Annotated in this window: 110 protein-coding genes, 5 tRNA genes, 2 rRNA genes, 1 pseudogene and 1 riboswitch (1 of these 119 only partly in view); of the genes and pseudogenes, 91 read left to right on the forward strand and 27 right to left on the reverse strand. The window is 75.1% G+C overall.

Annotated features, from left to right (window positions below):
* Both AB2L28_RS11300 and rrf read left to right on the forward strand, forming a co-directional pair.
* A 23S ribosomal RNA gene (locus AB2L28_RS11300) occupies positions 1-116 on the forward strand; the annotation flags it as partial.
* 216 nt (positions 117-332) lie between these two features.
* A 5S ribosomal RNA gene (gene rrf, locus AB2L28_RS11305) occupies positions 333-449 on the forward strand.
* Positions 450-557: 108 nt separating this feature from the next.
* On the opposite strand, the gene AB2L28_RS11310 is transcribed toward rrf, so the two are convergent.
* Positions 558-1,775 carry a DUF1015 family protein gene (locus tag AB2L28_RS11310; protein WP_370718867.1) on the reverse strand — a complete coding sequence of 406 codons (1,218 nt, stop codon included), beginning with the start codon at positions 1,773-1,775 and terminating at the stop codon, positions 558-560.
* A gap of 78 nt (positions 1,776-1,853) precedes the next feature.
* On the opposite strand from AB2L28_RS11310, the gene AB2L28_RS11315 reads away from it, so the two are divergent.
* The 13 genes from AB2L28_RS11315 to AB2L28_RS11375 all read left to right on the forward strand — a co-directional run bounded on the left by AB2L28_RS11315 (position 1,854) and on the right by AB2L28_RS11375 (position 15,614).
* The gene (locus AB2L28_RS11315) at positions 1,854-2,270 is read left to right on the forward strand and encodes a tetratricopeptide repeat protein (RefSeq protein WP_370718869.1); all 417 of its coding nucleotides are present in this window, start codon (positions 1,854-1,856) and stop codon (positions 2,268-2,270) included.
* Complete coding sequence (locus AB2L28_RS11320; RefSeq protein ID WP_370718870.1) at positions 2,267-3,337, forward strand: HAD-IIA family hydrolase; 1,071 nt, start codon at positions 2,267-2,269, stop codon at positions 3,335-3,337. The genes AB2L28_RS11315 and AB2L28_RS11320 overlap by 4 nt, the downstream gene beginning before the upstream one ends.
* Positions 3,338-3,473: 136 nt before the next feature.
* On the forward strand, positions 3,474-3,665 hold the full coding sequence (locus AB2L28_RS11325) for a hypothetical protein (RefSeq protein ID WP_370718872.1): 192 nt from the start codon (positions 3,474-3,476) through the stop codon (positions 3,663-3,665).
* 1 nt (position 3,666) lies between these two features.
* The gene (locus tag AB2L28_RS11330; RefSeq protein WP_370718873.1) at positions 3,667-4,479 is read left to right on the forward strand and encodes a TlyA family RNA methyltransferase; all 813 of its coding nucleotides are present in this window, start codon (positions 3,667-3,669) and stop codon (positions 4,477-4,479) included.
* The gene (locus AB2L28_RS11335; RefSeq protein WP_370718875.1) at positions 4,476-5,444 is read left to right on the forward strand and encodes an NAD kinase; all 969 of its coding nucleotides are present in this window, start codon (positions 4,476-4,478) and stop codon (positions 5,442-5,444) included. Before AB2L28_RS11330 ends, AB2L28_RS11335 begins: the two co-directional genes overlap by 4 nt.
* Positions 5,441-7,276 (forward strand): DNA repair protein RecN, encoded by a 1,836-nt coding sequence (gene recN, locus AB2L28_RS11340; RefSeq protein ID WP_370718877.1) that lies wholly within the window; start codon positions 5,441-5,443, stop codon positions 7,274-7,276. Before AB2L28_RS11335 ends, recN begins: the two co-directional genes overlap by 4 nt.
* Positions 7,277-7,319: 43 nt before the next feature.
* Positions 7,320-8,537, forward strand: coding sequence for a putative cytokinetic ring protein SteA (gene steA, locus AB2L28_RS11345; RefSeq protein WP_370718879.1), 1,218 nt, complete (start codon positions 7,320-7,322; stop codon positions 8,535-8,537).
* A 46-nt stretch (positions 8,538-8,583) separates the two neighbouring features.
* Entirely contained in the window at positions 8,584-9,564 is a 981-nt protein-coding gene (locus AB2L28_RS11350) for a copper transporter (RefSeq protein ID WP_370718880.1), read from the forward strand.
* Positions 9,561-10,415 (forward strand): hypothetical protein, encoded by an 855-nt coding sequence (locus AB2L28_RS11355; protein ID WP_370718881.1) that lies wholly within the window; start codon positions 9,561-9,563, stop codon positions 10,413-10,415. Before AB2L28_RS11350 ends, AB2L28_RS11355 begins: the two co-directional genes overlap by 4 nt.
* Positions 10,416-10,422: 7 nt before the next feature.
* Positions 10,423-12,048 (forward strand): murein biosynthesis integral membrane protein MurJ, encoded by a 1,626-nt coding sequence (gene murJ / locus AB2L28_RS11360; RefSeq protein WP_370718883.1) that lies wholly within the window; start codon positions 10,423-10,425, stop codon positions 12,046-12,048.
* A 14-nt stretch (positions 12,049-12,062) separates the two neighbouring features.
* Entirely contained in the window at positions 12,063-13,139 is a 1,077-nt protein-coding gene (locus tag AB2L28_RS11365; protein WP_370718884.1) for a glycosyltransferase family 4 protein, read from the forward strand.
* A 61-nt stretch (positions 13,140-13,200) separates the two neighbouring features.
* Positions 13,201-14,943 carry a CTP synthase gene (gene pyrG / locus AB2L28_RS11370; RefSeq protein WP_370718885.1) on the forward strand — a complete coding sequence of 581 codons (1,743 nt, stop codon included), beginning with the start codon at positions 13,201-13,203 and terminating at the stop codon, positions 14,941-14,943.
* Positions 14,940-15,614 (forward strand): NUDIX domain-containing protein, encoded by a 675-nt coding sequence (locus AB2L28_RS11375; RefSeq protein ID WP_370718887.1) that lies wholly within the window; start codon positions 14,940-14,942, stop codon positions 15,612-15,614. The genes pyrG and AB2L28_RS11375 overlap by 4 nt, the downstream gene beginning before the upstream one ends.
* Positions 15,615-15,621: 7 nt before the next feature.
* On the opposite strand, the gene AB2L28_RS11380 is transcribed toward AB2L28_RS11375, so the two are convergent.
* Together AB2L28_RS11380 and AB2L28_RS11385 are read right to left on the reverse strand one after the other, a co-directional pair.
* Complete coding sequence (locus tag AB2L28_RS11380) at positions 15,622-16,548, reverse strand: methyl-accepting chemotaxis protein (protein WP_370718889.1); 927 nt, start codon at positions 16,546-16,548, stop codon at positions 15,622-15,624.
* The gene (locus tag AB2L28_RS11385) at positions 16,545-17,090 is read right to left on the reverse strand and encodes a PAS domain-containing protein (protein ID WP_370718891.1); all 546 of its coding nucleotides are present in this window, start codon (positions 17,088-17,090) and stop codon (positions 16,545-16,547) included. The genes AB2L28_RS11380 and AB2L28_RS11385 overlap by 4 nt, the downstream gene beginning before the upstream one ends.
* A 115-nt stretch (positions 17,091-17,205) precedes the next feature.
* Between AB2L28_RS11385 and AB2L28_RS11390 the strand changes: the two genes are divergently transcribed.
* The 31 genes from AB2L28_RS11390 to AB2L28_RS11540 all read left to right on the forward strand — a co-directional run bounded on the left by AB2L28_RS11390 (position 17,206) and on the right by AB2L28_RS11540 (position 47,807).
* The gene (locus tag AB2L28_RS11390; RefSeq protein ID WP_370718893.1) at positions 17,206-18,276 is read left to right on the forward strand and encodes a site-specific tyrosine recombinase XerD; all 1,071 of its coding nucleotides are present in this window, start codon (positions 17,206-17,208) and stop codon (positions 18,274-18,276) included.
* Positions 18,277-18,542: 266 nt separating this feature from the next.
* Positions 18,543-19,382: a ParA family protein gene (locus AB2L28_RS11395; RefSeq protein ID WP_370718895.1), complete on the forward strand. Its 840-nt coding sequence runs from the start codon at positions 18,543-18,545 to the stop codon at positions 19,380-19,382.
* Positions 19,383-19,577: 195 nt separating this feature from the next.
* On the forward strand, positions 19,578-22,187 hold the full coding sequence (locus tag AB2L28_RS11400) for an AMP-binding protein (RefSeq protein ID WP_370718897.1): 2,610 nt from the start codon (positions 19,578-19,580) through the stop codon (positions 22,185-22,187).
* A gap of 138 nt (positions 22,188-22,325) precedes the next feature.
* On the forward strand, positions 22,326-23,087 hold the full coding sequence (locus AB2L28_RS11405; RefSeq protein WP_370718898.1) for an SAF domain-containing protein: 762 nt from the start codon (positions 22,326-22,328) through the stop codon (positions 23,085-23,087).
* 3 nt (positions 23,088-23,090) lie between these two features.
* On the forward strand, positions 23,091-23,900 hold the full coding sequence (locus AB2L28_RS11410) for a hypothetical protein (protein ID WP_370718899.1): 810 nt from the start codon (positions 23,091-23,093) through the stop codon (positions 23,898-23,900).
* On the forward strand, positions 23,897-25,219 hold the full coding sequence (locus AB2L28_RS11415) for a TadA family conjugal transfer-associated ATPase (protein WP_370718900.1): 1,323 nt from the start codon (positions 23,897-23,899) through the stop codon (positions 25,217-25,219). Before AB2L28_RS11410 ends, AB2L28_RS11415 begins: the two co-directional genes overlap by 4 nt.
* Positions 25,216-26,085, forward strand: coding sequence for a type II secretion system F family protein (locus AB2L28_RS11420; protein WP_370718901.1), 870 nt, complete (start codon positions 25,216-25,218; stop codon positions 26,083-26,085). The genes AB2L28_RS11415 and AB2L28_RS11420 overlap by 4 nt, the downstream gene beginning before the upstream one ends.
* Positions 26,082-27,044: a type II secretion system protein gene (locus AB2L28_RS11425; protein ID WP_370718903.1), complete on the forward strand. Its 963-nt coding sequence runs from the start codon at positions 26,082-26,084 to the stop codon at positions 27,042-27,044. Before AB2L28_RS11420 ends, AB2L28_RS11425 begins: the two co-directional genes overlap by 4 nt.
* A gap of 54 nt (positions 27,045-27,098) precedes the next feature.
* The gene (locus AB2L28_RS11430; protein ID WP_370718904.1) at positions 27,099-27,353 is read left to right on the forward strand and encodes a hypothetical protein; all 255 of its coding nucleotides are present in this window, start codon (positions 27,099-27,101) and stop codon (positions 27,351-27,353) included.
* A complete protein-coding gene (locus tag AB2L28_RS11435; protein WP_370718906.1) occupies positions 27,353-27,766 on the forward strand; it encodes a TadE/TadG family type IV pilus assembly protein in 414 nt (137 codons plus the stop codon). The genes AB2L28_RS11430 and AB2L28_RS11435 overlap by 1 nt, the downstream gene beginning before the upstream one ends.
* Positions 27,763-28,179 carry a TadE/TadG family type IV pilus assembly protein gene (locus tag AB2L28_RS11440; protein WP_370718908.1) on the forward strand — a complete coding sequence of 139 codons (417 nt, stop codon included), beginning with the start codon at positions 27,763-27,765 and terminating at the stop codon, positions 28,177-28,179. The genes AB2L28_RS11435 and AB2L28_RS11440 overlap by 4 nt, the downstream gene beginning before the upstream one ends.
* Entirely contained in the window at positions 28,176-28,652 is a 477-nt protein-coding gene (locus AB2L28_RS11445) for a pilus assembly protein TadG-related protein (RefSeq protein ID WP_370718910.1), read from the forward strand. The genes AB2L28_RS11440 and AB2L28_RS11445 overlap by 4 nt, the downstream gene beginning before the upstream one ends.
* Positions 28,649-29,290 (forward strand): hypothetical protein, encoded by a 642-nt coding sequence (locus tag AB2L28_RS11450; RefSeq protein ID WP_370718912.1) that lies wholly within the window; start codon positions 28,649-28,651, stop codon positions 29,288-29,290. Before AB2L28_RS11445 ends, AB2L28_RS11450 begins: the two co-directional genes overlap by 4 nt.
* Positions 29,290-30,438, forward strand: a complete 1,149-nt coding sequence (locus tag AB2L28_RS11455; protein ID WP_370718913.1) for a hypothetical protein — start codon at positions 29,290-29,292, stop codon at positions 30,436-30,438. The genes AB2L28_RS11450 and AB2L28_RS11455 overlap by 1 nt, the downstream gene beginning before the upstream one ends.
* Positions 30,435-31,337 (forward strand): LysM peptidoglycan-binding domain-containing protein, encoded by a 903-nt coding sequence (locus AB2L28_RS11460; RefSeq protein WP_370718915.1) that lies wholly within the window; start codon positions 30,435-30,437, stop codon positions 31,335-31,337. The genes AB2L28_RS11455 and AB2L28_RS11460 overlap by 4 nt, the downstream gene beginning before the upstream one ends.
* Positions 31,338-31,372: 35 nt before the next feature.
* Entirely contained in the window at positions 31,373-32,278 is a 906-nt protein-coding gene (locus AB2L28_RS11465) for a segregation and condensation protein A (protein ID WP_370718917.1), read from the forward strand.
* Positions 32,275-33,084: an SMC-Scp complex subunit ScpB gene (gene scpB / locus AB2L28_RS11470; protein WP_370718918.1), complete on the forward strand. Its 810-nt coding sequence runs from the start codon at positions 32,275-32,277 to the stop codon at positions 33,082-33,084. The genes AB2L28_RS11465 and scpB overlap by 4 nt, the downstream gene beginning before the upstream one ends.
* The gene (locus AB2L28_RS11475) at positions 33,081-34,088 is read left to right on the forward strand and encodes a pseudouridine synthase (protein WP_370718919.1); all 1,008 of its coding nucleotides are present in this window, start codon (positions 33,081-33,083) and stop codon (positions 34,086-34,088) included. Before scpB ends, AB2L28_RS11475 begins: the two co-directional genes overlap by 4 nt.
* 47 nt (positions 34,089-34,135) lie before the next feature.
* Positions 34,136-34,498, forward strand: a complete 363-nt coding sequence (gene aroH / locus AB2L28_RS11480; RefSeq protein WP_370718921.1) for a chorismate mutase — start codon at positions 34,136-34,138, stop codon at positions 34,496-34,498.
* Between the two features lie 21 nt (positions 34,499-34,519).
* On the forward strand, positions 34,520-35,632 hold the full coding sequence (locus tag AB2L28_RS11485; RefSeq protein ID WP_370718922.1) for a prephenate dehydrogenase: 1,113 nt from the start codon (positions 34,520-34,522) through the stop codon (positions 35,630-35,632).
* 44 nt (positions 35,633-35,676) lie between these two features.
* On the forward strand, positions 35,677-36,471 hold the full coding sequence (gene cmk / locus AB2L28_RS11490; protein ID WP_370718924.1) for a (d)CMP kinase: 795 nt from the start codon (positions 35,677-35,679) through the stop codon (positions 36,469-36,471).
* On the forward strand, positions 36,468-37,232 hold the full coding sequence (locus AB2L28_RS11495) for a lysophospholipid acyltransferase family protein (protein WP_370718925.1): 765 nt from the start codon (positions 36,468-36,470) through the stop codon (positions 37,230-37,232). The genes cmk and AB2L28_RS11495 overlap by 4 nt, the downstream gene beginning before the upstream one ends.
* A gap of 50 nt (positions 37,233-37,282) precedes the next feature.
* On the forward strand, positions 37,283-38,731 hold the full coding sequence (der, locus tag AB2L28_RS11500; protein WP_370719438.1) for a ribosome biogenesis GTPase Der: 1,449 nt from the start codon (positions 37,283-37,285) through the stop codon (positions 38,729-38,731).
* Between the two features lie 42 nt (positions 38,732-38,773).
* A tRNA-Pro gene (locus tag AB2L28_RS11505) sits at positions 38,774-38,847 on the forward strand.
* A 125-nt stretch (positions 38,848-38,972) separates the two neighbouring features.
* Positions 38,973-39,413, forward strand: coding sequence for a pyridoxamine 5'-phosphate oxidase family protein (locus AB2L28_RS11510; RefSeq protein ID WP_370718927.1), 441 nt, complete (start codon positions 38,973-38,975; stop codon positions 39,411-39,413).
* A 230-nt stretch (positions 39,414-39,643) separates the two neighbouring features.
* The gene (locus tag AB2L28_RS11515; RefSeq protein WP_370718929.1) at positions 39,644-40,093 is read left to right on the forward strand and encodes a pyridoxamine 5'-phosphate oxidase family protein; all 450 of its coding nucleotides are present in this window, start codon (positions 39,644-39,646) and stop codon (positions 40,091-40,093) included.
* 81 nt (positions 40,094-40,174) lie between these two features.
* Positions 40,175-40,813, forward strand: coding sequence for a response regulator (locus AB2L28_RS11520; RefSeq protein ID WP_370718930.1), 639 nt, complete (start codon positions 40,175-40,177; stop codon positions 40,811-40,813).
* Between the two features lie 201 nt (positions 40,814-41,014).
* On the forward strand, positions 41,015-43,393 hold the full coding sequence (locus AB2L28_RS11525) for a phosphoketolase family protein (RefSeq protein WP_370719439.1): 2,379 nt from the start codon (positions 41,015-41,017) through the stop codon (positions 43,391-43,393).
* A gap of 57 nt (positions 43,394-43,450) precedes the next feature.
* Complete coding sequence (locus AB2L28_RS11530) at positions 43,451-44,890, forward strand: cytochrome ubiquinol oxidase subunit I (RefSeq protein WP_370718932.1); 1,440 nt, start codon at positions 43,451-43,453, stop codon at positions 44,888-44,890.
* A 16-nt stretch (positions 44,891-44,906) separates the two neighbouring features.
* Entirely contained in the window at positions 44,907-45,941 is a 1,035-nt protein-coding gene (gene cydB / locus AB2L28_RS11535) for a cytochrome d ubiquinol oxidase subunit II (RefSeq protein ID WP_370718934.1), read from the forward strand.
* An 87-nt stretch (positions 45,942-46,028) separates the two neighbouring features.
* Positions 46,029-47,807 carry a GAF domain-containing sensor histidine kinase gene (locus AB2L28_RS11540; protein WP_370718936.1) on the forward strand — a complete coding sequence of 593 codons (1,779 nt, stop codon included), beginning with the start codon at positions 46,029-46,031 and terminating at the stop codon, positions 47,805-47,807.
* A gap of 43 nt (positions 47,808-47,850) precedes the next feature.
* Here AB2L28_RS11540 and AB2L28_RS11545 read toward each other — a convergent pair whose 3' ends face one another.
* Positions 47,851-48,438 (reverse strand): TetR/AcrR family transcriptional regulator, encoded by a 588-nt coding sequence (locus AB2L28_RS11545; protein WP_370718938.1) that lies wholly within the window; start codon positions 48,436-48,438, stop codon positions 47,851-47,853.
* Between the two features lie 98 nt (positions 48,439-48,536).
* Between AB2L28_RS11545 and AB2L28_RS11550 the strand changes: the two genes are divergently transcribed.
* From AB2L28_RS11550 to AB2L28_RS11615, 14 genes are all read left to right on the forward strand, one after another.
* The gene (locus tag AB2L28_RS11550; RefSeq protein WP_370718940.1) at positions 48,537-49,385 is read left to right on the forward strand and encodes an ABC transporter ATP-binding protein; all 849 of its coding nucleotides are present in this window, start codon (positions 48,537-48,539) and stop codon (positions 49,383-49,385) included.
* Positions 49,382-50,155: an ABC transporter permease gene (locus AB2L28_RS11555; RefSeq protein WP_370718941.1), complete on the forward strand. Its 774-nt coding sequence runs from the start codon at positions 49,382-49,384 to the stop codon at positions 50,153-50,155. The genes AB2L28_RS11550 and AB2L28_RS11555 overlap by 4 nt, the downstream gene beginning before the upstream one ends.
* 26 nt (positions 50,156-50,181) lie before the next feature.
* Entirely contained in the window at positions 50,182-51,276 is a 1,095-nt protein-coding gene (locus AB2L28_RS11560; RefSeq protein ID WP_370718943.1) for an ABC transporter substrate-binding protein, read from the forward strand.
* On the forward strand, positions 51,273-52,319 hold the full coding sequence (locus tag AB2L28_RS11565) for an LLM class flavin-dependent oxidoreductase (RefSeq protein ID WP_370718945.1): 1,047 nt from the start codon (positions 51,273-51,275) through the stop codon (positions 52,317-52,319). The genes AB2L28_RS11560 and AB2L28_RS11565 overlap by 4 nt, the downstream gene beginning before the upstream one ends.
* Positions 52,320-52,474: 155 nt before the next feature.
* Positions 52,475-56,665, forward strand: coding sequence for an ATP-dependent RNA helicase HrpA (hrpA, locus tag AB2L28_RS11570; protein WP_370718946.1), 4,191 nt, complete (start codon positions 52,475-52,477; stop codon positions 56,663-56,665).
* A 126-nt stretch (positions 56,666-56,791) separates the two neighbouring features.
* The gene (clsA, locus tag AB2L28_RS11575; RefSeq protein ID WP_370718948.1) at positions 56,792-57,376 is read left to right on the forward strand and encodes a cardiolipin synthase ClsA; all 585 of its coding nucleotides are present in this window, start codon (positions 56,792-56,794) and stop codon (positions 57,374-57,376) included.
* Positions 57,373-58,248 (forward strand): DUF881 domain-containing protein, encoded by an 876-nt coding sequence (locus AB2L28_RS11580; protein ID WP_370718949.1) that lies wholly within the window; start codon positions 57,373-57,375, stop codon positions 58,246-58,248. Before clsA ends, AB2L28_RS11580 begins: the two co-directional genes overlap by 4 nt.
* A gap of 11 nt (positions 58,249-58,259) precedes the next feature.
* Positions 58,260-58,592 carry a small basic family protein gene (locus AB2L28_RS11585; RefSeq protein WP_370718951.1) on the forward strand — a complete coding sequence of 111 codons (333 nt, stop codon included), beginning with the start codon at positions 58,260-58,262 and terminating at the stop codon, positions 58,590-58,592.
* Positions 58,592-59,353 carry a DUF881 domain-containing protein gene (locus AB2L28_RS11590; RefSeq protein WP_370718953.1) on the forward strand — a complete coding sequence of 254 codons (762 nt, stop codon included), beginning with the start codon at positions 58,592-58,594 and terminating at the stop codon, positions 59,351-59,353. The genes AB2L28_RS11585 and AB2L28_RS11590 overlap by 1 nt, the downstream gene beginning before the upstream one ends.
* Before the next feature lie 41 nt (positions 59,354-59,394).
* Positions 59,395-59,778, forward strand: coding sequence for a glycine cleavage system protein GcvH (gene gcvH, locus AB2L28_RS11595; protein ID WP_370718954.1), 384 nt, complete (start codon positions 59,395-59,397; stop codon positions 59,776-59,778).
* 167 nt (positions 59,779-59,945) lie between these two features.
* Positions 59,946-60,461, forward strand: coding sequence for an FHA domain-containing protein (locus tag AB2L28_RS11600; protein WP_370718956.1), 516 nt, complete (start codon positions 59,946-59,948; stop codon positions 60,459-60,461).
* The gene (gene ftsR, locus AB2L28_RS11605) at positions 60,458-61,186 is read left to right on the forward strand and encodes a transcriptional regulator FtsR (RefSeq protein ID WP_370718957.1); all 729 of its coding nucleotides are present in this window, start codon (positions 60,458-60,460) and stop codon (positions 61,184-61,186) included. The genes AB2L28_RS11600 and ftsR overlap by 4 nt, the downstream gene beginning before the upstream one ends.
* Before the next feature lie 48 nt (positions 61,187-61,234).
* Positions 61,235-61,714, forward strand: a complete 480-nt coding sequence (locus AB2L28_RS11610; RefSeq protein ID WP_370718959.1) for a bifunctional nuclease family protein — start codon at positions 61,235-61,237, stop codon at positions 61,712-61,714.
* 151 nt (positions 61,715-61,865) lie between these two features.
* Positions 61,866-62,480: a MerR family transcriptional regulator gene (locus AB2L28_RS11615; protein ID WP_370718960.1), complete on the forward strand. Its 615-nt coding sequence runs from the start codon at positions 61,866-61,868 to the stop codon at positions 62,478-62,480.
* 79 nt (positions 62,481-62,559) lie between these two features.
* Here the strand turns inward: AB2L28_RS11615 and AB2L28_RS11620 are convergent, their stop codons facing one another.
* Both AB2L28_RS11620 and AB2L28_RS11625 read right to left on the reverse strand, forming a co-directional pair.
* The gene (locus AB2L28_RS11620) at positions 62,560-63,243 is read right to left on the reverse strand and encodes an SMI1/KNR4 family protein (protein WP_370718962.1); all 684 of its coding nucleotides are present in this window, start codon (positions 63,241-63,243) and stop codon (positions 62,560-62,562) included.
* 159 nt (positions 63,244-63,402) lie between these two features.
* Positions 63,403-64,161 carry a ParA family protein gene (locus AB2L28_RS11625; protein WP_370718964.1) on the reverse strand — a complete coding sequence of 253 codons (759 nt, stop codon included), beginning with the start codon at positions 64,159-64,161 and terminating at the stop codon, positions 63,403-63,405.
* Between the two features lie 70 nt (positions 64,162-64,231).
* Positions 64,232-64,327, forward strand: a riboswitch (glycine riboswitch).
* A 79-nt stretch (positions 64,328-64,406) separates the two neighbouring features.
* On the opposite strand from AB2L28_RS11625, the gene gcvP reads away from it, so the two are divergent.
* From gcvP to AB2L28_RS11640, 3 genes are read left to right on the forward strand one after another with little or no spacing between them, the layout of a single operon-like run.
* Positions 64,407-67,292 (forward strand): aminomethyl-transferring glycine dehydrogenase, encoded by a 2,886-nt coding sequence (gene gcvP, locus AB2L28_RS11630; protein WP_370718965.1) that lies wholly within the window; start codon positions 64,407-64,409, stop codon positions 67,290-67,292.
* Positions 67,293-67,307: 15 nt separating this feature from the next.
* Complete coding sequence (locus AB2L28_RS11635; RefSeq protein ID WP_370718966.1) at positions 67,308-67,802, forward strand: NfeD family protein; 495 nt, start codon at positions 67,308-67,310, stop codon at positions 67,800-67,802.
* Positions 67,802-68,881, forward strand: a complete 1,080-nt coding sequence (locus tag AB2L28_RS11640) for an SPFH domain-containing protein (RefSeq protein ID WP_370718968.1) — start codon at positions 67,802-67,804, stop codon at positions 68,879-68,881. Before AB2L28_RS11635 ends, AB2L28_RS11640 begins: the two co-directional genes overlap by 1 nt.
* 44 nt (positions 68,882-68,925) lie before the next feature.
* On the opposite strand, the gene AB2L28_RS11645 is transcribed toward AB2L28_RS11640, so the two are convergent.
* A complete protein-coding gene (locus tag AB2L28_RS11645) occupies positions 68,926-69,432 on the reverse strand; it encodes a hypothetical protein (RefSeq protein WP_370718970.1) in 507 nt (168 codons plus the stop codon).
* Between the two features lie 105 nt (positions 69,433-69,537).
* On the opposite strand from AB2L28_RS11645, the gene AB2L28_RS11650 reads away from it, so the two are divergent.
* Both AB2L28_RS11650 and AB2L28_RS11655 read left to right on the forward strand, forming a co-directional pair.
* Positions 69,538-71,058 carry a cryptochrome/photolyase family protein gene (locus tag AB2L28_RS11650; protein ID WP_370718971.1) on the forward strand — a complete coding sequence of 507 codons (1,521 nt, stop codon included), beginning with the start codon at positions 69,538-69,540 and terminating at the stop codon, positions 71,056-71,058.
* A gap of 26 nt (positions 71,059-71,084) precedes the next feature.
* Positions 71,085-71,474: a PPOX class F420-dependent oxidoreductase gene (locus AB2L28_RS11655; RefSeq protein ID WP_370718973.1), complete on the forward strand. Its 390-nt coding sequence runs from the start codon at positions 71,085-71,087 to the stop codon at positions 71,472-71,474.
* Here the strand turns inward: AB2L28_RS11655 and AB2L28_RS11660 are convergent.
* The 4 genes and pseudogenes from AB2L28_RS11660 to AB2L28_RS11675 form a co-directional block, all read right to left on the reverse strand.
* Entirely contained in the window at positions 71,471-72,139 is a 669-nt protein-coding gene (locus tag AB2L28_RS11660; protein ID WP_432525848.1) for a RibD family protein, read from the reverse strand. The genes AB2L28_RS11655 and AB2L28_RS11660 overlap by 4 nt on opposite strands.
* Positions 72,140-72,229: 90 nt before the next feature.
* Positions 72,230-72,853: pseudogene (gene ribA, locus AB2L28_RS11665) on the reverse strand (GTP cyclohydrolase II); the annotation flags it as partial.
* Positions 72,854-72,894: 41 nt separating this feature from the next.
* Entirely contained in the window at positions 72,895-73,308 is a 414-nt protein-coding gene (locus tag AB2L28_RS11670) for a SufE family protein (RefSeq protein ID WP_370719440.1), read from the reverse strand.
* A 56-nt stretch (positions 73,309-73,364) separates the two neighbouring features.
* Positions 73,365-74,279: a sulfurtransferase gene (locus AB2L28_RS11675; protein ID WP_370718979.1), complete on the reverse strand. Its 915-nt coding sequence runs from the start codon at positions 74,277-74,279 to the stop codon at positions 73,365-73,367.
* 150 nt (positions 74,280-74,429) lie between these two features.
* Here AB2L28_RS11675 and zapE point away from each other — a divergent pair, with 150 nt between their 5' ends.
* A complete protein-coding gene (zapE, locus tag AB2L28_RS11680) occupies positions 74,430-75,491 on the forward strand; it encodes a cell division protein ZapE (protein WP_370718981.1) in 1,062 nt (353 codons plus the stop codon).
* Positions 75,492-75,501: 10 nt separating this feature from the next.
* On the opposite strand, the gene nicT is transcribed toward zapE, so the two are convergent.
* From nicT to glgX, 5 genes are read right to left on the reverse strand one after another with little or no spacing between them, the layout of a single operon-like run.
* Positions 75,502-76,563 (reverse strand): Nickel transporter NicT, encoded by a 1,062-nt coding sequence (gene nicT / locus AB2L28_RS11685; protein ID WP_370718982.1) that lies wholly within the window; start codon positions 76,561-76,563, stop codon positions 75,502-75,504.
* 44 nt (positions 76,564-76,607) lie between these two features.
* A complete protein-coding gene (locus tag AB2L28_RS11690; RefSeq protein ID WP_370718984.1) occupies positions 76,608-77,264 on the reverse strand; it encodes an NUDIX hydrolase N-terminal domain-containing protein in 657 nt (218 codons plus the stop codon).
* Positions 77,261-79,000 (reverse strand): malto-oligosyltrehalose trehalohydrolase, encoded by a 1,740-nt coding sequence (gene treZ / locus AB2L28_RS11695; RefSeq protein WP_370718986.1) that lies wholly within the window; start codon positions 78,998-79,000, stop codon positions 77,261-77,263. The genes AB2L28_RS11690 and treZ overlap by 4 nt, the downstream gene beginning before the upstream one ends.
* Positions 79,001-79,045: 45 nt before the next feature.
* A complete protein-coding gene (gene treY / locus AB2L28_RS11700) occupies positions 79,046-81,490 on the reverse strand; it encodes a malto-oligosyltrehalose synthase (protein ID WP_370718988.1) in 2,445 nt (814 codons plus the stop codon).
* 14 nt (positions 81,491-81,504) lie between these two features.
* Positions 81,505-83,646, reverse strand: coding sequence for a glycogen debranching protein GlgX (gene glgX, locus AB2L28_RS11705; protein WP_370718990.1), 2,142 nt, complete (start codon positions 83,644-83,646; stop codon positions 81,505-81,507).
* Between the two features lie 179 nt (positions 83,647-83,825).
* Here glgX and AB2L28_RS11710 point away from each other — a divergent pair, with 179 nt between their 5' ends.
* Both AB2L28_RS11710 and AB2L28_RS11715 read left to right on the forward strand, forming a co-directional pair.
* The gene (locus tag AB2L28_RS11710; protein ID WP_370718991.1) at positions 83,826-84,941 is read left to right on the forward strand and encodes a YihY/virulence factor BrkB family protein; all 1,116 of its coding nucleotides are present in this window, start codon (positions 83,826-83,828) and stop codon (positions 84,939-84,941) included.
* A gap of 60 nt (positions 84,942-85,001) precedes the next feature.
* Positions 85,002-86,111 carry an amidohydrolase family protein gene (locus tag AB2L28_RS11715; RefSeq protein ID WP_370718993.1) on the forward strand — a complete coding sequence of 370 codons (1,110 nt, stop codon included), beginning with the start codon at positions 85,002-85,004 and terminating at the stop codon, positions 86,109-86,111.
* A gap of 12 nt (positions 86,112-86,123) precedes the next feature.
* Here AB2L28_RS11715 and AB2L28_RS11720 read toward each other — a convergent pair whose 3' ends face one another.
* From AB2L28_RS11720 to AB2L28_RS11740, 5 genes are all read right to left on the reverse strand, one after another.
* Complete coding sequence (locus tag AB2L28_RS11720; RefSeq protein ID WP_370718995.1) at positions 86,124-87,362, reverse strand: glycosyltransferase; 1,239 nt, start codon at positions 87,360-87,362, stop codon at positions 86,124-86,126.
* A gap of 187 nt (positions 87,363-87,549) precedes the next feature.
* Positions 87,550-87,624: transfer RNA gene (locus AB2L28_RS11725), tRNA-Val, on the reverse strand.
* Positions 87,625-87,658: 34 nt separating this feature from the next.
* A tRNA-Cys gene (locus tag AB2L28_RS11730) sits at positions 87,659-87,732 on the reverse strand.
* A 32-nt stretch (positions 87,733-87,764) separates the two neighbouring features.
* A tRNA-Gly gene (locus AB2L28_RS11735) sits at positions 87,765-87,837 on the reverse strand.
* A 150-nt stretch (positions 87,838-87,987) separates the two neighbouring features.
* The gene (locus AB2L28_RS11740; protein ID WP_370718996.1) at positions 87,988-88,416 is read right to left on the reverse strand and encodes an SsgA family sporulation/cell division regulator; all 429 of its coding nucleotides are present in this window, start codon (positions 88,414-88,416) and stop codon (positions 87,988-87,990) included.
* Positions 88,417-88,738: 322 nt separating this feature from the next.
* Here AB2L28_RS11740 and AB2L28_RS11745 point away from each other — a divergent pair, with 322 nt between their 5' ends.
* From AB2L28_RS11745 to AB2L28_RS11795, 11 genes are all read left to right on the forward strand, one after another.
* Complete coding sequence (locus AB2L28_RS11745) at positions 88,739-89,338, forward strand: TIGR02611 family protein (protein ID WP_370718998.1); 600 nt, start codon at positions 88,739-88,741, stop codon at positions 89,336-89,338.
* Between the two features lie 85 nt (positions 89,339-89,423).
* A tRNA-Val gene (locus tag AB2L28_RS11750) sits at positions 89,424-89,495 on the forward strand.
* Between the two features lie 17 nt (positions 89,496-89,512).
* A complete protein-coding gene (locus AB2L28_RS11755; protein ID WP_370719000.1) occupies positions 89,513-90,097 on the forward strand; it encodes an MOSC N-terminal beta barrel domain-containing protein in 585 nt (194 codons plus the stop codon).
* Between the two features lie 38 nt (positions 90,098-90,135).
* A complete protein-coding gene (gene thrS / locus AB2L28_RS11760; protein ID WP_370719002.1) occupies positions 90,136-92,136 on the forward strand; it encodes a threonine--tRNA ligase in 2,001 nt (666 codons plus the stop codon).
* Positions 92,133-92,714 (forward strand): HIT family protein, encoded by a 582-nt coding sequence (locus AB2L28_RS11765; RefSeq protein ID WP_370719004.1) that lies wholly within the window; start codon positions 92,133-92,135, stop codon positions 92,712-92,714. Before thrS ends, AB2L28_RS11765 begins: the two co-directional genes overlap by 4 nt.
* A 21-nt stretch (positions 92,715-92,735) precedes the next feature.
* A complete protein-coding gene (pgsA, locus tag AB2L28_RS11770; protein ID WP_370719005.1) occupies positions 92,736-93,359 on the forward strand; it encodes a phosphatidylinositol phosphate synthase in 624 nt (207 codons plus the stop codon).
* On the forward strand, positions 93,356-94,288 hold the full coding sequence (locus AB2L28_RS11775) for a phosphatidylinositol mannoside acyltransferase (protein WP_370719007.1): 933 nt from the start codon (positions 93,356-93,358) through the stop codon (positions 94,286-94,288). The genes pgsA and AB2L28_RS11775 overlap by 4 nt, the downstream gene beginning before the upstream one ends.
* Before the next feature lie 3 nt (positions 94,289-94,291).
* Complete coding sequence (locus tag AB2L28_RS11780) at positions 94,292-95,437, forward strand: glycosyltransferase family 4 protein (protein ID WP_370719009.1); 1,146 nt, start codon at positions 94,292-94,294, stop codon at positions 95,435-95,437.
* Positions 95,434-96,009 (forward strand): hypothetical protein, encoded by a 576-nt coding sequence (locus AB2L28_RS11785; RefSeq protein WP_370719011.1) that lies wholly within the window; start codon positions 95,434-95,436, stop codon positions 96,007-96,009. The genes AB2L28_RS11780 and AB2L28_RS11785 overlap by 4 nt, the downstream gene beginning before the upstream one ends.
* Before the next feature lie 48 nt (positions 96,010-96,057).
* Positions 96,058-96,969, forward strand: coding sequence for a pyridoxal 5'-phosphate synthase lyase subunit PdxS (pdxS, locus tag AB2L28_RS11790; RefSeq protein WP_370719012.1), 912 nt, complete (start codon positions 96,058-96,060; stop codon positions 96,967-96,969).
* The gene (locus AB2L28_RS11795) at positions 96,966-97,502 is read left to right on the forward strand and encodes an NUDIX hydrolase (protein WP_370719014.1); all 537 of its coding nucleotides are present in this window, start codon (positions 96,966-96,968) and stop codon (positions 97,500-97,502) included. Before pdxS ends, AB2L28_RS11795 begins: the two co-directional genes overlap by 4 nt.
* Positions 97,503-97,506: 4 nt before the next feature.
* On the opposite strand, the gene AB2L28_RS11800 is transcribed toward AB2L28_RS11795, so the two are convergent.
* A complete protein-coding gene (locus tag AB2L28_RS11800) occupies positions 97,507-98,118 on the reverse strand; it encodes a nucleoside deaminase (RefSeq protein WP_370719016.1) in 612 nt (203 codons plus the stop codon).
* 94 nt (positions 98,119-98,212) lie between these two features.
* Here AB2L28_RS11800 and pdxT point away from each other — a divergent pair, with 94 nt between their 5' ends.
* Genes pdxT through ruvC form a run of 3 tightly spaced genes read left to right on the forward strand, consistent with a single transcriptional unit; the run spans position 98,213 to position 100,327 of the window.
* Positions 98,213-98,830 carry a pyridoxal 5'-phosphate synthase glutaminase subunit PdxT gene (pdxT, locus tag AB2L28_RS11805; protein ID WP_370719018.1) on the forward strand — a complete coding sequence of 206 codons (618 nt, stop codon included), beginning with the start codon at positions 98,213-98,215 and terminating at the stop codon, positions 98,828-98,830.
* Between the two features lie 56 nt (positions 98,831-98,886).
* On the forward strand, positions 98,887-99,648 hold the full coding sequence (locus AB2L28_RS11810; protein WP_370719020.1) for a YebC/PmpR family DNA-binding transcriptional regulator: 762 nt from the start codon (positions 98,887-98,889) through the stop codon (positions 99,646-99,648).
* A 58-nt stretch (positions 99,649-99,706) separates the two neighbouring features.
* Positions 99,707-100,327: a crossover junction endodeoxyribonuclease RuvC gene (ruvC, locus tag AB2L28_RS11815; RefSeq protein WP_370719022.1), complete on the forward strand. Its 621-nt coding sequence runs from the start codon at positions 99,707-99,709 to the stop codon at positions 100,325-100,327.
* Here ruvC and AB2L28_RS11820 read toward each other — a convergent pair.
* On the reverse strand, positions 100,240-100,962 hold the full coding sequence (locus AB2L28_RS11820; RefSeq protein WP_370719023.1) for a dienelactone hydrolase family protein: 723 nt from the start codon (positions 100,960-100,962) through the stop codon (positions 100,240-100,242). The two genes, ruvC and AB2L28_RS11820, sit on opposite strands and share 88 nt — an antisense overlap.
* Positions 100,963-101,067: 105 nt before the next feature.
* On the opposite strand from AB2L28_RS11820, the gene ruvA reads away from it, so the two are divergent.
* The 7 genes from ruvA to AB2L28_RS11855 all read left to right on the forward strand — a co-directional run bounded on the left by ruvA (position 101,068) and on the right by AB2L28_RS11855 (position 109,495).
* The gene (gene ruvA, locus AB2L28_RS11825; RefSeq protein WP_370719025.1) at positions 101,068-101,682 is read left to right on the forward strand and encodes a Holliday junction branch migration protein RuvA; all 615 of its coding nucleotides are present in this window, start codon (positions 101,068-101,070) and stop codon (positions 101,680-101,682) included.
* Entirely contained in the window at positions 101,679-102,779 is a 1,101-nt protein-coding gene (gene ruvB, locus AB2L28_RS11830) for a Holliday junction branch migration DNA helicase RuvB (RefSeq protein WP_370719027.1), read from the forward strand. The genes ruvA and ruvB overlap by 4 nt, the downstream gene beginning before the upstream one ends.
* Positions 102,780-102,937: 158 nt before the next feature.
* Complete coding sequence (gene yajC / locus AB2L28_RS11835; protein ID WP_370719029.1) at positions 102,938-103,318, forward strand: preprotein translocase subunit YajC; 381 nt, start codon at positions 102,938-102,940, stop codon at positions 103,316-103,318.
* Positions 103,319-103,418: 100 nt separating this feature from the next.
* Positions 103,419-105,380, forward strand: a complete 1,962-nt coding sequence (gene secD, locus AB2L28_RS11840) for a protein translocase subunit SecD (RefSeq protein WP_370719031.1) — start codon at positions 103,419-103,421, stop codon at positions 105,378-105,380.
* Positions 105,380-106,387 (forward strand): protein translocase subunit SecF, encoded by a 1,008-nt coding sequence (gene secF, locus AB2L28_RS11845; RefSeq protein ID WP_370719033.1) that lies wholly within the window; start codon positions 105,380-105,382, stop codon positions 106,385-106,387. The genes secD and secF overlap by 1 nt, the downstream gene beginning before the upstream one ends.
* A gap of 2 nt (positions 106,388-106,389) precedes the next feature.
* Positions 106,390-106,941 (forward strand): adenine phosphoribosyltransferase, encoded by a 552-nt coding sequence (locus tag AB2L28_RS11850; protein WP_370719441.1) that lies wholly within the window; start codon positions 106,390-106,392, stop codon positions 106,939-106,941.
* 88 nt (positions 106,942-107,029) lie between these two features.
* Positions 107,030-109,495 (forward strand): RelA/SpoT family protein, encoded by a 2,466-nt coding sequence (locus AB2L28_RS11855; RefSeq protein ID WP_370719034.1) that lies wholly within the window; start codon positions 107,030-107,032, stop codon positions 109,493-109,495.
* On the opposite strand, the gene AB2L28_RS11860 is transcribed toward AB2L28_RS11855, so the two are convergent.
* Positions 109,467-110,093: a hypothetical protein gene (locus AB2L28_RS11860; RefSeq protein WP_370719036.1), complete on the reverse strand. Its 627-nt coding sequence runs from the start codon at positions 110,091-110,093 to the stop codon at positions 109,467-109,469. The two genes, AB2L28_RS11855 and AB2L28_RS11860, sit on opposite strands and share 29 nt — an antisense overlap.
* Positions 110,094-110,177: 84 nt before the next feature.
* The gene (locus AB2L28_RS11865; RefSeq protein WP_370719038.1) at positions 110,178-111,734 is read right to left on the reverse strand and encodes a DUF349 domain-containing protein; all 1,557 of its coding nucleotides are present in this window, start codon (positions 111,732-111,734) and stop codon (positions 110,178-110,180) included.
* Positions 111,735-111,824: 90 nt separating this feature from the next.
* On the opposite strand from AB2L28_RS11865, the gene AB2L28_RS11870 reads away from it, so the two are divergent.
* Positions 111,825-112,499: an MBL fold metallo-hydrolase gene (locus tag AB2L28_RS11870; protein WP_370719040.1), complete on the forward strand. Its 675-nt coding sequence runs from the start codon at positions 111,825-111,827 to the stop codon at positions 112,497-112,499.
* A gap of 13 nt (positions 112,500-112,512) precedes the next feature.
* On the opposite strand, the gene AB2L28_RS11875 is transcribed toward AB2L28_RS11870, so the two are convergent.
* Positions 112,513-113,187, reverse strand: coding sequence for a pentapeptide repeat-containing protein (locus tag AB2L28_RS11875; protein ID WP_370719041.1), 675 nt, complete (start codon positions 113,185-113,187; stop codon positions 112,513-112,515).
* A 97-nt stretch (positions 113,188-113,284) separates the two neighbouring features.
* Positions 113,285-113,956: a hypothetical protein gene (locus AB2L28_RS11880; protein ID WP_370719043.1), complete on the reverse strand. Its 672-nt coding sequence runs from the start codon at positions 113,954-113,956 to the stop codon at positions 113,285-113,287.
* Positions 113,957-114,303: 347 nt separating this feature from the next.
* Here AB2L28_RS11880 and AB2L28_RS11885 point away from each other — a divergent pair, with 347 nt between their 5' ends.
* On the forward strand, positions 114,304-114,441 hold the start of the coding sequence (locus AB2L28_RS11885; RefSeq protein WP_370719044.1) for a TetR/AcrR family transcriptional regulator. It continues 516 nt past the right edge of the window; the window shows 138 of its 654 coding nt (coding positions 1-138); the start codon lies at positions 114,304-114,306; its stop codon lies beyond the right edge, outside the window.

The following is a 114,441-nucleotide window of genomic DNA, read 5'->3' on the forward strand; positions in this document are numbered from 1 at the left end:
TGCCCCTTTGGGGTGGGAGGCTCCCTGGAGATGACGGGGTTGATAGGCCGGGTGTGGAAGCAGCGACTAGCGAGTTGTGGAGCTGACCGGTACTAATAGGCCGATCGCTTGTCTACTACGCACCAGCCGGCATCACAGTTGTGGTGGCGATGGCGGGTGTGTGCGGCGAGTGCACGAGCATGAACGAACAGATCTACTGATCGGGTGACTGATCAGACGATGACACCTACTGCTGGTGTTTCGCGTCCATTGTGTGGTTCTCGGGAGAGAACCTGCGCAGTCTCGGTTGCTTCGGTGACGGGGGTTGTGTGTGTCGATCCTGGCCTTCGTGGTCCGGTGGTCATAGCGGTGGGGAAACGCCCGGTCTCATTCCGAACCCGGAAGCTAAGCCCGCCAGCGCTGATGGTACTGCTCGGGAGACTGGGTGGGAGAGTAGGACACCGCCGGCCACTCATCTTTGGTGAGTGAGTACGTGGTTGAGGGGAGTGGCACCGCCTGCGGGTGGTGCTGCTCCCCTCATCTGCGTTCCCCCACCGATCCACAGCAGGCGCCTGCACTCACCGCAGGCGCAACACGGTCCCGGCGAGCGGTTTGGGTCGGAAGGACGTCGTCTTGCGTCCCATGAGCCGGCTGCCCTGCACGAGTCGCGTGAGCCCGGGCACGGTCGGGTGCGGTAGCAGCACCGCGGCGGCGCCTCCCACGGCATCGAGCGCGGCATCGAGATCGGCCTGGTAGCGGACGGCCTCGGCGGGGGTTCCCCCGGCACGGACGAGTGCGTCCACCCAGGCGCCCGCCCCGGTGGTGCCGTCCCCGACCCCGGCGCTCTCGACCACGTGCGCACCCGTGGGCAGGACGACGATCGCCTGTTCTGCTCCGAGGGCCTTCTGAGCCCGGTGCAACGCCGAGGCGGAAGCGTCCGCCAGTGCCCGCCGTCGCTGTGCTCCCTCGAGCACCGCGACGGCGGCGGGCACGGGCAGGACCCGGTGCAGCGCGCGGAGGTCGACCGGCTCGGTGCTGTCGTCCGCGACGGCGACGAGCAGGTCCGCGGGCCGGCCCTGCGCCCTCGCCGCCGTCACCGCGGCCGCGTACCGGTGGTGACCGTCCGCGATGAGGAGCCGGTGCGTCCGTGACGCCTCCACCAGGCTGGCCACGACGTCCGGAGCGCGGATCCGCCAGACGTCGACGCCGGCTTCCTGGGACCGCGCCACGAGGTCCCCGAGACCCTCGGGCTGCGTCCAGGCGACGGGCCACGGGTCGCTGTCGACGACGAGCACGGGCTCGGAGTCGACCCGCGTCGCCTCCAGGCGCTGCAGACGAGCGGTGACCGCCAGGTCGAACACCCCCTCGTGGGGCTGGACGCGCGCATCGCCGGGGGTGACGGTCAGCCTCGCGAGGAGGAAGTGCCGGACGCTGAGGGCGTCCCGTTGTCGCACGACGTAGAGGGAGCTCGGGTCCTGCACGAGCACCCCGCGGTCCAACCAGTCGAGCACGAGGGGAGCGGTCGAGCCCGTCCCCTGCTCGGGTCGTTCGAGGTGGGTGACGACGTACGGTGAAGAAGCCAGGAACGCGGTGCGCCGGGCCTTGTCGAGCTCCGTGTGCGGTGGCGCCAGCAAACGCCCCAGCGGTCCGGCGACGTCCGGGTCGTAACGCAACCCGGGGAACGGGCTCAGGAGCGCTCCACCGGTCTGCCGGGCGACGTCCTCGAGGTGATCGCGTGCGGTGAGGTCCTGCAGCCCACCCGCTGGGGCGCGCGCCCCCGTGCGTGCTGGGTCCACCCGTCGCATCCTACGGTCGGGAGGACCGGCGGCCCGACCGCCTGTCGCCCCCCGACCCCGACCCCGCGAGGAGGCACCGTGCCCGGCCCGGAAGAGCCCGGCCGACCATCCGGAGGACCCTACGAGTGGCTCCAGCGCGGTCTGTCGCTGCTCGCCGCTGGGGAGGCGGCCGCGGCGGCCACGCTCCTGGCGCGAGCCCACGCCGAGGAACCGGCGTCCACCGTCGTGCTGGAGGCCCTCGCCCGGGCCCGGTACGACTCGGGCGACATCCCGGGAGCGGCGGAGTCCTTCCGGGAGCTCGCGGGCGCTCGTCCGGCCGACGACTACGCTCACTTCGGTCTGGGGCTCAGCCTCAGCCGCCTCGGACGGTTCGGGCTGGCGGCCGAGCACCTGGCCATGGCCCACGCCATGCGCCCGGACCGGCCGGAGTACGCCGACCGCCTGCGACAGGTCCGCGCCACCATCCGGGCGCGGCAGAGCCCGGAGACCTCGTGACCGCCCCCCAGACCGCCCACCTCCACGCGAGCACGGGAACGCTGCTGGAGGACCACGACGTCCTCCTGCTCGACCTCGACGGCGTCGTCTACGTGGGGCCCGACGCGGTGCCGCACGCCCCGGAGGCCCTGCGGGGGGCCGTCGACGCCGGGCACCGCCTCGGTTTCATCACGAACAACGCCTCCCGCCCGCCTGCGACGGTGGCGGCGCACCTGCGCGACCTCGGCGTCCCCGCGGCCGACGAGGACGTCGTGAACTCGGCCCAGGCCGCCGCGGACCACCTCGCGCGCGAGCTGCCGGCGGGGTCACCCGTCCTCCTCGTCGGCACCACCGGGCTGCGCGAGGCGCTGACCGGAGCGGGGCTGCGTCCGACGGAGGACCGCCACGAGGCGGTCGCCGTCGTCCAGGGGTTCTCCCCCGACCTCGGCTGGCAGCAGCTCGCCGAGGCCACGCACGCCGTGCGTTCCGGCGTGCCGTGGGTGGCCACGAACCTCGACGCCACCGTGCCCACACCGGGCGGCCCGGCGCCCGGGAACGGTCTGCTCGTCGATCTCGTCGCGCGTGCCGCGGGCCGCGGGCCCGACGTCGTGTGCGGCAAGCCGGAACGTGCTCTCTTCGACGCCGCCGTCGCGCGCCTGGGGGCCCGCCGGGCGCTCGTCGTGGGTGACCGCCTCGACACCGACCTGCAGGGGGCCCGCACCGCCGGGCTCGACGGCCTGCTCGTCCTGACCGGGGTGACCGGCGTGCGGGAGCTGCTGGCCGCTGCGGCGCACGAGCGGCCGACGCACGTCGGACGCGACCTGCGGTCGCTCGGTGACGTCCACCCGGCGGTGGAGGTGACCGTCCAGGGGGGCACCGCAGGTGAGGAGGTGGTGGCCACGTGCCGCGACGCCGTCGTGCGCGTCCAGGACGGCCGGCTCGGCACCGGGGCGTGCGGCGCGGGACCCGACGGCCTGGACGTGCTGCGGGCGGCGGCCTCGGCGGTCTGGGCCGCCGCCGACGCGGGTGCTGCGCTGACCGGGGACGCGCTGGCCGACGCGGTCACCTCGCTCACCGCCGCCGGCTGAGGACCCACCCGCTGGCGAGGCGGGCACCGGCCGGACCGGGGACCGGACGCGGGTGGTGTGGACGGCCTGCCGGGCGATGTCGGGGACGGCTTGTACCGTGACGCCCGTGACTGAACCCGTGGGCCAGAGGAGTCCCGTGCCCACCCCTCCCCGCGTCCCCGGCGCGGTCCGGTCCGAGGGTGGCACCGCCCCGGAGCACGACCGCGCGCTGCAGGACGTCCTCACCCGTCTCGACGGGTTGGACGGCCTGGCCGTCCACGACCACGTCGAGGTCTACGCCGCCGTCGACCGCGCCCTGCGGGAACGACTGGCCGGCGCGGAGGCCTGACGTGGCCGTCCGCAGGCTCCGGCTCGACGCCGAGCTGGTCCGACGAGGGCTGGCCCGGTCCCGCGAGCACGCCGGGGAACTGGTGGGCGCCGGCCGCGTGCGCGTCGGCGGGGCCAAGGCGGCGAAGCCGGCCACCCAGGTCGACCTCGCGGCCGCCATCGTCGTCGAGGACGTCGGCGAGGCGGACGAGTACGTCTCGCGCGGGGCGCACAAGCTCGTCGGAGCGCTCGACGCGTTCGGCGTCGACGTCGCGGGCCGTCGCTGCCTGGACGCCGGTGCCAGCACGGGAGGCTTCACCGACGTCCTCCTGCGCCGCGGCGCGGGGCACGTCGTCGCCGTCGACGTCGGCTACGGGCAGATCGCCTGGTCGCTGCGCACGGACGACCGGGTGACCGTCCTCGAGCGGACGAACGTCCGGACGCTGGCCCCGCAGGTCGTGGCCCCGGCGCCGTCGCTGGTGGTCGCCGACCTCTCCTTCATCTCCCTCACGCTCGTCCTGCCGGCGCTGACCGGGTGCGCGGCACCCGACGCGGAGCACGTCCTCATGGTCAAACCCCAGTTCGAGGTCGGGCGCGAGGCGCTGGGTGCGGGCGGTGTCGTCCGCGACGCCGCGCTGCGCGCCGACGCCGTCCGCCAGGTCGCCGCGGCCGCCCTCGACGGGGGGCTCGGCGTGCGAGGGGTCACGGCCAGCCCGCTGCCCGGCCCCAGCGGCAACGTCGAGTACTTCCTGCACCTCGCTGCGGGAGCACCCCCGCTGCAGGAGGAGCTGCTGACCGCGGCCATCGCCGAGGGTCCGCAGGCGGGGCTGGCGTGAGCGCCGACCAGGCGGCCGCGGACGTGCCCGCGGCCGCGCGCAGCGTCCTCGTCCTGGCGCACACCGGCCGGCCCGAAGCCGTGAGCGCCCTGACGGAGGTCGTCCACCGCTTCGAAGAGGCCGGCATCCGGACCGTCATGACCCCGGACGAGGCCTCGGCGCTCACGCGGGCCGACAGGGACCTCGTCGTGCAGTGCGAGCTCGAGGGTGCGGTCGACACGGCTGAGCTCGTCATCGTGCTCGGCGGCGACGGGACGATCCTGCGGGCGGCGGAGATCGTCCGGGGCAGCGACACCCCGCTGCTCGGTGTGAACCTGGGGCACGTCGGCTTCCTCGCCGAGGCCGAGCGCGAGGAGGTCGTCGGGACGGTCGCCCGCGTGGCGGCCGGCGACTACCGGGTCGAGGAGCGCATGACGCTGGACGTGCGGGTCGTGCACGACGGCACCGTCCTCGCGTCGTCCTGGGCCGTCAACGAGGTGTCGGTCGAGAAGGCGAACCGCGAGCGCATGCTCGAACTCGTCGTCGACGTCGACGGGCGGCCCCTGAGCAGTTTCGGCGGGGACGGCGTCATCGCCGCCACCCCGACCGGCTCGACCGCCTACGCCTTCTCCGCCGGCGGGCCGGTGGTCTGGCCCGAGGTCGAGGCGCTGCTCGTCGTGCCGATCAGCGCCCACGCGCTCTTCGCCCGCCCCCTGGTCATCGCCCCCACGTCGGTCGTCGGCGTCGAGGTGCTGCCCGGGGTGGGCGACGGGGGCGTGCTGTGGTGCGACGGCCGCCGCACGTTCACCGCTCCCGCGGGGGCTCGCGTCGAGGTCCGGCGCTCGGAGCAGACCATCCGGCTGGCGCGGTTGAGCACCGGCATCTTCACCGACCGGCTCGTGGCCAAGTTCGGCCTGCCGGTCACGGGGTGGCGGGGCCCGCGGGAACCGCAGGGTCCGCGCGGGTCCGGGGGAGGGCGGCCGTGATCGAGGAGATGCGCATCCGCTCGCTCGGGGTCATCCGGGACGCGCGGTTGCCGCTGGGGCCCGGGCTCACCGTCATCACCGGTGAGACCGGTGCCGGCAAGACGATGGTGGTGACCGGCCTCGGCCTCCTCATGGGGGAGCGCGCCGACGCCGGGGCGGTCCGTGCCGGCGAGGAGTCCGCCGTCGTCGAAGGCCGCCTGCAGGTGGCCGAGGGCGGGCCGGTCGCGGCGCGCACCCGGGAGGCCGGCGGCGAGGTCGACCAGGGCGAGCTGCTGCTCGCGCGCACCCTGTCCACGGCCGGGCGCAGCCGGGCGCACGTCGGTGGCCGCAGCGCGCCCGTGGGGGTGCTGGCCGAGATCTCCGAGCACCTCATCGCCGTGCACGGGCAGACCGACCAGCTCCGGCTGCGGTCCGGCGTGCAGCAGCTGCGGGTGCTCGACGCCTTCGCCGGTCCGGTCGTCGCCGCCGATCTCGCCACCTACCAGCGCGTGCACGACCGGTGGCGGGCCGTCAGTGCCGAGCACGACCACGTGGCCGGCCACTCCGCCGAACGTGCCCGCGAGGCCGAGCTCCTGCGGTTGGGCCTGGACGAGGTCGAACGGGTGGACCCGCAGCCGGAGGAGGACACCGCGCTGCGCGAGGAGTCCGAGCGCCTGGCCCACGTGGAGGTGCTGCGCGCGGCAGCGGCGGCGGCTCACGAGGCGATCACCGGCCAGGGGGCGGGCGAGGTCGGTGTGGGTGAGGGCGGCGCGGACACCCGCGTCGACGCGGCCCGCCGTGCTCTCGAGCAGGCGGGTGAGCACGACGCCACCCTGGCGGACCTGGCCGCGCGGGCCGCGGAGGTCTCCTACCTGCTCGCCGACCTCGGCACCGACGTCGCGGCGTACGGGGGGTCGTTGGAGGCCGACCCGGTGCGGCTGCAGGTGGTCCAGGAGCGGCGCGCGCAGCTCGTCGCGCTGGTGCGCCGGCACGCCGACGATCCCGGGGCCGGTGTGGCGGGCGTGCTCGCCTGGGCCCGGAGGGCCTCGGAGCGGTTGCTCGACCTCGACGACGACGGCCGGCTGCAGGCCCTGGCCGGGGAGCGCGACGGGCTGGAGGACGAGCTGCGCCGGCTCGCGGCGCGCCTGAGCGCCGCCCGTCGCGCCGCGGCCGCCGACCTGCAGGAGCGCGTCGCGACCGAGCTGGCCGCCCTGGCGATGCCCAGCGCCCGGCTCGAGGTGGCCGTCCACACCGGCCACGAGCTGGGCCCCCGGGGGTGCGACGGCGTCGAGCTCCTCCTCGCCGCCCACTCCGGTGCCGCGCCGCGCCCGTTGGCGCGCGGGGCCTCCGGCGGCGAGCTCTCCCGCGTCATGCTGGCCCTGGAGGTGGTGCTCGCCGGGGCGGACCCGGTGCCCACGATGGTCTTCGACGAGGTGGACGCCGGTGTCGGGGGCCGCGCGGCCGTGGAGATCGGCCGCCGCCTGGCCCGGCTGGCGCGCACCACCCAGGTCGTCGTCGTGACGCACCTCGCCCAGGTGGCCGCCTTCGCCGACACCCACCTGACGGTCGTCAAGACCGACGACGGCAGCGTGACCGAGTCCGGGGTCGTCCGCCTCGACGACGACGGCCGGGTGGGGGAGCTGGCCCGGATGCTGTCCGGCCGCGGGTCCGGGACGGAGCGCGCGCACGCCGAGGAGCTCCTGCGGTCGAGCCGTGAGGAGGTCGTGGCCGAGCCGTCGACGACTCGTGGTGGGCGTGCCCGTCCGGCGCGTGCGGCGCGGGGCAGTGCCGCTCGCGTGGGACGATCGACGTCCGCCCCGGGCTCCGGCGGGGCACGACGAGCGCGGAGCTGACGGGCAGGGAGCTGACCGGCAGGAAGCTGAGGGGAACGGGCGAGTGGTGAAGCGTCGACGCGACCGAGGCGTCAGCGCGCCCGGGTCCACCGGCGGCCCGCTCGGCACCGACGTCGTCCGCGGGACGGTGCGCGTCGACCGGCGCACCAAGCGCCTGACGAAGCGGCTCAAACCGGGTGACATCGCCGTCATCGACCACCTCGACCTCGACCGCGTGTCGGCGGAGGCGCTCGTGGCGTGCGCGCCCGCCGCCGTCGTCAACGCCTCCCGCAGCACCTCGGGCCGCTACCCGAACCTCGGTCCGGGCATCCTCGTCGACGCCGGCATCCCCGTCCTGGACGACGTCGGCACCGAGCTGATGACGGAGCTGACCGAGGGGACGGCGGCAGCGCTGGTCGGGGACCGCCTGCAGGTCGGCGGCGCCGACGTCGCCACCGGGCGGCGGCTCAGCGCGGACGCCGTGGCGGCGGACATGGAGGTCGCCCGCGCCGGGCTGTCCCTGCAGCTGGAGGCGTTCGCGGCCAACACCATGGAGTACCTGCGGCGCGAGCGGGAGCTGCTGCTCGACGGCGTCGGCGTCCCCGACATCCGCACCGACCTCGACGGCCGGCACGTCCTCATCGTGGTGCGCGGGTACCACTACAAGGAGGACCTCGTCACGCTGCGTCCGTACGTGCGCGAGTACAAGCCCGTGCTCATCGGTGTCGACGGCGGGGCGGACGCGATCCTCGAGGCGGGCTGGAAGCCGGACCTCATCGTCGGGGACATGGACTCGGTCTCGGACTCGGCCCTGCGCAGCGGGGCCGAGATCGTCGTGCACGCCTACCGCGACGGTCGCGCCCCCGGGCTCGAACGGGTCCGTTCCCTCGGCATCGACGCGGTCGTCTTCCCCGCGACCGGCACGAGCGAGGACGTCGCGATGCTCCTGGCCGACGACAAGGGCGCCACGCTCATCGCGGCCGTCGGCACCCACGTCACCCTCGTGGAGTTCCTCGACAAGGGCCGGGCCGGCATGGCCAGCACCTTCCTGACCCGCCTGCGGGTCGGGGGCAAGCTCGTCGACGCCAAGGGCGTCTCCCGGCTGTACCGCTCGCGCGTGTCCGACGTGCAGGTCCTCGTCCTGGTCCTCGCGGGGGTCCTCGCCCTCGTCGCCGCGCTGCTCGTCACCCCCACCGGCCAGGCGATCCTCGCCGTCACCGGGGCACGGATCGAGGACGCGTGGGCGGCCGTCGTGGGCCTCCTGCCCGGCGACGGGCCGTGACCGGCGCGACCGCCCCCGCCCGCACCAGCGAACGACAGGATGAGCAGTGATCGACTTCCGGTACCACGTGGTCTCGCTGGTGTCGGTGTTCCTCGCCCTCGCGGTCGGCATCGTCCTCGGTGCCGGGCCGCTCAACGAGGGCATCTCCACGGGCATCACCGACCAGGTCCGGCAGCTGACGACCGAGAAGAACGCGCTGCGTGCCGAACGGGACGAGGCGCTCGCGACGGTCGATGCCCAGGACGCCTGGGCCGAGGCCGTCGGCCCGGCCCTCGTGGCGCGCCAGCTCGGTGGACGCAGCGTGGCCGTCGTGCTGCTGCCGGGAGCCGACTCCAGCCAGGTCGACGCGACCGTCGGTCAGCTGCAGGCGGCCGGGGCGACCGTCGCCTCGGAGGTCACGTTGCAGGAGGAGTGGTTCGCCGGCAGCCAGACCGCCGCGGCCGACCGCCAGCGGGTCGCGGCCGCGCTGGCCGACCAGCTCCCCACCGCCCCGGACGCCGACGCCGGCACCGAGGACCTCCTCGCCGCCGCGCTCGCCGGCGCCCTCGTGACGACCGAACTGGCCCAGGCCGAGGAGGCCGACGACCAGGGGGGGACGGTGCTCACCACGCTGTCGGACGCGGGCCTGCTCGAGGTGCAGGGCGGGGCGGGCACCGCCCCCACCCGGGCGACCCTCGCGCTCGTCGTGGGCGGAGCGGGGGACACCGACGCCACCGACGCGGTGCGCAGCTCGACCGCGGACGCCTGGACGGCCCTGCTGCGCGAGCTGGACGCCGCGAGCGCCGGAGCGGTCCTCGCCGGGCCGGAGGAGTCCGCGGCGCAGGCAGGACCGGTCGCGGTCCTGCGCTCCGACGACGACCTGGCCGGCAGCGTCAGCGGCGTCGACGACCTGGACTCGCCCATCGGCCGCGTCAACGTCGTCCTGGCCCTGCGCCAGCAGCTCACCGGTGGTGCCGGCCAGTACGGCACGGCCGACTCGGCCACCGGGGTCAGTCCTCCGCTGCCCGCCACGCCGAGCGCGTCGTGACGGCGCCGCTGCGGTCCGCGGTCGCCGTCGGGGGAGCGGTCGCGGCCGGGGCCCGTGCCGGGGACCTGCTGCGCCGCAACCCCCCGGGTGGGGCCGACCGCTGGGAACGGACCAACCACGCCGGGCGTCCGCTGACCCTGCTGGAAGGCCCCACGGCGGCGCTGGCCGTGGCCGTGGGCTGTCTGGCCGCCCGTCCCGGCCGGCGCGCCGCGGGCGTGCTGGCCGCCGCCGGGGCCGCCGGTCTCGGTGCGCTCGACGACCTCGTCGAACGTCCCGAGGACCGCTCGGGCGGGGCCCGCGGCCTGCGGGGGCACCTCGCGGCGCTGCAGCGGGGCCGGCTCACGACGGGGGCCTGGAAGGTGCTCGGCATCGGGGCGACCGGGCTCGCGGCCGCCGCCGTCGCCGACGGGCCCCGCACGAGCGGGCGCGGCCCGGCCCGTGCGCTCGACGTCCTCGTCGGTGGTGCGCTCGTCGCCGGGGCCGCCAACCTCGTCAACCTCTTCGACCTGCGGCCCGGGCGGGCCGCGAAGGTCGCCGCGGTCGCCGCGCTGTCCCTGTCCGCCGGCCCGGGCGCCGCGGACGCCCGGCCGCTGGCCGGCGCCGTCGCGGGGGCCTGCGCCGTCGTCCTGCGGGACGACCTCGCCGGCCGCAGCATGCTCGGGGACACGGGCGCGAACGCCCTGGGCGCCGTCCTCGGGGTCGCCGCCCTGGCGCGGTGGGGACGCACCGGGCGCGCCGTGGCCCTCGGTGCCGTCGTGGCCCTGACGCTGGCCTCGGAGAAGGTGAGCTTCAGCCGGCTCATCGAGGCGCAGCCGCTGCTGCGCGAGCTGGACCGGCTCGGCCGTCCGTGAGGCGCGGGTGACCCCCCGCGGGGGCGGCGCCCGGTCCGTCGCGGCGGCGGCCGCCTCCGTCGCGCTCCTGACCGCCCTCGCCCGGATCGCCGGGTTCGGACGCATCCTCGCCTTCAGCCAGACCGTCGGGGACAACTGCCTCGGCACGGCGTACACGACGGCCAACCAGGTGCCGAACGTCCTGTTCGAGGTCGTCGCCGGTGGCGCTCTCGCGGGTGTCCTCGTGCCCCTGCTGTCCACGCGCCTGGCCTCCGAGGACCCCGCCGAACGCGCCGCGGCGTCCCGGACGGCATCGGCCGCCCTGACCCTCAGCGTCCTGGCGCTCGTCGTGGTCGGTGCCGTCACGGCGCTGGCCGCCCGCCCCGTCATGGCCCTGCTGCTGGCCGACGGCTCCGACGCGCAGTGCGGCGGGTCGCTGCTGCGGCTGGCCACGGTGATGCTCTGGGTGTTCCTGCCGCAGGTCCCGCTCTACGCGGTCGCCGTCGTCCTCGCCGGCGTCCTGCAGGCCCAGCAGCGGTTCACCGCCCCGGCGGCCGCCCCGCTCGTCTCCAGCCTGGTCGTCGGGGCGACCTACCTGCTGTTCGGCGCCCTGGTCCCACCCGCCGTCGTCGAGGGTGACCTGGCCGGCGTCCCGGCCTCGGGCACCGCCGTCCTGGCCGGCGGCACGACCCTCGGGGTGCTGGCTCTCGCGCTGACCCACCTGCCCGCGCTGCGCGGCCCGGTGCGCTGGCGCCCGGCCCTGCGCCCGGCCGCCGGCGACGGCGCCCGGTTGCGCTCCCTGGCCCTGTCCGGCCTGGCGGTGCTCCTGGCCCAGCAGGTCGTCACGGTGGCCGTCACCGCCACCTCCAACGACGCCTCGGCCGGTGCGGTGAACCGCTGGAGCTACGCGTGGGCGCTGTTCCTGCTGCCGTACGCCGTGCTCGCGGTCCCGGTGGCGACGGCCGTCTTCCCGCGCCTGGCCCGGGCGGCCGACGCCGGCCGCGGCGAGCTCGCCGGCGTCCTCGCCCCCGCCGTCCGGGCGGTCCTGCTCGTCAGCTCCCTCGGCGGGGCCGTCCTGGCGGCCGTCGCGGTACCGGTGGCCGTCGTCTTCGTCCACGGCCGGGTCGGGTCCGGTCGCTCGGGCGACCTGGGCCTGGCCCTGGTCCTGTTCGCGCCCGGGCTGCTCGGGTACGGCCTGGTGGCGCTGCTCACCCGCGCCCTCTACGCGATCGGCGCCGGCCGCAGCGCGGCGGTCTCGACGGTCACCGGCTGGGTCGTGGTCCTGGCCGGCGTGCTGCTCCTGCCGCACGCGGTGCCCGCCGACCACGTGGTCTCGGCGCTGGCGCTCGCCCACGCCGCGGGGCTCACGGTCGCCGGGGGGCTGCTGCTGCGGCAGGTGCGCGGGCACGCCCCCGGCGCCCTCGACGGGCTGCCCCGCGTCGCGGTCGCCGCCGTGCTCGCGGCCCTCGCCGGGGGAGCGGCCGGCGCCCTCGTCGGCCTGGTCTGGCGGACGACGCACGTGGCGCTCGCCGTCGGTCAGGGGGTCCTGCTGGCCGCGCTCGCCGGGGCCGTCTGGCTCGTCGTCGCGCGCCTGGCGGCCCCCACCGACCTGCGCGCGCTGACCGGTACCGCCCGGCGGGTGGTCCGCCGGTGACCCGAGGAGGAGACGTGACCCCTGCGGCGCCCGAGGGCCCCGTCCTGTTCGTCCTGGGCAGCAGCGCCGGGGGCGTCGTCCGCCACGTCGGCGCGCTGGCCGCCCGGCTGCACGCCGACGGGGTCGACGTCCGCGTCGCCGGACCCGCCGGGACCCTGGCCCGCCTGCAGGCCCCCGTGCCCACGACGACCGTCGAGATCGGGGCCTCCCTCGACCCCGTGCGCGACCTGCGGGCCGCCGCCGCCCTGCGGCGCGCGCTCTCCCGCGTCCCGGGGGTCCTCGTGCACGCCCACGGGGTCCGGGCCGGCTTCGTCGCCGCCCTCGCCCTGGGCGGCACCGGCCGGCGGGTGCCCCTGGTCGTCACCCTGCACAACGCCGTCCTCGGGTCGGGCCCCCGGGCACGGCTGGGCACCGCCGTGCTCGGTGTCGTGTGCCGGCGGGCGGACGTGGTCCTGGGCGTCTGCGGGGACCTCGTCGCCCAGGCCCACCGCCTCGGCGCCGCCGTCGCCGACCGGGCGCTCGTGCCCGCCCCCGCGCTGCCCCCGGGGGACCCCGTCCGGGGCCGGGAGGCCCTGGGACCCGGGCCGGTCGTCCTGGCGGTGGCCCGGCTGGCGCCGCAGAAGGGGCTGGGCACGCTGCTCGAGGCCGCCGCCGGCACGGGCGCGCGCGTGGTGGTCGCGGGGGACGGCCCGCTGCGCGCCGAGCTGGCGGACAGGATCCGGGGCGGGGGCCTGCCCGTGCGCCTGCTCGGCCGTCGCGACGACGTGGCCGACCTGCTCGCCGCCGCCGACGTCGCCCTCAGCACGAGCGTCTGGGAGGGCCAGCCCGTGTTCGTGCAGGAGGCGCTGCGGGCCGGGGTGCCGCTCGTCGCCACCGACGCCGGCGGGACCCGCGAGGTGACGGGGGAGGCCGCCGTGCTCCTGCCCGTCGGGGACGCGGCCGGGCTCGCGGCCGCCGTGCGCCGGCTCGTGCAGGACCGCACCGAGCGCGAGGTGCGGGCCGAGCGCTCGCGCCAGCGCGCGGCGGGCCTGCCGACGCAGGAGGACGCGGTCGCCCAGGTCCGCCGGGTCCACCGGGCCGCGCGGGGCTGAGGGGCTCGCCGGGCAGCACGCCCCCCCCGGACCCTCCCGACGTCCGGTACGATCGAACCCCGTGGCGAACCGCAGCACCCCCGAGTCCCAGACCCAGCACGTCTTCGTCACCGGGGGGGTGGCCAGCTCCCTCGGGAAGGGTCTGACGGCCTCCAGCCTCGGTCGTCTGCTCCGGGCGCGCGGTCTGCGCGTGGCGATGCAGAAGCTCGACCCGTACCTCAACGTCGACCCCGGGACGATGAACCCGTTCCAGCACGGTGAGGTGTTCGTCACCGACGACGGCGCCGAGACCGACCTCGACATCGGCCACTACGAGCGCTTCCTCGACGTCCGCTTCGACGCCTCGGCGAACGTCACCACCGGTCAGGTGTACTCCGCGGTCATCGCCAAGGAGCGGCGCGGGGAGTACCTCGGCGACACCGTCCAGGTCATCCCGCACATCACCAACGAGATCGTCGACCGGATGCGCGCGCAGGCCCGCGACGACATCGACGTCATCATCACCGAGGTCGGCGGCACCGTCGGCGACATCGAGTCGCTGCCGTTCCTGGAGGCCGCCCGCCAGGTCCGCCAGCGCCTGGGTCGCGACAACGTGTTCTTCGTCCACGTCTCGCTCGTGCCGTACATCGGCCCCAGCGGTGAGCTGAAGACCAAGCCGACGCAGCACTCCGTCGCCCAGCTGCGCAACATCGGCATCCAGCCCGACGCCATCGTCTGCCGCGCCGACCGGGAGATCCCCGAGGGCGTCAAGCGCAAGATCGCCTCGATGTGCGACGTGGACGACGAGGCCGTGGTCGCCGCGATCGACGCCCCCTCGATCTACGACATCCCGAAGGTGCTCCACCGCGAGGGCCTGGACGCCTACCTCGTGCGGAAGCTGAACCTCAGCTTCCGCGACGTGGACTGGTCCACGTGGGACGACCTGCTGCGCCGCGTGCACAACCCGCGTCGCCGCGTCGAGATCGCCCTCGTGGGCAAGTACATCGACCTCCCCGACGCCTACCTGTCGGTGACCGAGGCGTTGCGCGCCGGGGGGTTCGCCGAAGACGCCAAGGTCGACGTCCGCTGGGTCGCCTCCGACGAGTGCGCCACCCCCGAAGGGGCGCAGAAGCAGCTGCACGGGGTGGACGCGGTCTGCGTCCCGGGTGGTTTCGGCGTGCGCGGCATCGAGGGCAAGCTCGGCGCCCTGCGCTGGACGCGGGAGAACGGCGTGCCGACCCTGGGGCTGTGCCTGGGCCTGCAGTGCATGGTCATCGAGTACGCCCGCAACGTGGCCGGTCTGGCCGACGCGAGCTCCACGGAGTTCGAACCCGACGCGCAGCACCCCGTCATCGCCACGATGGCCGAGCAGCGCGAGATCGTCTCCGGCGAGGGCGACATGGGCGGCACGATGCGCCTGGGGTCCTACGAGGCCGTCCTGCAGAGCGGTTCGGTCGTGGCCGCCACGTACGGCAGCGAACGCATCTCCGAACGCCACCGGCACCGTTACGAGGTGAACAACACCTACCGCGAGCAGCTGACGGCGCAGGGCCTGGTGTTCTCCGGCACGTCCCCGGACCGCGAACTCGTCGAGTTCGTCGAGCTGCCCGCCGACGTGCACCCGTACTACGTGGGCACCCAGGCCCACCCGGAGTTCAAGTCCCGTCCCACGCGCTCGCACCCGTTGTTCTCCGGCCTCGTCGCCGCCGCCCTGCGCCGCCAGCGCGAGGAGCAGCTCATCGACGTCGACCCCGAACCGGCCGACGTGGCCGGTGACGTGGCCGACGACGTGACGGGTGAGGAACTCTCGGACGTGACCTCGTGAGCTTCCCCGAGGAGCTCGGTGTCCCCGTCCTCGACGGGGCGGACCTCGCCGACGCCCCCGTGCAGCGGACGGTGTCCGAGAGCGAGACCGTCTTCCACGGCCGGGTCTGGGACGTCGTGCGCGAGCGGGTGGAGCTGCCGGACGGCGGGACCGTCGTGCGCGACCTGCAGCGCCACCCCGGCGCGGTGACCGTCCTGGCCCTCGACGAGGACGAGAACGTCCTGTTCGTCCGCCAGTACCGGCACCCCGTGCGCCGGGAGCTGTGGGAACTGCCGGCCGGTCTGCTCGACGTGGCGGGGGAGGAGCCCCTGCTCGCGGCGCAGCGGGAACTGGCCGAGGAGGCCGACCTGGTCGCCGCCGACTGGGCCGTCGTGGCGGACTGGTTCAACTCCCCGGGCGGCTCGAGCGAGGCCAACCGCATCTACCTGGCGCGCGGGCTGTCCGCGGTCCCCGAGGTCGAGCGGCACGTGCGCGAGGACGAGGAGAAGGACCTGGTGCCGGTGCGGGTCCCGCTCGCGCAGGCGGTCCGGGCCGTGCTGGAGGGCCGGCTGGCCAACCCGGGCAGCGTCATCGGCGTGCTCGCCCTGCAGGCCGCGAAGGCGGGCGGCTGGGCGGACCTGCGCCCGGCCGGCGCACCCTGGCCGACCGGGCTGGGCAGGTCCCGGGACTGACCCGGGGTCAGGACCCGCGGACGGTGGCGACGAAGCCGGTCACCTGCTGCTGCAGGAGACCGGCGACCTCCGACAGGCCGACGGAGCCGTAGCCGCCGGACACGGCGTCGGAGATGGCACCGACCTCGGCGTCCATCCCCTCGATGCGCCGGGCGACGCCCTCGATGACGGCCACGGCCTCCTCGGTGGCCTGCATGCTCGCCGCCACCTGCGCCGCGATGACGGCGTTGGACTGGGCGGCCTGCTCGGCCAGGCTCTTGACCTCCTCGGCCACGACCGCGAACCCGCGGCCGGCCTGCCCGGCGCGCTCGGCCTCGATGGTGGCGTTGAGGGACAGCAGCCGCGTCTGGGCGGCGACCTTCTCGATGAGCTGGACGGCTTCCTCGATGCGGGCCGAGGCGGTGCGCAGCGACTCGACGCTGGCGACGGCGCGCTGGACCTCCGTGACGGCGTCGCGCGCGGTCCGCGCCAGTTCCGCGGCGCTCGAGCCCGCGCTCGTGGCGCCGGCGGACACCTGTTCCGAGGCCGACAGCACGGTGCTCTCGAGCTCGTCGGCCAGTGCCAGCCGTGCGGTGGTCGCCCGGTCCAGCTCGGTCCCGGCGGCGGCGCTGGCCCGGCGGGCGGCGTCGATGACCCCGGCCCCGTGGCGGAACGCGCCCCGCGTGCCCCCCAGCAGGAAGCGGCGGTGGAAGCGGCCCTCGCTGGCCGACTCCAGGGTCGCGGAGGCGTCGCGGACGAAGGCGTCGGTCATGTCGAGCTGGTGGTTGAAGGCGCGCCGCAGGTCGACGAGCAGGTCGTCGTCGCCCAGGTGCGGCACGCGCGCCTCCAGGTCGCCGGCCGCGGCGCGGCTGGCGACGTCGACGAGGGCCCGCAGGACCTCGTGGTGGTCGGGCCCCGTGGTCCTGGGGGCGCGGCGCAGGGCGCGGAGGTTCACGCGGCGGCTCCTTCGGGGGTCAGCGACCACACGAACTCCTCGTAGGTCTGGCCCGCGGCCGCGAGCCGGTCGGCCAGCGCGGCGCGGGAGGCCCGGACCGCGTCGGCGGGCCGGGAGTGCTGGGCCTCCACGGCCAGGAGGTCGTCGTACAGGCGCCGCACCGCGGCCACGGCGGCCGGGTCGGGGACGCGGCGGTTGGAGTGGTAGCCGAGCAGCTTGCCCTGCGCGTCGACGCTGGGCGTGACGTGCGCCAGGACCCAGTAGTGCGCACCGTCGGCGGCGAGGTTGACGACGTAGGCGAACATCTCGCTGCCGCTGCGCAGGGTCTCCCAGAGCAGGTCGAAGACACCGCGGGGCATCCCCGGGTGCCGGATGACGTTGTGCGGCTGCCCGACCACCTCGGCCTCGGTCAGTGCCGACACCCGCAGGAAGACCTCGTTGGCGTAAGTGATGACACCCCGCGAGTCCGTCTTGGTGACGATGAGCTCGTCGTCACCGAAACGGCGCTCGACACCCGTGGGTGTGGTTCTGGATGCGCGCATGGAGTTCTCATCGGCCGCACGAGGGACGTGCTTGAGCCGAGCGTGACGACGACGGCACCCGCTGCTCCGCGTGGGTGCCACCGTCCGGACCCCGCGGTCCCCTAGGGTCGAGCCCGTGTCCGCCGCTCCCCCCGACGCGCGGCCGGTCCCGCCCGCCGGGCAGGAGCCGGCCGCCCTGCAGCGCGCGGTGCGCGACTACCTCGGGCACCTGCACGTCGAGCGGGGTCTGTCGGAGAACACCGTGGGCGCCTACCGGCGCGACCTGGCCCGCTACGTCCGGTTCCTGGCCGCCCGCGGCCTCCTCGAGCCCGGGGAGGTCGACGAGGCCACCGTCAGCGCCTTCGTCGTCGCGCTGCGCTCGGGGGAGGACGGCGGCGCCGCCCTCACGGCCAGCTCCGCGGCGCGGACCGCCTCGGCCGTGCGGGGCTGGCACCGCTTCCTGCACGCCGAGGGACGCAGCCTCGCCGACCCCGCCGTCCTGGTCCGCCCGCCGACCCCGCCGCGGCGGCTGCCGGCGGCCCTGACCGTGGAGGAGGTGGAGCGGTTGCTGGAGACCGCCGGTCTCGGTGGGGACGGACCGCAGGCCGCCGTCCCGCTGCGCGACCGGGCCCTCCTGGAGCTGCTGTACGGCTGCGGGGCCCGCATCAGCGAGGCCGTGGGCCTGGACGTCGACGACGTCTCCCCGCAGGTGCTGGGGGAGACGGGGGTGGTGCGGTTGCGCGGCAAGGGTTCCAAGGAGCGGATCGTCCCCGTGGGCTCGTACGCGCAGGCCGCGCTGGAACGCTACGTCGTCCGCTCCCGCCCGCACCTGGCCGCCCAGGGGCGCGGCACCCCGGCGCTGTTCCTCAACACCCGCGGCGGCCGGCTGTCCCGGCAGAGCGCCTGGGCGGTCCTGCGGTCCGCGGCCGGGCGGGCCGGGATCACGCGCGCCGTCTCGCCGCACACGTTGCGGCACTCCTTCGCCACGCACCTGCTGCGCGGCGGGGCCGACGTCCGCGTCGTGCAGGAGCTGCTGGGCCACGCCTCGGTGGCCACGACGCAGGTCTACACCCTGGTGACGGCGGACGACCTGCGCGAGGTCCACGCCGAGTCCCACCCGCGCGCCCTGCTCACCGGCCCCCGCAGCGGCCCGGCGGAGCCGGACGGCACCGACCCGTCGCCACCACCGGTGCGCGACGGCGACTAAGGTCGCGCCAGACCGACCGCCCCGTCCCTCCGACCGCCCGAGGAAGTGCCCGTCCCGTGACCAGCGAGTTCCCGCCGTCCGCCCCCGCCACGCCGCCCGCGCCCGGACCCTCCGTCTTCGGTCCCGGCGTCGACGCGTTCCGCGAGCGAGCGCAGCGGTCGGAGCCGCCGACGGACCGGCCCGCGCCCGGCGACCCGGCTCCCGGGCCGCAGCCCGACCGGGAGCCGGGACCGCGGGTGGGGCAGGCGGAGGTCGACCTCGGACCCTTGAACGGCCCCACGGGCCGCCCCGTCCCGGCCTTCCCCGTGCCGGCCCCCCTGGACCACCACGGCCCGGCCCGCGTCATCTCGATGTGCAACCAGAAGGGCGGCGTCGGCAAGACGACGACGACCATCAACCTCGGCGCGGCGCTCGCGGAGTACGGCCGGCGGGTGCTGCTCGTGGACTTCGACCCGCAGGGTGCGCTGTCCGCCGGGTTGGGCATCAACCCCCACGAGCTCGACAAGACGGTCTACCAGCTCCTCATGGAGCGCGGGACCGACGTGCGCGAGGTCATCCGCGAGACGGCGGTCGAGGGGCTCGACCTGCTGCCGGCCAACATCGACCTGTCCGCGGCCGAGGTCCAGCTCGTCGGGGAGGTGGCGCGCGAGAGCGTCCTGGCGCGCGCGCTGCGGCCGGCGCTGAGCGACTACGACGTCGTCCTCATCGACTGCCAGCCGTCGCTGGGCCTGCTGACGGTCAACGCGCTCACCGCCTCCCACGGCGTCCTGATCCCGCTGGAGTGCGAGTTCTTCGCCCTGCGCGGGGTGGCGCTGCTGGTGGAGACCATCGAGAAGGTGCAGGAGCGGCTCAACCCGGGGCTGGAGATCGACGGCATCCTCGCGACGATGTACGACGGCCGCACCCTGCACAGCCGCGAGGTGGTGACGCGCGTCGTGGACGCCTTCGGCGACGACGTGTTCCACACCGTGATCGGTCGGACGGTGAAGTTCCCGGACGCCACCGTCGCGGCCGAACCCATCACGTCCTACGCCGGCAACCACCCCGGTGCCGAGGCCTACCGCCAGCTCGCCCGCGAGCTCGTGGCCCGCGGGGACGCGGCCTGACACCCCGCCGCACAACGTTTCCCGCGTCCCGGAATGACGCCGGGTGAGGTGCGCAGGACGGGCCGTGACGATTCTCCGTCGGCGTGGAGCAGACGTCCCCGGGACCGCGCGGGGAGCCCTGCCCCGGGGGTGAGGACGGTCTAGGGTGCGGCTCGCGTGGCCGCTCGCCGAGCCGGCCCGGGGAGGGGCTGACCCGTGGGGGAACAGGCAGGGACGGACGTCGTGGGCGCGGGGTTCACGAGGTTCTCCGAGGAGCACGCGCAGGGGCAGCTGATCCCCCGCATCGTCGACGTCGCCCTGGCGCGCGCCGACGAGGTCGTGGTGGCCGACCCCGGCACGCGGCTGACCGGGGCCGGTCTCCTGCAGCGCGCGGACCTCGTGCGTGCGGCGGTGCTCGCGCACCACCGCGCCGAGGACCGGGACCCGCAGCAGGTGCCCGTCGCCGTCCTGCGCGGTCACGACGCGGGCGCCGTCGCGGCCGTCGTGGGCGTCATCGCCGCCGGTCACCCCGTCGTGGTCCTGGACCCCACGACCCCGGCCGTCCGCCTGCGCCACCACGTCGAGGCGGCGGGGGCCACGCTCGTCGTCAGCGACACCGAGCGGCGCGGTGCGGCGGCCCAGGTCGCGACGACCGTCGTGGACCCCGACTCCCACCTCGGGGCGGGTGACGGCTCCGACCACCTCACCGCCGCCTCGGCCCTGTCGGGGCGGACGGCCGCCCCCGACGACGTCGCCGTGATCGTCTACACCTCCGGGTCGACCGGCGAGCCCAAGGGCGTCGCCTGCGACCACCGCTCGATCCTGCACGACACCTGGGTCAACGCCGAGGCCACCGGCGCCTACCCCGCGGGCAGCGTCGTGGCCCACCTGCTGCCCATGGCCTTCAGCGCGGGCACGACGCCCACCCTGGCCGGTCTGCTCGCCGGCTCGCGCCTGGAGCTGTTCGACCCCCGTCGCCGGTCGGTGACCGAGCTGGGCCCCTTCCTGCGCGAGGTCGGGGCCGACGTCCTGCTGGCCTCCCCGGCCGTCCTGCGCGGTGTCGTGATGGCCCTGGGGCCGCAGGGCCGGCTCACCGGGCTGAGGACCGTCACGATGGCGGGGGAGACGGTGCACGGCGCCGAGCTCGCCGCCGTCCGGCGCGCCGTCGGTCCCGACTGCGTGCTGCGCAACCGCTACGGCTCCACCGAGACGTGGCTCATGAGCGAGTACGCGATCGGCGGGGACGACGAGGCGCCCGAGGGGGCGACGCCGGTCGGCTGGGCGGTCCCGGGCGCGCGCCTGCAGGTCGAGCGGTCGGACGGTTCGCTCGCCGACACCGGCACGGGCCGGGTCGTGCTGACCTCCCGCTGGCTGGGCGGGCGCTACTGGCGGGACCCGGTCAGGACCGCGGAGGTCTTCTGCGACAACCCCGACGGTTCGCGGACGTTCCGCACGAGCGACGTCGGCACGCTGGGCCCGGACGGGTGCCTGCGGCTGCTGGGCCGCAGCGACCACAGCGTGAAGGTCCGTGGCCTGCTCGTCGAACCCGGCGAGGTCGACGCCCTGCTGTTCGCCCAGCCCGACGTGCGCGAGGCGGTGGTCGTGGGGCGCCCGAACCCCCGGACCGGGCGGACGGGTCTCGTGGCCTACGTCGTGCCCGAGGGGCCGCGGCCGCAGGCGTCCGCCGTGCGTGCGGTCGTGCGCGAGAACCTGCCCTCGCACATGGTCCCCGAGCACGTCGTGTTTCTCCAGGCCCTGCCCCGCACCGAGCGCGGCAAGCTCGACCGCTCGCAGCTGCCGGAACCGCCGCGCAGCAGCGCGCCGTTCGAGGTGCCGCGCTCGGGCTGGGAGGACGTCGTCCACGAGCAGTTCTGCGCGGTCCTCGAACTCGAGGACCTCTCCGTCCACGACGACTTCTTCGAACTCGGCGGGGACTCCCTGGCGGCCGAGGCCCTCGTGAGCCGCGTGGCGGCCCTCGGAGCCGACGGGGTCGACACCACCGGCGGCACCTCCACCGTCGCCGCCGCGCCCACCGTGGCCTCCTTCGCCGCGGCGGTGCGCTCGCAGACCCGCAGCGCCCGGCCGACCCTCGTGCCCCTGCGGATCGGGGGGCGGGGGCGGCCGCTGTTCGTCGTCGCCGGCGCCGGCGGGGCCGCCCTCGCCCTGCGCACCCTCGCCCAGCGGCTGGTCCCCGGGTTCCCCGTCCTGGGGTTGCAGGCCAACGGGTTGGAGAACCGCGCCCTGCCGGACTGGTCGGTCGAACGGATGGCGCGCCGGAACGTGACCACGGTGCGCGAACAGCAACCGCAGGGGCCCTACCGGCTCGCCGGGCACTCCCTGGGCGCCCTGATCGCCCTGGAGATGGCCCAGCAGCTGCGGCGCTCGGGCGAGGACGTCGAACTCCTCGCGGTCCTCGACTCCTTCCCCCCCGACCCCGACCTCATGCCCGTCCCGCAGTTCCCCGGCCCGTACGCCAAGGTGAAGGAAACCCTGTCGCTGGCCCTCACCGGCATCAAGGCGCACCCCGGCCTCGGGCACTACGTGCGCTTCTTCCGGCAGGGGAACTTCCTGCAGCGCAGGTACACCACCGAGGCCTACCCCGGCCGCACCCTCGTCGTCGTGGCCGCCGACGACGTCGACGCGCCCGCGCGGACGCAGTGGGCGCCGCACCTGTCCGGCAGCTTCGACGTCGTCCCCGTGCCCGGGGAGCACATGTCGATCCTGCGCGACCCCCGGGTCCAGGCCGTCGCCGAGGCCCTCTCGCGCGAGATCGCCGCGGAGCGGGCGGACGTGCCCACGGGGCCGGGGGAACTCGCCGACCGCTGAGCGGACGCCGGGGGCTCACCCGAACCGCACACGGCGTCCCCACCGGTTCCGCTGCCCGGGTGAACGGGGTGTTCCGGATGGCGGAACCGATCGCCGAACGTCACCTGGACCGCGTGACCGGCTGGCACCGTCGACGCCATGCCCACCACCTCCCCGTCGCTCCCGCACGCCCGGGTGCCCCTCGTCCCCGGGGGTTCCGCGACCGGTTCTCCGGCCGGGTCCCGCCTGCCGGGCCCAGTCCGGGAGCGCCGCCCGGTGCTCACCGCCCTCGGCCTCGTCCTCGTCGTGGCCGGCGCGCTGGGCAGCGCCCTGGTGGTCCACCGCACCGGCGAGCGGGTCGACGTCCTGGTCGCGCGCCACGACATCGCCCCCGGCCAGCTCGTCACGGCCGCGGACCTGCGCACCGCCCGCGTCGCCGCCGACGGGGCCGCGGTCGTCCCCGCCGGCGCGCTGGGCGGCTTCGTCGGCACCCACGCCACGACCCGCATCCCCGCCGACACCCTCGTCAACCGGACGATGTTCCTCGCCGGCGGCACGGTCCCCACCGGGGCGGCCGTCGTCGGTGTCGTGGTGCGCCCCGAGCAGCGGCCCACGGCACCGCTCGTGGCCGGTGACGTCGTCCGCGCCTACCTCGTCGCCGCCGACGGGGTGAGCACCGTCAGCGGCCAGCCCGCCGGGACGGTCCTGCTCGACGCCGCCCGCGTCGTCGGCGGCGGCATGTCCGGCGACCCGGCGCCCGGCGCGCCGGACGTGACGGCCACCTCGAGCGCCGGGGACGTCTCGCTGCTGGTCCCCGAGACCGACGCCGCCTCCGTCGTGGCGGCCGCCGCGGCCGGTCAGGTCGCCCTCGTCCGCCTCGCCGGGGCCAGCGTCCCGTCCGTCGACCTGGCCGGGAGCTGACCCGTGGGCGTCGTGACCTTCCTGTCCGCCAAGGGGTCCCCGGGCGTGACGACGACCGCGCTGCTCGCGGCCGCGCTGTGGCCGCGCCCCGCGCTCCTGCTGGAGGCCGACCCCGCCGGGGGAGACGTCGCGGCCCGCGTCTCGGCCCCCGGCGGCGGGCTCCCGGACACCTCCCGCGGACTCCTCCCGCTGCTCTCGGCCGCCCGCCGCGGGCTGGACACCGCCGCCGTCCTGGACCAGGCGCAGCCGGTCGCCGGCGGCAGCCGCGTCGTCCTCGGCCTGACCGGCCCGGAGCAGGCGAGCGCCGCCGGCCGGGGGTGGACCGCCCTCGCCGCCGCCGTCGGCGGGTTCTGCGGCGGGTCGGCGCCGGGGGCGAGCGACGTCCTCGTCGACGCCGGCCGCGTCGGCGCCGCCCCCGTCCACCTGGACCTGCTGCGCACCAGCGACCTCGTCGTCCTCCTCGTCCGCGCCGACGCCGCGGCGGTCCTGCACGCGCGGGATCGGCTGCGCCTGCTCGGGACCGCCCTGCGCCGTCCCGACGGGCCGGCGCCCCGCACCGGCGTCGTCGTCGTCGGCGGCCCGGGCCGCAGCGCCCGCGACGAGGCCTGCACCCTCGACGTGCTGCGCGCCGCGGGGACCCGGGTCCAGGACCTGGGCCGCCTCCCGCACGACCCCGCCGGTGCGGGGGTGTTCGCCGGGGCGCCCGTGGCCCGTCCGGAGCGGACGGCGCTCGTCCGCGCCGGCCGCACCCTCGTGGCCCGTCTCGCCGCCGACCTGGTGAGCGACCTGCCCACCGGGCGGAGCGCCGCGTGAGCACTCCCCACCGCCTGGACCACGACCTCGTCCGCCACGTCCGGCAGGCCGTCGCCGACCGGCTCACCGCGTTCCGCCGCGGTGAGCACGCCGCCGGCCGCCCGCCGCTGTCGGCCGCCGACGAACGGCAGTTCGCCCGCTCCCTCGTCGTGCAGGTCCTGGAGGACCACGCCCGCGCCGAGCTCGCCGCCGGCCGCGAACCCCTCACGCCCGCCGGGGAGGAGGCCGTGGCCGCCGCCGTCGGCGCCGCGCTGTTCGGCGTGGGCCGCCTCCAGCCGCTGCTGGAGGACCCCGACGTGGAGAACGTGGACGTCAACGGGTGCGACCGCGTCTTCGTCAGCTACGCCGACGGCCGCGAGGAGGTGCACGACCCCGTCGCCGAGTCCGACGAGGACCTCGTCGAGCTCGTCCAGGTCCTGGCCGGGACCGTGGGCCTGGCCAGCCGGCCCTTCGACGCGGCGAACCCGCAGCTGGACCTGCGCCTGCCCGACGGGTCGCGCCTGTCGGCCGTCATGGGCGTGTGCCGCCGGCCCGCCCTCAGCATCCGTCGCGCGCGGCTGGCGAGCGCCACCCTCACCGACCTCGTGGCCTCCGGGACGATGACCGACGACCTCGCGCAGTTCCTGCGCGCCGCCGTCCGCGCCCGCAAGAACATCATGATCGCCGGGTCGACGAACTCGGGGAAGACGACCCTGCTGCGGGCGCTCGCGGCCGAGATCGGCCCGCACGAACGGCTCATCACCGTCGAGCGCGCCCTGGAACTCGGCCTCGACGCCCAGCCCGGGCACCCCAACGCCGTCGCCCTCGAGGAGCGGTTGCCCAACTCCGAGGGGCAGGGGGCGGTGAGCATGGCCGACCTCGTCCGCCGGTCCCTGCGCATGAACCCCAGCCGCGTCATCGTCGGCGAGGTCCTCGGCGACGAGATCGTCACCATGCTCAACGCCATGAGCCAGGGCAACGACGGCTCGCTGTCGACGATCCACGCCAACTCCTCCGCCGAGGTGTTCAACCGGATCGCGACCTACGCGCTGCAGGCGTCCGAGCGCCTGCCCGTGGAGGCCACCCACCTGCTCGTCGCGGGCGCCGTCGACTTCGTCGTCTTCCTGCACAAGCAGAACACCCACCACCTCGGCGGCGGGCTGCGCCGCGTCGTGGCGAGCGTGCGCGAGGTGACCGGGGTCGACGGCCGCGTGCTCAGTTCCGAGGTGTTCCTCGCCGGGGCGGACGGGACCGCCCGCGCGCACGCACCCCTGCAGCGCGCCGACGACCTCGCCGCCGCCGGTTACGTCGCTCCGGTCCTCGAGGGGTGGGCCTCGTGAGCGGGCTGCCCGCGACGGGGCTGCCCGCGCCCGAACTGCTCGTCGCCCTCACCGCGACCCTCGCCGGCGCCGGTGTCCTGCTCACCGTCCTGGGCCTGCGCGGTCGGGTCGGCGGTCCCAGCTCCCGGCCCGCCCGCCGGTGGGGGACCTCCGGGCGACAGGTGCTCCTCGCCGTCGGTGCCGGCCTCCTCACCCTCGTCCTGACGCGCTGGGTCGTCGCGGGCCTCGGTGTGGGGTTCCTCGTGGCCGGCTGGCACCGACTCCTCGGCGGCAGCGCGGCCGAGCAGCGCGGCACGGCCCGCATCGAGGCCCTCGCCACCTGGACGGAGTCGTTGCGCGACACCATCGCCGGCGCGATCGGCCTGGAGCAGGCGATCCCGGCCACCGCCGCCACGTCGGCCCCGGCGCTGCGCCCGGCGCTGAACCTGCTGGTCGACCGGCTCCGCGTCCGCGAACCCCTCCCGGAGGCGCTGCTGCGCTTCGCCGACGACGTCGAGGACCCCAGCGCCGACGTCGTCGTCGCCGCGCTCGTCCTCAACGCGCGCCTGCGCGGTCCGGGCCTGCGCGACGTGCTGAGCGCGCTCGCGGCCTCCACGCGCGAGGAGCTCGACGTCCGCCGCCGCATCGAGGCCAGCCGGCGCAGCATCCGCCGCAGCGTCCAGGTCGTGCTGCTCATCGTGCTCGGCGTCATGGGGCTGCTCGCGGTGTTCAACCGGGACTACGTCGCCCCCTACGGCTCGGTCGGCGGCCAGTTCGCGCTCCTGCTCGTGGCGGGTCTGCTCGTGGCCGGTCTGGCGTGGTTGCGCCGGCTCGCCCGCGTCGACCCGCACGACCGGTTCCTCGCCGTCCGCGCGGTGAGCCGGTGAGCGAGTTCCAGACCGCGCTGGTGACGGGGGCCCTCACCGCGACCGGTCTCGTCGTCCTGACCGCGGCCCTCGTCCCCAGGCGCGAATCCGTCGGTGCCCGGGTCGCGCGGTGGGACGACGCCCACCGCTCGGCCCACCGCCGGGTGCTGTCCGACGCCGAGGCCGCCGCCTCGACCGCACCCGACCGCGGGGTCTTCGGCCTCTCGGCCGTCCTGGGACGGTCGGTGGCGCGGCTGGGCGACCGCCTCGAGGTGGTGGCCGCCGACCGCGGCTGGCGGTTGCGTCGCACGCGCGCCGACCTCGCCGTCCTCGGCCGCGGCACGGGGGAGTTCCTGGCCACGAAGCTCCTCGCCGGGCTGCTCCTGCTGCTGCTCGTCCCGGTGTGCTGGGTCGTCCTGCGCGCCTGGGGGGTCCCGCTGCCGGGCGGGGTCCCGCTCGCCCTCGCGCTGCTGCTCGGGGCGGGCGGGTTCTGCGTGCCCGACCTGGCCCTGCGCGGTGAGGCGGCCCGCCGTCGCCGGGACTTCCGCCGCGTCGTCGGGGTGTTCTCCGACCTCGTCGCCATGAACCTCGCCGGGGGTCGCGGGTTGCCGGAGGCGCTGCTCGGTTCCGCGTCCGTCAGCGACTACTGGGCCCTCGTCCGGATCCGCCAGGCCCTCACCGGCGCCAGGCTCGCCGGCGGCACCCCGTGGCAGGCGCTGGGTGACCTCGGGAGCGAACTCGCCGTCCCCGAGCTCGTCGACCTCGCCGGGGCGCTGACCCTCGCCGCGGACGACGGCGCGACGATCCGCGGTTCCCTGTCCGCGCGAGCGGCGACCTTGCGGCGCAAGGACATGGCCGAGGTCGAGGGCGAGGCGGGGGAGAAGTCGCAGTCGATGCTGGTCGCCCAGCTCGTCCTGTGCACCGCGTTCATGGTGTTCCTCGCCTTCCCGGCCGTGCACAACCTGCTGGCCACCGCGTGAGCGCGGCCCGGTTCCGACCCGACCCGACCACCCCGAACCCCGGAGGAGAAACCCATGTCCCGCAGCACCCCGCACCCCACGGCGCGGTGGGCGCCCGCACCGTTGACAGCTCTGCTGGCCCGTGCGCGGCGCGCCGCCGCGGCCGGTCGCGACGCGGGGGCCTCGGCGCTGGAGTGGGCCGTCATCGCGGCCGTCGTCGTGGTGGCCGCCTCCCTCATCGGGGGCGCGGTCTACAAGATCGTGCAGGACAAGAGCCGGGAACTGCAGACGTGCGCGACCGTCGCGGTCGGCGGTTCGTGCAGCACGTGATGGACCGCGCCGGTGCGCGGGGGGACCGCGACCGCGGGTCGGCCGCGCTGGAGATGGCGTTCATCGCCCCCGTGTTCCTGCTCCTGGTGTTCTCCGGGATCCAGATCGGGTTGTGGGCCTACGGCCGGTCGGTGGCGCTGGCGGCCGCCCGCGAGGGCGTGGCCCAGCTGCGGGTCCTGCCCGACGAGCAGTTCGCCGCCGCAGCCGACCCGGTCGTGCGCGCCCACGTCGAGCAGTTCGCCGTCACCGTGGGCCGGGAGTCGCTGCTGGAGCCCCGCGCCACGACGGTCCGGACCCGCGACCGCGTCAGCGTCGCGGTCAGCGGACGCGTCGTGAGCCTCGTCCCCGGGCTGGACCTGCGCACGACCCAGCGCGCGTCCGGGACGGTCGAACGTTTCGCGGGTGCCCGGTGACCGGGCCCCGCCGCACGCGGGAGGACGGGTCGATCGCGCTGGAGTTCACCCTCCTCGCCCCCGCCCTGCTGCTCCTGCTCGCCTTCCTGCTGGCCTGCGCCCGCTACACCTCGGCCGGCGCGACCCTCGACGCCGGCGTCCGCGACGCGGCCCGCACGGCCACGACCTCCCGGTCGGCGGCCGAAGCCCAGCAGCGCGCCGCCGCGGTCGTGCACGCCGCGCTCGCCCCGGGAGCCTGCGCGGACTCCCTCGTCGTGGACCCGCTGCCGGAGTTCGTCGCGGGCCGGGCGGTGACGGTCACGGCACGCTGCACCGTGCCGGTGGGCGACCTCGGCCTTCCCGGGGTGCCCGGACACCTGAGCGTCACCAGCGCGTTCTCCTCCCCGCTGGACCCCAACCGGGAGCTGTCGTGAGGTGGTGGCGCGGGGACCTCCGGGGCGACCGCGGGTCGATCGCCCCGGCCGTGCCCGTCCTCGCCCTCGTCCTGCTGCTCCTGGCCGGGCTCGTCGTCGACGCGGGCCGACAGCTCGGCGCCCGGGCCCGGGCCGTCGCCTACGCCGAGGAGGCCGCGCGGGCCGGGGCTGCGGCCGTCGACCTCGACGCCCCCGACCTGCGGCTGCTGCCGGAGGACCAGGTGGCCGCGCGGGTCACGGCCTACTGCACCGCGGTGGCCGCCTCGGGCGCACCCGTCGTCGACGCCTCGTCCTGCTTCCGCGGCACGACGTCGGCCGGGGACCCCGCCGGGCGCCGGACGGTCGTGCGCACCCACGTCGACCTCGTCGTGCCCGCCTCGCTGCTGGGGATCGTCGGCGTCCGCGAACTGCGGGCCTCCGGCGACGGCAGCGCCCGCCCCTTCGAAGGAACCCGAGAGGAGGACGCCCGGTGAACCGCGTCCGACCCGACAGGCCCGGCGCGAGGACCCGGCCGGCCCCGCTGGTGCTCCCGGCGCTCGTCCTGGCCGCGCTCGTCCTGGCCGGGTGCGGGCAGCCCACCGACCTCGCCCCGCCCGCGGCCCCGGAGCCGGTGGCCCCGTCGAGTGCGTCCACCTCGTCCACCCTGTCGACCCCGTCGACCCCGTCGAGCCCGTCGACCCCACCGGCCACCACCCCACCCGGCGGGCCCGTCGAGGCGGTGCGCGAGCACCTGCGCCAGCAGGCCCTGGCCGTCAACGCCGGCACCGCCGATCCCGCGCAGGTCCCCGCGTTCGCGGCGACGCTCACCCCCGCCGCGCGGTCGTGGGCGCTGCCGCTGCTCGCGGCGAACCTCGGTGACCGGATGCCCGGCCCGTACCCCTCCGGCGTGCTCGGACAGCAGCCCGCCGGGCCCGACCGCGTCGACCTGCGCCTGTGCCTGCAGGACCGCGGCTGGCAGGTCGAGGCCGCCACCGGGACCCCGGTGAACGCCCCGCACTTCGGCACCGCGACGGCCGTCGTCGTCCGCGGCGACGGGCGCTGGCTCGTCGACGACCTCACGGCCGACGGCGGCACCTGCTCGGCCGACGACGTCACCGTGGAGCGGTTCTGATGCGCCTGCGCGCGCTCGTCGTGCCCCTCCTGGTGCTCGTCACGGCCCTGGCCGCACCGGAGGGGGCCAGGGCGGCCGAGGCGGGTGCGGCCCGACCGCGCTCGGCCGGGGGCGACGTCCACGGCACCGCCGGGTCGTGCGCGCTGTGGTCGAGCGCCGCGGGTGCGTACGGCATGCGCTGCGCCGGCGGCGGGACCGCCCGCAGCTACGCCGAGCTCCTCGCCGGGGCGCCGGTGCCCACGTGCTGGTTGCTGCCCGCCGGTGGCGAGCACGACCTCACCCCGGCCGACGCCCGTCCCGCGGACCTGGGGCCCGTCCCGACCGTGCAGCCTCCTGCGGTCCCCGCCCCACCCCCGGCACCGGAACCGCCCGCACCCCCCGTGGACGACCCCGCGGGAAGTCCCACCGGGAGTCCCGAGGGTGCCCCCACACCGCCGCCGGGGGTGGCGCCGACGGCGGTCCCCGCGGTGGAACCCCCGCCGCCCGTCGACCTGCCCGAGCAGTTCCTGCGCGTGTGCCTCAGCCCCGCACCCGACGCGCGGACCCTGGCCCCCGCCTGGGACACGACCCTGCTCACCTCGACCGTGACCCTGCTGCGCCGCGACCCGCGGCGGCCGCCGTTCTGGTGGGAGCTCACGACCGGGCAGCGGCGGTACCTGACCCGCGCCGAGGCCCGCGGCGGCATCGTCGAGGGGACCCTCGTGACCACGCCCTCGCGCACCCCGCGCATCGGCCAGACCGTCGCGTTCTCCGCCGCGGCCGCGACGGCCCCGACGATCGCGTTGGGCCGTAGCCGGATGCGGGGGGTCCTCACCTCCCTGGAGGTGCGGCCCGGTGAACCCGGACGGCGTCCGGTCACGTGCGCCGGGCCCGGGCGGGAACTGCGAGCGGGGGAGGGCGGGCGCACCGGGCCGGACGTCTGCTCGTTCCGCTACGGACGCACGTCGGCGGCCGGGACGGGGCAGACCCCGGACACCTACGCCGTCACCGGCACCGAGACGTGGCGCATCGAGGCCAGCGCCGACGACGGCGCGACGTGGGAGGTCCTGCGGGAGGTCACCCGCCCGGTGCGCGTCGACCTGCGCGTCACCGAGGTCCAGACCCTCGTCGTTCCCCTCAGCCCCGCCCGACCGGAGGGAACCCCGTGACCTCGACCACCCCCGTGCCCGGACGCGTGCCCGGACGCGTGTCCCGGCCCGTCGACCGGTTGCCGCGCGCCGCGCTCAGCCGCCGCGCCCGCGCCGGCGAACTGCTCCGCGGGACCGGCGCCCTCGCCGTCCTCCTGGCCGTCCTGGCCGGTGTGCCGTGGGCTCTCGTCGCCCTCGTCGGGAACCCGCTGCCCACCAGCGCGCCGCAGCGCAGCTGGCTGGACGCGGAACTGTCGACGACGGCCCTGCTCGACGTCCTCGCCGTCGTGCTCTGGCTGCTGTGGCTCCACTTCGGGGTCCGCGTCCTGCTCGAGCTGCACGCCTGGGCCACGGGGGCACCCGCCGCGCGGCGGGTCCCGCCGGGACCGACGTCGCTGCTCGCCCGGCGCCTGGTCGCCTCCGCCCTGCTCGTCGCCGCGGGTGGAGCGCCGGTCGCGGCACCGGCCGTGGCGCTCGAGCCGGTCCCCGTCCCCGCGGCGACCGCCAGCCCCGACCCCGGCTGGGCCGGTGGGCACGAGGCCGGCGCCGCACGGCCGGCCCCGGAAGTCACCGGCGGGCCGGAGGTGGCCGGGTCGGTGGACCCCGCGTGGCCGGCCGTCCCGGCCGGCGTGGTCGACGGGCAGCCGGACCCGGACGAGGCGGGCGCGGGGGACCGCGAGGCGGGACTCGTCACCTACGTCGTCCAGCCGCCCCGCGGCGGTCACCACGACTGCCTGTGGGACATCGCCGAGCGGACCCTCGGCGACCCGCTGCGCCACCGCGAGGTCTTCGAGCTCAACCGCGACCGCGTGCAGGCCGACGGGTCGCGCCTGGTGGACGCCGACCTCGTCCGCCCCGGCTGGACGCTGCTCCTGCCCGCCGACGCCGTGGTCGGCGCCCCGTCCCCGCCCGGCGCGTGAGGGACGCCCCCGCCGGTGGTCGCTACCGTGTGCGCGTGAGCGCTCCCGTCCCGACCCCCGCGGCGGACGTGAACCCGCTGACCGGCCGTCGGGGGTTCACGGTCTCGCTGCCGAACTTCTCCGGCCCCTTCGACCTGCTGCTCGGCCTCATCACCAAGCACCAGCTCGACGTCACCGAGGTCGCGCTGGCGACGGTGACCGACGAGTTCATCGCCCACATCCGCGCCGCCCGGCGCGCCGCGCAGGACGGCGGCGAGGACTGGGACCTGGACGAGGCCAGCGAGTTCCTGCTCGTGGCCGCGACCCTGCTCGACCTCAAGGCGGCCCGGCTGCTGCCGGCGGCCGAGGTGGAGGACGCCGAGGACCTCGCGCTGCTGGAGGCGCGGGACCTGCTGTTCGCGCGGTTGCTGCAGTACCGCGCCTACAAGCAGGTGGCGGCGCTGCTGGGCGACCGGTTCGCGCAGGCCTCCCGTCGGGTACCGCGGGCCGTGGCGCTCGAACCGCACTTCGAGAAGCTGCTGCCCGAACTCGTCCTCACCGTCAGCCCCGAGCAGTTCGCCGCCGTCGCGGCCCGGGCGCTCACGCCCAAACCCGTTCCCGTCGTCGGGCTCGACCACCTGCACACCAGCGCGGTGAGCATCCGCGAGCAAGCCGTCCTCATGGTGGACCGCTTGCGGCGCAACGGTACCGTCACGTTCGCCGAACTGGTGGCCGACGCCGGCGAGGGTGAGCTGGGGACCCTCGTGATCGTCGCGCGGTTCCTCGCGGTGCTGGAACTGTTCCGCGAGCGCCGGGTGCGGCTGGAACAACCCGAGGCGCTGGGGACGCTGACGGTGCGGTGGGACGCCGGCGCCGAGGCGAACCGGGGGGTGGGAGCGGCGTCCGCGCCGTCCGGTCTGGACGAGTTCGAGGGAACGGGTCAGGAGGGGAGCGCGTCGTGACCGACGTCACGCAGGAGACCGGCGAGAGCACGCTCGAGGACGGGAGCGCCGTCGAGGAGGACGCCGGTCGCCGGGTGCGGGCCGCGATCGAGGCCGTGCTCATGGTGGCCGACGAGCCCGTCGCCGTCCCCGCGCTGGCGCGGGCGACCGGTGAGCAGCCCGACGAGGTGGACCTGCTGATGCGCGAGCTGGCGGGGGAGTACGCCGAGCAGGGCCGGGGTTTCGAGCTGCGCGAGGTCACCGGCGGCTGGCGGATGTACTCCCGGGCCGAGCACGCCGACGTCGTGGAGGCCTTCCTGCTCGACGGGCAGACCGCCAAGCTCACCCAGGCCGCGCTGGAGACCCTCGCGATCGTCGCCTACCGCCAGCCCGTCAGCCGCGCCCGCGTCTCGGCCGTCCGCGGGGTGAGCGTCGACGGCGTCATGCGCACGCTGCTCACCCGCGGCCTCGTCAGCGAGGCCGGTGTCGAGGCGACCTCCGGGGCGACGCTGTACCGGACCACCGGGGAGTTCCTGCAGCGGATGGGGCTCGACAGCCTCGACGACCTGCCCCCGCTGGCGCCGTTCCTGCCCGAGGAGGTCTCGCCGGACGACCTCGAACCCGCCGAGGTGCTCGCCGAGCCCCTCGCCGAGCCCCTCGCCCAGCCCCTCGCCCAGCCCGTGCCCGGACCCGCGGCCGAGCCCGAGCGGGTGGTCGAACCCGTCGCCGCGGTGGGGGATGATGGAGGGTCGGCGGACGCAGCGTCCAGCCGCTCAGCAGGGCAGCACGCAGACACCGGACCCCGGCAGCAGGAGGAGCAGTCATGAGCCCGCAGGGACCCCGCGGCGGCCGAGGGCAGGGCCGCCCCCAGCGACCCGCGACGGGTCGCGGCAAGGGGCCCCAGCCCGGCGGCAAGGCCGGTGGCAAGGCCGGTGGCAAGACCGGTGGCAAGACCGGTGGCGCCCAGGGCGGCAAGCCGCGCACCGGTGGTGCCGTCAACCGCCGCGGGGCCGCGCAGCGCATGACGGACAGGATCGCGCCCGCGCCGCAGCCCCCGCGCCGCGGCCCGGCGCCCGTCCGGCGTCCGGGGGCCGACGTCCACGACCCCGAGGGCGTGCGCCTGCAGAAGGTGCTCGCCCAGGCCGGTGCCGGTTCCCGGCGCGCGTGCGAGGAGATGATCGCGGCCGGCCGGGTCACCGTCGACGGCGAGGTCGTCACCGAGCTCGGCGTCCGCATCGACCCCGCGCGCCAGGTCGTGCACGTCGACGGGATGCGCTTCAGCATCGACGACGAGCTCGTCTACATCATGGTCAACAAGCCCAAGGGCGTCGTGTCGACCATGTACGACGAGCAGGACCGGCTGAACCTGGCCGACATGGTCGGCCCGCGCGAGCAGCGCCTCTTCCACGTCGGCCGGCTCGACCTCGACACCGAGGGCCTCATCCTGCTGACGAACGACGGGGCGCTCACGCACCGCCTGCAGCACCCGTCGTTCGGCGTGCAGAAGACCTACCTCGCCGAGGTCCGCGGGCCGGTCAAGCGCGACCTGGGCCGCAACCTGCGCGCCGGGGTCGAGCTGGAGGACGGCCCCGTCTCGGTCGACTCCTTCAAGCTCGTGGACTCCAAGCCCGGGTACGCGCTCGTCGAGGTCGTGCTGCACGAGGGCCGCAAGCACGTCGTGCGCCGCCTCCTGGAGGCCGAGGGGTACCCCGTCCTCAAGCTCGTCCGCGTGCAGATGGGGCCGATCGTCCTGGGCGACCTCAAACCCGGCAAGAACCGCCGCCTGACGCGGGGCGAGGTCCAGCAGCTCATGTCGGTCGCGGGGCTGTGAGCACCGGGGCGAACGGGGAGCCGCCCGCGGTGGGTACCCTGCCGCGGGTGTCGGTGAGGGCGGTTCGCGGAGCGGTGCAGGTCGACGTCGACGAGCGCGAGGAGGTGCTGGCGCGCACCCGGGACCTCGTCTCGGAGGTCATCAGCGCGAACGAGCTGACCCTCGACGACTTCATCAGCGTGATCTTCACCTCCACGGCCGACCTCGTCTCGGAGTTCCCCGCGGTCGCGGCGCGCGAGCTCGGCATGGGTGACGTGCCGCTGATGTGCGCGCGGGAGCTGGAGATCGAGGGGTCCATGCCGCGGGTGATCCGCCTCATGGCCCACGTCGAGACCTCCCGCACGCGGGCGCAGGTCAAGCACGTCTACCTCAACGGGGCGCAGGCCCTGCGCCGCGACATCGCGCAGTAGTCCTCGACGGGACCCCGACCAGTGACCCTCGACGCGGCGGCCCCCGCCCGCACGACCGGCACCGTCCGCGTCGTGGGGACGGGGCTGCTCGGCACGTCCGCGGCCCTGGCGCTGACCCTGCGCCGCGTCGACGTCGTCCTCGCCGACCCCTCCCCGACGGCGGTGGCGCTCGCCCGCGACCTGGGGGCCGGTCGTCTCGCCGGGCCGGACGACGACCCCGCCCTGGTGCTCGTGGCCTGCCCGCCGGACGTCGTCGCCGACGTGGTGGCCGACGAGCTCGCGCGCTTCCCCCGCGCCGTCGTCACCGACGTCGCCAGCGTCAAGGGCGGACCGCTCGCCACGTTGCGCGCCCGGGGGGCGGACCTGACCCGCTACGTCGGCTCCCACCCCATGGCCGGCCGCGAGCGCTCGGGGGCCGTGGCCGCCCGCACCGACCTCTTCGCGGGCCGGCCCTGGGTCATCGCCGCCACCGAGGTGACGGGACCGGCTGCGCTGCAGGCGGTCCGTGACCTCGCTGCCGACTGCGGCGGGGCCCCCGTGACGATGGCGGCCCGCGAGCACGACGAGGCCGTCGCCCTCGTCTCGCACGCCCCGCAGGTCGCCGCGAGCCTGGTCGCCGCGCGGTTGCGGGACGCGGCGGAACCGGCCGTGGCCCTGGCCGGTCAGGGCCTGCGCGACGTGACCCGCATCGCGGCCAGCGACCCCGCCCTGTGGGCGCAGATCCTCGCCGGCAACGCCGCACCGGTCGCCGACGTCCTCGAGGCCCTGCGCACCGACCTCGACGAGGTGATCACCGCGCTGCGCTCCCTGGCCGCCGACCCCGTCGCCCCCGGTGCCCGCGCGCGCCTGGCCCGCGCCATCGCCGACGGCGGCGTCGGCCGGGACCGCATCCCCGGCAAGCACGGCAGCGCCCCGACGCTGTACCGCACGGTCGTGGTCGTCGTCCCGGACCGTCCCGGCGCGCTGGGGCGGCTCCTGACCGACGTGGGGGAGGCCGGGGTGAACCTGGAGGACCTGCGCCTGGAGCACTCCGAGGGGCAGGCCGTGGCGCTGGCGAGCATCGACGTCGTGCCCGCGTCGGGCGAACCGCTCGTGGACGCGCTGCGGGTCCGCGGCTGGACGGTCCCGGGCTGAGCTCCGGTGCGGGGCGGGGGTGCTGCGTCGACTAACCTCGTCCGGTGTCCTCCACCCCCGCCGCCCGTGGTCCCGTCGCGCCCCCGACCGCCGACCGGGAGGTGCCCGTGGTGACCACCGCGCTCGTCGTCGCCGTCGACGGCCCCTCCGGCAGCGGGAAGTCCAGCGTGAGCCGGGCGACCGCCGCGTCGCTGGGCCTCGCCTTCCTGGACACCGGGGCCATGTACCGCGCCGTCACCTGGGCCGTGCTCGAGGCCGGGGTGGACCTCAGCGACGCCGCGGCCGTCGCCGCGCACGTGCGGACCGTGGCGCTCGTGGTGGGGACCGACCCGCAGGCGCCGACCGTCGCGACCGTCGTCGACGGCGCCGAGGTCGACCTCACCGACGCGGTCCGCACGCCGCGCGTGACGGCGAACGTCAGCGCGGTGGCGGCCGTCCCGGCGGTCCGGCAGGACCTCGTGCTGCGCCAGCGGGCCCTCATCGAGGCGGCCTGCCTCGCGCCCGGACCGGGCCGCGAGCCCGGGGTCGTGGCCGAGGGCCGGGACATCACGACCGTCGTCGCGCCCGACGCCGACGTGCGGGTCCTGCTGACGGCCGAGGAGTCCGTCCGGCTGGCCCGCCGCGCCCGCCAGGACCTCGGCACCGCGGACACCGAGGCGCTGGAGGCCACCCGCCGCGGGGTCGTCGAGCGCGACCGCCTCGACGCGCGGACCACGGCCTTCACGACGGCGGCCGACGGGGTCGTGACGGTGGACTCCACGACGCTGGACTTCGACGGGACGGTCGCGGCCGTGCTCGAGGTCGTCGGGCGCCGGGTGCGCGCGGGAGGTCACGCGTGAGGTTCCGCCCCCACTCCGCCCCCTCCGGCGGTTCGCTGCCGGGGGAGCCGTTCGCCTGGACCCGCGGGCTCGGCAAGCTCCTCGCGCACGGCGTCTGGAACTCCCGGGTGCTCGGCGCGCAGAACGTGCCGACGACCGGCCCGGTCCTCTTCGCCGCCAACCACGCCTCGATCATGGACGGGCCGCTGCTGTTCGGCGTCACCCCGCGACCGGCGCACTTCCTCGTCAAGAGCGAGATGTTCGCCGGGTCCCTGCCCAACCGCGTGGTGGGCTGGTCGCTGCTGCAGGCCGGGCAGATCCCCATCGACCGCACCCGCGGCGACCGCGACGCGCTGCAGTCGGTCCTCGCCGTCCTCGCGGCCGGCGGCGCCGCGGGCGTCTTCCCCGAGGGCACCCGCGGGCGGGGCGACGCGGCGAGCGTGCGCTCCGGCATCGCGTGGATCGCGCTGCAGTCCGGTGCCCCCGTGGTGCCCGTCGCGTGCCTCGGCGCGCACCTGCCCGGCGAACCCCGCCGGTCGGTGCCGCCGGTGCGGCGCCGGCTGACGTTCTGCTTCGGCGAACCCTTCACGGTGGTCAAGGAACCCGGTGTCCCCGGCCGGGTGGCGCTGGCCGCCGCCGTCGAGCAGGTCCGCGTCAAGCTGTCCGGTCACGTGCTGGACTCCTTGCAGCGCACCGGTGTCCAACTTCCCGATGACGACGCCGCCGACGAGCTCGGGCTCGGCGAGATGGCGTCCGACGACGTGCCAGGAGGCACCCGGTGACCCCCACCGACGACCAGCCAGAACCCTTCGAGACCACGACCGACGACACCGTGGAGGACTCCGGGGAGAACGTCGGGCAGGCGCTGCGCGTCGGCCTCGACGAGTACGACCTGTCCGAGGAGGACGTCGCCCTCCTCGACGCCGACGGCCTGCCGCTGGAGGACGAGACCCCGGACGGGCCGCTGCCCGTGCTGGCCGTCGTGGGCCGCCCGAACGTCGGCAAGTCGACGCTCGTGAACCGCATCATCGGCCGCCGCGAAGCCGTGGTGGAGGACGTCCCCGGCGTCACGCGCGACCGGGTGGCGTACCCGGCGAACTGGGCCGGGCGCGACTTCACCCTCGTCGACACCGGGGGCTGGGAGGCCAAGGCCGAGGGGCTGAACCTCGCCGTGGCCGACCAGGCCGAGCTGGCCATCGAGTTGGCCGACGCCGTGATGTTCGTCGTCGACGCGACCGTCGGCGCCACTGCCAGCGACGAGCAGGTCGTCCGGCTGCTGCGCCGGTCGGGGCGTCCGGTCGTGCTGGTCGCCAACAAGGTCGACGGCCCGCGCCAGGAGGCCGACGCCACCGAGCTGTGGTCCCTCGGCCTGGGGGAGCCGTTCCCCGTCTCGGCCCTGCACGGGCGCGGCACCGGTGACGTCCTCGACGCCGCGGTGGAGGTCCTGCCCGTGGTCTCGGCCGTCGGCGGCGGTTACGCCCAGCAGGGCGGCCCGCGCCGCGTGGCACTGCTGGGGCGGCCCAACGTCGGCAAGAGCTCGATGCTCAACAAGCTCGCCGGCTCCGAACGGGTGGTCGTGCACCCCACGGCCGGGACGACGCGCGACCCGGTCGACGAGCTCATCGAGCTCGGCGGCCGCACCTGGCGCTTCGTGGACACCGCCGGCATCCGTCGCCGCGTCCACCTCACCAAGGGCGCGGACTTCTACGCCTCGCTGCGCACGCAGACGGCGCTGGAGAAGGCCGAGGTCGCCGTGGTGCTCGTGGACGCCAGCGTCCCGATCGCCGAGCAGGACATCCGCATCATCTCCACCGTCGTGGAGTCCGGTCGCGCCCTCGTGGTGGCCTACAACAAGTGGGACCTCACCGACGAGGAGCGCCGGCACTACCTCGAGCGCGAGATCGAGAAGGAGCTCGTCCAGATCCCCTGGGCCCCGCGGGTCAACGTGTCGGCGCAGACGGGCCGGCACATGGACAAGCTCGTCCCGGCGATCGACACGGCGCTGGAGTCCTGGGAGACGCGCATCCCCACCGGCCGCCTCAACGCGTTCCTCGGCTCGATCGTCGCCGCGCACCCGCACCCGGTGCGCGGGGGCAAGCAGCCGCGCATCCTCTTCGGCACCCAGGCCTCCACCCGGCCGCCGCGCTTCGTCGTCTTCGCCAGCGGGTTCCTCGAGGCCGGGTACCGCCGGTTCATCGAGCGCCGACTGCGCGAGGAGTTCGGCTTCGTGGGCTCGCCGATCGAGCTGAGCGTGCGGGTGCGGGAGAAGCGCAAGCGATGAGGTAGGGTTCTACCCGGCTCGCTCGTTGAGGGCGGGTCGATTCGGGCTGTGGCGCAGCTTGGTAGCGCACTTGACTGGGGGTCAAGGGGTCGCAGGTTCAAATCCTGTCAGCCCGACCGGATCGCAGAGCGGGTGTCCACCGACAGGTGGGCACCCGCTCCGTCGTTCCCACGGGCCCCGCGTCCGCGGGCCGGGACCTAGGGCCCTGTCCCGGGGGCGCCGACCGGGTCAACCTCGGGGCATGCACTGCTCGAGCGCGCTGCCGCCGCGGGACTGCCGCCGGCTGCTGGGGTCGTCCGGGAACGGCAGAGCCGTCTTCACGGAGGCCGCGCTGCCCGCCGTCCTGCCCACGGAGTACGTCGTCTGGGGCGACAGGGTCTGGTTCCCCGTGCCGGTGGGCAGCTCGCTGCGCCACCACGTCGACGGCGCGGTCCTGGCGTACCACGTCGACCACGTCGAGCCGTCGGAACGGTCCGGGTGGAGCGTCACCGTGGTGGGCCCCTGCCGCACCGTGCCCCGGCCGCACAGCCCCACCGCGGCGTGCCGGCTGGTGGAGGGGACCGACCACCGGTTGCTGGCGCTGGACATGGCGCACTTCACGGGCCGGGAGCTGGGACGGGCGGAGCTGCCCGGCCCCGCCCGCGCCCCCGGGGACCCCCTGGACGCGCTGCGGCCCGCCTGAGGGCGGACGCACCCGACGACCCCACGACCCCACGACCCCACGACCCCACGACCCCACGACCCCACGACCCCACGACCCCACGACCCGACGACCCGACGACCCACGCAGGAGGAGCACGTGCAGGAGGACCGGTTCGGGCGAGGGGCGCTCCGCGCGCAGGTGCGGGGGCTGGCACCGTGGTGGGCCGGTCCTGGCCCGGCCCACCGGGCACCGGCCGCGTCGTGGTGGGGGTGAGCGCGGTGCCGGTGCCGCCGGACCCGCAGCGGCTCGACGCCGGCCGGTGCCGGCACCTGCTCGGCCCCGGCGGTGTGGGGCGCGTGGTCTTCACCGCCGGCTCCCTGCCGGCCGTGGCGACCACGAACTACGCCGTCCACGGCGGCCGCCTGTGGTTCCGCACGGCGGCGGGCACCGCGCTGGCGCGGTCGGTGACGAACGCGGTCGTCGCCGTCAACGTCGACGCGTCGGGTCCCGCGTCGGGGGAGGCGGGCGCGCTCGCGGACGGCGGGGGGTGGACGGTCACGGTCACGGGCCGGTGCCGGGCGCTGGACGACCCGCCGGAGGCGGTCCGCGGCGCGCTCGACGCCTGGGCGCCCGGGGTCCGGGAGCAGTTCTTCTGCGTCGACCTCGCCCTGCTGAGCGGGCAGCGCACGCCCGCGCGAGCGCCTGCGCCGCCCTTCTGAGGCCCCTGCGGCCGGCCGGCCGCCGCCGCGTCCGCCCCGGGCCTAGGCTGCCGGGGGCACCGATCGGAGGGACCCACCGCCATGACCACCGTCAGGGTGTTCCTGCTCGACGACCACGCCGTGGTCCGGGCGGGGTTGCGCGCCGTCCTGGAGGCCGACCCCGGGCTGGAGGTCGTGGGGGAGGCGGGGACCGTGGCCGCGGCGGTGGAGGGGATCACCCGGACGCGACCCGACGTCGCGGTCCTGGACGGCCGGTTGCCGGACGGTTCCGGCATCGACGTCTGCCGCCGGGTCCACCTGCTCTCCCCGGGGACGCGCACGCTCGTCCTGACCTCCTACGACGACGACGAGGCCCTGCTGGCGGCCGCCCTCGCCGGAGCGTCGGGGTACCTGCTCAAGGAGATCGGGACGACCGACCTGGTGGGCTCGGTGCGCGCCGTGCACGCCGGTGCCAGCCTGCTCGACCCGGCGGTCGTGGAAGCGGTCCGACGGCGGGTGGAGGACCCGTTGGCGGCCGACCCGCGGCTGGCCGGTCTCACCCCGCAGGAGCGGCGGGTGCTGAAGCTGCTGAGCGAGGGGTGGACCAACCGCCGGATCGGGGCGGAACTGCACCTGGCCGAGAAGACCGTCAAGAACTACGTGTCCAACGTCCTGGCGAAGCTGCAGCTCAGCAGCCGGACGCAGGCCGCGCTGTTCACCACCGCCCACGGACGGGGTTGACGTGCCGGCCGCCGCCCGTCCGGGCCGGCCGGCCGGGACGTTGGACCCTGGTGCGCGCGGGCTCCCCCCGGCAGGTTGACGCGGGTGAGACCGCCGCAACCCGGGGACCTCCCCGTCAGCACCACGTCGACCGCCTCCACCTCCCGGGCCACCCCCTGGCCCGACCCCGGGGACGTCCACCCCCCGACCACCGACGACGCCCTGGCACCGGGGGGTCTGCCCGAGGACGAGCTGGCGGCGCTGGACGCCTGGTGGCGCGCCGCGAACTACCTGACGATCGGCCAGATCTACCTGCAGGACAACCCCTTGCTGCGCCGGCCGTTGCGGGCCGAGGACGTCAAGCCCCGGCTGCTGGGTCACTGGGGGACGAGCACCGGCCTGTCCTTCGTCTACGCCCACCTGTCCCGGCTGGTCCGGCGGACGGGGCAGCAGGCGGTGTACCTGGCCGGCCCGGGCCACGGGGGTCCCGCGCTGGTGGCGGCGAGCTGGCTGGAGGGCACGTACGACCGGTTCTTCCCCGCCGTCACCCAGGACGCCGAGGGGATGCGGCGGTTGTTCCGGCAGTTCTCCTCCCCGGGCGGCATCCCCTCCCACGCCTCGGTCACGACCCCGGGGTCGCTGCACGAGGGCGGGGAACTGGGGTACGTCCTCGTCCACGCCTTCGGCGCGGTCATGGACAACCCCGACCTGCTGGCCCTGGCCGTCGTGGGCGACGGCGAGGCCGAGACCGCCCCGCTGGAGGGGGCGTGGAAGGGGATCTCCTTCCTCAACCCCGCGCGCGACGGGGCGGTCCTGCCCGTGCTGGACCTCAACGGCTGGAAGATCTCCGGGCCCACGGTCCTGGCCCGCAAGGACCCCGCGCTCGTGCGCTCGCTGCTGCAGGGGCACGGCTACCACGTCCTGGAGGTCACCGGTGAGGACCTGCCCGGGATGCACCACCGGTTCGCCGGTGCCCTCGCCGAGGCCCACCACCGGATCCGCGCCATCCAGCACGCCGCCCGCACGGGGCAGGCCCCCGACGGCGTGCCCGCCTGGCCGGTCGTCGTGCTGCGGTCGCCGAAGGGCTGGACGGGACCGCGCACGGTCGACGGGGTCCAGGTCGAAGGGACCTGGCGGGCCCACCAGGTCCCGTTGTCCGGGGTGAAGGAGAACCCCGCGCACCTGCGGCTGCTGGAGGAGTGGATGCGGTCCTACCGCCCGGAGGAGCTCTTCGACGCCGACGGCCGGCCCACGGCGCTCGTGCGGGCCAACGACCCGCAGGAGGCGCTGCGGGTGTCGGCGAGCCCGCACGCCAACGGTGGGCTCCTCGCCCGTGACCTCGTGCTGCCGCCGACGGGGGACTACGCCGTGGAGGTCCCGCGGCCGGGCGCCGTCCGCGCCGAGTCCACCCGGCGGCTGGGGGAGTACCTGCGCGACGTCTACCGCGCCAACCCGACGACCTTCCGCCTGTTCTGCCCCGACGAGACGGGCAGCAACCGCCTCGGTGCGGTGTTCGAGGCGAGCGACCGCACCTGGATGGAGCAGACCGTCCCCGGCGACGTCGCGCTGTCGCCGTCGGGGCGGGTGGTGGAGGTCCTGTCCGAGCACAACTGCCACGGTTGGCTGGAGGGGTACACCCTGACCGGCCGGCACGGGGTGTTCGCCACCTACGAGGCGTTCGCCATGGTCAGCGCCTCCCAGACCGTCCAGCACGGCAAGTGGCTGGAGGAGGCCGAGAAGCTGCCGTGGCGGGCGCCGGTCCCGAGCCTGAACGTCCTGCTCACGTCCACGGCCTGGCGCAACGACCACAACGGCTTCAGCCACCAGGGACCGGGTCTCATCCAGACGGCCCTCACGCAGCGCGCCGGGGTCTCCCGCGTCTACCTGCCACCGGACGCGAACTGCCTGCTCGAGGTCGCCGACCACTGCCTGCGCACCCGGTCGCGGATCAACCTCGTCGTCATCGACAAGCAGCCCCAGCTGCAGTACCTCTCGGCGTCCGAGGCAGCCGAGCACGTCTCCCGTGGAGCCGGTGCCTGGGACTGGGCCGGGACCGACGACGGGTCGGCCGACCCCGACGTGGTGCTGGCGTGCGCCGGGGACGTGGTGACGATGGAGACCGTCGCCGCTGCGCAGATCCTCGCCGAGCGGTTGCCCCGGCTGCGGGTGCGGGTCGTGAACGTGGTCGACCTCATGCGGCTGCACCGCCCCGTCGACCACCCGCACGGGATGGACGAGTTCACCTTCCGGGAACTCTTCACCGACCACGTCGACGTGGTGTTCGCGTTCCACGGTTTTCCCGGGGCGATCCACCAGATCGTGCACGGTCGTCCCGCGGCCGGGCGGTTCCACGTCCGGGGTTTCGTGGAGGAGGGCACGACCACCACGCCCTTCGACATGGTCGTCCTCAACCGTGCATCCCGTTACCACCTCGTCCTGGACGCGTTGAACAACGCGTCCAGGGCGCCTGCGGGCGCCGACGACCTGCGTCGCTGGTGCCTGGCCCAGCTCGAACGGCACGAGACCCACGTCGTGGAGCACCTCGAGGACCTCCCCGAGGTGCGGGACTGGACGGTGCCGCTGCGCGGCAACGCCTCCTGAGAACCCGGGGACCTTGGTCCCTGGGCTCGCCGGCTGCGGTCGGGCAGGGTCGAGGACGTGGACGCCCTCACCTTCGCCCGGCTGCAGTTCGGGACCCTCACCCTGTACCACTTCTTCTTCGTCCCGCTGACGATGGGGCTGGTGCCGCTCGTGGCGGGTTTCCAGAGCGCCTGGCACCGCAGCGGCGACGAGAAGTGGCTGCGGTTGACCAAGCACTTCGGCAAGCTCTTCCTCATCACCTTCACGGTCGGCCTGGTGACCGGCATCGTGCAGGAGTTCCAGTTCGGCATGAACTGGAGCGAGTACTCCCGGTTCGTCGGTGACGTCTTCGGCGCACCCCTGGCCATCGAGGGCATGGCCGCGTTCTTCGTGGAGTCCACGTTCCTGGGGCTGTGGGTCTTCGGCTGGGACCGGCTGCCCCGTCCGGTGCACCTCGCGTGCATCTGGGTGGTCGCGTTGGGCACGTGGGCCTCGGCGTACTTCATCCTGGCCGCGAACTCCTTCATGCAGCACCCGGTCGGGGTGACCTACGACGCCACGAGGGGCCGGGCCCAGCTCACCGACATCGTCGCCCTGCTGACGAACTCCACGACGCTGGCGGCGTTCCCGCACGTCGTCACCGGCGCGCTCGTCCTGGCCTCGACGGCCGTCGCCGCGCTCGGGCTGTGGTCGGCGGCCCGGGCGCGGCGGCGGGCCGACGACCGGGAGGCACAGGCCTTCCGGTCCGCCGCCCGGGTCGCGATGGTCGTGCTGCTGGTCTCCGGCGTCGGGGTCGCGGTCTCCGGCGACGCCCAGGCGCGCCTGATGTTCCAGCAGCAGCCGATGAAGATGGCGGCCGCGGAAGCCCTGTGCGAGAGCGAGGACGGTGCCGGGTTCAGCCTCTTCGCCGTCGGCGACGTGGCGAACTCCTGCGACGTCAAGCAGGTGACGGTCCCCGGGCTGACGGCGTTCCTGGCGACGAACTCCTTCTCGGGGCACCTCGAGGGGGTGAACGACCTCCAGCGCAGCTACGCCGAGCGCTACGGCGCGGGCGACTACGTGCCGGTGCTGCCGGTGACCTACTGGTCGTTCCGCCTGATGATCGGGTTCGGCGCGTTCAGCGCGGTGCTGGCGGTCCTCGGGTTGTGGGCCACCCGGGCAGGGCGGGTCCCGCTGTCGCGTCGCGGGGCCCGGCTGGCGCTGCTGACCGTCCCGATGCCGTTCCTGGCGAACTCGTTCGGCTGGATCTTCACCGAGATGGGGCGCCAGCCGTGGGTCGTGGCGCCCAACCCGACAGGACTGGACGCGGTCCGGATGCTGACCCGTGACGGGGTGTCCCCGGTCGGGACGGCGACGGTCCTCACCTCGCTGACCGTGTTCACGCTCCTGTACGGCGTGCTGGCCGTCGTGTGGTTCACGCTGGTCCGCCGGTACGCCGCGCTGCCCCTGCCCGACGTCGACGCCGCCGCCATCGGCCCGGCCGCCGACGACGACGCCCCGCTCGCCTTCACCTACTGATCACGGAGCCCGTCTCGTGGAACTCACCACCGTCTGGTTCATCCTCATCGCCGTCCTGTGGACCGGGTACCTGGTCCTGGAGGGTTTCGACTTCGGCGTCGGCATGCTCCTGGCGCCGCTGTCGCGCGACGACACCGAACGCCGGACCCTGCTGGCCACGATCGGGCCGGTGTGGGACGGCAACGAGGTCTGGCTGCTGGTCGCCGGCGGCGCGACCTTCGCCGCGTTCCCGGAGTGGTACGCCTCGATGTTCTCCGGCTTCTACCTCGCCCTGCTGCTCGTCCTCGTCGCGCTCATCCTTCGCGCGGTGGCCTTCGAGTTCCGCGGCAAGGTCGACGACCCGGTGTGGCGGGCCCGCTGGGACCGGTGCATCGCGGTCGGCTCCTGGGTGCCGTCCCTGATCTGGGGGGTCGCCTTCGCGAACCTCGTGCAGGGCGTGCCGATGGACGCCGAGCACCGGTTCACCGGGACGCTGCTGACCCTGCTGAACCCCTACGCCCTCCTCGGCGGGCTCGCCCTGCTCACGGTGTTCCTGGCCCACGGGGCGAGCTTCCTCGCGCTGCGGACGCTGGGGCAGGTGCGCGAGCGCGCCGCCCGGGCCGGGGACGTGCTCACGCCGGTGGCGCTGCTCGTGGCCGGCTCGTGGGCGGTGCTGACGCAGCTGCTGCACGGCCGGACCTGGACGTGGGCCGCGGTGGCCGTCGCCGCCGGCGCGCTGGCCGGTGCGGTGGTGGCGGGGCGCCGCCGGGCGGAGGGTCGCGCCTTCGCGGCAACCGCCGTCGCGATCGTCGCCGTCGTCGTGCTGGTCTTCGGCAGCCTCTTCCCGGACGTGATGCCGGCCAGCACCGACCCGGCGCACGGCCTGACGGTGACGAACGCGAGCTCCGGGCACTACACCCTGGTGGTCATGACCTGGGTAGCGGCCGTCCTGACCCCCCTGGTCCTGCTGTACCAGGGCTGGACGTACTGGGTCTTCCGCCGCCGGATCGGCGTGCACCACGTCCCGGCGTCGACCGGGCTGCCCGCGGCGCGGGCGACGAGCGGTCGCTGAGGTCCCGCCCCACCGCGGGGCCAGACCCCGGTGTGCTTCGATGCGCCTGTCGAGCACCCGGCAGGGGCCCGGGGCCGAGGGGACGGGATGACTTCGAAGACACCGCAGACACCGCAGACGCCGCGGACTCCGCAGGACCGCCGCACCGGGGGCGAGCAGACCGTGACGTTCCCGCAGGTGGCGCGGCTCGAGCTCGACGACCTGCTGCAGCAGCTCATCGACCGCGCGCAGGACGTCCTGGCCACCCAGGGGCGCTTGCAGGGGCTGCTGGCCGCGACCCGCGCGATCAGCTCCGACCTGGACCTGCCCACCCTGCTGCGGCGCATCACCCAGGCCGCGTGCGAGCTGCTCGGAGCCCGCTACGGCGCCCTGGGGGTGGTGGGTGAGGACGGGGGGCTGAGCCGGTTCATCACCGTCGGGGTCGAGGAGGAGACCGCCCGCGGCATCGGCCGCCTCCCCCGGGGCGAGGGGGTGCTCGGCGAACTGGTCCGCCACCCCGAGCCGCTGCGGCTGCCGGACCTGTCCCAGCACCCCGCGGCGGCGGGCCTGCCGCCGGGGCACCCGCCCATGCGGTCCTTCCTCGGGGTGCCCGTCCGCGTGCGCGACGCGGTCTTCGGCAACCTCTACCTGAGCGAGAAGACCGCCGGGGGGCAGGCAGGGGGGCAGCGCGCCGACTTCACGGCCGAGGACGAGGAGCTGCTGGTCGCGCTGGCCTCGGCGGCGGGCGTCGCGATCGAGAACGCGCGGCTGTTCGACGTCGCCGAGCGCCGGCAGCGGTGGCTGAGCGCGTCGGCGGACATCGTCCGCGACCTGGTGGGGGAGGACGTCTCCCCCCTGCACGCCGTCGCCGCGCGCGCGGCCGCCGCGGCCGAGGCGGACCTGGCGGTGGTGGTGCAGACGGACGCCCGGGACGACCTGCGCGTGGTCGCGGCGGTGGGCGCCGGCGGCGAGGCGCTGCGCGGGGCCCGGTGGGTGGTCCCGGACGGCCCGGCCGCCGCGGTCCTGTCCGGGTGCGAGGACGGCGTCGTCGCCGAGGCCGCCGTCGCGGGCCTGGGCGCCACGACGCCCGGCGTGCCCGACGGCACGGCGCTCGTGGTCCGTGTCGCCCCCGGCGCCGGGGTGGACCGGCGCTTCCTGTGCCTGTCCCGCGGCCGCGGCGGCCGGGCGTTCGACGGGCAGGACCTGGCGATGGCCGCCGACTTCGCGATCCACGTGGGGCTCGCGGTGGAACTGGGGCGGGCCCAGGCGGACCGTCGCCGGGTGAGCATGCTGGACGACCGCGACCGCATCGCGCGCGACCTGCACGACCAGGTCATCCAGCAGCTGTTCGCCGGGGGCCTGCGCATGTCGGCGCTGGCGGCCCGCACCCGGGAGCCGGGGACGGCCGCGGCGCTGCGCGAGCTCATCGACGACGGCGACGACACGATCCGGACGATCCGCGGGACGATCTTCCAGCTGAAGGACTCCGAGCAGGACACGGACGCCTGCGTGCTCCTGCGCGACCTGGCGCTGGAGTTCTCCGACGTCCTCGGTCTGGAGCCCGTCCTCACCCACGACGGGCTCCGGCCCCTGCCGGTCCCGCACGAGGTCGCCGACCACCTGGGCGCGGCGCTGCGCGAGGTCCTGTCGAACTGCGCCCGCCACGCGGCGGCCGACCGGGTCCGGATCCACTCCGCGGTCCGCGCCGGGGAGCTGTCGGTGACGGTGACCGACGACGGCGTCGGCATCGGTCCGACCACGAGGCGCAGCGGCCTGGAGAACCTGCGCGTGCGCGCCGAGGACCTCGGGGGCCGCTGCGTCGTGACGTCCCCCGCCGGGGACGGGCGGGGCACCAGCGTCGAGTGGGTCGTGCCCCTGCCGGGGTGAGGGGGCCGGCGCCGCGAACTCGGGGACCCGGGGGCGGTTCCCGTCACGTCGGGGTCCCGCCGCCTCCGCCGGCGACGCGCAGCGGCCACCAGGACGGGGCCAGCTGGGCGCAGGAGGTCAGGAAGGAGTCGAGGTCGCGCTGCTCGTGCGCCAGCCACACGGACAGCGCGCCCACGGTCCCCTCCGCGACGTACCGGGCCACGAGCTGCGGGTCGGTGACGGGGGAGGGGACGGCGCCCCGTTCGAGCAGCAGCAGGACCGACGCCGCGAAGTGGTCGGCCAGGAGCGTGCGCAACGTCCCGTCGGCGGGGCTGGCCAGGCTGCGCAGGTACACGGACCGGTGCCGTTCCAGGTGCTCCAGGACCTCCCGCGTCGTCGCGCCCACGGCGGCCGTCCAGTCCCGTGCGGCCGGGCCACCGAGGTGCCGTTCGCGGGCGTCGTCGAGCTCGTCGCGCAGGACGGAGCGCAACAGCGCCGAGGGGGAGTCGCTGTGCTCGTAGAACGTGGAGCGGTGGACACCCGCGCAGCGGGCGACCTCGCTGACCGAGAGGGTTTCCGGTGCGTTGTCCGCCGCCAGCTCCAGCACCGCTGCCGAGAGGCGTTCGAGGCTCCGTCGCGCCCTCGCGTCCATGTCCGGACCCTACCGCCGGCACGGACGGGTCCCGGCCGTTCGGCCGCGGCGGTCCCCACCCCGGTCCCCGGGCCGTGGGCGCTGAGTAGGGTCACCGCATGCCCAGCGCGCCGCCGCCCGACGGTCCCTTCGTGGCCGTCGACGACGCCTGCAAGACGTACGGCACGGGCCCGGACGCCGTCCGGGCGCTCGCCCACGTCGACCTGCAGGTGCCCCGCGGGCGGTTCGTGAGCGTCATCGGGCCCTCCGGCTGCGGCAAGTCGACCCTGCTGCGCCTCATCGCCGGGCTCGAGGCGCCCGACGCGGGCCAGGTCCGGATCTGCGGCCGGACCACGGCGCAGGCCCGGGCGCGCAAGACGATCGGCTTCGTCCCGCAGGTCCCGGCCCTGCTGCCCTGGCTCGACGTGCTCGGCAACGTCCGCGTCCTGGAGAAGGTGAACCGCGGCGCCGGGCGCCGCAGGGCGCAGCGGGGTCTGGCGTCCGACCCCGTCGAGCTGCTGACCCGGCTGGGCCTGGGCGACGTGCTGACCCGCCGGCCCGGGCAGCTCTCGGGCGGGATGCAGCAGCGCACGGCGCTGGCCCGGGCCTTCGCCCTCGAACCGGACGTGCTCCTCATGGACGAGCCGTTCTCCGCGCTCGACGAGTTCACCCGCGAGTCCGCCCAGCTGCAGCTGCTCGACGTGTGGCAGGAGCTGCGGACGACGGTCGTGTTCGTCACGCACTCCATCGCCGAGGCGGTCCTGCTGTCGGACACCGTCGTCGTCATGGCCGCGGCCCCGGGGCGCGTCGCGGGGGCGGTGGACGTCGACCTGGACCGGCCCCGCCACCACGGCCAGCTCGACACGGCCGCGATGCACGAGCACGAGCACCGCGTCCGGGCGCTGCTGGAGACGGCCTGGGACCCGGTGTCCGGGGCCCCCACCCCCGCGGGCCGGGGGGTGGCGTGAGGCGGTTGGCCGCGACCGTGCACCCCCGGACCTGGCTGCCCACGGTCCTGGCGGTCGTCGTGGTCGGGGCGCTGTGGACGTGGGTCGCGCGCGAGAACCCCTACGTGCTGCCGACGGTGTCCAGCGTCGGCCGGCAGTTCCTCGACCAGCCGGACCTCTACGTCTCCAACGCGTGGACGACGCTGCAGGAGGCGCTGCTCGGGTTGGCGGCCGGCGGGGTCCCGGCCGTCCTGCTGGCGGTGCTCGTGGGGGAGTTCGCCCTCGTGCGCCGGGCCGTCACCCCGCTGGCCGTCGTCCTCACCGTCACCCCGGTCGTGGCCATCGCGCCCGCGCTGGTCGTCGCCTTCGGGTTCGGCCTGACCCCGAAAGTCGTCGTGACCGGGCTCATCACGTTCTTCCCCGTCCTCATGAACACCGCCACCGGGTTGCGCTCGGTCGACCGGCACGTCCTGCAGGTGTTCCGCACCGTGGACGCCTCCCGCCTCGACGTGCTCGTGCGGTTGCGGTTCCCCAGCGCCCTGCCCTACGTGTTCTCCGCGCTGCGCGTCGTGTTCCCGCTGTCCCTCGTCGGCGCCGTCGTCGCGGAGTTCGCGGCCGCCGGGGCCCGGTCGGGGCTGGGGACGCTCATCAGCGTCGCCAGCTCGAACTCCCAGCTCGACCGCGTGTTCGCCGCCATCGCGTGCCTGGCCCTCATGGGGTCGCTCCTGCTGCTGGTCGTCACCGCCGTCGAACGCCGGGTCCTGTCCTGGCACGAGTCCCAGAACCGCTGACCCCCAGACACCGCCCAGGAGCCGCCGTGAACACCACCCGCACCGCCCTCGCCGTCGGCGCGGCCGCCGCCCTCCTCCTCGCCGGGTGCGGTGGACCGGAGGAGGGACCCGCGGGTGGTTCCACCCCCACGGGCAGCCGGGGCTCGGCCGTCACGCCCGAACGCTGCCGGCAGAACGAGGCGGCGGGGAAGGTCACCTACGTCACGGGGTTCCAGTACCAGGCCTCGGCGAGCATCCTCGACCCGATCGCGGCGAAGGCCCTCGGGTACTTCGACGACGTCTGCCTCGACGTGGAGATCCAGCCGGGCACCGGGGAGACCGCGCAGAACGCGCAACTCGTCGCCGCCGGCACCGCGCAGCTGTCCTCCATCGCCGGCAACGGCGACGTCCTCGTCAACGTCGCCAACGGCCTCGACGTGCAGGCCGTCGCGATGTTCGGCCACGTCCCGGTCGCCACGCTCATGACGGAGCCGGGCATCACCGACCTCACGCAGCTCGAGGGCAAGACGCTGGGGCACAAGGGCGCGCTGCCCGTCACGATCGAGGCCATGCTCCGCGCGGCGGGCGTGGACGTCGCGAAGATCGACCAGGTGAAGGTCGGGTACGACCCGACCGTCCTCGTGCGCGGGCAGGTGCAGGCGCTCACGGGGTACAAGTCCAACGAACCCCTCACCCTGGCGGCCGAGGGTGAGGAGATCACCGAGTGGAACCCCGAGGACTACGGGGTCCCCGGGTCCATGGCCACGACGATCGTCGACCCGGAGTTCCTCTCCGGGCACCGCAGCGCCGTCGAGGACTTCCTGCGTGCCCAGCTGCGCGCCTACACCCACTGCGAGCAGCACGCCGACGAGTGCGTCGCCGACGCCGCGGAGCTGTCCCAGGCCGGGTACGACAGCGAGCACAACGCCCAGGTGTGGCGGACGGAGACGGAGCTCGTCGACTCCTCCCTGCCGGACGGGCAGGTGCTGGGTCGGATCGACGACGCCGCGGTCCGCACCGAGGGGGAGTTCCTCGTGCAGATGGGCCAGATCCCCGCCGTCCCGGACCTGTCGCAGGTCGTCGTCCCGGACCTGGTCCCCTCGCTGTACTCGGGCGGGCAGCTCGTCTGGCCGGTCCCGTGAGCAAGGAGTTCGGCACGTTCCTGCCCATCGGCAACGGCGGCTGGATCATGTCCGAGACCGCCCCCCACCCGCAGGCCACCTACGCGGACAACCGGCAGGCGGCGCTCGCCGCCGAGCGCGTCGGCCTGGACTTCGTCATGTCGATGGCCAAGTGGCGCGGGTACGGCGGCCGCACCGACCACTGGGGCCAGACCCTGGAGTCGATGACCATGACGGCCGCGCTCGCCGAGGCCACCGAGCGCGTGCAGGTGTGGGCCACGGTGCACACGAACCTGTTCCACCCCGCGCTGGTGGCGAAGATGTTCGCGACGCTGGACCAGGTCTCCGGCGGGCGGTGCGGCATGAACGTCGTCGTGGGCGCCTACGAGCACGAGTTCTCCCAGATGGGGCAGTGGCGCGAGGACTTCACCCACGACGACCGCTACCGGTACACCGAGGAGTGGATCCGGCTCGTCGACCGGCTCTGGACGCAGGACTCGGTCACCCACCGCGGGGAGTTCTTCACCCTCGACGACTGCCAGTCCCGGCCGCACCCCTCGCGCCGCCCGACCCTCATCGCCGCCGGCAGTTCCCCGGCGGGGCTGCGGTTCCAGGCCGCCCACTGCGACGGCTCCTTCCTCACCGCCCCGGACCTGGCCGGGCTGCGCCGCGCCAACGACGAGGTCAAGGCGCTGGCCGCCGACCAGGGCCGCAGCCTGCGCACGTACGCCATGCTGACCGTCGTCCTGGAGGAGACCGACGCGGCGGCCCACGCCGCCTTCGCCGAGTACGGCCGCGGGTACGACCGCGAGGCGATCACCGCCATGAAGCTGTCCTGGGGCCTGCCGCTGGAACGGGCGATGTCCATGACGGCCGGTGACGAGGCCCACGAGGCGTTCCAGACGGCCGTCGTCGTCGGCGGGCCCGACAGCGTCACCGAGCAGGTCCTCGAGCACGTCGGGCAGACCGGGCTCGACGGGGTCATGCTCGTCTTCCCGGACTACCTGCGCGACCTGCCCGTCTTCGGCGAGCTCGTCCTGCCGCGGCTGCGGGCGCAGACGTGAGCGACCCGCGACGCGTTCGCGGGGGATGTCCCCGGCCGGACGGACCCGGCCCCCGGCGCGGGTGGCGCTCGCGGACCCGACCGGCGACCGCTGCGGGCCCGGCGCGCGAATCCCGGGGGCGGGCGGGCCCGGGCCGGACCTAGAATCGGCGGGTCATGTCCCGCACCCCGCAGCGTTCCCGCAGCTCCTCCCGCTCGTCCTCCTCCCGCGGGCGCTCCGGTCGTCCCGGCGGAGGCCGTCCCGGTCCGCAGGCCCGGGCCCTGCCGGACGACCCCCGCGCGCGGGCGCTGGCCGAACGGCTGGGGGGCGTCTCGCTGCGCGACGAGGACCGGCTGCGGCGCCGGCTCGCGGCGCTGGCCCGTCGTCCCCCCGAGGCGTTCGCCGCCGACCTGGACCAGCTGGAGGCGCTGACCACGGCCGCCGAGGCGCGCACGGCGCGACGGGCGGCGTCCGTGCCGGCGCTGGAGTACCCCGAGCAGCTGCCCGTCAGCCAGGCCAAGGACGACATCGCCCGCGCCCTCGCCGAGCACCAGGTGATCGTGGTGGCGGGGGAGACCGGGTCGGGCAAGACCACCCAGCTCCCGAAGATCGCCCTGGAGGTCGGGCGGGGAGTCCGCGGCCGGATCGGGCACACCCAGCCGCGCCGCATCGCCGCCCGGGCCGTCGCCGAGCGCGTCGCCGAGGAACTGCGCACCGAGCTCGGCGGCACCGTCGGGTACGCCGTGCGGTTCACCGACACGGTCGGCGAGGACAGCCTCGTCAAGGTCATGACGGACGGGATCCTGCTGGCGGAGATCCAGCGCGACCCCGAACTCCTGCAGTACGACACCCTCATCGTCGACGAGGCGCACGAGCGCAGCCTCACCATCGACTTCCTCCTGGGCTACCTGGCCCAGCTCCTGCCGCGCCGCCCCGACCTCAAGCTCGTCATCACCTCGGCGACCATCGACCCGCAGCGGTTCTCCCGGCACTTCGGCGGGGCGCCGGTCCTGGAGGTCTCCGGCCGCACCTACCCGGTGCAGGTCCGCTACCGGCCGCTGCTGGCCGCGGAACTGGCCGAGGAACTCCTCGGGGACCTCGGGAGCGAGGACGAGGGGGACGGCGACTCCCTCGACGACCGGGACGACCTGACCGCCCTCGTCGGCGACGACCGCGACCAGACCGAGGGCATCCTCGACGCCGTCCGGGAACTGGCCGCCGAGGGGCCCGGTGACGTCCTCGTGTTCCTGCCCGGGGAGCGGGAGATCCGGGACACCGCCGACGCCCTCGCCGACCTGGTGAAGACCCGGGAGCTGCGCGGGACGGAGATCCTGCCGCTGTTCGCGCGGTTGTCCGCCGAGGAGCAGCACCGGGTGTTCCGTACGAGCGGGAACCGCCGGATCGTGCTGGCCACCAACGTGGCCGAGACCTCGCTGACGGTGCCCGGGATCCGGTACGTCGTGGACGCCGGGACCGCGCGCATCTCCCGGTACAGCCACCGCACGAAGGTGCAGCGCCTGCCGGTCGAACGCATCTCGCAGGCCTCGGCGAACCAGCGCGCCGGCCGGTGCGGGCGCGTCGCCGACGGCATCTGCATCCGGCTGTACTCCCAGGCCGACTACGAGTCCCGACCGGAGTTCACGGACCCGGAGATCCTGCGCACCAACCTCGCCGCCGTCATCCTGCAGATGACCTCCCTGGGCCTGGGCGACATCGCGCGCTTCCCGTTCGTCGAACCCCCCGAGCCGCGCGCCGTCGCCGACGGCCTCGCGCTGCTGGCCGAACTCGGGGCGCTGGAACCGGCGCGGCCCGCCGACCGCGGGGTGCCCCGGCTGACGCGCACGGGCCGCGACCTCGCCCGGCTGCCGATCGACCCGCGGCTGGGCCGCATGGTGCTGGAGGGGCAGCGCAACGGCTGCCTGCGCGACGTCCTCGTCGTCGTCGCGGCGCTGTCGGTGCAGGACCCGCGCGAACGCCCGCTGGAGCAGCGTGAGCGGGCCGCGCAGCTGCACGCGCGCTTCCGGGACGAGACCTCCGACTTCCTCACCTACCTGAACCTGTGGTCCTACCTGCAGCACCTGCAGCGAGAGCTGTCCAGCTCGGCGTTCCGCCGCCGGGTGAAGGCCGAGCTGCTGCACTTCCTGCGCCTGCGGGAGTGGCAGGACACGTTCTCCCAGCTGCGCCGGGTGGTGCGGGACCTGCAGTTCGAGGTCGAACGGCCCGCACCGGCCGAGCTCGCCGAGGGCGAGGTGTTCCCCGACCCCGGGTACGACGCCGACGCCGTGCACCGCTCGCTGCTGGCGGGGCTGCTCGGCAACGTCGGGCTCAAGGACGTCCGTGAGGACAAGGGCGGGCGCCGCGATCAGCGGCGGACGCAGACGGAGTACTCGGGTGCCCGGGGGGCGAAGTTCGCGCTCTCCCCGGGATCGGCCCTGGGCCGCAAGAACCCCGACTGGGTCGTCGCCGCCGAACTCGTCGAGACGTCGCGGTTGTGGGCGCGCGTCGTGGGGGGCATCGACCCGCGGTGGATCGAACCGCTGGCCGAGCACGTCGTCAAGCGCACGTACTCCGAGCCCCGGTGGTCCCGCAAGCGCGCGGCCGTCGTCGCCACGGAACGCGTGACCCTCTACGGCGTGCCCGTCGTCGCGGGCCGCACCGTCGCCTACGGCGGGATCGACCCGGAACTGTCGCGGGACCTCTTCCTGCGGCACGCCCTCGTCGAGGGGGACTTCGAGACGCGGCACGCCTTCTTCCACCGCAACCGGGAACTCCTCGCCGAGGCCGAGGAGCTGGAGCACCGCGCGCGGCGGCGCGACATCGTCGTCGACGACGAGGTGCTGTTCACGTTCTACGACGCGCGGGTGCCCGCCGACGTCGTCTCCGGCCGCCACTTCGACGCCTGGTGGAAGCAGGCGCGGCGCGAGGACCCCGAGCTGCTGACGTTCGACCCGGCGATGCTCGTCACCGAGGACGACGCGGTGAGCGAGGAGCAGTTCCCGCTGACCTGGCGCCAGGGCGACCTGGACCTGGTGCTGGACTACGTCTTCGACCCCGGCTCGGCGGCCGACGGGCTGACCGTCGAGGTGCCCGTCGAGGTCGTCAACCGCTTCGACGACCGCGACCTGCTGTGGCAGGTGCCGGGGTTCCGGCACGACCTCGTGACGGCGATGATCCGCTCGCTGCCCAAGGAGCTGCGCCGCAACCTCGCCCCGGCGCCGGACAAGGCCACCCGGTTCCTGGAACGGGTCAGCCCGCGGCGGGAGGAGTTCTGGGCGGCCTTCGAGCGGGAACTGCCCGCGCTCGGCGACGGCACGGAGATCTACGAGCAGGACGTGGACTGGACCAGGGTGCCCGCGCACCTGCGGCCCACGTTCCGCGTGCGCGGGGCGGACGGGTCGGTCATCGCGGCCGGTGCGGACTTCCCCCGGCTGCGGGCGCAGCTGGAGGAGACCGTCGCCCAGACGCTGACGGCGGCCGCCGACGACGTGCAGCGCACGGGCGCGACGTCGTGGGACGACCTGCCCGACCCGGTGCCGGCCACGCACACGAGCGTCGTGCGCGGCACCGACGTCACGTCCTTCCCGGCCCTCGTCGACGAGGGGGGGACCGTCGCGCTGCGGACGTTCCCGACGCAGGCCGCTGCGCGGACGGCCCACCGCGACGGGGTCCTGCGGCTGCTGCTGCTAGCCCTGCCCTCGCCCGCGCGCGCCGTGCAGGACGGGCTCGCCAACGACGCCAGGCTGCTGCTGGCCCGTGCCCCGCACGGGGACGCGAACGCCGTCGTGGCCGACGCCGCGCACGCCGCGGCGGCGCAGCTGCTCGAGGAGGCGCACGGGACGGACGTGCGGACGCGGGAGGCGTTCGCGGCGCTCGTCGCGACCGCGCGCCCCCGCTTCACCGGGCTGACCGCCACGACGGTGGACCGGACCCTGCGCGTGCTGCGGACGGCGGCCGCGGTCGAGCGGAACATCTCGCGCACGAGCAGCCTGGCCCTCGTGCCGTCGCTGGCCGACGTCCGCGAGCAGTTCACGGAGCTCGTCCACGCGGGGTTCGTGGCGCAGACGGGCCTGGACCGGCTGCCGGACCTGCTGCGGTACCTGCAGGGCATCGACCGGCGCCTGGCGACCATGCCGGACAACCCCCAGCGCGACCGCGTGCGGATGGCGGAGTTCACCCGCGTGCGCGACCAGTGGCGCGCCGCCGTCCGGCGCAGCGGGGAACGCTCCGGCGGGCAGGTCCCGCCCGAGCTCGCGCGGCTGCGCTGGACCCTGGAGGAACTGCGCCTGCAGAAGTTCGCCCAAGGGGTCCCGACGGCCCACCCGGTGAGCGACGAGCGCGTCCTCAAGGCCCTCGCGGAGTTCGGCTAGGCCCCGCACCGAGCGCGGGCAGCGCTGCAGCACCGCCACCGGGACCGACCCGCCGGCTGGGGGGCCGTAGGCTGCAGGTCCCCGTCGGGGGCAGGGAACAGCGGGTGATCGAGGGGCGGGGTCGGCGTGGCGACGGCGCAGGGTCAGGTCGTCAGCAACCGCGTCCTCACCGTCCCGAACGCGCTGAGCTTCCTGCGGCTCCTCCTGGTCCCGGTCTTCGCGGTGCTCATCGTGCAGCGCCAGGACGGGTGGGCGCTGCTCGTCCTGGCGGTCAGCGGAGCCAGCGACTACCTCGACGGCCACCTGGCCCGGCGCTGGAACCAGGTCACGCGCCTGGGGCAGGTGCTGGACCCCTTCGCCGACCGCCTCTACATCCTCACCACGCTGCTGGGCCTGGCCTACCGCGGGCTCGTCCCCTGGTGGCTCGTCGTCGTCCTCGTCGCCCGCGACCTGACGATGGTCGCGACGCTGCCCGTGCTGGCCCGGCTCGGCCACAGCGCGCTGCCGGTCCACTTCCTCGGCAAGGCCGGCACGTTCTGCCTGCTCTACGCCTTCCCCCTCCTGCTGCTCGAGCAGGTGTCCACCACGCTGTCCCTGCCCGCCGGTGCCCTGGGCTGGGCCTTCGCGCTGTGGGGGACCGGCCTGTACTGGTGGGCGGGCATCCTCTACGTCCAGCAGGTCGTGCAGCTGTGGCGGGCCGAGCACCGGTGACCCCCCTGCGTCCCCTGGTGCGCTCGCTGCTGCGCCCGGCGCCGCGACCGGTCGACCCGCACCGCGACCCCGCGGCCAGCACCCGCCTGCTCACCGAGGTGATGGAGCGCCCGCTCGACCCGGGGTACGCGGCCGCGGCCCGCCGGCGCGCCGGGACCGGCCGTCCCCCGACCCGCGCGACGCGCACCGCCACGGTCCTGGCCCTGCTCGCCGTCGGGGTCCTGCTCGCCGTCGCGGGCTCGCGCGCCGCCGGACCCGCCGCCGACCGCGGCCGCACCCAGCTCGTGGAGCGCATCGAGGACGGCACCGCCCGCGCCGACGACCTCGCCGACCGCGCCGCCGCGCTGCAGGACGGCAACGCCCGGCTCGCCGCCTCCCTCGGCGGTGCGCCGGCCGCCTCCGCCGACGCCGCGGCCTCCGCGCTCGAGGTCGCCGCCGCCGCGACCCCGGTGACCGGTCCCGGGCTGCGCGTCGTCCTCGACGACGCCCCGACCCCCGAGGCCGGCGCGGGCGCGACGTCGGGCCGCGTCGTCGACCGCGACGTCCAGCTCGTCGTCAACGGCCTGTGGGCGGCCGGGGCCGAGGCCGTGGCCGTCAACGGGCAGCGCCTGGGGGCGCTGTCGTCCGTCCGGGCCGCGGGGGAGGCGATCCTCGTCGACTACCGCCCCCTGACCCCGCCGTACACCGTCTCCGCCGTCGGGGACCCGGCCGCGCTGCAGACGGCGTTCGCCGCCTCCGTGGCCGGGCGCTACCTGCAGGTGCTGCGCGACAACTACGGCGTGCGCACCGAGGTCGGCACGGCCGACGCGCTCGAGCTGCCCGCCGCGCGGCTGGACCTGCGCTCCGCCCGGGCCGGCGCGGTGGGCCAGTAGGGTTGCGCCACGTGATCGCAGCGGTCGGACTCGTCGTCGGCGTCGTCCTGGGGGTGCTCCTGCACCCCGAGGTCCCCGTCGCCCTGCAGCCCTACCTGCCGATCGCCGTCGTCGCCGCGCTCGACGCCGTCTTCGGCGGTCTGCGCGCCGTGCTCGACGGCATCTTCGACGACAAGGTCTTCGTCGTGTCCTTCCTGTCCAACGCCGTCGTCGCGGCGCTCGTCGTCTACCTCGGCGACCAGCTCGGCGTCGGGTCCCAGCTGTCCACCGGGGTCGTCGTCGTGCTCGGCGTCCGGATCTTCTCCAACGTCGCCGCCATCCGCCGGCACCTGTTCAACGCCTGATGAGCGAACGCCCGACGAGCGCGACCCCCGTCCCCGGCCCCTGGCGCCGGTTGCGGCGGGCCGCCGCCCCGCGGGCCACCCGCGCTCAGGTGCTGGCCGGGGTGCTCTGCGCCGCCCTGGGCTTCGGGGTCGTGGTGCAGGTCCGCCAGACGGACACCTCGGGCCTGGCGGACCTGCGCGAGAGCGACCTCGTCCGCATCCTCGACGACACGACCGAGCGCGGGGACCGGCTCGCCGCGGAGGTCCAGGAGCTGGAGGCCACCCGGCGGGAGCTGACCGAGGGTTCCGACCGCGCGGCCGCCGCCGAGCAGGCCGCGGCCGCCCGGGCCCGGGAGTACGGCCTGCTCGCCGGCACGCTGCCGGCCCACGGCCCCGGCATCGTCGCGACGATCACCGACCCCGGGTCGGCGCTGCGCTCCACGAACCTCATCCAGCTCGTGCAGGAGCTGCGCGACTCCGGGGCCGAGGGCATCCAGGTCGGGGGAACCCGCGTCGTCGCCCAGACGGCCTTCGCCGACGGCTCCGGGGGCGTCCTCGTCGACGGCCGCCCGGAGCGGTCCCCGTACGTCGTGACGGTCATCGGCGACCCCTCCACGCTCGCCACCGCGCTGGACATCCCCGGCGGGGTGCGCGAGACGCTGCGCTCGGCCGGGGCCGACCTGGACGTGCAGCAGCGGCCGGGGGAGGACGGCGTGTCGCTGACCGCCTTGCACGCCGTCTCGGCGCCTCAGTACGCTCGCCCGGCGTCGCCGCAGCAGTGACCCGCGGACGCACCACCGCCCCGTGAGGAGTCCCGCGACCCATGTCGAACGTCCCCGCCGACCTGCGCTACACCAGCGAGCACGAGTGGGTGCGCGTGGAGGCCGACGGCTCCGTCCGCGTCGGGATCACCGACCACGCCCAGGACCAGCTCGGGGACGTCGTCTACGTCTCCCTGCCCGCCGAGGGCGAGCAGGTGAGCGCCGGTGGCGCGGTCGGCGAGGTGGAGTCGACCAAGAGCGTCAGCGAGATCACCGCACCGGTCTCGGGCACGGTGTCGGGCCACAACCCGGGTCTGGAGACGCGTCCGGACCTCGTCAACACCGACCCCTACGGCGAGGGCTGGATGTTCACCATCACCCCCGCCGACCCGTCGGAGGTCGGCGGGCTGCTCGACGCGGAGGCGTACACCGCCCACGCCGGCTGACCGGCCCCTCCGGCCCCGGGACCACCCCGTCCACCCGGTCGCCGGAACGGGCCGACACGCGGGCTGACCTGCGGGTCGGTCCCGGCTACTGTGGTTCCCGAAGATCCGAGCGTGACCGTCCGCCTGCACCCGGTGGTCACGTGCTCTGCCAGCGAGAGGTGGTGTCGATGTCCGCGCCGGGCTCTGAGCCGACCAACGAGCCGACGGGTTCGGAGGAGGGGGCCCCTCCCGGACGTCCGGGGCAGGAGCGGCCCGTGGACTCCACGATGTCCTTCGCCGGGCTCGCCGTCCCGGAGGTCCACGAGAGCGCCGAGCGCGGGCTCACGGCCGACGACACCGAGGCCATCGACGCCCTCCCCGCCGGCTCGGCGCTCCTCGTCGTGCGCCGGGGCCCGAACGCCGGCTCGCGGTTCTTGCTCGACGCCGAGCGCACCTCCGCCGGCCGGCACCAGACGAGCGACATCTTCCTCGACGACGTCACGGTCTCCCGCCGGCACGCCGAGTTCCTCCGGGCCCCGGACCCGGTGACGGGCCCGGGCTTCCGGGTCCGCGACGTCGGCAGCCTCAACGGCACCTACGTCAACCGGGAGCGGATCGACGACGTGCTGCTCGCCGTCGGCGACGAGGTCCAGATCGGCAAGTACCGCCTCGAGTACCACTCGAGCCCGCAGGTGCGTCCGTGAGCGCTGCGGGAGCGCGGTCGCTCGACCCGAGCCAACCCCGGATGACCATCGGGGAGGTCATGGCGATCCTGTCGCCGGACTTCTCCGACCTGACGATCTCGAAGATCCGCTTCCTCGAGGAGCAGGGCCTCGTCGAACCCGGGCGCACCCCGTCCGGGTACCGGAAGTTCTCCTCCGACGACGTGGACCGGTTGCGGTACGTGCTGTCGGCCCAGCGGGACCACTACCTGCCGCTGAAGGTCATCCGCGAGCACCTCGAGGCCGTGGACCGCGGCCTGGAGCTCCCCGACCCCTCCGACCCCTCCCCGCGGGTCCCGGGCACCGAGCCGCCCGCCACGACGGGGGTCGAGCGCTTCGACGGCCGCGCCGCGGGTCTGCGGCTCACGCGCGGTGAGCTGCTGCGCGAGTCCGGCGTCGAGCCCGAGCTGCTCGACGCGCTGGAGGGGTTCGGGGTCCTGTCCCCGGCCCCGGGTGGTCCCTGGTACGACGGCGAGGCCCTCGAGGTGCTGCGCGCCGCGGCCGCGCTCGCCGCGCACGGCATCGAGGCCCGGCACCTGCGGGTGTTCCGCACCGCGGCCGACCGCGAGGTCGCCCTGGCCGACCAGGTCGCGGCGCCGCGGCAGCGGACCGGCCAGCGCGATCAGGTGGCGCGCGAGGTCGCCGCGGCCTGCCTGCGGCTGCACACGGCCCTCGTCGCGGGTGCCCTCGGGCGCACCGTCCGCTGAGCGCGTTCCGGCGGGGTGCCGGACGCGTGCGGGGGGTACGGTGAAGGGGTGCGAGCGCTCGATGTCGTCGGTGTCAGGGTCGAGATGCCCTCCAACAACCCGATCGTCCTGCTGCGGGAACGCGACGGCGACCGGTACCTGCCGATTTGGATCGGTGCGCCCGAGGCCAGCGCCATCGCCTTCGCCCAGCAGGGCGTCGTCCCGCCCCGGCCGTTGACCCACGACCTGCTCAAGGACGTCATCGAGGCCGTCGGCCGCCGGGTCGAGGAGGTCCGGATCGTCGCGGTCAAGGACAACGTCTACTACGCCGAGCTGGCCTTCGACGGTGGGCTCACGGTCGGTTCGCGGACCTCCGACGCCATCGCGCTGGCGCTGCGCGTGGGGTGCCCGATCGTCGGCGACGACGGCGTGCTGGACTCCGGGGGCGTGCCCGTCCCCGACGAGGACGAGGACGAGGTGGAGAAGTTCCGCGAGTTCCTCGACCACATCACCCCCGAGGACTTCGAGTCCGGCTCGGAGGAGCGCTGACGGGTGCGCGTGGCCTGTCCCGGTCACAGAACGGTCACGGGACACGCCGCGCCGCGCGCCTCGTTGACGCTCCGGGGGTGCTCTTCTACGGTCGGTGTGCAGAACGCTCCCGCACGAATCCTCGTCGGGTGGCGATGACGAGGAGGCTGGCGTGAGCAGTGGCGACGCAGTCGCGGGGTCGTCGCGGAAGGTGTCCCGACCCGTGCGTGCACAAGGTCTCCTCTTCGCCGAGGACCTGCCCGATCTCGACGACGAGGTCGGGTACCGCGGGCAGACGGCCTGCAAGGCCGCCGGCATCACCTACCGCCAGCTCGACTACTGGGCCCGCACCGGGCTCGTCGAACCCAGCGTCCGCGGGGCCTCCGGCTCCGGGTCCCAGCGCCTGTACGGCTTCCGGGACATCCTGGTCCTCAAGGTCGTGAAGCGGCTCCTGGACACCGGCGTCTCGCTGCACCAGATCCGCGTCGCCGTGACCCACCTGCGCGAGCGCGGGGTCGACGACCTCGCGCAGATCACGCTCATGTCCGACGGCGCCAGCGTCTACGAGTGCACCTCGGCGGACGAGGTGATAGATCTCGTCCAGGGCGGGCAGGGTGTCTTCGGCATCGCCGTCGGCCGGGTGTGGCGCGAGGTGGAGGGTGAACTGGCCTCGCTGCCCAGCGAACGCCTCGCCGAGCACGACCAGCCCGGCACCGACGCACCCGACCCGTCCGTGGTCCTGGCCGACGAACTCTCGCGCCGGCGTTCCGCCCGCGAAGCCGGCTGACCCCAGCGCCCGTCACCACCCGCGGGGCGGGTGCGGTGACGGAGGGCGGGGTCCTCGTCCTCCGGTCGGCCCCCGGCCCTCAGTCCAGCAGCTCGGCCCGCGGCAGCGCCTGCAGCGCGAAGGGGTCGGTCACCCAGTCGTGGGCGTCCGGCAACCAGATCACAGCGGCCAGCAGCGATCCCGCCCACGTGCTGAGCAGCTCGTCGAGCCCGACGCGCCAGGAGTGCTGGTAGCTCTCACCGTCCTCGACGAGGACGAGCTGTTCCACGACCGCGCGCCCGGAACCGAGGCGGACGGCGATGCACTCCTCGTCGCGGGCGAACATCGGCAGCAGGGCCGGCGGGGCCGCCAGCCCCGGCCCCTGACCGGTGGCGCGGGCGACGGCGTCCTCCAGGCGCAGCGGCACCCAGCCGCCGGGGCCGACGGTGGGGGAACTGGTCCGGAACGTCGTCCGGACGGGATCGACCCCGTCGACGGCTCGCCACCACGCCCGGGCGGCTCGCGGGACGAGCAGGCCCAGCTGGCGCTCGACCGCGTCGAGCTGGGCGTCGTCGACCCCCGGGCGCAGTCGCGTCGCGATGTCGGCGTCCGACCGGCTCCACCGGGTCCGCAGTTCCCCCACCAGGGCGGTGATGCGCTCCACCTCGGGGTCGGCCGCGACGGTGCGGCGACCGGCCGGGGTCGCGGCGCGGACCGGTCGGACGACGCGCGCGGGAACGTCAGCGCGGGCGGACCCGGTCAGGGGGGTGTTGGACGACGTCACGAGACCTCCTAGGACCCGCGGCGTGCACGGGGAGAGCGGCGGCGGCACCGATCGGGACCATGGTGCGCACGACCTGATCACAGAAGATAGGCCCCGCGCACCCTCCCTGCACCTCGAGACGTCCCCGGGCCGGGTCAGGTTCCCGGGTCAGGTTCCCCCTCAGGGGGTGAGCACCCGGTCGAGCAGGGTCTCGAACTGCGCGGCGAGCGCCTTGGCGGTCCGAGGCTTCAACGTGTGCAGCGCGACCCCCGCGCCCTGGGACTGCGGGACGGACACGCGGTCCGGCAGCGGGTCCAGCACGAGGTCGCCGAACAGCTCCCGCAGTTCCTCCAGGCGGAAGCGCTGCTCCCCCGAGCGCTGGGTGAAGCGGTTGACGACGATGCCGACGACCCGGGGCGCGGAGCGCAGCGACCGCACCTCGCGCAGCGTGCGGTCCACGGCGGCGACCGAGAAGCGGCTGGCGTCGGAGACCACGAGGACGGCGTCCGCGGCGCGCCACGCCGAGCGCGTGAGGCCGTTGAGCGAGGGTGGGGTGTCCAGGATCGCGAGGTCGTGGTCGTCGAGCTTGCGCAGCGCGCGCCGCAGGGCCTTGAGCTCCTCCTCGTCGGCGTCGGGGGTGTCCCGGCGCGCGGAGGAGGCGGACCCGCTGACGACGTCGAGCAGCCCCGGGTGGTCGTCGACCCAGCCGCTGGGTGCGACCGCGTCCTCGGCGACGCGGCGCTTGGGGGACTCCAGGACCGCGGCGAGGTCGTGGTCCCGGTGGGCACTCACGTCCAGGCCCGACGTCGCGTCCGCCTGCGGGTCGAGGTCGACCACGAGGGTGCTGGTCCCGCGGCTGAGGGCGGCCGACGCGAGACCGAGCACGACCGAGGTCTTCCCGACACCGCCCTTGGCACTGCAGACGGCGAGGGTGATCACGGGCACAACCTAGCGCCGAGGCGGCCTCCGCGCCCCGCGTCGAGGACCGCGTAGACTCCCCGTGAGCCGATCACCCCGCGAGGGAGAGACCCCGACCCGTCCGGGCCGGGGCGCCGAAGGGGCAACATCCCCGGAACCTCTCAGGCGGAAGGACTTCGTGGGGCAGGCCGCTCTGGAACGCGCCGTCCGCGGCGGGTGACAGACGGGGAGGTCCGTCCGAGCACCGCCAGACCTCCGGAGCGTCCATGACCTCGCCGTCCCTGCCCGCGTCCACCGAGCTGCCCGAGTTCACCCCCGAACCCGCCGCCCTGCCGTTCAGCGCCCGCCACATCGGGCCCGGTGCGGCGGCCGTGGCCCGCATGCTCGACGTCGTGGGGTTGTCCTCCCTCGACGAGCTCGTCGACCGGGCGGTCCCCGCGGGCATCCGCGACGGCGTCCTCGACCTGCCCGAGGCGCTCGACGAGACGTCGGTGACGGCGGCCCTGCGGGCCCTCGCCGGCCGCAACCGCGTCGTGCCCTCCCTCATCGGGCTCGGCTACCACGGCACCCGCACACCCGCCGTCGTGCGCCGCAACGTCCTGGAGGACCCCGCCTGGTACACGGCGTACACGCCGTACCAGCCCGAGATCTCCCAGGGCCGCCTCGAGGCCCTGCTGAACTTCCAGACCGCGGTCACCGACCTCACCGGCCTGGACATCGCCAACGCCTCCCTGCTCGACGAGGGCACCGCCGCGGCCGAGGCCGTGACGCTGGCCCGGCGCACCTCCAAGGCGCCGGAGGGGGCCGTGTTCGCCGTCGACGCCGACGTCCTGCCGCAGACGCTCGCGGTGCTGCGCACCCGCGCCGTGCCGCTGGGCATCGAGCTGGCGCTCGTCGACCTCGACGCGCCCGACCCGCTCGCCGGGGTCGGTGACGTGTTCGGGCTCCTCGTGCAGTACCCGGGCACCTCGGGCCGGGTCCGCGACCTGGCGGCCGTCGTCGCCGACGCGAAGGCCCGCGGTGCCGTCACCGTCGCCGCGGCCGACCTGCTCGCCCTCACCGTCCTCGTCCCGCCGGCCGAGTTCGGCGTCGACGTGGCCGTCGGGTCCAGCCAGCGCTTCGGCGTCCCCATGGGGGCGGGGGGGCCGCACGCGGCGTACATGGCCGTCCGCAAGGGCCTGGAACGGTCCCTGCCCGGGCGCCTCGTCGGCGTCTCCGTCGACGCCGACGGGAACGCGGCCTACCGCCTGGCGCTGCAGACGCGCGAGCAGCACATCCGCCGCGACAAGGCGACGTCGAACATCTGCACCGCCCAGGTGCTGCTGGCCGTCATGGCCGGGTGCTACGCCGTCTGGCACGGCCCGGACGGCCTGCGCGCCATCGGTCTGCAGGTGGCCCGCCGCGCCGCGGCCCTCGCGCAGCAGCTGCGCGACGGTGGCGTCGAGGTCGTGCACGCGGAGTTCTTCGACACCGTCCTGGCGCGCGTGCCCGGCCGGGCGGACGAGGTGGTCGCCGCCGCCCTGGAGGCGGGCGTGAACCTGCGCCGCGTCGACGCCGACCACGTCGGGATCACCGTCGACGAGACGACCTCGGAGGCGCACGTCGCCGCGGCCCTGCGCGGTTTCGGGCTCGCCGTGGCCGAGGTGGCCGCCGAACCCGCCCTGCCCGCACCCCTGCGCCGCACGTCGGGGTTCCTCACCCACCCGGTGTTCTCCCAGCACCGGTCCGAGACGGCCATGCTGCGCTACCTCAGCCGGCTGTCCGACGCCGACTACGCCCTCGACCGCGGCGCGATCCCGCTGGGCTCGTGCACGATGAAGCTCAACGCGACGACCGAGCTGGAGCCGATCTCCTGGCCCGAGTTCGCCGACCTGCACCCGTACGCGCCCGCCGACCAGCTCGCGGGCACCGCCGAACTCGTCGCCGACCTCGAGCGCTGGCTCGCCGAGGTGACCGGTTACGACGCGGTCTCGCTGCAGCCCAACGCCGGTTCGCAGGGCGAGTTCGCCGGGCTCCTGGCGATCCGCGCCTACCACGTGGCGCAGGGGCGCCGCGAGCGCACGATCTGCCTCATCCCGAGCTCGGCGCACGGCACGAACGCCGCCAGCGCGGTCATGGCCGGGTTGAAGGTCGTCGTCGTGGCGTGCGACGAGGCCGGCGACGTCGACCTCGACGACCTGCGCGCCAAGGTCTCCCAGCACGCCGACGACCTCGCCGCGCTCATGGTCACCTACCCCTCGACCCACGGGGTCTACGAGGAGTCGATCCGCGAGGTCTGCGCCCTCGTCCACGACGCCGGCGGTCAGGTCTACGTCGACGGCGCGAACCTCAACGCCCTCGTCGGCCTGGCCCGTCCCGGGAAGTTCGGCGCCGACGTCTCGCACCTGAACCTGCACAAGACGTTCTGCATCCCCCACGGCGGCGGCGGCCCGGGCGTCGGCCCGGTCGCGGTCCGCTCCCACCTCGCGCCGTTCCTGCCCTCGACCGCCCCGGACGCGGGTGGCGTCGGGATGGTCTCGGCCGCCCCGTTCGGGTCCGCGGGGATCCTGCCGATCCCGTGGGCGTACCTGCGGCTCATGGGCCCGGACGGCCTGCGCGCCGCGACCGTCCAGGCGGTGCTGTCCGCGAACTACGTCGCGACCCGGCTGTCCGGGGCGTTCCCGGTCCTGTACCGGGGCCCGGGCGGGCTCGTCGCCCACGAGTGCATCCTCGACCTGCGCCCCCTGACGAAGGCCACCGGCGTCACGGTCGACGACGTCGCGAAGCGGCTCATCGACCACGGGTTCCACGCCCCGACCATGTCCTTCCCCGTCGCGGGCACGCTCATGGTCGAACCCACCGAGAGCGAGGACCTGGCCGAGCTGGACCGGTTCTGCGACGCGATGCTCGCCATCGCCGCCGAGGTGCAGGACGTCGCCGACGGCCGCTGGGCCGTGGAGGACTCCCCGCTGCGGCACGCCCCGCACACGGCGGCCTCCCTGGTGGGGGAGTGGGACCACCCCTACACGCGGGCCGAGGCCGTCTACCCCGCCGGGATGGACCCGCGCACGAAGTACTGGCCGCCGGTGCGCCGCATCGACGGGGCGGCCGGGGACCGCAACCTCGTGTGCTCCTGCCCGCCGCTGTCGGAGTACGGAGGGGCGCGTGGGTAGGATCACCGCCAGGGGGTGATCACCGTGGAGTTCCTCGACGCCGTGCTCGACCGCAGCTGGTTGCTGTGGATCGCGGCGGCGCTCGTCCTGGGGATCCTCGAGATCACCGCGATCGACCTGGTCTTCGCCATGCTCGCCGGCGGTGCCCTCGCAGGCGCCGCCGCCGACGCGCTCGGCCTGGGTTTCGTCGGGCAGGTGCTCGTGTCGGCCGCCGTCGCCGGGCTGCTCATCGGGACCATCCGGCCCGTCCTGCTGCGCCGGCTGCGGATGCCACCGGTCGGCACGACGAACTCCGCCGCGCTCGTCGGGCGGCCCGCGATCGTCCTCGCCGACGTCACCGTCCGCGGCGGGCAGGTCAAGCTCGCCGGTGAGACGTGGTCGGCGCGTTCGGCGGGTCCGGCCTTCGCGGCGGGGGTCGACGTCGTGGTCACCGCGATCGACGGCGCCACCGCCGTCGTCGGACCCCTGCCCGCAGCCCCACCGCCGACGGCCGTCCCGGAGGAACCCTGATGGACAACGTCGTGACCCTCATCGTCCTGGTGCTCGTCGTCCTGTTCGTGGTGACGATCGTCATCCGGACGATCCGCATCGTCCCGCAGGCCACGGCCGTGATCGTCGAACGGCTCGGGCGCTACTCACGCACCCTGGACGCCGGTCTGCACTTCCTCGTGCCGTTCATCGACAAGGTGCGCGCGAACGTCGACCTGCGCGAGCAGGTCGTCTCGTTCCCGCCGCAGCCGGTCATCACGTCCGACAACCTCGTCGTGAGCATCGACACGGTCATCTACTACCAGCCGACCGACCCGAAGTCGGCGACGTACGAGATCGCGAACTACATCCAGGGCATCGAGCAGCTCACGGTGACGACCCTGCGCAACGTCATCGGCTCGCTCGACCTCGAGCAGACGCTGACCAGCCGCGACCAGATCAACGGCCAGCTGCGCGGGGTCCTCGACGACGCCACCGGCCGCTGGGGGATCCGCGTCAACCGCGTGGAGCTCAAGGCGATCGACCCGCCGGCGAGCGTGCAGGACTCGATGGAGAAGCAGATGCGCGCCGAACGCGACCGGCGCGCCGCGATCTTGAACGCCGAGGGCCTGAAGCAGTCGCAGATCCTCACCGCCGAGGGCGAGAAGCAGTCCCAGATCCTGCGGGCCGAGGGTCAGGCGCAGGCCGCGATCCTGAAGTCCCAGGGCGAGGCGAAGGCCATCACCCAGGTGTTCGACGCCATCCACCGCGGCGACCCCGACCCCAAGCTGCTGGCCTACCAGTACCTGCAGACGCTGCCGCAGATCGCCCGCGGTGACGCGAACAAGGTCTGGATCGTCCCCAGCGAGCTCAACGACGCCCTCAAGGGGTTCGGCTCGATGTTCTCCGCCCACGGCGGTGCCGACGGGGGTGCCGGGGGTGCCGGGGGTGACGGGGACGCGCCGCGCCGCCGCGCCGACCGCGAGGACGCACCGCACGACACCGGTCTGCCCGACGTCGTGCTGGAGGACCCGGCCGAAGCCCTCAAGCGGGCCCGCGAGGAGGCCGCCGGCGCCACCCGCGACGCCGAGGGCGCCACTCGGCTCGGCAAGGACGAGTAGCCCGCCGCTGCGCCTCCGTCCCCTGCGGCCCGCGGTCGGCCGTCTCAGCCACCGAAGACGTCGCGGACGGCGGCACGGCGCAGGCGCTCCAGCGTGGCCGTCTGCCGTTGCGCGCGCTCGATCAGCACGTCCAGCGCCACCGGGTCGAGCCGGGACGCCGCCGGGCCGCCGGCGTCGGCCAGCTCCCGCAGGCTGCGCCAGCCGGCGGCCTTGCCCTCCACCCCCAGCAGCAGCCCCTCCAGCTCGACCACCGCGCGCAACGGGGACCGCCGCACGAACCGGCCGTTGGGCTTGAGCGCGACCAGCGCCTCCACGGCGCGGGCCGCCAGCTCCAGGTGCCGCCGCCGCCGGACGCCCAGGACCCGCACCCACCGCAGCAGCTCGCGCCGGTCCGCGACGACCTCGGTGTGCAGGTCCGCCAGGACCCGGCCCGTCCCCGTCCCCGCGTGCGCTCGCGCCGCCCGCGCCAGGCGCGCCCGTCCGGCGCTCGCCCCGGCGAGGTGGTCGCCGAGGTAGACGGTCAGCAGGGTGTGAGGTCCGGGCGCGTCCACGCAGGACGACTACCCGGGCTGCGGGCGGGGCAACCCCCTCGGCGTGCACGCGCCCGGTCCGGGCACCCGTTCCGGGGTGCCGAGGGGCGGGTCCGTCGTCAGAGTGTGGACGTGGTGACCCCTGACGAGCTGCCGGAGCGGTCCCCGCGCACCCGGCGCTGGCTGTTCGCCGACCAGCTCGGCCCGCACTTCCTCGACGCCCCCCGCCAGCCGGTGCTGCTCGTGGAGTCCGTGGACGTCTTCCGCCGGGGCCGCTTCCACCGCCGCAAGGCCCACCTCGTCCTGTCCGCGCTGCGGCACCGGGCCGCCGAGCTGGGGGACCAGGCCGTCCTCGTGCGCGCCCGCACCTACCGCGAGGGGCTGGCGGAGTGCGGGGAACCCGTCAGCGTGTGCGACCCCACCTCCTACGCCGCGCGCCGCCTCGTCCGACGCCTGGACGACGTCGAGGTCCTCGCCTCGCGCGGGTTCGTCGTCTCGGAGGGGCAGTTCGCGCACTGGGCCGGCCGGCGCGGCGGGAAGCGCCTGCTCATGGAGGACTTCTACCGCGACGTGCGGCGCCACCACGGGCTGCTCATGGACGGTGACAAGCCCCTCGGCGGGTCCTGGAACTACGACCACGACAACCGGCAGGGGCCGCCGAAGGAGCGGACGGCGCTCGACGTCCGCGAACCCTGGTGGCCCACCGAGGACGAGATCGACGAGGAGGTCCGCGCGGACCTGGACCGCTGGGAGCGCGAGGAGGGCGTGGAGTTCACCGGCGCCGACGGGCCGCGGCGGTTCGCCGTCACCCGCCGGGAGGCGCTGAGCGGCCTGCGCCGGTTCCTCACCGACCGGCTGGAGCAGTTCGGCGTCTACGAGGACGCGATGATGGCCCAGGACCCGTGGATGTCGCACTCGTTGCTGTCGGTGCCGATGAACCTCGGCCTGCTCGACCCCGTCGAGGTCGCCCGCAGGGCCCAGGAGCACGGCCGTGAGCACGACGTCCGGCTCGCCTCGGTGGAGGGTTTCGTCCGGCAGGTCGTGGGCTGGCGCTCCTACACCTGGCACCTGTACTGGCACCTGGGGGAGGACTACAAGCAGCGCAACGCGTTGGACGCCCGGACGGAGCTGCCGCGGTGGTTCGCCGACCTCGACGCGGACGCCGTGACGGCGAACTGCCTGCACCACGTCCTGGCCGGGGTCCGCGACGAGGGGTGGGCGCACCACATCCCGCGGCTCATGGTGCTGGGCAACTGGGGCCTGCAGCGCGGGTACCACCCGGCCGACCTCGCGGACTGGTTCTGGCGGAACTTCGTCGACGGCTACGACTGGGTCATGACGACGAACGTGGTCGGCATGTCCCAGCACGCCGACCACGGGGTGCTGGCCACGAAGCCCTACGCCTCCGGGGGCGCCTACATCGACCGGATGAGCGACTTCTGCGGGGGCTGTCGCTACGATCCGAAGGTGCGGGTCGGTGAGGACGCCTGCCCGTTCACCGCCGGCTACTGGAACTTCCTGGCCGGGCACCGCGAGCAGCTCGAGGGGAACCGGCGGATGACGCAGGCCCTGCGCGGCCTGGACCGGCTGCGCGACCTCGACGGGGTGCTGCACCAGGAGAGCGAGAGAGGGAGTGCTCCACCGTGACCGACCGCGCTGATCGAACGGACCGGGTGGCCGGACTGCTCGCCGGGACCTCGTACGTCCTGCTGACGACGTTCCGCCGGGACGGCCGGCTCGTGCCCACCCCCGTGTGGGTGGCCCCCCTCGGGGACGGCCGGCTCGTGCTCGTGACCCGGGACGACACCGGCAAGGTCAAGCGCGTCCGCCGCGACGGCCACGTCCTGCTGGCGCCGTGCAGTCAGCGGGGCAAGCCCTTCGGCCGTCCCGTCGACGGGACCGCCGAGGTCCTGCCCGACGAGCGGCTGCCCGAGGTCGAACGCGTCCTGGCCGGCAAGTACGGCCTGCAGTTCCGGCTGTTCGACGCGGTGGAGGAGCTGGCGCAGCGCCGGGGACGGGTCAGGGGCCGGCGCGTCGCGGTGGCCCTGACCGTCGAGCCCTAACCGGCGCGCAGGTCCAGCTCGAAGCAGACGTCCTCACCGAGCAGGTGGCGGCGGGCGGGCGGGCGCAGGCAGTCCTGCAGCGGTTCGACGTCCGGCAGGGCCAGACCGCGCCGCCCACCGCGACCGACGACGAGCGGGGCGACCGTGAGGAAGAGGCGGTCGACGAGCCCGGCGTCGACCCACCGGCTCACGGTGGTGCCGCCACCCTCGACCAGGAGCCGGCGCAACCCCCGCTCGCGCAGCAGGTCCAGCACCGCGACCGGGTCCCGGGCGAGGTCGCCGCGCACGTGCACCGTCGCCGGGTCGGTCAGCACGGCGCGGTCGCGCAGGCTGCTGCGGGGGTCCAGGACCACCCGCACGGGGTTCGGCCCGGGAACGGCCCGGACGGTCAGCTGGGGGTCGTCCGAGTCCACCGTCCCCGGCCCCACGACGACGGCGTCCACGAGCGCGCGCAACCGGTGCAGGTGCTCCCGGTCGGCCTCACCGGTGACGAAGTTGGAGTCGCCGGAGGCCGTGGCGATGCAGCCGTCCAGGCTCTGACCGAGCTGCGCGACGACGCCGCGGCGTCCGGCCAGCAGCAGCGGGGCGTAGCGGTCCACGAGTTCCCCGCCGGCCCGGACGCGCAGACCCGCGGCCACCAGCAGCGGGTCCTCCTCCCGGGCCAGCTCCAGCAGCGCGGCCCAGTCGTCCAGGCCCGTCGAGGAGCCGGTGGACCCCGCCCGCCCCGCTGCGGGCCGCGCCTCGATGCTCACGACTCAGCCCACCCCGGGCAGGCGGTGCCCCATCCGGTCCCGCTTGGTGCGCAGGTAGCGCAGGTTGTCGCTCGTCGGGGCCACGGGTAGGTCGCGCCGGCGCACGACCGGCACGCCGTGCGCCTGGAGAGCCTCGACCTTGACCGGGTTGTGCGTCATCAGCTCGACGTCGCGCACCCCGAGGTCGCGCAGCACGGCCACGGCCCCGGTGTAGTCGCGGGCGTCCACCGGCAGCCCCAGGTCGAGGTTCGCCTCGACGGTGTCGCGGCCCTGCTCCTGGAGGGCGTAGGCCGCGATCTTCTCCGCCAGCCCGATGCCCCGCCCCTCCTGGCCGCGCAGGTACAGGACGATCCCGCGGCCCTCGGCCGAGATCGCGTCGAGGGCGGCGTGCAGCTGCGGACCGCAGTCGCAGCGCAGCGACCCCAGCACGTCGCCGGTCATGCACTCGGAGTGCATCCGCACGAGCACGTCGTGCCCGTCGCCGACCTCCCCGGTCAGGAGCGCGAGGTGCTCGACCCCGTCCGCCTGCCGGTACGCCACGGCGCGGAACGTGCCCGAGGTCGTGGGCAGCGTCGCCTCCCCGACCCGGACCACCGGCAACGACGGGTGCTGCTGACCCAGCAGCTCGCTGCCGGGCTCCTGGAGCTCTGTCACGTGCGTTCCCTCCGTCAGGTCGCGGTCGCGACCCTCACCTGGCGCTTGACCCGCGCCAGCATCCCGGTCATGCCCCGCATCCGGAGCGGGCTGACCGCCCTGTCCAGTCCCAGCCGGTGGCACACGTCCCCGGGCAGGTCCAGGACGACCTGCGCCGGCAGACCCTCCAGCCCCTCCTGCAGCACACCCGCGAAACCGCGCGTCGTCGGCGCCTCCGGGGGCGCGGACACGTGCAGGTGGACCGAGGAGGACTCGTCGACCTCCACGGAGACGAACACCGGTGACTGGCACTCGTCGACGCGTTCCATCTTCTCGAGGTGGCCCTCGAACTGCGGCGGGAGGGGTTTGAGGCCCTGGCTGAACTCCAGCAGCAGCTGCAGGCGCTCGGTCTCCGGCAGCGCCTGGAAGTCCTCGATGACCTCGGCCATCGAGGGGGGCAGCCCGGCGGTCGGGATCGGGTCCAGGTCCTCGGACGCGGCGCCGCTCACGCGGACGTTCCCGCGGAACCCTTCTCGGGCCCCTTCGCGATCGGGACGCGCACCGCGTTGCCCCACTCGGTCCAGGAACCGTCGTAGTTGCGGACGGAGCCGAAACCGAGCAGCTGGGAGAGCACGAACCACGTGTGGCTCGAGCGTTCCCCGATGCGGCAGTAGGCGATGACGTCGTCGTCCGGGGACAGGCCCTTCTCGTCCCGGTAGATCGCCTCGAGGTCCTCGCGCGACTTGAACGTGCCGTCCTCGGCGGCCGCGCGCGCCCACGGCACGCTGTCGGCACCGGGGATGTGCCCCCCGCGGACCGTCCCCTCCTCGGGGTAGTCGGGCATGTGGGTGCGTTCGCCGGTGTACTCCTGCGGGGAGCGGACGTCGACCAGCTTGCCGCCGCCGGGCGCCTGCACGTGGGTGAGCACGTCCTCCTTGAACGCGCGGATCGCCGCGTCCGCACGCTCCACGACGGGGTACTGCGTCGTGGGGCGCCGGGTCGCCTCCGTCGTCGTCTCGCGGCCCTCGGCGATCCACTTGGCGCGCCCGCCGTCGAGCAGGCGCACGTCGGGGTGGCCGAACAGCGTGAACACCCACAGGGCGTAGGCGGCCCACCAGTTGTTCTTGTCGCCGTAGATCACGACGGTGTCGTCGCGGGAGACGCCCTTGGCCGCCATGAGGCGGGCGAACCCCTCGCCGTCGACGTAGTCGCGCGTCACGGGGTCGTTGAGCTCGGTGTGCCAGTCGACCTTGACCGAACCCGGGACGTGCCCGGTGTCCCACAGCAGGACGTCCTCGTCGCTCTCGACGACCACGAGCCCGTCCTCACCGAGGTGCTCGGCCAGCCAGGCCGTCGTCACCAGCTTCTCCGGGTGCGCGTACGCGGCGAGCTTGGCGTCGGTGTCCAGCGGCGTGCTCACGGTCGATCCTCCTGCGACTCGGCGGGCGGCGGCGGTCCGGCCACCGCAGCTCCTGGTTCAACCCAGGAGGTCCGGTCTTCGTTCCCGCCGCCGGTGATCCTGGCACACCCGTCCGGCGCGGACGGCGGGCGCTCACTAGTCTGGGCGTTCGTGACCGGTTCCCCCCCGCGGCCCGAGGCCGGACTGGACTCCCTGGCCGACCGCAACCCCCGGGTGCCGCCCGAGCAGCTGGTCGCCGAGCTGGTCCCGCCGCCGCGCTTCGCCGACGTGCGGTTCTCCACCTACGTGCCCTCCCCGGAGCACCCCTCCCAGGCCGAGGCCGTCGCCGGGATGTCCGGGTTCGGCGACGCCGTGGTGCGCCAGGACTCCGCCCGCAAGGGCCTGTTCCGTCGCCGCAGCGCGCCCTCGGGCCCGCCCGGCATCTACCTCGACGGCGGGTTCGGCGTCGGCAAGACCCACCTGCTGTCCTCCCTGTACCACCAGGTCGTCACCGAAGGGGGCCGCAAGGCCGCCTACGGCACCTTCGTCGAGTACACGAACCTCGTCGGGGCGCTCGGCTTCCTGCCCGCCGTCGACGCGCTCGCCCCGCACCACCTCGTCTGCATCGACGAGTTCGAGCTCGACGACCCCGGCGACACGGTGCTCATGTCCCGCCTCATGCGCGAGCTCGTCGACCGCGGCGTGAAGCTGGCCGCGACCTCCAACACGCTGCCCGGGGCGCTGGGGGAGGGCCGCTTCGCCGCGCAGGACTTCCAGCGCGAGATCCAGGCGCTCGCCGGCCAGTTCGCCGTCCAGCGCGTCGACGGGGAGGACTACCGCCACCGCGGGCTGCCCGCCGCCCCCGCCCCGCTGCCGGACGAGGAGGTCCGCCGCGTCGCCGCCGGCCGCGGCGGGGCGACGTTCGACACGTTCGCGCGCGTCCTGGCCCACCTGGCCGAGGTCCACCCCAGCCGCTACGGCGCCATGGTCGGGTCGACGTCCGCGGTGTGCCTGCAGGGCGTGAGCACCGTGAGCGACCAGATGGTCGGCCTGCGCCTGGTCGTCCTGGCCGACCGCCTCTACGACCGCGACATCCCCGTCGTCGCCTCCGGCGTCCCCTTCGACGCCGTGTTCACCGAGGAGCTCCTCGGCGGGGGCTACCGCAAGAAGTACCTGCGCGCCGTGTCGCGGCTCTCTGCGCTGGCCCGGGACGGGGCGGCGCTCGCGGGGTGAGGCCGCCGCCTCAGACGGGTTCGCCGGACGCGCGCCGCGGACCGGGGGAGCGGTTCGTCGCGCGCCACCACACGAGGGCCGCGACCCACACGAGGAGGAACAGGCCGGCCACGGCGTACCCGACGTGCTCGGTGTCCAGGCCCGAGACCCAGGTCGTCACCGCGTCGGCGAGCCCGAGCTCCTCGTGCAGGACGCTCGTGAGCTGGACGGTGCCGATGCCGAGGGCGACGGCGACCGAGACGCCGGTCACGACGCCGTTGTAGGCCAGGCGCCGCAACGGGTTCGCCAGCGCCCAGTCGTAGGCGAGGTTCATGAAGGCCCCGTCGAGGGTGTCGAACAGGCTCATCCCGGCGGTGAACAGCACGGGCAGCACCAGCACCGCGTACCAGGGCAGCGTCACGGCCGCCGTGCCCGCCAGGACCAGGAGGGCGACCTCGGTGGCGGTGTCGAACCCCAGCCCCATGAGCAGCCCGGCCGGGTAGATCTGCCGGGGGGACCGGATCTTGCGGGTGAACCGCCGCAGGACCCGCGCCAGCGCGCCGTCGAGGGCGAGGCGCTGCTGCAGGGCCGCGTCGTCGAGCTCACCGCGCCGGCGCCGCCGCGCGGTCCGCAGGATGCCGGCGAGGGAGACGAGGTTCACCAGTCCGATCACCCACAGGAACACGCCCGCGGCCGAGGTGCCGAAGACCCCGAGCGCGTCGTGGGCCGCGGACCCGTCGCTGACGAGCGAGGAGGCGAACCGGGCGCCCGTCGCGACCAGGAGGGCCATCGCGAACACGACGGTCGAGTGCCCCAGGGAGAACCAGAACCCCACCGACAGGGGGCGCTGGCCGTCGCCGGTCAGCTTGCGGGTCGTCCCGTCGATCACCGCGATGTGGTCGGCGTCGAAGGCGTGCCGGACGCCGAAGACGTAGGCCGTCAGACCCAGGCCCCAGCCGAACACCTGCTCACCGACCGAGTACCCGTGCGGGACGACGAACAGGCCCAGCACGCCCCACCCGAGCACGTGCAGCGCCAGCACGACGCCGAGCAGTCGCAGCAGCCTGCGCGAGTCGTCGCGGGTCCAGCGCACGGGAGGGGCTCCAGCCTGTTGCGGGTCGTTGGCAACAGCGCAGACTAGTCCCACTCCGTCGGCAGCGTGGGATCGCGGTGGTGGGCGAGCAACCGCTCCAGCTCCCAGCGGTTGACCCGGCGCCCGGACAGCTCCGGCAGCTCCTCGAGGCCGAACCAGCCGACCTCCAGCGTCTCCAGCTCGCTCGGGGCGACGCGCTCGCCGGTGACCCGGCACAGGAAGTACAGGTGGAAGACGCTGACGGGCAGGGGCGGATGCTTGCCGCGGACCTCGCGCTCCCACACCCCGACGACCTTCACGGCCTCCACGGGCCAGCCGGTCTCCTCCAGCACCTCCCGCTCGGCGGCCGGACCCGGCCGGTCCCCGGGGTCGGCCCACCCGCCGGGCAACGACCACAGCCCGTCGCTGCGCTCGCGCAGCAGCAGGAACCGCTCGCTCGCGTCGAGGACGCCGGCGCGGACGTCGACCTTGGGGGTGGCGTACCCCGCGTCGGCGTCCAGCACCGCGCGCAGGACCTCCCGCGGGCTCGTCGAGGCCGCCGCGAGCAGGTCGGCCGCCAGTTCGGTGAGCTCGCGGTAGCGCGCCGCGTCGTAGTCCTTCGCCGGGTCCCCGGCGGCGTACGTCAGGCCGTCCTGGGCCAGCGCCGCGATGCGCACCGCGGCCCGGCGCACCAGGTCGGCCGGTGCGTCGGGCCCGCTCACGCGACGCGCAGGACGACGACACCCTCCGAGGCCGTCCGCACGCCCTCGCCGAGCAGTTCGGGCCCGGGCCCCTCGGTCCACGCCGCGACGACCTCGACCGGCGTGCCCGCGACGTCGACGTCCGCACCGCCGCCCAGGGTCACCACGACCCGGTGGTCACCGCGGTGCAGGACGAGGGCGTTGCCCGCCACGTCCACCCGCACCGCCCGCAGGTCCGCGTCGGCCAGGGCCGGGACGGAGCGCCGCAGACCCGTCAGCGTCCGGTACCAGGCGAGCATCCGGGCGTGCCCGTCGCGCCCGACCTCGTCCCAGCGCAGGACCGAGGCCTCGCGCGTCGCGGGGTCCTGCGGGTCCGGCACGTCCTCGGCGTCCCAGCCGTGCTGCCCGAACTCCCCGCGGCGGCCCTCGCTCACGGCCCTGCCCAGCTCGGGGTCGGGGAAGCTCGTGAAGAACTGCCACTTCGTCGAGGCGTTCCACTCCTCGCCCATGAACACCATGGGGGTGAACGGGCCGAGCAGGTAGAGGGCGGCGCCGGCGGCCTGCCGGGCGGGGGGCAGCAGGTGCCCGATGCGGTCGCCGACGGCGCGGTTGCCCACCTGGTCGTGCGTCTGCAGGTACCCCAGGAACGCCGTTCCCGGCACCGCGGCGCGGTCGACCCTCTTCCCCCACTCCCGCCCGCGGAAGGAGGAGAACCGCTCGGCGTGGAAGAACGCCTCCTCGAACGTGGTCGCCACCACCTCGGGGTCGCCGAAGTCGGCGTAGTAGCCCTGCCGCTCACCCGTCAGCCAGGCGTGCAGCGCGTGGTGGACGTCGTCGTCCCACTGGGCGCTCATGCCGCGCCCGCCCTGCGCGGTGGGGGTCACCATGACGGCGTCGTTGAGGTCGGACTCGGCGACCAGGCCCAGGGGGCGCCCGAGCCGGGTGGACAGTTCAGCGGTCTCGTCCGCCAGCTGCTGCAGCACGTGCTGCTCGGAGTCGTCGACGAGGGCGTGGACCGCGTCCAGCCGCAGCGCGTCGACGTGGAAGTCCCGGAACCAGCGCAGGGCGTTGTCGCAGATCCACCGCCGGACCTCGACCGAGCCCGTGTCGTCGAGGTTCACCGCAGCACCCCACGGGGTGTCGTGCTTGTCGGTGAAGTACGGACCGAACTCACCCAGGTAGTTCCCGCTGGGCCCCAGGTGGTTGTAGACGCAGTCGAGCGCGACCGCGAGACCCTTCGCGTGGCAGGCGTCCACGAACGCCGCGAAACCCTCCGGGCCGCCGTACTCGTGCTGCACGGCGTACGGGGCGACACCGTCGTACCCCCAGTTCCACGCACCGTCCCACGCCGAGACGGGCAGGACCTCCACGACGTCGACGCCGAGGTCGACGAGGTGGTCGAGGCGCTCGGTGGCCGCGGCGAAGGTGCCCTCGGGGGTGAACGTCCCCACGTGCAGCTCGTAGAACACGGCCCCGTGCACGTCCCTGCCGGCCCAGTCGCCGTCGGTCCAGGTGAACGTCGAGGGGTCCACGACCGCGCTCGCCGCGTGCACGCCCCCGGGCTGCCAGCCCGTGCGCGGGTCGGGGCGCTCGTCCCCGCCGTCGAGGCGGAACGCGTACCGCGCCCCGTGGGCCGCGTCGGCCTCGGCCGACCACCAGCCCTCCCGGGGGGAGCCGGTGCGCTCCATGGCCACCGCCGTCCCGTCGAGGACGAGTTCCACCTCACGCGCGCGCGGCGCCCACACTCCGAACTGCATGGCCACAGCCTGTCCGAAGTGCGGGCGCCCGGCGACCGGAGGGGGTCAGCCGTGGCGGACCAGCAACGCCACCGGCAGGTCGGTGAGCAGGTCGGCGATCCGCACCGAGCCGCCGTCGACGACGGTGTCGCCCGCCAGCACGTTGCGCCAGCGGCCCTCGGGCAGCGTCAGCGTGTGCTCCCCCCACCCGCCGTTGCGCTGCAACGACACCGGCAGCCGCGTGGCGACGGCGACGACGCGGGGGGCGTCGACCGCGCCGCGCGCGAAGGCGAGGGCGTTCCCGCTGGAGGTCGGCACGGGGGAGTAGTCCCCGCGCGCGAACACCGCGGGGTGCTCGCGCCGAACCCGCAGGGCGCGGGAGACGGCGAGCAGCTTCTCGTCGTCCAGGTCCGCCGGTGCCGACCCGCCGTCCAGGGCCGACAGGCGCCGGCGCCGGTCCGCGTAGTCGACGGGCCGGCGGTTGTCCGGGTCCACGAGGGAGAGGTCGACGACCTCCGAACCCTGGTAGACGTCGGGGACGCCCGGCATGAGCAGCTGCACGAACTTCTGGCCCAGCACCGCGACGCGGGCCGCCTCCCCGGTGAGGGCGACGAACTCGCCCACCGCGGTGCGCACCGCCTCGTCGGCCAGGACACCGGTCGCGAACTTCTCCACCGCGGCTTCGTACGCCTCGTCCGGGGAGGTCCACGTCGTGTGGTCCTTGGCCTCGCGGGTGGCCTTCTGCAGGTAGGCCAGCAACCGGTCGGCGGCGATCGGCCCATCGGACCCCCAGGTCCCGAAGACCGTCTGCCACACCAGGAGCTCGGTGCGGGCGTCGAGGTCGGCGTCGCGGTGCCCGGCGGCCAGGTCCCGCCACGAGGTCAGGGCGGTGGCCCACTCCTCGGCGAACTCCGAGAGCACCGACAGCCGGGCCCGGACGTCCTCGCTGCGCTTGGTGTCGTGCGTGGACAGCGTCGTCATCGTGGTCGGCCAGTCCCGCGCCAGGCGCGCTGCGTAGGCGTGGAACTCCTCGGGGGAGACGCCGAACCGCGTCGGGTCACCGCCGACCTCGTTGAGCGAGCTCAGCCGGAACCAGCGGTAGAACGCGGTGTCCTCGATGCCCTTGGCCATGACCGGTCCGCAGGTCTGCTGGAAGCGGACGACGAACTCCGCGGCGCGCGCGTCCTCCTGCCCGACCCGGCCCAGGGCCAGGTCCACGACGACCGCGAGGGTGTCGTGCCGTTCGGCGGGCAGTCGGGTGCGGGCCGTGGCCGCGGCGTGGTCGAGGACGTCGACGGCGTCCTGCGGGGCCCTCTCACCGGGCACCACGTAGGCCCGGTACTGCTCGACGGCCACCAGCAGTTCCACGACGGCCTCGTGCAGCCCGCGGCGGGTGTGGTCGCGCAGGTTCACGTCGTCGTGGCAGATGCCCGCCAGCAGTTCCACCAGGCGGTGGACCTCGGCGTACAGGCCGTTCTCGACGACCTCGCGCTTGGCCTCCTCCACGAGCGCCGGGAACGGGGTGGCCGTCCCGGTGGCCGCCGCGTAGGCCGTGGACAGGGGCTCGGCACCGGCGGGGTCCAGGAACACCCCGCCCACGCGTTGCAGGGCGTCGTAGCCGGTCGTGCCCGCGCAGGCCCACTCCTCGGGCAGCAGCTCGTCACCTTCGAGGATCTTCTCCACGACGACCCAGGCGCTGGCGTCCTGCTCGTCGGACCCGGTGCGGGTGGCGGCGGCCAGGCGGTCCAGGTACCCCCGCGGGTCGGCCAGGCCGTCCGGGTGGTCGATGCGCAGACCCTGCAGGGAACCGTCGTGGACGAGCTCCAGCAGCAGGCGGTGCGTCGCATCGAAGACCTCGGGGTCCTCCACCCGCACGGCGGCGAGGGTGTCGACGTCGAAGAACCGCCGGTAGTTCAGCTCCTCGTCGGCGACCCGCCAGTGCGCCAGCCGGTACCACTGGCGGTTCACCAGCTGCTCCAGCGGGAGGTCCTCCGTCCCCGGCCGCACCGGGAACACGTGGTCGTAGTAGCGCAGGACGGGTTCGTCGCCCGAGCGGTCCAGGGACAGCTCCCCGGCCGCGAGCACCTGCCCGATCCGCCGGCCGAGCACGGCCATGAGGATCGCGCGGTCCGGCACGGACCAGTCCACGTCGAACCAGGACGCGAACGGCGACCCCGGGCCCTCGCGCAACACCGACCACAGCTGGGCGTTGTCGCTCGCCGGCGTCGGGACCGCCACGTGGTTGGGCACGACGTCGGCGACGGCGCCCAGACCGTTCTCCCGCAACCGCCGGCTGAGGCGGTCGAACGCCGGGCGCCCCCCGGCCTCGGGGTTCAGCCGCGAGTGGTCCACGACGTCGTACCCGTGCGTCGAGCCCTGCGCGGGGGCCAGCACCGGGGACAGGTAGGCGTGCGAGACCCCCAGGGCAGCGAGGTGGTCGGCCTGGGCGGCGGCGTCGTCGAAGGTGAACGCGGGCTGGATCTGCAGGCGGTAGGTGCTGGTGGGCACCACCGCGGGACGGTAGGTCACTTGTCTCCCAGAGGTCCACGGGCCAGGACGAGGACGGAGCGCGAGGCCACCGGGAGCTTGGCCCCCGGGGAGAACGCCGACTCCTCGGTGAAGATGGAGATGATGCCGACCTGGTCGTCGGCGGTGTCCAGGCGCGGGCGCCAGTCGTCGCCGTAGGCCTTCTCCGGCAGGGTGAACTCGACGGTCTCGTGCCAGGGGTTGTAGAGCACGAGGAACGAGTCGCCGGTGATGCGCTCACCCCGGCGGTCCGGCTCGGGGATGGCCTCGCCGTTGAGGAAGACCATCACCGTCCGGTTGGAGGCGTCGCCCCAGTCGGCGTCGGTCATCTCGTGGCCCTCGTTGGAGAACCACTCGATGTCCCCGACCTCGGACTCACCGCCGTGCCCGGCCTCGCCGGCGAAGAAGCGGCGGCGCTGGAACGCCGGCTCCTCCCGCCGCAGCGCCACGACGCGACGGCTGAACTCCAGCAGCTCGCGCTGGGGCGCGCTCAGGTCCCAGTCGACCCAGGAGAGCTCGTTGTCCTGGCAGTAGACGTTGTTGTTCCCGCGCTGGGTCCGGCCGAGCTCGTCACCGTGCAGGATCATCGGCACGCCCTGGGACATGAGCAGCGTCGTCAGCAGGTTGCGGTGCTGGCGGGCCCGCAGGGCGACGATCTCCGCGTCCTCCGTCTCACCCTCGACGCCGCAGTTCCAGGAGCGGTTGTGGCTCTCGCCGTCCGCTCCGCCCTCGCCGTTGGCGTCGTTGTGCTTGTCGTTGTACGAGACGAGGTCGCGCATGGTGAAGCCGTCGTGGGCGGTGATGAAGTTGATGCTGGCGATGGGTTTGCGGCCCGAGTGCGCGTACAGGTCCGAGGAGCCGCTGATGCGGCTGGCGAACTCGCCGAGGGTCTTGGGCTCACCCCGCCAGAAGTCGCGCACCGTGTCCCGGTAGCGCCCGTTCCACTCCGTCCACAGCGGGGGGAACCCGCCGACCTGGTAACCGCCGTCACCGACGTCCCACGGTTCGGCGATGAGCTTGACCTGGCTGACGATCGGGTCCTGCTGGACGAGGTCGAAGAACGCGCTCAGGCGGTCCACCTCGTGGAACTGGCGGGCCAGGGTGGCGGCGAGGTCGAAGCGGAACCCGTCGACGTGCATCTCCGTCACCCAGTACCGCAACGAGTCCATGATGAGCTGCAGGACGTGCGGGGACCGCATGAGCAGGGAGTTGCCCGTGCCCGTGGTGTCGAAGTAGTGCTTCTTGTCCTCGTCGACGAGGCGGTAGTACGCCTGGTTGTCGATGCCGCGGAAGCACAGCGTCGGCCCCATGTGGTTGCCCTCGGCGGTGTGGTTGTAGACGACGTCGAGGATGACCTCGATGTTCGCCTCGTGCAGCGCCCGCACCATCGACTTGAACTCCTGCACCTGCTGACCCTGCTGGCCGGTGGAGGAGTAGGCGTTGTGCGGGGCGAAGAACCCGATCGTGTTGTAGCCCCAGTAGTTCGTCAGACCCTTGTCCACGAGGTGGGTGTCCTGGACGAACTGGTGCACCGGCATGAGCTCGACGGCGGTGACGCCCAGGGAGACGAGGTGGTCGATGACGGCCGGGTGGGCCATCGCGGCGTAGGTCCCGCGGATCTCCTCGGGCACGTCCGGGTGCAGCATCGTCAGGCCCTTGACGTGCGCCTCGTAGATGACGGACTCGTGGTACTCGTGCCCGGGGCGGCGGTCGTTGCCCCAGTCGAAGTACGGGTTGACCACGACCGACAGCATGGTGTGGCCGAGGGAGTCGTCGTCGTTGACCTCACCGGGCCGGTCGAAGTGGTAGCTGAACAGCGACTCGTCGCCGTCGACCTGCCCCTCGATGGCCTTGGCGTACGGGTCGAGCAGGAGCTTCTCGGGCTGGCAGCGCGCACCGCTCTCGGGGTGGAACGGGCCGTGCACGCGGTAGCCGTAGCGCTGGCCGGGCTGGACGGCCGGCAGGTAGGCGTGCCACACGAACCCGTCCATCTCGGGCAGGTCCAGGCGCTGCTCGGTCCCGTCCGCGTCGATGAGGCACAGCTCGACCCGTTCGGCGACCTCGGAGAAGAGGGCGAAGTTCGTCCCTGCGCCGTCGTACGTGGCGCCCAGGGGGTAGGGCCGTCCGGGCCAGATCTGCATCGGGGGGGTCCCTCCAGCGGTCTCGAAGGTGGTCGGTGGCAGGTGCTCGTCGTGCGGGTGGTGCCGGGCCATCATGTCGGTTGCGGGCGCCCGGCACCTCCCGGAACCGCTCGGCGCCGGGGGGATCGGTCCCGGAGTGGCGACGGAACCGGCCCCCCGCCGCCGGGTACGGTGGCCGGGTGCCCGAGGACCCCTCCCCTCCGGGTGGGGGCTGCCGGGACGGGGAGAGCGAGCGCAGGAGCGACAGCGACGAGGAGAACATGGACGTGGCCCGCTCCGAGGACGCGACGGGGACCCGGGGCGCCGTCGACGCCGGGGACGGGCCCGCCCCGGGGGTGACCGTCCGCGTGCGCCCGTCGGCGCCGCCGGTGCTGCGGGTGCTGGGCCGGGTCTGGCGGGACCTGCGGGCGCTGGCGAGCGGCACCGTCGAGGCCTGCATGCGGTTCCGCGTCACGGGCCTGGCCGCCGAGGGCGGGTTCTTCGCGCTGCTCTCCCTGCCGCCGCTCGTCTTCGGGCTCGTGGCGAGCCTGGGGTACCTGGGGCGGTGGCTGGGGGCCGAGGACGTCGAGGCCGCCCGGGCGCAGCTGACGCGCCTGACCGAGGCGTTCTTCACCTCCCAGGCCATCTCCGACGTCATCCTCCCGACGTTCGACTCCGTCACGACCGGGGGACGGGCCGACCTGACGGTCCTGGCCTTCGCCGTCAGCGTCTGGTCGGGTTCGCGCGCGCTCAACGTCTACGTCGACACCATCGCCATCATGTACGGGCTCGGTGGCCACCGCGGCATCGTCCGCACCCGGTTGCTCTCGCTGTCGACCTACCTGGTCGCGCTGCTCGTGGGCGTCGTCGTCGTCCCGCTCGTCCTCATCGGCCCGCAGCTGCTGGGGCAGTGGCTGCCCCTGCACCTGCGCTGGCTCACCGCCCTGTACTGGCCGGTCGTCCTCGTCCTGTCCGTCTTCTGCCTGGCGACGCTGTACCACCTGGCGACGCCCGTGCGCTCGCGCTGGTGGCGGGACGTGCCCGGGGCGCTGCTGGCCCTGCTGGGGTGGCTGGCCATCTCCTGGGTGCTGCGCCGGGCGCTGTCGTTCTCCGTCGCGGGCGCCTCGACGTCGATCTACGGTCCGCTGGCCGCCCCCATCGTCGTGCTCATCTGGTTCTACTTCCTGGCCATCACGGTGCTCATCGGCGCGGCCCTGAACTCGGCCGTCGACCGGGTCTGGCCGGACCCGACCAAGGCCGCCGCCCGCCAGGACGCCCGCCTGCAGGCGGCCGAGCGGCGGCGCTGGGTCCCCTGACCGGGTGCGGAGCGCCGGTGCCGTGTCGTCGGTGATCACCCGGTGGGTGAGACTGGCCGGGTGGACCTGAACCGCATCACCTCCGCCGGCCGTCGCCGCGCCCGCGACCTGGCAGCCCGGGCGCGGCTGAGCAGCCACCGCCTGGCGACCTACCGCCCGCGCAGCGAGCTGGTCCTGCCCGTGACGGACGTGCCGCGGGCGGCGGTGCCGGCCGTGGACGCCCACAACCACCTCGGCCGCTGGCTGACCGGCGGGCACGCCTGGCTGGTCCCCGACGTCGGGGCGCTGCTGGCCCGCATGGACGAGCTGAACATCGCGGCGGTGGTCAACCTCGACGGCCTGCCCGGTGACCTGGAGGCCAACCTGGACCGGTACGACCGCGCCCACCCCGGCCGGTTCGCGACCTTCGCGCACGTGGAGTGGCGGCGGATCGCCCAGGGCCCGGCGGGGGTGGCGACCATGGTCGGGCAGGTGGAGGCCGCGGCTCGCGCGGGCGCGGCCGGCCTGAAGGTGTGGAAGGACCTGGGTCTGCTGGTGCGGGACGCCGGGGGTGCCCTGGTGCGCCCGCACGACCCGCGGCTGTCCGACGTGTTCGAGGCCGCCGGGGAGGCCGGGCTGCCCGTGCTGGTCCACGTCGGCGACCCGCCGGCGTTCTTCCGGCCCGTCGACCGGCGCAACGAGCGGCTGGAGGAGCTGACCCTGCACCCGGACTGGAGCTGGCACGACAAGGGCGTGCCCACCCACCCCGAGCTGCAGGACGCCTTCGACGCCCTCGTCGGCGCGCACCCGGGCACGACGTTCATCGGCGCCCACGTCGCGGGCTGGGCGGAGAACCTGCAGTGGGTCTCCGAGGCGCTGGACCGGCACCCGAACCTGGTCGTGGACACCGGGGCCCGGCTGGCCGAGCTGGGCCGGCAGCCGCGGGCGGCGGCGGCCCTGCTGGCCCGCCACCCCGACCGGGTGCTGTGGGGCAGCGACAGCTTCCCCTTCGACACCGAGGCCGTGCGGCGCTGGTTCCGCGTCCTGGAGACGGCGGACGAGGCCTTCGACTACGGCCCCGAACCGGACCAGGGCCGCTGGACGGTCTCCGGGCTGGACCTGGACGCCGACCAGCTCGCGGCCCTGTACTCCGGCAACGCCCGCCGGGTCGTCCCGGCCCTGCGCGGCTGAGGGGGCGGCTCCTCAGCCGTCCTGCCCGCCGGGGACCGCGGCCGGGTCCGCGGTGCCGTCCTCGAGGTCGCCCGCGAGCTCGTCCACCAGGCCCGCCGGCAGGGGCCGCCCCGCCACCCGGGCCAGGACGGCCAGGTGCCGGTGGGCCAGCCGCCGGGCGTCGAACCGGCGCGCGAACTCCGGCCCCCGGGCGGCGGCGGCGCGCAGCGGTCGCGGATCGCTCAGGTGCGCGGCCAGCGCCTCGGTGAGCGCCTCGACGGACTCCGGCGGTACGAGCCGGCCCAGGTCGCCCTCGGCCAGCAGCATCCGCGTGCCCACCGAGCAGTCGGTGGCCACCACGGGCGTGCCCAGTGCGAGGGACTCCAGCAGCGTCAGGGGCATGGCCTCCGTCCGGGAGCTGCAGACGTAGAGGTCGGCCCCCGACAGCACCAGGTCGGGACGGTCGGTGAAGCCGGGCAGGTGCACGTGGTCGGCGCCGAGCTCGGTCACCAGAGCCTCCAGCTCGGCGCGGCCCGCACCTTCACCGGCGATGGTCAGCTCGTGCTCCAGGCCCCGTGCCCGCACCGCGGCCGAGGCGCGCACCAGCAGGTCGAACCCCTTGTGCGGGGTCAGCCGGCCCAGGGAGACCACCTGCGGGACCGTGGAGCTCCGCGGGGGCTGCCCGGCCACCCGCGAGCGCAGGGCGTCGACGTCGATGCCGTTGACGACGACGTGGGTGCGCTCGGCCGGCTGGCCGTTGGCGACGATCCCCGGCACCAGGCCGGGGGAGACGCAGACGGTGGCGTCGGCGTGCGCGTCGGCCAGCCGGGTCACCCGGCGCAGGTGCGGGGGGACCCACGCCGCGACGGCCTCGTCGAGGTCGCCCTGGGCCAGGACGACGAACGGCCGTCGGGTCAGCCGGGCCGCGATCCAGCCCGCGAGCACGCCGTGACCGATCTCCGACCCCGAGACCACGACGTCGTGGTGGCGGGCCTGCGCGACCAGGCGGCGCAGCCCCCGCGGGAGGCGGCGCACACCGGGCTCGGTGGCATCGGCCCCCAGGACGAGGGGCACCGAGGGGTCGGGGGTGGCCGTCGGGGTCCCGGAGACGTCCTCGAGGGCGAAGACGGTCGTCGCGACCCCGTCGGCTACGAACCTGCGCGCCAGCTCCAGGACCACCCGCAGACCGCCGTTCTCGCGCAGGTGCCCCTGCACGAAGAGGACACGCAGGTCACCACGACGTCGGGACACGGGGCGGGGAACCGGAGGCACGGGCACCACGGTACGGACATCGGCGGCGCCGCACGGGCTCACCGCGGATTGGTCAGCCGTCCCGCCGCAGGTGGTCCACCCGTGCGGGGGACGCCTGGACGCGTGCTGGGGGCGAGGTGCGGTGAGGGGGCGCGCAGACGTGCAAGAGGGCCCGGGACCATCGCTGGTCTCGGGCCCTCTGGTGGGGTGGTGGGCGATACTGGGATCGAACCAGTGACCTCTTCCGTGTCAGGGAAGCGCGCTACCGCTGCGCCAATCGCCCTCGTCCTCCGCGCCGGGAGCTACCCGGTGCCGAGTGGAGGTGGAGACGGGATTCGAACCCGTGTGGACGGCTTTGCAGGCCGCTGCCTAACCTCTCGGCCACTCCACCGTGAGGCTCGCGCCCCGCAAGCCGAACCCCCGAGCGGACGACCGGACTCGAACCGGCGACCCTAACCTTGGCAAGGTTATGCGCTACCAACTGCGCTACGTCCGCGTGCTTCCGGTTCCCCTGCCGTTCCCGGCCGGTTCCCCGTGGCGTTGAAAACATTAGCCGACATCGTGGGCTCGGCCAAATCACCCCCGCCGCAGCACGGTCCGGGCGGGGGGAGGCGTCGTGCGGCAGGTCGTCCCGGGGCGCCGGGCCTCAGGAGACGAGGCGGGCGATGAGGTCGTCCAGGTCCAGGTGCCGGCTCTCGCGGCCCGGCGGGACCAGGGCGTCGGCCCGCCGCAGGAAGCGGCGCACGTCGGCCCCGTCGGCCTCGAGCTCGGCGTTGCCGTCCGGCGACGACAGCCGCAGGACGATGCGCGGGCGCCCGTCGGCCGCGTCGGTGCACGGGCGCACCTGCACGTCCCCGTCCCCCGTCGGACCGGTGAGGCCCTCGCGCAGCAGGTCGCGGGCGAAGACCCACTCCACGTCGGCGTCACCGCCGCGGAAGACGGCGTGGATCGCGTAGGGGTCGTCGGCGCCGTAGCGGAGGCTGGCCGGGACCGGCAGGCCGGGGCCACCGGTCGTCCGGAGCCGCAGGGAGACGTCGACGTCGACCTCGGTCTTGCGGTGCGGCAGTGCAGGCACGTCGACCTCCGTGTGCTCTTGGCCGCTGACGGGCTCCAGCGACCGTGCTGACCAGTTTCCCACCAAGTGCGCCGTCGAAACACTCGAACGACGCAACTGGGACGTCGGCGCGTCGTCGGGGGTTCCCCCGCGGTTCGACGGGGGGTCCCGCGCCCAGTGGTGTGACACGGCTCACGGCCGTGGCGGGCAGAACCTCCCCGGGTGCCGGGAGCGTCCGAGCCGGCCCGGTCGTTGGGACCGGCGTCGGGACTGCTGCGGGGACCGGGCCGGGAGGTCGGCCCCCGGCGCCGGCACGGACGTCGAGCGGGACGGGGAGGTACGGGTGGGGGCGGTGCGCGCGCGGGACCACGGGGCCGGTGCCGGCGGGGAGGACGACACCCTGCCGGGCCCCCGGCTGCCCGACCCACCGCACGCGCCGCAGGCCGTGCAGCGCCCCGTGGACGCCCGTGCGGTGGGGCCGGACGCGGCCGCGGAGGCGGCCCGCAGCGCCCGTCGGCACCGCACCCACCGGTTGCGGGCCTCCCTGCACGCGCGGCGCGAGGTCATCCGCGCCGACGTCCGGCGCAACCGGCTGTACCGAGCGGGCGTCGGAGCCGTCGGCACCGCCGTGGTGGTCGTGGGGCTGGCGCTCGTCCCCCTGCCCGGCCCGGGGTGGCTCGTCGTCTTCACGGGACTGGCGGTGCTCGGCAGCGAGTTCTCCTCCGCCCAGCGGCTCAAGCACTTCGGCGAGCGCCAGGTGCACCGCTGGGCGCGGTGGGTCCTGGCGCGGTCGCTGACCACGCGCGCCGCGCTCGGGGCCGGGACCGTCGCCGTCGTCGCCGCCGCGGTGTGGGGCTGGCTCGCGTGGCAGGGGCTGCCCGCGTGGACGCCCGAGGTCGTGACGGCCCAGCTGCAGCGGGTCCCCGGCCTGCGGCAGGGGTGAGCGCACCCGCGCCGGGACGACCGGTCGTGACCAGCCCCGCGGGTCCGGTATGGTTCTCGAGCCGGTCGCGTTCAGCGCGACGACCGGGCGATTAGCTCAGTGGTAGAGCACTTCGTTCACACCGAAGGGGTCACTGGTTCGAACCCAGTATCGCCCACCCAGCACACTCGTGGGGTGTCCGTCACCGGAGCCCTGCGCGAGATCCACCTCTTCCCCGTGAAGTCCGCCGGGGGGATCTCCCCGGACGCGGCCCGCGTCGGTCTCGACGGTCTCGACGGCGACCGCTCCCACGCCGTCGTCGACGACCTCGGTCGCGTGCTGGCCGCCAAGCGCACCCCCGGGCTGCGGGAGCTGCGCGTGCGCGGCGACGGCTCCGGGCCCCCCGTCCTCCTGGTGCCCGGCGACGAGGACCTCGCCACCTTCCTCGGCGTCCCCGGAGCGCACCTCGCCCCCGTCCCCGGGGGGGCGCGGCAGGTCGAGGCCGTCCACGTGGTGACCCTCCGGCAGCGCGCCGACCCGGTCGCGGGGGACACCTCCCGGGCGAACCTGGTCCTCGACCTCGACCTCGACCTCGGCTCCGACCCCGACCTCGGTCTGGCGCCCGGGGGACGACTGCGGGTGGGGGCGGCGCTGCTGGAGGTCGTCGGGGTGCCGCGGCACTGCGGCGGGGTCTTCGCGCGGGTCGTGGAGCCGGGCGCCCTGCGGGTCGGCGACGTCGTCGAAACGGGGGTGGGACCGGCCCGCAGCACGCACGGCTAGAGTCGCCGGAGTCCATCCCCGACCCCCGGAGGCCCGCGGTGCCCGCCCAGCTGTCCATCACCCGTACCGGCGCCGGCGGCGAGGAGACCGGGGCGAGCACGCAGACGCGGCAGGTCCCTGCCGGTACGACGGCGGCCGAGCTGTTCACGCAGGAGCGCGACGTCGTCGTCGCCCGCGTCAACGGCGAACTGCGCGACCTGTCCCACGTGCTGGCCGACGGCGACGTCGTCGAGGGCGTGCCGGTCTCCTCCGAGGACGGGCTCGCCGTCCTGCGCCACTCCACCGCGCACGTCATGGCCCAGGCGGTGCAGCAGCACTTCCCCGAGGCCAAGCTCGGCATCGGCCCGCCGATCCGCGACGGCTTCTACTTCGACTTCGACGTCGAACGCCCCTTCACCCCCGAGGACCTCAGGACGGTCGAGAAGACGATGCAGCGCATCGTCAAGGAGGGGCAGCGCTTCGTCCGCCGCGAGGTCACCGACGACGAGGCGCGCGAGGCGATGGCCGCCGAGCCCTACAAGCTCGAGCTCATCGGCCTGAAGTCCACCGCCGACCAGGCCGCCGAGGGCGCCTCCGCCGAGGTCGGCGAGGGCGGTCTGTCGATCTACGACAACGTGCGCCGGGACGACTCCGTCGCCTTCCGCGACCTGTGCCGCGGCCCGCACGTCCCCACCACCCGCCTCGTCGGCAACGGGTTCAGCCTGCTGCGCAGCGCGGCCGCCTACTGGCGCGGCAGCGAGAAGAACCCCCAGCTGCAGCGCATCTACGGCACGGCGTGGCCGAGCAAGGACGAGCTGAAGGCCTACCAGGAGCGCGTGGCCGAGGCCGAGCGCCGCGACCACCGCCGCCTGGGCGCGGAGCTGGACCTGTTCTCCTTCCCCGACGAGATCGGCTCCGGCCTCGTCGTGTTCCACCCCAAGGGCGGGGTCGTCAAGCGCGAGATGGAGGACTACGTCCGCCGCCGGCACATCGAGGAGGGCTTCTCCTACGTCGGCACCCCGCACATCTCCAAGGGCGGGCTGTTCGAGACGTCCGGGCACCTGCCGTACTACGAGGACACGATGTTCCCCGGCATGGAGCTGGAGAACTCGACGTACTACCTCAAGGCCATGAACTGCCCCATGCACAACCTCATCTTCCGGTCGCGCGGGCGGTCCTACCGGGAGCTGCCGCTGCGGTTCTTCGAGTTCGGGTCGGTCTACCGCTACGAGAAGTCCGGTGTCGTGCACGGCCTGACGCGCGTGCGGGGCCTGACCCAGGACGACTCCCACAGCTACGTGACCGCCGAGCAGGCGCCGGGGGAGATCACCCACCTGCTCGACTTCGTCCTCGGCCTGCTCAAGGACTTCGGCCTCGACGACTACTACCTCGAGCTGTCGACCCGCGGGGACTCGGAGAAGTTCATCGGCTCCGACGAGCAGTGGGCGGCCGCGACGCAGGTGCTGGAGGACGCGGCGAGGGCGACGGGCCTGGAACTCGTGCCCGACCCGGGCGGAGCGGCCTTCTACGGTCCGAAGATCTCCGTGCAGGCCCGCGACGCCATCGGGCGCACCTGGCAGATGTCGACGATCCAGTACGACTTCAACCAGCCGGAGCGGTTCGGCCTGGAGTACACCGCAGCCGACGGCTCCAAGCAGCAGCCGGTGATGATCCACTCGGCCAAGTTCGGTTCCCTCGAACGCTTCTTCGGCGTCCTCGTCGAGCACTACGCCGGTGCCTTCCCCCCGTGGCTGGCACCCGTGCAGGTCGTCGGCATCCCCGTCGCCGACGCCCACGTCCCGCACCTGCGCGAGGTCGCCGACCGGCTGCGGGCCGCCGGCGTGCGCGTGGAGGTCGACGACACCGACGACCGCATGCCGAAGAAGATCCGCACCTGGACCAAGCAGAAGATCCCCTTCCTGCTCATCGCCGGGGCCGAGGACGTCGAGAACGGTGCGGTGTCCTTCCGGTTCCGCGACGGCAGCCAGGAGAACGGCGTGGCCGTCGCCGACGCCGTCGAGCGCATCGCGGCCGCCGTCCGCGACCGGGTGCAGGTGTGAGCGGGTCCACCGAACCGCCCGCCGGACCCCCCGCCGAACCGGCGGAGGGGTTCGCGGGCGAGCCCGACGGGTTCGGCCGGCTCTGGACGCCGCACCGGATGGCGTACATCCAGGGCGAGCACAAGCCCGCCGACACCGAGGCCGGGAGCTGCCCGTTCTGCCGGGCCCCCGCCCGCTCCGACGCCGACGGCCTCGTGGTGCGGAGGGGCGAGCACGTCTTCGCCGTGCTCAACCTGTTCCCCTACAACCCCGGGCACCTCATGGTCTGCCCGTACCGGCACGTCTCGGCCTACGTCGACCTGGAACCGGGCGAACTCGCCGAGTTCACCGCCTTCACCCGCGCCGCCGTCCGCACGCTGAGCGCCGCCTCCTCCCCGGCCGGGTTCAACCTGGGCATCAACCAGGGCGACGTGGCGGGGGCGGGCATCGCGGCGCACCTGCACCAGCACGTCGTGCCGCGCTGGCAGGGGGACGCGAACTTCCTGCCCGTCGTGGGCCGGACGAAGGCGTTGCCCGAACTGCTCGAGGACACCCGGTCGCGCCTGGCCGCCGCGTGGGTCACCGACGCGGTCGACTGACCGCCCTACTCTTTCGACACGATGCTCAACACCTACGGTCGCGCGTTCGCCACGAAGCTCTTCACCCCGATCGCGCGCTTCCTGCTGCGGTGCGGGATCACCCCCGACGTGGTCACCGTCGCGGGGACGGTCGGGGTCGTCGCCTGCGCGCTCGGCCTCTACCCGACCGGCCACCTGTTCTGGGGGTCCCTCGGGGCCACGGTGTTCGTCCTGTCGGACACCATCGACGGGACGATGGCGCGGATCAGGGGCAGTTCCGGGAAGTGGGGCGCCTACCTGGACTCCTCGCTCGACCGGTTCGCCGACGCCGCCCTGTTCGGCGGGCTGGTCGTGTGGTTCGGCCGCGGGGGCGCCTCGGACCTCACGGCCGGGCTGGCGCTCGCGTGCCTCGTCCTCGGCAGCACCGTCTCCTACGTCAAGGCCCGTGCCGAGGGCCTGGGCTACACCGCCAACGTCGGCCTCGCCGAACGCGGGGAGCGGATCGTCGCCGTCCTCGTCGGCGCCGGGTTCGTGGGCCTCGGCGTTCCGCTGCTGTTCCTCCAGGTCGTCCTCGCCCTGCTCGCGCTCGCCAGCGCCGTCACGGTCGTCCAGCGCATGGCGACCGTGCGGCGCCAGGCCCTCGCCGCGCCGCAGGCCGACGCGTGAGCCTGCGGGACCGGGTGGCCGTCGGCGCCTTCCGGGCCGGGTGGCGGTTCGCCCGGGCGGTGCCCGAGGACCTCGCCGTCACCGCGAGCCGGCACGCCGCCGACGCCCTCGCCCGTCGCGGCGGGCCCCGCGTCGAGCAGTTGCGGCGCAACCTCGCCCGCGCCCGCCCGGACGCCGCACCCGCCGAGCTGGACGTCCTCGTGCGCGACGGCCTGCGCAGCTACGCCCGCTACTGGCTCGACGCCTTCCGCCTGCCGGCCTGGACCCGGGAGCGGACCGTCGGGGCCGCCCGGTTCGAGCGCGGGCAGGACCTGCGCGCGGCCCTGGCCGACGGCCGCGGCGCCGTCGCCTTCCTGGGGCACCTGGGCAACTGGGACCACGCCGCCGCCTGGTCGGCCACCGAGCTCGCTCCCGTCGTCACCGTGGCCGAACGGCTGCGCCCCGAGCAGGTCTACGCCGAGTTCCTCGCCTTCCGCCGCTCCCTGGGGGTCGAGGTGCTGCCGCTGGGCGATCCGGCGAGCTTCGGGACGTTGCTGCGCCGGCTGCGGGCGGGCGCCTTCGTCCCCCTCCTGGCCGACCGCGACCTCACCGGCGCCGGGGTGGAGGTCGACTTCCTCGCCGGGCGCGTGCGGATGGCGCAGGGCCCGGCGACGCTGGCTCTGGCCACGGGGGCACCCCTGTTCCCCATCGGGTTGTTCCACGAGGTGCGCCAGGGGCGGCGCGTCCTCGTCCTGGACGTCGCCGACCGGGTTCCCGCGCCCGCCCGGCGTCCCGGGGAGGGCCCCCGGGAGCACCGCCGCCGGGCCGTGGCCGAGATGACCCAGGCGTGCGCCGACGCCCTGGCCGAGGTGGTGGTGGCCCACCCCGACGAGTGGCACGTCCTGCAGCCGGTGTTCGCGCCGGTGGTCCCACCGCCCCCGGGGCGCTGAGGCGTGCGCATCGGGATCGTCTGCCCGTACTCCTTCGACGTGCCCGGCGGCGTGCAGTTCCACGTCCGCGACCTCGCCGAGCACCTCCTCGGCCTCGGCCACCACGTGCGCGTCCTGGCCCCGGCCGACGACGAGTCGACCCTGCCGCCCTTCGCCGACCCCGGCGGCAGCGTCGTCGCCGTGCCGTACAACGGGTCCGTGGCGCGGTTGTCCTTCGGCCCCGTCACCGCCGCGCGCGTCCGCCGGTGGCTCGCCGAGGGGTCCTTCGACGTCCTGCACGTGCACGAGCCGCTGTCGCCGAGCACGTCCCTGCTGGCGCTGTGGGCCGCGAGCCCGGTGACCACCGGCCCGCTCGTCGCCACCTTCCACACCGCCAACCTGCGCTCGCGGGCCATGCAGGCCGCCTTCCCGCTGCTGCGCCCGAGCCTGGAGAAGATCGCCGCCCGCATCGCCGTCAGCGAGGACGCCCGCCGGACCGTCGTCGAGCACGTCGGCGGGGACGCCGTCGTCGTGCCCAACGGCGTCGTCACCCGCGCGTTCGCCCGGGCCCCGCGGCGCGCGGAGTGGACCGGGACGCCGCGACGCCCCGTCGTGGCCTTCGTCGGCCGGCTCGACGAACCCCGCAAGGGGCTGCCGCTGCTGTGCGAGGTCGTGCCGCTCGTGCGCGCCGCCGTGCCCGGGGCCCGCTTCCTCGTCGCCGGCCGCGGCGACGTCGCCGCCGCCCGCGAGCTGCTCGGACCCGCCGACCGGGACGCCGTGGAGTTCCTCGGCGCCGTCGACGACCGGGCCAAGGAGTCCCTCCTGGCCAGCGCCGACGTCTACCTCGCCCCGCACACCGGCGGGGAGAGCTTCGGCATCGTGCTCGTGGAGGCCATGGCGGCCGGCGTGGCCGTCGTGGCCGCCGACCTCGGCGCCTTCCGCCGCGTCCTCGGGGACGGCGCGCACGGTGCGCTGTTCGACGTCGGCGACGCGGCCGCCGCCGCCCGCGAGGTGCTGACCCTGCTGGCCGACCCGGACCAGCGCGCGGTCCTCGCCGCCGCCGGGCGGGCCGCCGCCGCCCGGTACGACTGGTCGGTCGTGGCGGGGGAGGTCCTGCGGGTCTACGAGACGGTCCTCGGGCGCGGGGGGCCGGGGAGGAGCCGGCGGTGACGGCGGTCGCGTGGGTCCTCACCGCGCTCCTCGTCCTCGTGGCGCTCGCGGGGTGGCTGTCGGCGACGGCGCAGCGCGTCGACCGCCTGCACCGACGGGTGGAGACCAGCCGCGCCGCCCTGGACGCCGAGCTGACCCGGCGGGCCAGCGCGGCCCTGGAGTTCGCGCTGGAGAGCTCGGCCCACCTGGACCCGGCCTCGGCGCTGCTGCTCGCCGACGCCGCCACCACCAGCCTGGACGCCCCGCGGACCCCGGCGGCCCTGCGCGAGGCCAACGACGCCGACGACGCCCACCGGTGGCGCGTGGAGTCCGACCTCACGCGCGCCCTGGCCGCGGCGCTGCCACCGAGCGACGGCGCGGGGCTGGGCCGGGTCCTCGAGGCGGCCCGCCGGGTGCAGCTGGCCCGGCGCTTCCACAACGACGCCGTCGTGCAGACCCGGCGCCTGCGCGGCAAGCGGGTCGTGCGCTGGGCGCACCTGGCCGGGCGGGCGCGGCTGCCCGAGACGGCGGACTTCCTCGACGGGGAGGGCGACGGGGTCGATCCCACGGCCGGTTCCGCGGCCCGGCCGTAGGATGGCGCCCGCCTGAACTCCGTCCGACCGATCGCGAGGCACGTGCACGTGAGCACTGAAGTCAGCACCACCAGCGGGCCCGTCGTCGGGACGAGCCGGGTGAAGCGCGGCATGGCCGAGATGCTCAAGGGCGGCGTCATCATGGACGTCGTCACCGCCGAGCAGGCCCGCATCGCCGCCGACGCCGGAGCCGTGGCCGTGATGGCCCTCGAGCGGGTCCCCGCCGACATCCGCGCGCAGGGCGGGGTCTCCCGGATGTCGGACCCGGACGTGATCGACTCGATCGTCTCCGCGGTCTCCATCCCCGTCATGGCCAAGGCCCGCATCGGCCACTTCGTCGAGGCCCAGGTGCTGCAGTCCCTGGGGGTGGACTACATCGACGAGTCCGAGGTCCTGACCCCGGCCGACTACGCCCACCACATCGACAAGCACGCCTTCACCGTGCCCTTCGTCTGCGGGGCCACGAACCTCGGGGAGGCGCTGCGGCGCATCACCGAGGGCGCGGCGATGATCCGCTCCAAGGGCGAGGCCGGCACCGGTGACGTCTCCAACGCCGTCACGCACGTGCGCACGATCCGCGCCGAGGTGAACCGGCTGCGCTCGATGTCCCCGGACGAGGTCTACGTGGCCGCCAAGGAGATGGGCGCGCCCTACGACCTCGTGCGCGAGGTCGCCGAGACCGGGAAGCTGCCCGTCGTGCTGTTCACCGCCGGCGGCATCGCCACGCCCGCGGACGCGGCGATGATGATGCAGCTCGGCGCCGACGGCGTCTTCGTCGGCTCGGGCATCTTCAAGTCCGGCAACCCGGCCCAGCGCGCCGAGGCCATCGTCAAGGCGACGACCTTCCACGACGACCCCGACGTCATCGCCGAGGTCTCCCGCGGTCTGGGCGAGGCCATGGTCGGCCTGAACGTCGAGGCCATCCCCGAGCCGCACCGCCTGGCCCAGCGCGGCTGGTGACCGGCGCCGGGGAGCACGACCCGCTGGGGCCGGAGTGGGGGCACGGCCCCGACGGGGTCCGGACCCGCAGCGCCTCCCGCGTCGTCCTGCTGGACGAGGCGGGACGCGTGCTGCTGCTGCGCGGGACCGACCCGGCCCGCCCGGGCACCGACTGGTGGTTCACCGTCGGCGGCGGCCGGGGGCCGGGGGAGGACGCCCGCGCGGCGGCGGTCCGGGAACTGCGCGAGGAGACCGGCCTCGACGTCGACCCGGCCACCCTCGACGGGCCCGTCTGGGCCCGGGTGGCCGACTTCCCGTTCCTCGGCCAGACCTGCCGGCAGACGGAGGAGTTCTTCGTCCACCGCGTCGCGGCCGGTTTCGAGCCCGACCGGGCGGGGTGGACGCCGCTGGAGCACGCGTCGGTCTCGGAGCTGCGCTGGTGGGTCCCCGGCGAGCTCGCCGGGTCCGGCACGGTCTACTACCCCGAGGACCTGCCGCGACTGCTCACCGAGCTCCCGCCGGTCTGGTCGGGTCCGCCGCTGCCCGTCGCCTGACGGGTCAGCCGGCGGCGCGGGCGTTGTAGACGACCGCGCCGGTGGCGGCGACGTGCTCCGCGTACGCGCGGTAGACCTCCAGCGCCTCCTCCCGCAGGACGTCGGTGACGACGGCGATCCCGCGGGCCTGGAACTGCTCGGCCCAGTCGTCGCGGACCGGGCCCTCGTCGAACCCGGTGATCTCCTCCAGCTCCGGCCCGGACCCGGCCACCACGAGGGTGCGCACCCCCGACCACAGCGTCGCGCCGTAGCACTGGGCGCACGGGCGCCAGTTCACGACGAGCTCGCGGCGGGCGCCGCCCGCGCCGAGGTCCCACGACCCGGTGCGGGCCTGGGCCAACCCCAGGGCGGTGACCTCGGCGTGGCCCGAGGAGATCCCCGTGGACAGGACGACGTTGACGCCGACGGAGACCAGCTCGCCGCTGTCGGTGTCGACGACGACCGCCGCGAACGGGCCGCCGTCGCCCTCCCGGAAGTTCCGCGCGGCGAGGCGGTGGACCAGGGCCATCCGCTCCCGCCGGGTCGGCAGGACCGCGGGCGTGCCGGACAGTTCCTCGTCCACCCAGGCGGGCAGGGCGATGGTGAAGGAGCGGGCGAGGTCCGCGGGTACGGGCATGCTGTCCGGTCCTCCGGTGTGGTCCGTGGTGCGGTCCCGCCGCAGCGTAGGGCCAGGCACGTGCGCGGACCCTCCCGGGCCCTACGCTGCGCCGGTGACCAGCACCACCCCCACGATCGGCGTCCTGGCCCTGCAGGGCGACGTCCGCGAGCACGTCGCCGCCCTGGAGTCCGGTGGCGCACGGGCCGTCACGGTCCGTCGCCCGTCCGAGCTCGGCGACGTCGACGGCCTCGTCCTGCCCGGCGGGGAGTCCACGACGATCGACCGGCTCCTGCGGGTCTTCGAGCTGCGCGAGCTGCTGCGCGAGCGCATCGCCGGCGGCCTGCCCGTCTACGGCTCGTGCGCGGGCATGATCCTGCTGGCCGACCGGCTGCTCGACGGCGCGCGCGACCAGCAGACCCTCGGTGGCCTCGACGTCACGGTGCGGCGCAACGCCTTCGGCCGGCAGGTGGACTCCTGGGAGGAGCACCTGCCGTTGGCCGGCATCACCGACGGTGGACCGCCGACCGACGCCGTGTTCATCCGTGCGCCGTGGGTCGAGGAGGCCGGGCCGGGCGTGCAGGTGCTCGGCCGGGTGGGCTCCGGGCCCGCCGCGGGTAGGATCGTCGCCGTGCGGCAGGGCGCTCTGCTGGCCACGGCGTTCCACCCGGAGATCACCGGGGACGACCGGGTGCACCGCCACTTCGTGGCGATGGTGCGGCAGCGGGACTGACGCGCACGGGATTTCGCAGGACAGCGGAGCATTTTCAGCGAGGCGGAGGGAACCACATGTCCGGCCACTCCAAGTGGGCGACGACGAAGCACAAGAAGGCCGTCGTCGACGCCAAGCGCGCCAAGAGCTTCGCTCGGCTCATCAAGAACATCGAGGTCGCGGCCCGCACGGGCGGGGGCGACCCCGCCGGCAACCCGACCCTCTACGACGCCATCCAGAAGGCGAAGAAGACGTCGGTGCCGGCCGACAACATCGACCGCGCCGTCAAGCGCGGCTCCGGGGCCGAGGCCGGTGGCGCCGACTGGCAGACGATCATGTACGAGGGGTACGGCCCGGGCGGCGTCGCGCTGCTCGTGGAGTGCCTGACGGACAACAAGAACCGGGCCGCCATGGAGGTCCGGACGGCGATGACGCGCAACGGCGGCTCGATGGCCGACCCGGGCAGCGTCGCGTACATGTTCAGCCGCAAGGGCCTGGTCGTCATCGGCAAGGAGGGCACCGAGCTCAGCGAGGACGACGTCCTGCTCGCCGTCCTGGAGGCCGGCGCCGAGGAGGTCACCGACCAGGGCGACACCTTCGAGGTCGTCTGCGAGGCCACCGACCTCGTCGCCGTGCGCGAGGCGCTACAGGCCGCGGGCATCGACTACGACTCCGCGGAGAACAGCTTCGTGCCCAGCGTGCAGGTGCCGCTGGACGCCGAGGGCGCCACCAAGGTGTTCCGGCTGGTCGACGCACTGGACGACTGCGACGACGTGCAGAACGTCTTCGCCAACCACGACGTGTCCGACGACGTCATGGCGGCCCTCGAGGACGCCTGACACCCCGGCCCGCCGCTCCTGACGGCCCCCGCGACCGCCCCGTGCGATCGTGGGGGCCGTGCGCGTGCTGGCGGTGGACCCGGGTCTGACCCGGTGCGGGATCGGGGTGGTCGACGCCGTCCGCACCGGGCGGCGGGCCGCCATGGTCGGCGTCGGCGTCGTGCGCACCCCCGCCACCGACCCCGTCGAAGCCCGGCTCCTGGCCATCAGCGAGGGCCTGGAGACCTGGCTGGACACCCACCGTCCCGACGTCGTCGCCGTCGAGCGCGTCTTCGCCCAGGCCAACGTGCGCTCGGTCATGGGCACCGCGCAGGCGGCCGGGCTGGTCCTCGTCGCCGCCGCCCGCCGCGGCCTGCCGGTCGCGATGCACACCCCCAGCGAGGTCAAGGCCGCGGTCACGGGGGACGGGCGCGCCGGCAAGGAGCAGGTGACGACGATGGTCACCCGCATCCTCGGCCTCGACAGCCCCCCGCGACCGGCCGACGCCGCCGACGCCCTCGCCCTGGCCCTGTGCCACCTGTGGCGGGGCGGGGCGAGCACCCGGCTGGAGGCCGCCGCGCACTCCGCGCTCGTGACGGGACGGCGGAACGCCTACGCCGAGGCCGAAGCTGCGGCCAGGCGCTCGCGCAGGAACGTCGTCGTGCGCTCCCAGGCCAGCTCGGCGGACTCGCGCCGGTAGTTGGGGCGCTCGTCGTTGTAGAAGGCGTGCGGCGCGGGGTACTCGTGCAGCGTCACGTCCACACCGGCCTGCTCGCGGAGGCGGTCGGCTGTGGCACGGACGGCGTCCAGCGGCACCGAGGTGTCCTCCTCGCCGTAGTGGCCGAGGACCGCCGCGCGCAGCCCCGAGAAGTCGGTGTCCTCGCCCGGCAGGCCGTACCAGGGCACGGCCGCGCCGACGCGCTCGCCCTGCTGGGCCGCCAGGCGCAGGACGAAGCCGCCGCCCATGCAGAACCCGACGGCCCCCACGGTCGAGGACGTCACCTCGGGACGGTCCAGCAGGTACGTCACGGCGCCGGCGAGGTCCTGGGCGGCCCGCTCGGCCGGCAGGTCCGTCATGAGCTGGGCCGCCTCGGCGGAGTCGTGCGTCGTGCGTCCGCCGTAGAGGTCGGGGGCCAGCGCCACGAACCCCTCGCGGGCGAAGCGGTCGACGATGGCGGCGATGTGGTCGGTCAGGCCCCACCACTCCTGGATGACGATGACCCCGGGGCCGGCGCCGGACTCCGGGACGCGCAGGTAGCCGTGCGCGTGGCCGGACTCCGTGGCGCTGTCGAAGGTGACGTTCTGGAGGGCGTTGTCGTTCTGCTCGTGGCTCACGGGAGCACTCTGCCCCGGCGTGCCGGGTCCGTCGTGTCGGAGGGGGCGTCTAGCCTCTCGTACAAGTGTTCGGTGTGCGTCTGGTTCGGTGGGCTTGGAGGTCGTGTGATCGCGTCGGTGCGCGGGCGGGTGCTCGCGGTGCGGCTGGACTCGGCGGTCGTCGAGGTGGGCGGGGTCGGGATGTTCGTCCTGGCGGCGCCGGCGACCCTGGCGGGGCTGCGCGTGGGGGAGGAGGCGCTGCTGCACACCACGCTCGTGGTGCGCGAGGACTCCCTGACGCTGTTCGGCTTCGCCGACGCCGACGAGAAGGAGGTCTTCGAGATCGTCCAGACCGCCTCCGGCGTGGGACCGAGGATGGCGCTCGCGATGCTCGCGGTGCACCGCCCGGACGGGATCCGGGCCGCGGTCGCCGCCGACGACCACGCCGCGCTGGTCCGGGTGCCCGGCATCGGCAAGAAGACGGCCCAGCGCATCTGCCTGGAGCTGGGGGACCGCCTCGGCCCGCCCGCCGGTGCCGCAGCACCCGCGGCCCCGGCGGACGGCGGGGACCCGCGCAAGGACCAGGTCGTCGAGGCGCTCGTCGGCCTCGGGTACCCGCTCAGGCAGGCCGGGGACGCCGTCGACGCCGTGCTGGCCGACCAGCCCGACGGCACGGCGGCCGAGGCCGACGTGCCGGGCGCCCTGCGCGCGGCCCTGCGCCACCTGTCGGGCCGCGGATGAGCGAGCGGCTGGTGACCACGGGCGCCGACGAGCGGGAACGGGCCGCGGAGTCCGCGCTGCGCCCGCACGGCCTGGAGGAGTTCGTGGGGCAGAAGGTGGTGCGCGAGCAGCTCTCCCTCGTCCTGGACGCCGCCAAGGCGCGGCAGGCCCCCAGCGACCACGTCCTGTTCTCCGGTCCGCCCGGGCTGGGCAAGACGACGCTGGCGATGATCGTCGCCTCGGAGATGGGCGCCCCGCTGCGCCAGTCCAGCGGCCCGGCCATCCAGCACGCCGGCGACCTCGCGGCCGTCCTCAGCTCCCTGGACGAGGGCGAGGTCCTCTTCCTCGACGAGATCCACCGGATGGCGCGCCCGGCCGAGGAGATGCTCTACATCGCGATGGAGGACTTCCGCGTCGACGTCGTCGTCGGCAAGGGCGCCGGGGCGACGGCGATCCCGTTGGAGCTGCCGAAGTTCACCCTCGTGGGGGCGACGACGCGGGCCGGTCTGCTGCCCGCGCCGCTGCGCGACCGCTTCGGCTTCACCGGCTACCTGGACTTCTACACCCCCGAGGAGCTCGTGCAGGTGCTGCGGCGCAGCGCCTCGCTGCTCGGGGTGCAGCTGACGGCCGAGGGGGCCGCGGAGATCGGCGGCCGCTCGCGCGGCACCCCGCGCATCGCGAACCGGCTGCTGCGGCGGGTGCGGGACTGGGCGCAGGTGCGCGGGTCCGGGATCGTCGACCGCGGTGCGGCACGGGCGGCGCTGGAGGTCTACGAGGTGGACGAGCGCGGGTTGGACCGCCTCGACCGCGCGGTCCTGGACGCGCTGTGCCGCCGGTTCGGCGGGGGTCCCGTCGGGCTGTCGACGCTGGCCGTCGTCGTGGGGGAGGAGGCCGAGACGGTCGAGACCGTCGCCGAGCCGTTCCTCGTGCGCGAGGGGTTGCTGGGCCGGACCCCGCGCGGGCGCATCGCGCTGCCCGACACGTGGGCGCACCTGGGGCTGACCCCGCCGCGCGACGCGCCCGCCGGCGCGGCCTGGCAGCCCACCCTGGAGGACGGGTCCGACGAGGGGCCGCCCGACGCTCCCGGCGGTTCCGGGGCGCAAGGGCCGACCGGGTGAACCCCTAGACTACCCGGGCGAGTCGGTCCCGCCCCGTGCTCCTGCTCCGTCCCCGCGGAACCTGGCAGGTGCCCCTGGCGTTGGGTCGGCCGAGTCGGCACAGGGCCGACGCAGGTGCCGGTGAGTCGTCGATCCCGCCGGCGCGGAGAGGTTGTGTCGTGGACGGTTCGTTGTTCTTCCTGCTCATCATGGCTGCGCTGCTGGTCTTCATGTTCAGCCGCACGCGCAAGCAGCAGAAGGCGCAGCAGCAGATGCAGAACAGCATCGGCCCGGGGTCCGAGGTCATGACGACGTCGGGCATGTTCGGGACGGTCGTCGAGCGCACGGACGAGCACGTCGTCATCGAGATCGCCCCCGGCCTGCAGACCCGTTGGACGCCGCGGGCCGTGGCGCGCGTGGTCACCCCGGTGGCTCCCGTCGAGGACGCCCCGCTGAGCGACGCCGATCGCGCGCCGGACTCCCTCGAGGGCCTCGACCTCACCAAGCGGGACGGGGACACGCCCGGCGACGGGACCACGGGCGGTGGCCCGCGCGCATAGCGACTACTGGTATGACAGCAGTCGTCCACGAGCAGTGACAAACTTGCGCTGACCGGGTGGTGGTCCCGCCGCCCGGCTGGCGCCTGTCCCGAGGTGTTGAGTGTCCAACGACCGGCCCACCGGCCCCCCACGCGTGCGCCGCGGCGCACCGATCCGTCGACCCCACCCCGGCCGCACGCTGGTGGCCCTGGTGCTCGTCGTCGTCGCCGTCTTCGCGGCGGTGGGGGCCGGCTCGATCTGGAGCTCGGCGCGCTGGGCGCCCGGGTTGGCCCTCGACCTCGAGGGCGGGACGCAGGTCGTCCTGACGCCGCGGTCGGTCGACGGCGGGGCCGTCCCGGCCGAGCAGGTCCAGCGCGCCGCCGAGATCATCCGCCAGCGCGTCGACGCCACGGGCCTGTCCGAGACCGAGGTGCAGGTCCAGGGCGGGCAGAACATCTCCGTGTCCATCCCCGGGGAGGCCACCCGCCAGCAGCTCGACCTCATCTCCCAGTCCGCGCAGCTGCGGATGCGGGTCGTCCTGTTCGCCCAGCCCGTCCAGCCCGGCGCGGCTCCCGAGCCCTCGCCCAGCGTCGAGCCCTCGGGCGAGGCCACCCCGGGTGACGGGGCGTCCGCCACGCCCACGGGGGAGGACGGCGCCCCCGCGGCGACGCCCACCCCGACCCAGAGCGCCGACGGCGCCGCCGCCCCCGCCGCCCTGCAGGCCGCGACGACGCCCCCGGCGGAGCCGGCGCCCGCGGCCACGACGACGCCACCGTCGCTCGCCGACATCGCCACGCCCACCCCGACGCCCGGTCCGGGGCAGCCGTCGACCGTCCCCACGCCCTCGCCGACCGACGCGAGCGACCTGGCGTGGCGCGACATCCCCGAGGTCGCGCAGATCTTCGCCGCGCTCGACTGCTCCGACCCCGCCCAGCGCTCCGGCGGCATCGTCGACGACCCGAGCAAACCGCTCGTGACGTGCGACCAGGACGGCACCTACAAGTACGTCCTCGGCCCGGCCGAGCTGGAGGGCACCGACCTCGTCAGCGCCAGCGCGGCCCAGGCCACCAACAACCAGGGCTTCACCACGGGCGCCTGGGTCGTCCGCCTGCAGTTCGACTCCGCCGGCGCCGAGCGGTTCTCGACGCTGACGACCCGCATCTCCACGCTGGAGCCGCCGCGCAACCAGTTCGCGGCCGTCCTCGACGGGCTCGTCGTCACCGCACCGACCGTCGACCAGCGCTTCGGGGCCGACGTCGACATCGAGGGCAACTTCACCCAGGCCTCGGCCGACGCCCTGGCCCAGCAGCTGCAGTTCGGCGCGCTGCCGGTCTCGTTCACCGTCCAGACCGAGGACCAGATCTCGGCCACGCTGGGGGCCGACCAGCTGCGCAACGGCCTCATCGCCGGTGCCGTCGGCCTCGTCCTCGTCGTGGCGTACATGCTCGTGCAGTACCGGGCCCTCGGTCTGGTGACGATCGCGAGCCTCGTCATCGCCGCGGCCCTGACCTACGGGGTGCTGCTGCTGCTGAGCTGGCTGCAGGGCTACCGCCTCAGCCTGGCCGGGGTGGCCGGGCTCATCGTGGCCATCGGCGTCACGGCGGACTCCTTCATCCTCTTCTTCGAGCGCGTGCGCGACGAGATCCGGGACGGGCGCATCCTGTCCTCGGCCGTCGAGGCCGGCTGGCGGCGCGCCCGGCGCACGATCCTCGTCTCCGACGCCGTCAGCCTGCTGTCGGCCGTCGTGCTGTACGTCCTCGCGGTCGGCAACGTCCGCGGGTTCGCCTACACCCTCGGCATCACGACGATCATCGACCTCGTCGTCGTCGTGCTCTTCACCCACCCGGTCGTGGCCGTCCTGGCCAAGACGAAGTTCTTCGGCGGCGGGCACAAGCTGTCCGGGTTCGACCCCGAGCACCTCGGCTCGGTCGTCGCCCGGCACGCCCTGCACCGCGGGGAGCACCGGCCGACGGTGGCCGAGATGCGCCGGGCCGAACGGGAGCGGGAGAAGGCCCGCAGCGGCGGGGGAGCGGGCGAGAGCTCCAGCGAGGACCGGAACGACGCGAACGGGGACGAGTCCTGATGGGCATGGCGCAACTGGGCAACCGCCTCTACACCGGTGAGTCCTCCGTCGACTTCGTCGGCCGCAGGAAGTTGTGGTTCCTCATCGCCGCGGCTCTCGTGCTCGTCTCCGCGGTGCTGCTGTGGAAGCCCGGGCTCACGTTCGGGATCGAGTTCGAGGGCGGCTCGGAGTTCCGCGTCAGCGGCTCGTCGAACCAGGACGCCGCCCGCGAGGCCGTCGAGGCCGTCCTGCCCGGCACCGTCCCGACGGTCACCAGCGTCGGCCAGGACGGGGTCCGGGTCCAGACCGAGGCGCTGACCTCGGGGCAGCTGGACGCCGTCAAGGGTGAGCTCGTCCAGCGGCTGGACGTCCCGGCGAGCGAGGTGACCTCCTCCAGCATCGGGCCGAGCTGGGGCGCGGACATCACGAACAAGGCCCTCACCGGCCTGGTCGTGTTCCTCGTCCTCGTCTCCGCGGTCATGGCGCTGTACTTCCGGGCCTGGACGATGGCCGTCGCCTCGCTCGTCGCGCTGTTCCACGACCTCGTCATCACGGCGGGCGTCTACGCCGCCGTCGGCTTCGAGGTCACGCCCGCCTCGGTCATCGGGTTCCTCACGATCCTGGGGTACTCCCTCTACGACACCGTCGTGGTCTTCGACAAGGTGCGCGAGAACACCGCCCAGGCGTTCCTCACGAAGGACCGGACGTTCGCGCAGGCGGCGAACCTCGCCGTCAACCAGACCGTCGTCCGGTCGGTGAACACCACCGTGGTGGCGCTGCTGCCGGTGGCGGCCATCCTCTTCATCGGGGACCTGCTGCTGGGGGCCGGGACGCTGCGCGACATCAGCCTCGCGCTGTTCGTCGGGATGCTCGTGGGGGCGTACTCCTCGATCTTCGTGGCGACGCCGCTGCTCGTGGTGCTGCGCGGGCGCGAGGCGCGCGTCCGGGCCCTCGACGCCGAGGTCGCCGGGCGCCGGACCGCCGATCCCGGCACGGCGCAGGAACCGTCGCAGGAGGTGCAGGCGTGAGCCTGACCGTTCCCGACCACTCGTCCGCGCTGGCCTCCGAGCTGGTCGTCCGCGGCTTCCGCGACGTCCCGGACTTCCCCGAGCCGGGCGTGGTGTTCAAGGACATCACCCCGCTGCTGGCCGACCCGGCGGCCTTCGGCGCGCTCGCGCGCGTCCTGGCCGACCTCGCGCTGGCCGCGGGGGCGGGCGCCGTGGCCGGCATCGAGGCCCGCGGCTTCATGTTCGCGGCCCCGGCCGCCGAGCGGGCCGGGGTCGGGTTCTGGCCCGTGCGCAAGGCCGGCAAGCTGCCACCGCCGGTGCTGCGCCGCGACTACGACCTGGAGTACGGCAGCGCCTCACTGGAGGTGGCGGCCTCGGCCGTCCGTCCCGGGGCGAAGGTCCTCGTCGTCGACGACGTCCTGGCCACCGGCGGCACCGCGCGGGCCGCGTGCGAGCTGCTCGAGGAGGCCGGTGCCGAGGTGGTCGGTCTCGTGGTCCTGCTGGAGCTGGCGTTCCTGGGGGGCCGGGAGGTGCTGGGCGAGCGTGCCGTGGTGGCCCTGCACACCCAGACCTGAGCAGGACCCGGACCCCGGTCCGGGGCGGGGGCGCGAGGTGCGCGCGGGCCCGACCTAGACTGGCGGTCCGGACGAGACGGAGGACGCCATGGCAGACGGCACGGACACCCACGCCCCGAGCGCCCCGGCCACGCCCGACGGCGTCGAGCCCACCCCGCCCGCCCCGCCCGCCTCGCGGGGGGCCGTCGTGCCCGCACCGGACCCCTCGACGCAGCCCGCCCAGCGTCCCGCCGGCGGTGCCCGGCCCAACGGTCCCGAACGTCGCCGCGGCCAGGAGACGTACACGGGCCCGGTCACGGCGGGCCGGATGCTGTCCCGGCTCGCGCGGTTCGGCCAGCAGCGCCAGAGCAGCGTGTCCCCGGTCCTGGAACCGCTGCTGCGCACGGTCCGCTCCACCCACCCCAAGGCCGACCTGTCGGTCGTGGAGAAGGCCTTCGAACGGGCCGAGCGCGCCCACGACGGCCAGCGCCGCAAGAGCGGCGACCCGTACATCACCCACCCGGTGGCCGTGGCGACGATCCTCGCCGAGCTGGGCATGACGCCCTCGACCCTGGCCGCCGCCCTCCTGCACGACACCGTGGAGGACACCGACTACCGGCTGGAGTCGCTGCGCGCCGACTTCGGCGACGAGATCGCCCTGCTCGTCGACGGCGTCACCAAGCTGGACAAGGTCACCTACGGCGACGCGGCGCAGGCCGAGACCGTCCGCAAGATGGTCGTGGCGATGGCCAAGGACATCCGCGTCCTGGTCATCAAGCTGGCCGACCGGCTGCACAACGCCCGCACCTGGCGGTACGTCTCGGCGACCTCGGCGGAGAAGAAGGCCCGCGAGACCCTCGAGATCTACGCCCCGCTGGCCCACCGGCTCGGGATGAACACCATCAAGTGGGAGCTGGAGGACCTGTCGTTCGCGACGGTCTACCCCAAGGTGTTCGACGAGATCGTGCGCCTGGTCGCCGACCGCGCCCCGGCCCGGGAGGAGTACCTGCAGGGCGTGCGGGCCCAGATCGAGGACGACCTCAAGGACGCCCGGGTGAAGGCGACCGTCACGGGCCGGCCCAAGCACTACTACTCGATCTACCAGAAGATGATCGTCCGCGGCCGCGACTTCGCCGAGATCTACGACCTCGTCGGGGTGCGGGTCCTCGTCGACTCCGTCCGCGACTGCTACGCCGTCCTCGGCGCGCTGCACGCGCGCTGGAACCCGGTCCCCGGCCGGTTCAAGGACTACATCGCGATGCCGAAGTTCAACATGTACCAGTCGCTGCACACGACGGTCATCGGGCCCGAGGGCAAACCCGTCGAGATCCAGATCCGCACGTACACGATGCACCAGCGCGCCGAGTACGGCGTCGCGGCGCACTGGAAGTACAAGGACGACCCGAACGCGGTGACCGCCGGCACGCGGCCGCAGACGGAGATGGACTGGCTGAAGTCCGTCGTCGACTGGCAGCGGGAGTCGGCCTCCGGTGACTTCCTCGACGACCTGCGCTGGGAGATCGGCGCCAACCAGGTCTTCGTGTTCACCCCCAAGGGCGACGTCCAGCAGCTCCCGGCGGGGTCCACGCCGGTGGACTTCGCCTACGCGGTCCACACGGAGGTCGGCCACCGCACGATGGGGGCCCGGGTCAACGGCCGCCTCGTGCCGCTGGACTCCACCCTCGACAACGGCGACCTCGTCGAGGTGTTCACGTCCCGGGCGGACGGTGCGGCCCCCAGCCGCGACTGGCTCACGTTCGTCAAGAGCCCCCGGGCGCGCAACAAGATCAAGCAGCACTTCTCCAAGGAACGACGCGAGGAGGCGATCGAGGCGGGCAAGGACGAGATCGCGCGCGCGATGCGCAAGCAGCACCTGCCGCTGCAGCGCCTGCTCTCGCACGACTCCCTGCTCGTCGTCGCCCGCGAGCTGAACCACCCCGACGTCTCCGCGCTCTACGCGGCCGTGGGGGAGCGGCACGTCTCGGCCCAGCACGTCGTCGACAAGCTCATCGCGGCCGTCGGCGGCGAGGCGGCCGTCGAGGAGGACCTCGCCGAGGCGACCACCCCGGGGCGCAACCGTCCCAGCCGCAGCAGCGGTGAGGCCGGCGTCGTCGTGGCCGGCGCCGACGACGTGTGGGTCAAGCTCGCCAAGTGCTGCACCCCGGTGCCGAACGACCCCATCGTCGGGTTCGTCACCCGCGGCGCCGGGGTCTCGGTGCACCGCGACGACTGCGAGAACGTCGAGCGGTTGCGCGAGGAACCCGAGCGGATCGTCGACGTGCAGTGGGCCTCGGCGATGCCGACCGGGCAGACGCGCCTGTTCCTGGTGCAGATCCAGGTCGAGGCCCTGGACCGGGCCCGGCTGCTCTCGGACGTCACGCGGGTGCTGTCCGACAACCACGTGAACATCCTGTCGGCGACCGTGAGCACGAGCCGGGACCGGGTCGCGCTGTCGAAGTTCTCCTTCGAGATGGCCGAACCGAGCCACCTGCACCAGGTGCTGGGGGCGGTCCGTCGCGTCGACGGGGTGTTCGACGCCTACCGCGTCATGGCCTCGCGCCCGCCGAAGGGCTGAGCGCTCGCGGCGTCGCGCTGCGCGGCAGGGACAACGCCCGCCGGGCCACCCGCACACCGGTGCGCCCGCGGGCGGCGCTGCTGGCGCGCTCGATCGAGGCCGCGTCCAGCAGCCCGGCCCGGGCCAGGGCGGCCCGCCACCCCGGCGCGCGGTGCGGGGCGGTGGTGGCGGCCTCGAGCAGGGCGCGCACCGGGCTGCTGACCCGCAGGGGCCCCACCGCCACGACGTCCGCGCCGTGCGTGCGGGCCCGGCTGCGCCGCACGACGACCCCGCCGACGGACGCGGTCGGGCGCCGGCCGGTGACGAGCACCTCCGTCGGCGCGGGCAGGGGGTGGCCGAGGTGGACCCACAGGGCGGCGGCCCCCAGGACGACGACGTCGGCCGGGAGGAGCAGCGCCAGCGCCCCCGCGCGGACCGCCGCGTCCTGCGGGGTGTCCACCCCGACGTCGCCCGCCACGAGGACGTCGCCGACCACGTGCCGCACCAGGCCCTGACGCAGCTCGACCTCCCAGGACTCCGCCGCCGCGGGCCGCCACGGCACCCCGGGGTCCAGGGGGGTTCCGCGGGTGAGGACGCCGGTCAGCCAGGGGGTGGGCACGCGGGCCAGCTCAGCACCCCGGGCCCGCACGCGCGAGACCCCCGCCCACGGCTGTGGACGGGGGTCCGGGGTCCTCGCGCGCGGTCAGCGCACGTCGCGGAGCGTGGCCTGCGCGGCGTCCAGCCACGCTCGGCGGGCCCGCAGGGCCTCCTCGGCGCGCGACAGCGCCCGTGCGTCCCCGGAGGCCCGCGCCTTCTCGACGTCGGTCTCGAGGTCGCGGATGGCGTCCTCGAGCTGGCTGGCCAGCCCCCCGGCCCGGGCCTGCGCCTCGGGGTTGCCCCGCGACCAGCGGGCCTGCTCGGCGTCGCGGACGGCCGTCTCGACCGCGCGCAGCCGGCCCTCGACCCGGCCGAGGTCGGCGCGCGGCACCTTGCCGGCGGCGTCCCAGCGGTCCTGGATGCCGCCGAGGGCCTTCTTCGTCGCGGCGAGGTCCTTGATCGGCAGGAGCGCCTCGGCCTCGGTGAGCAGCTGCTCCTTGACGACGAGGTTGTCCTTGAACTCCTCGTCGACCGCGTCGTTGGCGGCGGTGCGGGCGGCGAAGAACACGTCCTGGGCGGCGCGGAAGCGGTCCCACAGCGCGTCGTCGTCCTTGCGCCCGAGGCGGCCGGCCGCCTTCCAGCGGTCCATCAGCGCGCGGTAGGCGTTCGTCGTCCCGCGCCAGTCGGTCGAGGTCGACAGCGCCTCGGCCTCGGTGACGAGCTTCTCCTTCTCGGAGCGGATCGAGGTGCGCTGCTCGCCGAGCGCGGCGAAGTGGTGCCGGCGCATCTTGTCGAACGCGCTGCGGGCGTGGCTGAAGCGCTTCCACAGCTCGTCCTCGGAGCGCTTGTCGAGCCGGCCCTCGCGCTGGGCGGCTTTCCAGTCCTCGAACAGGGTCCGCAGCCGCTCACCCGAGGCGCGCCACTGCACCTTCTCCGGGTCCCGCCCGGCGATGGCCTCGGCCTCCTCCACGATCGCCAGGCGCGCGGTGCGCAGCTCCTCGCGGTGGGCGGCGCGGGCCCGGTCGGCGGCCGCGCGGGCCTCGTCGGCGACCGTGGCCAGGGCCTCCACCCGGGCCGCGAGCGCGTCGAGGTCGCCGACGGCGCGCGTCTCGGCCAGCGCGGTGCGCAGACCGTTGACGCCGGCCACGATGTCCTTGCCGCCGAGCTCGGTGCTGCGCAGGCGCTGGTCGAAGAGGTCGACCTGGGCCACCAGTTCCTCGTACTTGCGCACGAAGTAGGCGACGGCCTCCTCCGGCGTGGCGTCGGGGTAGGCGCCCACCTCGTGCTCACCGTCGGCGCGCCGCACCCAGACCGTGCCGTTCTCGTCGACGCGGCCGAAGGCCGCCGCGGCGTCCCGGTCGACGCTGGTGGTGTGACCGACCTCGCCCGCCTCGGGCGCCACGGCCGTGGGCGGGGCCGGCGGCTGCACCGGGCGGGGGGTGGGCCGGACGGCGCCCGGCGTGGGCCGCGGCGAGGGAGCCGGGGCGGGCTGCTCGGCGGGCTGCTCGGCGGCCGGTCCAGCGGCTTGCCCGTCCGGCTGCCCGTCCGGCTGCCCCGCCGGATCGGCGGGTGCCGCCGCGGGGGCGTCGAGGGTGGTCTCGGGGGTCTGAGGGGTGTCCGCCACGTCCTGGGGGGACGCCGGCTCCTGGGGCTGCTCGGTCACCTGCCTCATTCTAGGTCCCCAGTCCCCCGGACGGCACGGGCCGTGACCACGAGCCGCCGCCCGGTCGCTGCCGGTCACTACGCTGACCCCGTGATCGTCGACCGGATCGAGGCGTCCGTCTTCGGGACGAACTGCTACGTGCTGGCCCCCGAGGACGGTGCCGAGTGCGTCGTCGTCGACCCCGGCGCGGGGGTGAGCGACCGGCTCGCCGACGTCCTGCGCCGCCGCCGCCTCAAGCCCGTGGCCGTGCTGCTGACCCACGGGCACCTCGACCACACGTTCTCGCTCACCCCGGTGTGCGGGGCCCACGGCGTCGCGGCGACCATCCACGCCGACGACGCCCACCGGTTGCGCGACCCGCTGCGCGACCTCGGGGGGCCGCTGCGGGCGGCCCTGGAGGCGACGACGGGACGCGTCACCTGGAAGGAGCCCGACGAGGTCGTCACCGTGCAGGACGCGCAGCGCTGGTCCGGCGCGGGTCTGGGGCTGACGGTCTCGCACGCGCCGGGCCACACCGAGGGCTCGGTCCTGTTCGCCGTCGACCGGCCGGGCCGGGCCGGGCTCGTGCTGTCCGGTGACGTCCTGTTCGCGGGGTCGATCGGCCGCACGGACCTGCCCGGCGGGGACCCGGTCGCCATGCGCCGCAGCCTCGTCGAGAAGGTGCTCACCCTCGACGACGCCGTGGACGTGCTGCCCGGGCACGGGCCGGCCACGACCGTCGGCCGCGAGCGCGCCACGAACCCGCACCTGCTCGCGCTGCGCTGACTCTGGGGGCGGGTCAGTCCCGGACCAGCACCCCGAGGTGCTCGGCGAACGACGGTGCGAGCTGCAGGAGCTGGCCGGGGCCGACGATCGCCCCGCGCAGGTCGCCGACCCCGTCGAGGCCGTCGGTGATGTCGCTGCCGCGCAGGTCGACGGCCTCGAGCCGGGCACCGCTGACGTCGAGGCGGCCGATCCGGCACCCGGTGAACCGCACGCGCAGCAGGCGGGCCGAGCCCAGGTCCACGTCCCGCAGGTCGACCCCGTCGAAGGTGACGTCCACGAGCTCGGCCCCGCGCAGGTTCGCGAAGTCGACGCGACCGCCCCGCACCAGCACCCGGTTCCACGTCGCGGACGACAGGTCCAGGGCGCCGATGCGGCAGCCCTCCAGGACGGTCTCGCGCCAGGTCCCGGCGCGCCAGGGGGCCTCGGTCGCCCCCAGACCGGCCACGCGGCAGTCGACGAGCCGGGCCCCCGCCAGGTGCAGGCCGTCGGCGCGCGCCGAGCGGACGACGCAGCCGAGCAGCTGCGCGTCGCGGGCGTCGGCCCCGGACAGGTCGAGGTCGGCCGGGAACAGCTCCCCGTCGTGCGCACCGGCCGGCACCGGCGGCCGGGTGCGGCGCACCAGGTCGTCCTCGTCCGCGGGCAGGTCCGGGACCGGCAGGGCGGGGGTCGTCCCGGGGGGCTTGGGCACGGGCCGCAGCCTGGCACACGCCACCGGCGGGCGCCGCGACACCAGGACCCCCGCTCGGGGTCGGTTGCCCGAGGGATCCTCGCCCGAGGGCCGCCGGTCAGGAGACCGCGACGTCCTCGGCGGCGAACCCGAGGACGCGGACGCGGCCGTCGGGGGCGGCGAGCACCCGCCCGCGCGCGAGGAGCACCCCGTCGCGGGGCGGGGCGAGGCGGAACCGCACGTCGTAGGGCAGGCCGGTCGCGGCCGAGGACCGCAGGGCGGTGGCGACCAGCGTGCGGTCCTCCTCGTGCACGCCGCGCCGCAGCCACTCCGGCAGCGGGGCGTGCCCGGGGGTGGGGCCCAGCCCGCACAACGCCCCGCTGCGCGCGTCCCAGGAGACGGTGTCCCCGGCGGCGTCGTACTCCCACGCCCCGGTCGTCTCGCTGGGCAGGGCGGCCTCCCCGGCGGCGCGCAGGTCCACGCCCCGCCCGGCGGCGGGCAGCACCCCGGCGAGCCGGGCGCGCAGCGCGGCGGGGACGAGGTGGAGGGTGGCCGAGGAGCGCACGTCGGCCAGGACGCGGGCGAGGGCCTCGTAGCCGAGGCCGTCGCCCTGGACCACGAGGCGCTCGTCGGCGCCCTGCTGGTCGTCGAGCGCGACGGCGTCGACCAGCACGGTCAGCGCGGGGTCGGGGGCGTCGGGCAGGTCGTCGCCCCACAGGGCCTCGAGGGCGGTGCGGACCCGCTCGGCCCTGCGCCGCAGGTGGTGCTCACGGCTGAGTGCGTCCGGCACCACCGACCCCCTTCGCGGCCGCCGCGGTGGGCGTCCTCCTCCTGGTCGCGTCCGCAGCCCGTCCCGGTGCGGCGGCTGAGCGCACTAGGCAGTGAACCGCCCCGCACGGACGGTGACAAGCCCGCGCGCGAGCCCCGTCCCGCCGCTCCGGTGACGTGGTCCGTTCCCTCCACCGGGTCACGCTCTGCCACCGCGCGGATCGGCGGCGAGGGGCCGACGGCCGGGCGGTGCCGTCGTCGGCGGTCGACGTGGTCGCGACCCCTCCTGGTCCGAGGAGCTGGTCAAGCGACCTGGACGAGCGACCAGAAGGTCTCCGCGACGCGGTCCCGGTGTGCGACGATCGCGCCGTGGCCCCGCCCCGACCCCGACGCGACCCCGGCGCGAAGCGGGACGAGCTCATCGCCGCCGCCGCCCGCGTCATGAGCCGGGAGGGCGTGGCCGCCACGACGACCCGCCGCATCGCCGAGGAGGCCCGCGTCCCCCTG

Source organism: Kineococcus mangrovi (genome assembly GCF_041320705.1).
GTDB classification, from domain to species: domain Bacteria; phylum Actinomycetota; class Actinomycetes; order Actinomycetales; family Kineococcaceae; genus Kineococcus; species Kineococcus mangrovi.

Excerpts from the sequence above, each read along its gene's own strand:
- AB2L28_RS11385 (WP_370718891.1), bottom strand. The coding sequence starts at position 17,090 with ATGCGCGCATCCAGAACCACACCCACGGGTGTCGAGCGCCGTTTCGGT.
- pgsA (WP_370719005.1), top strand. The coding sequence starts at position 92,736 with ATGCTCAACACCTACGGTCGCGCGTTCGCCACGAAGCTCTTCACCCCG.
- AB2L28_RS11545 (WP_370718938.1), bottom strand. The coding sequence starts at position 48,438 with ATGGACGCGAGGGCGCGACGGAGCCTCGAACGCCTCTCGGCAGCGGTG.
- ruvB (WP_370719027.1), top strand. The coding sequence starts at position 101,679 with ATGAGCGAGCGGCTGGTGACCACGGGCGCCGACGAGCGGGAACGGGCC.
- AB2L28_RS11510 (WP_370718927.1), top strand. The coding sequence starts at position 38,973 with ATGCACTGCTCGAGCGCGCTGCCGCCGCGGGACTGCCGCCGGCTGCTG.
- gcvH (WP_370718954.1), top strand. The coding sequence starts at position 59,395 with ATGTCGAACGTCCCCGCCGACCTGCGCTACACCAGCGAGCACGAGTGG.
- AB2L28_RS11590 (WP_370718953.1), top strand. The coding sequence starts at position 58,592 with ATGAGCGAACGCCCGACGAGCGCGACCCCCGTCCCCGGCCCCTGGCGC.
- gcvP (WP_370718965.1), top strand. The coding sequence starts at position 64,407 with ATGACCTCGCCGTCCCTGCCCGCGTCCACCGAGCTGCCCGAGTTCACC.
- AB2L28_RS11435 (WP_370718906.1), top strand. The coding sequence starts at position 27,353 with ATGGACCGCGCCGGTGCGCGGGGGGACCGCGACCGCGGGTCGGCCGCG.
- AB2L28_RS11455 (WP_370718913.1), top strand. The coding sequence starts at position 29,290 with ATGCGCCTGCGCGCGCTCGTCGTGCCCCTCCTGGTGCTCGTCACGGCC.
- AB2L28_RS11430 (WP_370718904.1), top strand. The coding sequence starts at position 27,099 with ATGTCCCGCAGCACCCCGCACCCCACGGCGCGGTGGGCGCCCGCACCG.
- AB2L28_RS11800 (WP_370719016.1), bottom strand. The coding sequence starts at position 98,118 with ATGCCCGTACCCGCGGACCTCGCCCGCTCCTTCACCATCGCCCTGCCC.
- hrpA (WP_370718946.1), top strand. The coding sequence starts at position 52,475 with ATGTCCCGCACCCCGCAGCGTTCCCGCAGCTCCTCCCGCTCGTCCTCC.
- AB2L28_RS11520 (WP_370718930.1), top strand. The coding sequence starts at position 40,175 with ATGACCACCGTCAGGGTGTTCCTGCTCGACGACCACGCCGTGGTCCGG.
- AB2L28_RS11540 (WP_370718936.1), top strand. The coding sequence starts at position 46,029 with ATGACTTCGAAGACACCGCAGACACCGCAGACGCCGCGGACTCCGCAG.
- AB2L28_RS11810 (WP_370719020.1), top strand. The coding sequence starts at position 98,887 with ATGTCCGGCCACTCCAAGTGGGCGACGACGAAGCACAAGAAGGCCGTC.
- AB2L28_RS11550 (WP_370718940.1), top strand. The coding sequence starts at position 48,537 with ATGCCCAGCGCGCCGCCGCCCGACGGTCCCTTCGTGGCCGTCGACGAC.
- AB2L28_RS11640 (WP_370718968.1), top strand. The coding sequence starts at position 67,802 with ATGGACAACGTCGTGACCCTCATCGTCCTGGTGCTCGTCGTCCTGTTC.
- glgX (WP_370718990.1), bottom strand. The coding sequence starts at position 83,646 with ATGCAGATCTGGCCCGGACGGCCCTACCCCCTGGGCGCCACGTACGAC.
- treZ (WP_370718986.1), bottom strand. The coding sequence starts at position 79,000 with ATGCAGTTCGGAGTGTGGGCGCCGCGCGCGCGTGAGGTGGAACTCGTC.
- AB2L28_RS11475 (WP_370718919.1), top strand. The coding sequence starts at position 33,081 with ATGAGCCCGCAGGGACCCCGCGGCGGCCGAGGGCAGGGCCGCCCCCAG.
- AB2L28_RS11600 (WP_370718956.1), top strand. The coding sequence starts at position 59,946 with ATGTCCGCGCCGGGCTCTGAGCCGACCAACGAGCCGACGGGTTCGGAG.
- AB2L28_RS11405 (WP_370718898.1), top strand. The coding sequence starts at position 22,326 with ATGCCCACCACCTCCCCGTCGCTCCCGCACGCCCGGGTGCCCCTCGTC.
- AB2L28_RS11670 (WP_370719440.1), bottom strand. The coding sequence starts at position 73,308 with ATGGCCGAGGTCATCGAGGACTTCCAGGCGCTGCCGGAGACCGAGCGC.
- secF (WP_370719033.1), top strand. The coding sequence starts at position 105,380 with ATGGGCATGGCGCAACTGGGCAACCGCCTCTACACCGGTGAGTCCTCC.
- AB2L28_RS11855 (WP_370719034.1), top strand. The coding sequence starts at position 107,030 with ATGGCAGACGGCACGGACACCCACGCCCCGAGCGCCCCGGCCACGCCC.